The 114544-nt window shown below is 72.1% G+C and carries 91 protein-coding genes, 2 tRNA genes and 5 pseudogenes (1 of these 98 cut by a window edge); 57 read left to right on the top strand and 41 right to left on the bottom strand.

Annotated elements, in window-relative coordinates; all coding sequences use genetic code 11:
* From ABGA99_RS18915 to ABGA99_RS18900, 4 genes are all read left to right on the top strand, one after another.
* Positions 1-225: the final stretch of an AAA family ATPase gene (locus ABGA99_RS18915; protein ID WP_347578517.1), read on the top strand. Its footprint begins 2220 nt before the window's first position; 225 of the gene's 2445 nt are visible here — the last part of the coding sequence; its start codon lies off the left edge, out of view; its stop codon occupies positions 223-225.
* Positions 222-752, top strand: a complete 531-nt coding sequence (locus ABGA99_RS18910) for a hypothetical protein (RefSeq protein WP_347578518.1) — start codon at positions 222-224, stop codon at positions 750-752. The genes ABGA99_RS18915 and ABGA99_RS18910 overlap by 4 nt, the downstream gene beginning before the upstream one ends.
* A gap of 156 nt (positions 753-908) precedes the next feature.
* Positions 909-2777, top strand: coding sequence for a DUF4357 domain-containing protein (locus ABGA99_RS18905; protein WP_347578519.1), 1869 nt, complete (start codon positions 909-911; stop codon positions 2775-2777).
* Positions 2774-4042, top strand: coding sequence for a restriction endonuclease (locus ABGA99_RS18900; RefSeq protein ID WP_347578520.1), 1269 nt, complete (start codon positions 2774-2776; stop codon positions 4040-4042). Before ABGA99_RS18905 ends, ABGA99_RS18900 begins: the two co-directional genes overlap by 4 nt.
* Here ABGA99_RS18900 and ABGA99_RS18895 read toward each other — a convergent pair.
* Entirely contained in the window at positions 4002-5660 is a 1659-nt protein-coding gene (locus tag ABGA99_RS18895) for an N-6 DNA methylase (protein ID WP_347578521.1), read from the bottom strand. The genes ABGA99_RS18900 and ABGA99_RS18895 overlap by 41 nt on opposite strands.
* 247 nt (positions 5661-5907) lie before the next feature.
* On the opposite strand from ABGA99_RS18895, the gene ABGA99_RS18890 reads away from it, so the two are divergent.
* From ABGA99_RS18890 to ABGA99_RS18865, 6 genes and pseudogenes are all read left to right on the top strand, one after another.
* Entirely contained in the window at positions 5908-9477 is a 3570-nt protein-coding gene (locus ABGA99_RS18890; protein WP_347578522.1) for an ATP-binding domain-containing protein, read from the top strand.
* 81 nt (positions 9478-9558) lie between these two features.
* Entirely contained in the window at positions 9559-10800 is a 1242-nt protein-coding gene (locus tag ABGA99_RS18885; protein ID WP_347578523.1) for a hypothetical protein, read from the top strand.
* 347 nt (positions 10801-11147) lie between these two features.
* A pseudogene (locus ABGA99_RS18880) lies at positions 11148-11410 on the top strand (integrase core domain-containing protein); the annotation flags it as partial.
* A 25-nt stretch (positions 11411-11435) separates the two neighbouring features.
* A pseudogene (locus ABGA99_RS18875) lies at positions 11436-11904 on the top strand (hypothetical protein); the annotation flags it as partial.
* Positions 11894-12535 carry a DUF433 domain-containing protein gene (locus tag ABGA99_RS18870; protein WP_347578524.1) on the top strand — a complete coding sequence of 214 codons (642 nt, stop codon included), beginning with the start codon at positions 11894-11896 and terminating at the stop codon, positions 12533-12535. The pseudogene ABGA99_RS18875 and the gene ABGA99_RS18870, both read left to right, overlap by 11 nt.
* Positions 12536-12567: 32 nt before the next feature.
* Positions 12568-12801 (top strand): hypothetical protein, encoded by a 234-nt coding sequence (locus ABGA99_RS18865; protein WP_347578525.1) that lies wholly within the window; start codon positions 12568-12570, stop codon positions 12799-12801.
* Positions 12802-13239: 438 nt separating this feature from the next.
* Here ABGA99_RS18865 and ABGA99_RS18860 read toward each other — a convergent pair whose 3' ends face one another.
* The 4 genes from ABGA99_RS18860 to ABGA99_RS18845 form a co-directional block, all read right to left on the bottom strand.
* Positions 13240-15033 carry a type ISP restriction/modification enzyme gene (locus ABGA99_RS18860; protein WP_347583034.1) on the bottom strand — a complete coding sequence of 598 codons (1794 nt, stop codon included), beginning with the start codon at positions 15031-15033 and terminating at the stop codon, positions 13240-13242.
* Positions 14969-16648, bottom strand: a complete 1680-nt coding sequence (locus tag ABGA99_RS18855) for an N-6 DNA methylase (protein WP_347583033.1) — start codon at positions 16646-16648, stop codon at positions 14969-14971. Before ABGA99_RS18855 ends, ABGA99_RS18860 begins: the two co-directional genes overlap by 65 nt.
* Positions 16649-17060: 412 nt before the next feature.
* Positions 17061-17134 (bottom strand) — tRNA-Pro (locus tag ABGA99_RS18850).
* 12 nt (positions 17135-17146) lie between these two features.
* Positions 17147-18115 (bottom strand): metallophosphoesterase, encoded by a 969-nt coding sequence (locus ABGA99_RS18845; protein ID WP_347578527.1) that lies wholly within the window; start codon positions 18113-18115, stop codon positions 17147-17149.
* 94 nt (positions 18116-18209) lie between these two features.
* On the opposite strand from ABGA99_RS18845, the gene ABGA99_RS18840 reads away from it, so the two are divergent.
* Positions 18210-18677, top strand: coding sequence for a GatB/YqeY domain-containing protein (locus ABGA99_RS18840; protein WP_347578528.1), 468 nt, complete (start codon positions 18210-18212; stop codon positions 18675-18677).
* A 119-nt stretch (positions 18678-18796) separates the two neighbouring features.
* On the opposite strand, the gene ABGA99_RS18835 is transcribed toward ABGA99_RS18840, so the two are convergent.
* Positions 18797-21067, bottom strand: a complete 2271-nt coding sequence (locus ABGA99_RS18835; RefSeq protein ID WP_347578529.1) for a transglycosylase domain-containing protein — start codon at positions 21065-21067, stop codon at positions 18797-18799.
* Between the two features lie 387 nt (positions 21068-21454).
* Here ABGA99_RS18835 and ABGA99_RS18830 point away from each other — a divergent pair, with 387 nt between their 5' ends.
* The gene (locus ABGA99_RS18830) at positions 21455-21811 is read left to right on the top strand and encodes a WhiB family transcriptional regulator (protein WP_181785772.1); all 357 of its coding nucleotides are present in this window, start codon (positions 21455-21457) and stop codon (positions 21809-21811) included.
* A 170-nt stretch (positions 21812-21981) separates the two neighbouring features.
* Here the strand turns inward: ABGA99_RS18830 and ABGA99_RS18825 are convergent, their stop codons facing one another.
* Both ABGA99_RS18825 and ABGA99_RS18820 read right to left on the bottom strand, forming a co-directional pair.
* Positions 21982-23217: an ArsA family ATPase gene (locus ABGA99_RS18825; protein WP_347583032.1), complete on the bottom strand. Its 1236-nt coding sequence runs from the start codon at positions 23215-23217 to the stop codon at positions 21982-21984.
* Positions 23214-24197 carry an ArsA-related P-loop ATPase gene (locus ABGA99_RS18820; protein WP_347578531.1) on the bottom strand — a complete coding sequence of 328 codons (984 nt, stop codon included), beginning with the start codon at positions 24195-24197 and terminating at the stop codon, positions 23214-23216. The genes ABGA99_RS18825 and ABGA99_RS18820 overlap by 4 nt, the downstream gene beginning before the upstream one ends.
* Before the next feature lie 96 nt (positions 24198-24293).
* Here ABGA99_RS18820 and ABGA99_RS18815 point away from each other — a divergent pair, with 96 nt between their 5' ends.
* The 4 genes from ABGA99_RS18815 (at position 24294) to ABGA99_RS18800 (ending at position 26823) form a co-directional block, all read left to right on the top strand.
* Entirely contained in the window at positions 24294-24449 is a 156-nt protein-coding gene (locus tag ABGA99_RS18815) for a DUF4177 domain-containing protein (RefSeq protein WP_123060262.1), read from the top strand.
* Entirely contained in the window at positions 24449-24916 is a 468-nt protein-coding gene (locus ABGA99_RS18810) for a RidA family protein (protein ID WP_347578532.1), read from the top strand. The genes ABGA99_RS18815 and ABGA99_RS18810 overlap by 1 nt, the downstream gene beginning before the upstream one ends.
* 154 nt (positions 24917-25070) lie before the next feature.
* Complete coding sequence (locus tag ABGA99_RS18805) at positions 25071-25952, top strand: NUDIX hydrolase (protein ID WP_347578624.1); 882 nt, start codon at positions 25071-25073, stop codon at positions 25950-25952.
* A 37-nt stretch (positions 25953-25989) separates the two neighbouring features.
* On the top strand, positions 25990-26823 hold the full coding sequence (locus tag ABGA99_RS18800; RefSeq protein ID WP_347578533.1) for an MBL fold metallo-hydrolase: 834 nt from the start codon (positions 25990-25992) through the stop codon (positions 26821-26823).
* 44 nt (positions 26824-26867) lie between these two features.
* On the opposite strand, the gene ABGA99_RS18795 is transcribed toward ABGA99_RS18800, so the two are convergent.
* On the bottom strand, positions 26868-27542 hold the full coding sequence (locus tag ABGA99_RS18795; protein ID WP_018835840.1) for a Crp/Fnr family transcriptional regulator: 675 nt from the start codon (positions 27540-27542) through the stop codon (positions 26868-26870).
* A gap of 423 nt (positions 27543-27965) precedes the next feature.
* On the opposite strand from ABGA99_RS18795, the pseudogene ABGA99_RS18790 reads away from it, so the two are divergent.
* Positions 27966-28576: pseudogene (locus ABGA99_RS18790) on the top strand (ATP-binding cassette domain-containing protein); the annotation flags it as partial.
* Positions 28577-28659: 83 nt separating this feature from the next.
* Here ABGA99_RS18790 and ABGA99_RS18785 read toward each other — a convergent pair.
* From ABGA99_RS18785 to ABGA99_RS18775, 3 genes and pseudogenes are all read right to left on the bottom strand, one after another.
* Positions 28660-28824: pseudogene (locus ABGA99_RS18785) on the bottom strand (helix-turn-helix domain-containing protein); the annotation flags it as partial.
* 233 nt (positions 28825-29057) lie between these two features.
* Complete coding sequence (locus ABGA99_RS18780) at positions 29058-29912, bottom strand: geranyl diphosphate 2-C-methyltransferase (protein ID WP_347578534.1); 855 nt, start codon at positions 29910-29912, stop codon at positions 29058-29060.
* Positions 29913-30056: 144 nt separating this feature from the next.
* Positions 30057-31277: a family 2 encapsulin nanocompartment cargo protein terpene cyclase gene (locus ABGA99_RS18775; RefSeq protein ID WP_347583031.1), complete on the bottom strand. Its 1221-nt coding sequence runs from the start codon at positions 31275-31277 to the stop codon at positions 30057-30059.
* Between the two features lie 223 nt (positions 31278-31500).
* Here ABGA99_RS18775 and ABGA99_RS18770 point away from each other — a divergent pair, with 223 nt between their 5' ends.
* Positions 31501-32124: a TetR/AcrR family transcriptional regulator gene (locus ABGA99_RS18770; protein ID WP_347578536.1), complete on the top strand. Its 624-nt coding sequence runs from the start codon at positions 31501-31503 to the stop codon at positions 32122-32124.
* A 169-nt stretch (positions 32125-32293) separates the two neighbouring features.
* Positions 32294-33820, top strand: a complete 1527-nt coding sequence (locus ABGA99_RS18765) for an MFS transporter (RefSeq protein ID WP_347578537.1) — start codon at positions 32294-32296, stop codon at positions 33818-33820.
* 84 nt (positions 33821-33904) lie between these two features.
* On the opposite strand, the gene ABGA99_RS18760 is transcribed toward ABGA99_RS18765, so the two are convergent.
* The 4 genes from ABGA99_RS18760 to ABGA99_RS18745 form a co-directional block, all read right to left on the bottom strand.
* Positions 33905-34447, bottom strand: a complete 543-nt coding sequence (locus ABGA99_RS18760; protein WP_347578538.1) for a zinc-binding dehydrogenase — start codon at positions 34445-34447, stop codon at positions 33905-33907.
* Positions 34448-34554: 107 nt separating this feature from the next.
* A complete protein-coding gene (locus tag ABGA99_RS18755) occupies positions 34555-35394 on the bottom strand; it encodes an inositol monophosphatase family protein (protein ID WP_347578539.1) in 840 nt (279 codons plus the stop codon).
* Between the two features lie 75 nt (positions 35395-35469).
* Positions 35470-36582 (bottom strand): SPFH domain-containing protein, encoded by a 1113-nt coding sequence (locus ABGA99_RS18750; RefSeq protein ID WP_347578540.1) that lies wholly within the window; start codon positions 36580-36582, stop codon positions 35470-35472.
* 10 nt (positions 36583-36592) lie between these two features.
* Entirely contained in the window at positions 36593-36844 is a 252-nt protein-coding gene (locus ABGA99_RS18745) for a hypothetical protein (RefSeq protein ID WP_018835851.1), read from the bottom strand.
* A gap of 146 nt (positions 36845-36990) precedes the next feature.
* Here ABGA99_RS18745 and nth point away from each other — a divergent pair, with 146 nt between their 5' ends.
* The 3 genes from nth (at position 36991) to ABGA99_RS18730 (ending at position 39947) form a co-directional block, all read left to right on the top strand.
* Entirely contained in the window at positions 36991-37821 is an 831-nt protein-coding gene (gene nth, locus ABGA99_RS18740) for an endonuclease III (RefSeq protein WP_347578541.1), read from the top strand.
* 251 nt (positions 37822-38072) lie between these two features.
* Positions 38073-38735 (top strand): CoA pyrophosphatase, encoded by a 663-nt coding sequence (locus ABGA99_RS18735; RefSeq protein ID WP_347578542.1) that lies wholly within the window; start codon positions 38073-38075, stop codon positions 38733-38735.
* 12 nt (positions 38736-38747) lie between these two features.
* Entirely contained in the window at positions 38748-39947 is a 1200-nt protein-coding gene (locus ABGA99_RS18730; protein ID WP_347578543.1) for a MarP family serine protease, read from the top strand.
* Between the two features lie 412 nt (positions 39948-40359).
* On the opposite strand, the gene ABGA99_RS18725 is transcribed toward ABGA99_RS18730, so the two are convergent.
* The 5 genes from ABGA99_RS18725 to ABGA99_RS18705 form a co-directional block, all read right to left on the bottom strand.
* The gene (locus ABGA99_RS18725; protein WP_347578544.1) at positions 40360-41286 is read right to left on the bottom strand and encodes an alpha/beta hydrolase; all 927 of its coding nucleotides are present in this window, start codon (positions 41284-41286) and stop codon (positions 40360-40362) included.
* On the bottom strand, positions 41283-41858 hold the full coding sequence (locus ABGA99_RS18720) for a phage holin family protein (protein WP_347578545.1): 576 nt from the start codon (positions 41856-41858) through the stop codon (positions 41283-41285). The genes ABGA99_RS18725 and ABGA99_RS18720 overlap by 4 nt, the downstream gene beginning before the upstream one ends.
* 29 nt (positions 41859-41887) lie before the next feature.
* Positions 41888-43285, bottom strand: coding sequence for a Na+/H+ antiporter NhaA (nhaA, locus tag ABGA99_RS18715; RefSeq protein WP_347578546.1), 1398 nt, complete (start codon positions 43283-43285; stop codon positions 41888-41890).
* A gap of 234 nt (positions 43286-43519) precedes the next feature.
* Entirely contained in the window at positions 43520-45475 is a 1956-nt protein-coding gene (acs, locus tag ABGA99_RS18710) for an acetate--CoA ligase (RefSeq protein ID WP_347578547.1), read from the bottom strand.
* 123 nt (positions 45476-45598) lie between these two features.
* Positions 45599-48136 (bottom strand): SulP family inorganic anion transporter, encoded by a 2538-nt coding sequence (locus ABGA99_RS18705; protein WP_347578548.1) that lies wholly within the window; start codon positions 48134-48136, stop codon positions 45599-45601.
* Positions 48137-48579: 443 nt separating this feature from the next.
* Here ABGA99_RS18705 and ABGA99_RS18700 point away from each other — a divergent pair, with 443 nt between their 5' ends.
* Positions 48580-49740 carry a hypothetical protein gene (locus ABGA99_RS18700; RefSeq protein ID WP_347578549.1) on the top strand — a complete coding sequence of 387 codons (1161 nt, stop codon included), beginning with the start codon at positions 48580-48582 and terminating at the stop codon, positions 49738-49740.
* Here ABGA99_RS18700 and ABGA99_RS18695 read toward each other — a convergent pair.
* Positions 49728-50750, bottom strand: coding sequence for an ATP-binding protein (locus ABGA99_RS18695; RefSeq protein WP_347578550.1), 1023 nt, complete (start codon positions 50748-50750; stop codon positions 49728-49730). The genes ABGA99_RS18700 and ABGA99_RS18695 overlap by 13 nt on opposite strands.
* 86 nt (positions 50751-50836) lie before the next feature.
* On the opposite strand from ABGA99_RS18695, the gene ABGA99_RS18690 reads away from it, so the two are divergent.
* On the top strand, positions 50837-51682 hold the full coding sequence (locus tag ABGA99_RS18690; RefSeq protein ID WP_347578551.1) for a Fic family protein: 846 nt from the start codon (positions 50837-50839) through the stop codon (positions 51680-51682).
* A 390-nt stretch (positions 51683-52072) separates the two neighbouring features.
* Here the strand turns inward: ABGA99_RS18690 and ABGA99_RS18685 are convergent, their stop codons facing one another.
* Positions 52073-52903: an HAD family hydrolase gene (locus tag ABGA99_RS18685; protein ID WP_347578552.1), complete on the bottom strand. Its 831-nt coding sequence runs from the start codon at positions 52901-52903 to the stop codon at positions 52073-52075.
* A 527-nt stretch (positions 52904-53430) separates the two neighbouring features.
* Between ABGA99_RS18685 and ssd the strand changes: the two genes are divergently transcribed.
* From ssd to ABGA99_RS18645, 8 genes are all read left to right on the top strand, one after another.
* On the top strand, positions 53431-54660 hold the full coding sequence (gene ssd / locus ABGA99_RS18680; RefSeq protein ID WP_347578553.1) for a septum site-determining protein Ssd: 1230 nt from the start codon (positions 53431-53433) through the stop codon (positions 54658-54660).
* A gap of 530 nt (positions 54661-55190) precedes the next feature.
* Positions 55191-56336 carry a TadA family conjugal transfer-associated ATPase gene (locus tag ABGA99_RS18675; protein WP_347578625.1) on the top strand — a complete coding sequence of 382 codons (1146 nt, stop codon included), beginning with the start codon at positions 55191-55193 and terminating at the stop codon, positions 56334-56336.
* A complete protein-coding gene (locus tag ABGA99_RS18670) occupies positions 56333-57187 on the top strand; it encodes a type II secretion system F family protein (protein WP_347578554.1) in 855 nt (284 codons plus the stop codon). The genes ABGA99_RS18675 and ABGA99_RS18670 overlap by 4 nt, the downstream gene beginning before the upstream one ends.
* Positions 57188-57209: 22 nt before the next feature.
* Positions 57210-58013 (top strand): type II secretion system F family protein, encoded by an 804-nt coding sequence (locus ABGA99_RS18665; protein ID WP_347583030.1) that lies wholly within the window; start codon positions 57210-57212, stop codon positions 58011-58013.
* 100 nt (positions 58014-58113) lie between these two features.
* Entirely contained in the window at positions 58114-58251 is a 138-nt protein-coding gene (locus tag ABGA99_RS18660; RefSeq protein WP_347578556.1) for a DUF4244 domain-containing protein, read from the top strand.
* Positions 58193-58609 carry a TadE family type IV pilus minor pilin gene (locus ABGA99_RS18655; RefSeq protein WP_347578557.1) on the top strand — a complete coding sequence of 139 codons (417 nt, stop codon included), beginning with the start codon at positions 58193-58195 and terminating at the stop codon, positions 58607-58609. The genes ABGA99_RS18660 and ABGA99_RS18655 overlap by 59 nt, the downstream gene beginning before the upstream one ends.
* The gene (locus ABGA99_RS18650) at positions 58587-58955 is read left to right on the top strand and encodes an Rv3654c family TadE-like protein (RefSeq protein ID WP_347578558.1); all 369 of its coding nucleotides are present in this window, start codon (positions 58587-58589) and stop codon (positions 58953-58955) included. Before ABGA99_RS18655 ends, ABGA99_RS18650 begins: the two co-directional genes overlap by 23 nt.
* Before the next feature lie 52 nt (positions 58956-59007).
* Complete coding sequence (locus ABGA99_RS18645) at positions 59008-59994, top strand: aldo/keto reductase (protein ID WP_347583029.1); 987 nt, start codon at positions 59008-59010, stop codon at positions 59992-59994.
* 76 nt (positions 59995-60070) lie between these two features.
* Here the strand turns inward: ABGA99_RS18645 and ABGA99_RS18640 are convergent, their stop codons facing one another.
* Positions 60071-62632: a DEAD/DEAH box helicase gene (locus tag ABGA99_RS18640; protein ID WP_347578560.1), complete on the bottom strand. Its 2562-nt coding sequence runs from the start codon at positions 62630-62632 to the stop codon at positions 60071-60073.
* 158 nt (positions 62633-62790) lie between these two features.
* Between ABGA99_RS18640 and bldG the strand changes: the two genes are divergently transcribed.
* From bldG to ABGA99_RS18615, 5 genes are all read left to right on the top strand, one after another.
* Positions 62791-63132: an anti-sigma factor antagonist BldG gene (gene bldG, locus ABGA99_RS18635; RefSeq protein WP_018835875.1), complete on the top strand. Its 342-nt coding sequence runs from the start codon at positions 62791-62793 to the stop codon at positions 63130-63132.
* Positions 63133-63251: 119 nt separating this feature from the next.
* The gene (locus tag ABGA99_RS18630) at positions 63252-63728 is read left to right on the top strand and encodes an ATP-binding protein (protein WP_347578561.1); all 477 of its coding nucleotides are present in this window, start codon (positions 63252-63254) and stop codon (positions 63726-63728) included.
* Positions 63729-64417: 689 nt separating this feature from the next.
* The gene (locus ABGA99_RS18625) at positions 64418-66820 is read left to right on the top strand and encodes a sodium-translocating pyrophosphatase (RefSeq protein WP_347578562.1); all 2403 of its coding nucleotides are present in this window, start codon (positions 64418-64420) and stop codon (positions 66818-66820) included.
* 217 nt (positions 66821-67037) lie between these two features.
* Positions 67038-67601, top strand: coding sequence for a small secreted protein (locus ABGA99_RS18620; protein ID WP_347578563.1), 564 nt, complete (start codon positions 67038-67040; stop codon positions 67599-67601).
* A 57-nt stretch (positions 67602-67658) separates the two neighbouring features.
* Entirely contained in the window at positions 67659-69227 is a 1569-nt protein-coding gene (locus ABGA99_RS18615; protein ID WP_347578564.1) for a methyltransferase, read from the top strand.
* Positions 69228-69261: 34 nt separating this feature from the next.
* Here the strand turns inward: ABGA99_RS18615 and ABGA99_RS18610 are convergent, their stop codons facing one another.
* Both ABGA99_RS18610 and ABGA99_RS18605 read right to left on the bottom strand, forming a co-directional pair.
* On the bottom strand, positions 69262-69642 hold the full coding sequence (locus ABGA99_RS18610) for a DUF2752 domain-containing protein (protein ID WP_347578626.1): 381 nt from the start codon (positions 69640-69642) through the stop codon (positions 69262-69264).
* 136 nt (positions 69643-69778) lie between these two features.
* A complete protein-coding gene (locus ABGA99_RS18605; protein WP_234380350.1) occupies positions 69779-70255 on the bottom strand; it encodes a TM2 domain-containing protein in 477 nt (158 codons plus the stop codon).
* A gap of 385 nt (positions 70256-70640) precedes the next feature.
* Here ABGA99_RS18605 and topA point away from each other — a divergent pair, with 385 nt between their 5' ends.
* On the top strand, positions 70641-73490 hold the full coding sequence (topA, locus tag ABGA99_RS18600) for a type I DNA topoisomerase (RefSeq protein WP_347578565.1): 2850 nt from the start codon (positions 70641-70643) through the stop codon (positions 73488-73490).
* A gap of 114 nt (positions 73491-73604) precedes the next feature.
* Positions 73605-76511: a dTMP kinase gene (gene tmk, locus ABGA99_RS18595; RefSeq protein WP_347578566.1), complete on the top strand. Its 2907-nt coding sequence runs from the start codon at positions 73605-73607 to the stop codon at positions 76509-76511.
* 810 nt (positions 76512-77321) lie between these two features.
* Here tmk and ABGA99_RS18590 read toward each other — a convergent pair.
* A complete protein-coding gene (locus tag ABGA99_RS18590) occupies positions 77322-77828 on the bottom strand; it encodes a 2,4'-dihydroxyacetophenone dioxygenase family protein (RefSeq protein ID WP_347578567.1) in 507 nt (168 codons plus the stop codon).
* 234 nt (positions 77829-78062) lie between these two features.
* On the opposite strand from ABGA99_RS18590, the gene ABGA99_RS18585 reads away from it, so the two are divergent.
* The 9 genes from ABGA99_RS18585 to ABGA99_RS18545 all read left to right on the top strand — a co-directional run bounded on the left by ABGA99_RS18585 (position 78063) and on the right by ABGA99_RS18545 (position 85696).
* Positions 78063-79007, top strand: coding sequence for a LysR family transcriptional regulator (locus tag ABGA99_RS18585; RefSeq protein WP_347578568.1), 945 nt, complete (start codon positions 78063-78065; stop codon positions 79005-79007).
* A gap of 155 nt (positions 79008-79162) precedes the next feature.
* Positions 79163-79933, top strand: coding sequence for an SDR family oxidoreductase (locus ABGA99_RS18580; RefSeq protein ID WP_347578569.1), 771 nt, complete (start codon positions 79163-79165; stop codon positions 79931-79933).
* A gap of 49 nt (positions 79934-79982) precedes the next feature.
* Positions 79983-80636 (top strand): RraA family protein, encoded by a 654-nt coding sequence (locus tag ABGA99_RS18575; RefSeq protein WP_018841348.1) that lies wholly within the window; start codon positions 79983-79985, stop codon positions 80634-80636.
* Positions 80637-80647: 11 nt separating this feature from the next.
* Entirely contained in the window at positions 80648-81601 is a 954-nt protein-coding gene (locus ABGA99_RS18570) for a sugar kinase (RefSeq protein WP_347578570.1), read from the top strand.
* Positions 81602-81623: 22 nt separating this feature from the next.
* Positions 81624-82763 carry an NrtA/SsuA/CpmA family ABC transporter substrate-binding protein gene (locus ABGA99_RS18565; RefSeq protein ID WP_347578571.1) on the top strand — a complete coding sequence of 380 codons (1140 nt, stop codon included), beginning with the start codon at positions 81624-81626 and terminating at the stop codon, positions 82761-82763.
* Between the two features lie 144 nt (positions 82764-82907).
* A complete protein-coding gene (locus ABGA99_RS18560) occupies positions 82908-83615 on the top strand; it encodes an ABC transporter permease (protein ID WP_347578572.1) in 708 nt (235 codons plus the stop codon).
* Positions 83615-84517, top strand: a complete 903-nt coding sequence (locus ABGA99_RS18555) for an ABC transporter permease (protein ID WP_347578573.1) — start codon at positions 83615-83617, stop codon at positions 84515-84517. Before ABGA99_RS18560 ends, ABGA99_RS18555 begins: the two co-directional genes overlap by 1 nt.
* On the top strand, positions 84514-85359 hold the full coding sequence (locus ABGA99_RS18550) for an ABC transporter ATP-binding protein (RefSeq protein WP_347578574.1): 846 nt from the start codon (positions 84514-84516) through the stop codon (positions 85357-85359). The genes ABGA99_RS18555 and ABGA99_RS18550 overlap by 4 nt, the downstream gene beginning before the upstream one ends.
* On the top strand, positions 85328-85696 hold the full coding sequence (locus ABGA99_RS18545) for a hypothetical protein (RefSeq protein WP_347578575.1): 369 nt from the start codon (positions 85328-85330) through the stop codon (positions 85694-85696). Before ABGA99_RS18550 ends, ABGA99_RS18545 begins: the two co-directional genes overlap by 32 nt.
* A 98-nt stretch (positions 85697-85794) precedes the next feature.
* Here ABGA99_RS18545 and ABGA99_RS18540 read toward each other — a convergent pair whose 3' ends face one another.
* On the bottom strand, positions 85795-87207 hold the full coding sequence (locus ABGA99_RS18540) for a mandelate racemase/muconate lactonizing enzyme family protein (protein WP_347578576.1): 1413 nt from the start codon (positions 87205-87207) through the stop codon (positions 85795-85797).
* Positions 87208-87542: 335 nt separating this feature from the next.
* Here ABGA99_RS18540 and ABGA99_RS18535 point away from each other — a divergent pair, with 335 nt between their 5' ends.
* The 5 genes from ABGA99_RS18535 (at position 87543) to ABGA99_RS18515 (ending at position 93821) form a co-directional block, all read left to right on the top strand.
* Complete coding sequence (locus ABGA99_RS18535) at positions 87543-88799, top strand: mannonate dehydratase (protein ID WP_347578577.1); 1257 nt, start codon at positions 87543-87545, stop codon at positions 88797-88799.
* Entirely contained in the window at positions 88796-90655 is a 1860-nt protein-coding gene (groEL, locus tag ABGA99_RS18530) for a chaperonin GroEL (protein WP_347578578.1), read from the top strand. The genes ABGA99_RS18535 and groEL overlap by 4 nt, the downstream gene beginning before the upstream one ends.
* 77 nt (positions 90656-90732) lie before the next feature.
* The gene (locus ABGA99_RS18525; RefSeq protein ID WP_347578579.1) at positions 90733-91971 is read left to right on the top strand and encodes a DNA polymerase III subunit delta'; all 1239 of its coding nucleotides are present in this window, start codon (positions 90733-90735) and stop codon (positions 91969-91971) included.
* Positions 91972-92071: 100 nt separating this feature from the next.
* On the top strand, positions 92072-93667 hold the full coding sequence (locus ABGA99_RS18520) for an alpha/beta hydrolase (RefSeq protein WP_347583028.1): 1596 nt from the start codon (positions 92072-92074) through the stop codon (positions 93665-93667).
* An 80-nt stretch (positions 93668-93747) separates the two neighbouring features.
* Positions 93748-93821: transfer RNA gene (locus tag ABGA99_RS18515), tRNA-Thr, on the top strand.
* A gap of 46 nt (positions 93822-93867) precedes the next feature.
* Here ABGA99_RS18515 and ABGA99_RS18510 read toward each other — a convergent pair.
* A pseudogene (locus tag ABGA99_RS18510) lies at positions 93868-94272 on the bottom strand (tyrosine-type recombinase/integrase); the annotation flags it as partial.
* Positions 94273-94679: 407 nt separating this feature from the next.
* Between ABGA99_RS18510 and ABGA99_RS18505 the strand changes: the two are divergent.
* Positions 94680-95387 carry a Crp/Fnr family transcriptional regulator gene (locus tag ABGA99_RS18505; protein ID WP_347578581.1) on the top strand — a complete coding sequence of 236 codons (708 nt, stop codon included), beginning with the start codon at positions 94680-94682 and terminating at the stop codon, positions 95385-95387.
* A gap of 11 nt (positions 95388-95398) precedes the next feature.
* On the opposite strand, the gene ABGA99_RS18500 is transcribed toward ABGA99_RS18505, so the two are convergent.
* On the bottom strand, positions 95399-95932 hold the full coding sequence (locus tag ABGA99_RS18500) for a hypothetical protein (RefSeq protein WP_347578582.1): 534 nt from the start codon (positions 95930-95932) through the stop codon (positions 95399-95401).
* A gap of 295 nt (positions 95933-96227) precedes the next feature.
* Here ABGA99_RS18500 and ABGA99_RS18495 point away from each other — a divergent pair, with 295 nt between their 5' ends.
* Both ABGA99_RS18495 and ABGA99_RS18490 read left to right on the top strand, forming a co-directional pair.
* Positions 96228-97019 carry a hypothetical protein gene (locus tag ABGA99_RS18495; protein WP_347578583.1) on the top strand — a complete coding sequence of 264 codons (792 nt, stop codon included), beginning with the start codon at positions 96228-96230 and terminating at the stop codon, positions 97017-97019.
* A complete protein-coding gene (locus tag ABGA99_RS18490) occupies positions 97016-102364 on the top strand; it encodes a tetratricopeptide repeat protein (protein ID WP_347583027.1) in 5349 nt (1782 codons plus the stop codon). The genes ABGA99_RS18495 and ABGA99_RS18490 overlap by 4 nt, the downstream gene beginning before the upstream one ends.
* A gap of 252 nt (positions 102365-102616) precedes the next feature.
* On the opposite strand, the gene ABGA99_RS18485 is transcribed toward ABGA99_RS18490, so the two are convergent.
* Together ABGA99_RS18485 and ABGA99_RS18480 are read right to left on the bottom strand one after the other, a co-directional pair.
* Complete coding sequence (locus ABGA99_RS18485) at positions 102617-103672, bottom strand: LLM class flavin-dependent oxidoreductase (protein ID WP_347578585.1); 1056 nt, start codon at positions 103670-103672, stop codon at positions 102617-102619.
* Between the two features lie 251 nt (positions 103673-103923).
* Positions 103924-104670 (bottom strand): SDR family oxidoreductase, encoded by a 747-nt coding sequence (locus tag ABGA99_RS18480; RefSeq protein WP_347578586.1) that lies wholly within the window; start codon positions 104668-104670, stop codon positions 103924-103926.
* A gap of 63 nt (positions 104671-104733) precedes the next feature.
* On the opposite strand from ABGA99_RS18480, the gene ABGA99_RS18475 reads away from it, so the two are divergent.
* Complete coding sequence (locus ABGA99_RS18475; protein WP_347578587.1) at positions 104734-105081, top strand: MerR family transcriptional regulator; 348 nt, start codon at positions 104734-104736, stop codon at positions 105079-105081.
* Positions 105082-105206: 125 nt separating this feature from the next.
* Here ABGA99_RS18475 and ABGA99_RS18470 read toward each other — a convergent pair whose 3' ends face one another.
* The 9 genes from ABGA99_RS18470 to ABGA99_RS18430 all read right to left on the bottom strand — a co-directional run.
* Positions 105207-106487 carry an MFS transporter gene (locus tag ABGA99_RS18470; RefSeq protein WP_347578588.1) on the bottom strand — a complete coding sequence of 427 codons (1281 nt, stop codon included), beginning with the start codon at positions 106485-106487 and terminating at the stop codon, positions 105207-105209.
* Positions 106484-106972, bottom strand: a complete 489-nt coding sequence (locus tag ABGA99_RS18465; protein ID WP_347578589.1) for a MarR family transcriptional regulator — start codon at positions 106970-106972, stop codon at positions 106484-106486. The genes ABGA99_RS18470 and ABGA99_RS18465 overlap by 4 nt, the downstream gene beginning before the upstream one ends.
* A 33-nt stretch (positions 106973-107005) precedes the next feature.
* Complete coding sequence (locus ABGA99_RS18460; RefSeq protein WP_347578590.1) at positions 107006-107563, bottom strand: Pycsar system effector family protein; 558 nt, start codon at positions 107561-107563, stop codon at positions 107006-107008.
* A gap of 22 nt (positions 107564-107585) precedes the next feature.
* Positions 107586-108764, bottom strand: coding sequence for a hypothetical protein (locus ABGA99_RS18455; protein WP_347578591.1), 1179 nt, complete (start codon positions 108762-108764; stop codon positions 107586-107588).
* A 31-nt stretch (positions 108765-108795) separates the two neighbouring features.
* A complete protein-coding gene (locus ABGA99_RS18450) occupies positions 108796-111204 on the bottom strand; it encodes a hypothetical protein (protein ID WP_347583026.1) in 2409 nt (802 codons plus the stop codon).
* Entirely contained in the window at positions 111197-111991 is a 795-nt protein-coding gene (locus ABGA99_RS18445) for a hypothetical protein (protein ID WP_347578593.1), read from the bottom strand. The genes ABGA99_RS18450 and ABGA99_RS18445 overlap by 8 nt, the downstream gene beginning before the upstream one ends.
* A gap of 81 nt (positions 111992-112072) precedes the next feature.
* Positions 112073-112768 carry a Crp/Fnr family transcriptional regulator gene (locus tag ABGA99_RS18440; RefSeq protein WP_347578594.1) on the bottom strand — a complete coding sequence of 232 codons (696 nt, stop codon included), beginning with the start codon at positions 112766-112768 and terminating at the stop codon, positions 112073-112075.
* 70 nt (positions 112769-112838) lie between these two features.
* The gene (locus tag ABGA99_RS18435; protein WP_347578595.1) at positions 112839-113720 is read right to left on the bottom strand and encodes a helix-turn-helix domain-containing protein; all 882 of its coding nucleotides are present in this window, start codon (positions 113718-113720) and stop codon (positions 112839-112841) included.
* 109 nt (positions 113721-113829) lie between these two features.
* A partial coding sequence (locus ABGA99_RS18430; protein ID WP_347583025.1) for an RICIN domain-containing protein occupies positions 113830-114544 on the bottom strand: 715 nt, incomplete at its 5' end.

The raw sequence follows: 114544 nt of genomic DNA, 5'->3' as shown, positions 1-114544 counted from the left end.
TACGTGGCCCTCGCCCTGCTGGGGGACGCCGCGGCGGCCCCGCAGACGGCGGTGGAAAGCCTGCACACCGGAGGATGGGCTTTGATCAACGAACTCAATGCGGGCGCGCATCCCGGGCTGCCGACCGTGGACTCCCGGAAGGGGCTCGTGAGGCGTACGGAGCGGCTGGCCGAGGCGATCCGGCGGGGGACGGCGACCACGACGGCGCAGGGGGGTGCCCGATGACCGACGACGCGCGCGCACTCGTGTCCACCGCCCAGGCCCTGCTGCGCCCACCGGCGGGCACGGCGGAAGCGCTCGGGCCCGGGGTCCGGGCGCGGGCCGCCGCCATGCTGCTGCGCCTTGCTCTCGACCGGAGCCTGGACGACTTCTGGTGCGGTGTCGCCCCCGACATGACGCGCAACGGCAAGCACCGCATCCTGTGCCTGGAGGCGTACACCGATCGGGGGACCGCCCGGCGCTGGTACCTCACCTGGAACGCGCTCAGCACGGCCTGTCACCACCGTGCACACGAACTGCCGCCCAGCCCCGGGGAGATCCAGGGCCGCCTCCTGGAGGTCGACGGCCTGCTGGACGCGATCGGCGGGGGCACGGGGTCCGCGGCCACGGCCGCCGAGGCTGTGCCGTCCCCCGGCCCCGGACGCGGCCGGCCGGTTCCTCCTCCCGGCACTCCCACCGCGCTCCTGCCAGGGGCCCGGCACGGGAGCAGCCGCGTTCCGCGGCCCGGCCCGCCGGGCGCCGCCCGCCCGTGAGCGTACGGAGTCGGCGGTATCCCCTCGGCACCGTGCCGTCCCGTCGCAGAATGAACTGATTCATGACGGTCGTGCGACCACGCCCCTCCACCACGGGGGGCGTCACGCCGTGCTTCCCGGCCGGAGATCACGGCTTTGACCACACGGAGAGCAGGCATGAGTGAGAACGGGGACGGGCCCCGCAGCCCCGACGAGATGCCCGAGTTCCTGCTGCGCCTGCCCAACGGCGGTGAGGTGGACCGGGCCCGCGGTGTCCTGATGGACGAGGTCGGGACCAACGGAAGCCGGAAGTTCCGCATCCTGGCCGGCTCACCCGCCCGGGACGCCGAAACGCCCGCCTTCTCCCAGCATCAGCCTCGCCCCGCCGCCGTGCGTGCGATGGCGAAGAAGGTGGGTGTGCTGCGTCCGTCCACGCGCTGGCCGGGGTGGCTGGAGATGGCCCAAGACCTCGACTGTGACTCGCCGTCCCAAGCGGCCTCTCTACTGGTCGGATCGTCGCGCAACGGCTGGACCGACTGGAAGACCGAAGCCGGCGTGCCCCTCTCCGACTTCATGGAGGGCGTCTGGGCCGGCCCCGCGAGGGCTTGGCTCGTACGCGGCAACAACGTGTCCGGAACGGATCTCGTGCAGAGGATGTGGCTTCCCGAGGGACGCGTGTCCCTCGCCGCCCCGCGCATGCGGCAGGGGATCGGTCAGGGAGTCAGCAAGGAGCGTCTTCGTACGGTCGTCGAGGAGGACTGGGGCACCACCGCCACGTACAACCAGAAACTCGAACTCGTCGAGGAACTGCACGCTTTCTTGTCCCGGATGAAGCCCGGAGACACGGTGTGCACCCTCTCGGGCGGGCGGCTCTACGTCGGTCAGATCTCCGGCCCGGCCGAGCAGACCGCCTCCGACAGCGGCCTGTCCAACCTGCGGCGGCCCGTCGAGTGGCAGAGCACCGGCCATCCGTATGACGTGCTGCCCGAGGAGATCCAGCAGCGCCTCTCCGCCCAGCACGATGTGGTGGACCTCACCGCGGTCCAGGCGCATATCGACGGACTCGGCCTCTCCGACGAGGAACTGGTGGACGAGGCCGTGGTGGCAGAGCGCGACCCCAGCGGTACGACGCCTGCGCTCGCCGCCCGCCGCGAGCTGGAACTGCCCGTACCGGAGCAGTCCCTCGCCGACGACCTGCTCGTGCATGAGGTGGACTGGCTGCACGGCATCCGCGATCTGCTGTGGGACGAGCGGCAGATCATCCTCTACGGGCCGCCGGGAACCGGAAAGACGTATACCGCCCTCAAGCTTGCCGAGTACCTGGCAGGGGGAGCCGAGAGGGTGAAGCTCGTCCAGTTCCATCCCTCCTACGCCTACGAGGACTTTTTCGAGGGGTTCCGCCCCCGCGCGGACCCGGACACGGGGGAAGTCGCCTTCCGCCTCACCGCGGGCCCGCTCCGCGGGCTCGCCGACCTCGCGTCTCGCGAGGGCAACCGCCACGTCCCGCACTTCCTGGTCATCGACGAGATCAACCGGGCCAATCTGGCGAAGGTCTTCGGCGAGCTGTACTTCCTTCTCGAATACCGCAACAAATCCGTGCGGCTCACCTACTCCGGTGACGACTTCGCCCTCCCGCCCAACCTCTTCGTCATCGGCACGATGAACACCGCCGACCGGTCGATCGCGCTGGTCGACGCGGCGATGCGCAGGCGCTTCGCCTTCGTCGAGCTGTCCCCCCGGATCGAGCCCACCAGCGGCCTGTTGCGGCGCTGGCTCGACCGCGAGGGATTCGGCAGCCGGGCGGCGGACCTTCTCGGAGCCCTCAACTCGCGCATCGGGGACACCGACTTCCACATCGGCCCCTCCTACCTGATGAAGCCGAGCGCGCACCGGAAGGGCGGACTGGAGCGGGCCTGGCGAACGAAGATTCTCCCGTTGCTGGAGGAACACCACTACGGGGAGTCCTTCGACATCGAGAAGCGCTACGGACTCGACGCACTCTCCCGGTCCCTCGGGGACAGCGGACCGGACGCGACGGGTTCGTGACGACCGTCGAGCTGGACGAGTACGGCGCGGCCGTCACCGTGCCGCTCCCCGCCGAGGCGGGCCGCGCGCTCAGCGCCTCCGGAATCGTCGAGGCCACACCCGACCCGTACCTTCCCGGTGCCTGGCGGCTGCGCGCCGGCGGCAAGGTCGGAGCGGTGTCCCTGAAGGTGCCCGGACACGATCCCGTCACCCTACGGATAGCTCCCAAGGTGCCGGTGGCACGGCTGTTCTTCCTCATCGGCTACGCCGCCGATCCTCGTATTCACCGGGACGGCGAGGTGGGCGTGGCCGAACACGACGAGGTGCTTCCGGCGCTGGCGGCGGGGTTCGAGAGGTCGCTCGAACGGGCGCTGCGGCAGGGCGTTCTCCAGGGCTACCGGCACACGGAGGAGACCGCGCTCGTCGTCCGCGGCCGTATCAGGGAGGCGGACCAGGTCAAACGGCACTACGGGCGGGGTTTCCCGGTCGAGGTGGCGTACGACGACTACGGGACCGACATCGCGGAGAACCGCCTTCTGCGCGCCGCCACGGAGCGGCTGCTCAGCCTGCCCCGGGTGCCCGGCGGCGTACGCCGCCGGTTGCGCCACCACCGTGGCCGGCTGCTGGACGCCGAGCCCGTGAGGCGGGGCGTGCGTGAACTGCCGCAGTGGCGGGCCAGTCGGCTGAACCTCCGCTACCAGCCCGCGCTCCGGCTTGCCGAGACGATTCTGCGCGGATCTTCAGTGGAACACGGAGCGGGCCGGATCTCCGTTGACGGATATCTCATCGACACCCACAAGGTCTTCGAGGACTTCGTCTGCGTCGCGCTGCGCGAGGCGCTGGCGGAACACGGCGGACGCAGCACACTCCAGGCCCGTGGCGTGCACCTGGACGAGGACGAGAGGGTGCGTATGCGCCCTGATCTGGTCTGGTACGGAGACGGCGGCCACCCGCGAGCCGTCGCGGACGCCAAGTACAAGGCGGAGAAACCCGAAGGCTTCCCGGAGGCCGACCTCTACCAGATGCTCGCCTACTGCACGGCGCTCGGCCTGTCGGCCGGCCACCTCGTGTACGCGAGGGGCTACGAGCCGAGCGTGACGCACCGGGTGCGGCACGCCGGAATCCGCATCAACCAGCACGCCCTGGCCCTGGACCGCCCACCGGGCGAACTGCTGGATGCGATCGGCACCATCGCCCGTTCGATGGTGGCGGACACGGCGACGGCAGAGGCGGGCGAGCTATCCGTCAGGCAGCATCGTCGGGGGGCAGAAGGGCCCCGTTGGTGAGACCGTCACGGGCGAGAGCGCTCACCTTCTCCGCCAGTCGGGCCATTTCTGCGACGTGCTCCTCGAACTCCCGGAGAGCACGGAAGGCGGCGCCGTAGCGGCGTTGCTCCTCCACCGCCATCTGCGGGATACGCGCCCCTTTGACATCGAGGCGGTAGGTGCCGCTGCTGCTCGTCGAGCGACGCCTGTTGGACGTGCTCCGCAGGAAGCCGCGGAGGTACTCGGTGTCCAGTTGGTCGCTGGTGGAGCGGGGTTCGGCATCGGTGATGTCGACGAGTCCGGCGCGGGAGAGGTCGGCCAGGCTGATGGTCGCGCCGTCCAGCACGCCCGGCCCTTCGCCCGCGGAGAGAGCGGGCAACAGGGCGGTCAGCAGCCTGAGCCGCTCCTCGACGTTCCGCTGGAGGGCGCGGTACTCGGTGGGAAGGTCCCCGCGCGAGGCGTCCACGTAGGTGCTCGGAGTGAGGTCGACGGAGTCGTTGAGGAGATCGACCAGTGGTACGTCGACGGCCTGCTTGGCTGTCGGTTCCATGCGGCCGTCGGGGTCGTTGGCGGTGAGATCCACCATCCGGACCGAAGAAGAGCCGGCGGACGTGCCGACGGGGCGGCGCAGCATCCACAGATGCACGGGCTGAGCGTGCGAAGCCACCATGCCCGGAGGCAGGGCGATCACATCGGTGAGGATGCCTCTGCGGACGGCTTCGGCGCGGATGCGCCTGCCCGCCTTGCGGTAGGCCACGGAAGCCGGCATGACGGCGACTACCCGGCCTCCGGGGGCGGTGTGGGAGTAGCAGTGCTGGAGCCAGGCGAGATCCCCCTCCGCCTTGGAAGGAGTGCCCAGCTCCCAGCGGGCGTCGAGGAGCAGTTCCTCCCGCCCCCAGTCGGGCCCGGCGGCCGGGGGGTCGCACAGGACGAGGTCGGCACGCAGCAGGGGCCAGCGGTCCTGGCGGAGGGAGTCCCCGGCCTCGATGGCTGTATCCCGGTGCCCGGCGAGATCGGCCCGTGCCTGCGCCAGCTCCGCGGCTGCCGGACTGATCTCCTGGCCCCGGCGTTCCGGTCCGTTCACAGGCCCGACGGAGAGGAGAAGTGTTCCGATACCGCACGCCGGATCGAGGATGAGGGAGCCGGCGGACACCGGTCCGGCGAAGTGGCTCACAGCCCTGACGAGGCGTGGGGAGGTGATCTGGTCGGAGCCGGTGCGACGCGAGGAGTCCAGAAAGCGCTCGACGAGCTGATCCACGACACGTGCCGCCGACTCTTTCGCGGCCACGCGGGTGGCCAGCTCGGCCAGGTCCTCGTCCAGCGTCGAAGCTTCGTCATGAGCCAGGAGACGGGCGATGCTCGCGATCCCCGCGACTGTGTCGTCACCAAAGGCGCTCCGAAGCGCCTGCCATAGACGCACGTCGTCCGAGAGGTCGATGCCTTTTTGCTGTTTGGCCAGCCAGGAACGGACCTCTGTGAGGGAGAAGAGGGGCGTGTTCTGGCCGCCCTCGGCGGGAGCGGGAAAGTCGCTGTACCGCCGTCGCCAGTTGGACACCGCAGCCCGCGTCACCCCCGCCAGCCTGGCGATCTCTGCTCCGGTGATCAGCGATTCGGAAGGCGGGGGAGTCGATTCCTTCATAGCTCCACCGTACACGTAAGGGTGCCGAAATCGGATACAATGCGCGTTGGCGATGTCAACAGCTTGTGAGTCGATCGTTCGTCATCACGGTGGGTGCCGAGTCGCCGGATCAGGCAGGGCAGACGGCGGAGCCAGAACCCGTGAGGTGTCGCCCGGCGAGGGGGCGCTTCGGCCCATGGTTTCTCCGTCCCTATGACAGGGAAGCTGGCACCGGCCCCGCGGCGGAGTGCGGGTGCCGCGGGAGGGGATGCACGTGCGCACGACACCACGGGACGCGGTCATCGCCGTCGAGCAGCAGGCAGTCGACCGGGCCTACGACTGCTACGAGGCACGGCTCGCGGAGATGACGCCGGCGTCTGCCGCGTCGGCGTCAGCGAGCGGCAAGGACGGCGCCGCGGTCCGCCGTGATGCGGAGGCCAAGGCGGAGGAGTACGGAGGGCTGGACGGAGAAGCCCTGGTTGTCAGCCGGGTCGACGTCCGAGAAGCGGGCGACTCCGAGGCGGAGACGTTCTACATCGGGCGACGTCATGTGTTCGACGCCGAAACCCGGGAGCAGGTCGTGGTGTCCTGGACGAATCCGAAGGCGGTGAGCTGGCACAACGCGCAGCCGGAGACGCCCGGCGAGGTGCTCCTGCGGCGCCGGCTGCGTTGCGCCGAGCGCAGGGTCGAGGACTTCCTGGACGAGATCGTCCTGGCTTCCTCACCGGGCGGCGGCCCGCTCCCGCCCGAAGGCGGGGACACCGTGCTCTCCGTATCCGAGGACCTTTCCCAGTCGCCGGGAGAGACGGAAGCGCCGGACGGGGCGGCCGAACGGCCCGCCGGGGACGAGGCCGTTCGGCCGCGGCCGGTCCCGTCGCCGCGCGTCGTCACCCGCAGGCGGCGCGGAAGGCCCCAGCCGGTCGACGACTTCCTCCTCCGGGAACTACGCCGCTCCCGCAGCGGCCGGATGCGTGACATCGTCGAGACGATCAGACGTGACCAGATGGCCCTGGTCACCGGCTCACCCGCAGAGGTACTCATCATCCAGGGCGGGCCGGGCACGGGAAAGTCGGCGGTCGGCCTGCACCGCGTGACCTGGCTCGTCAGCAACGACCACTTCCGCGCACACGACATCCTCGTCGTGGGACCGCACCAGAACTTCCTGGAGTACGTGGGACGCGTCCTACCCACCCTCGGCACCCGCAACATCACCGCCGTGCAGGTGGCCCGGCTCTGGGACGGCGAGATCCGCGGCACCGACTCCCCTGCGGCGCGCCTGGTCAAGTCCGGTGAACGGATGGCGGCCGTACTGCGTCGGCGAGTGGAGAGCGAATGTCGGCCGACCGCCCTGGACTCGTTCACCTCCGCTCCCTCTCACGCTCAGGACGAGGCGGCCTTCGTCGTGGCCGTGGGCAGTACGTCGCTGCGTCTGCGGAGATCGGAGGTCCTCGACGTGCTCCGGGAGGCCCAGGCGGGCAGCGGAGCGTACCGAGTGCGGAGGGATCGGTTCCGTACTCTGCTGGGTGACCGGCTGCTGCGTGAACTCGGCCGCCTCGCCCCGCGTCGCAGCAGGGACCGCACAGCCCGCCGCGACCTTGAACGCAACCGTCAGGTCACCGCCCTCGTCGACCGGACCTGGCCCGCGCTGAGCCCCGAGGAAGCACTCCGCACCTTGCTCAACTCGCCCGCCACGCTGAGCGAGTGCGCCTCGGACATCCTCAGCGACGGTGAACAGGCCGACCTCCTGCGGCGCAAAGCCGGCAAGGCGGCCGAAGAGCCGTGGACCGTGGACGACTTGGTGTGCCTCGAAGAGCTGCGCTTCCTGATCGCGGGTGAGACGCCGCAGAGGTACCGGCACATCGTGGTCGACGAGGCCCAGGACCTGACGCCGATGCAGGCGAGGGCCCTGCGGAGGAGGTGTCCGACAGGCTCAATGACGGTCCTTGGCGATCTGGCCCAGGCCACCGGCCCGCACACCTACACCGCCTGGGACAGACTGGGCGGAGTCCTCTCCGGGCAAGGGGACTGGCGGGTGACGGAGCTGACCACCGGCTACCGGGTGCCCGCGGAGATCATGGAGTTCGTGGCGCCCCTGGCCCGGTCCGTCGCGCCCTCGCTGCCCTATCCGGCGGCTGTCCGGCGGGCCGGGAGCGAAGCGGTACGGCTCATCCCGACCCTTCCTCAGCAACTGGTGGACGAGGCGGTGATCCGCACGGTACAACTCGCCGGCACAGATGACGGGCGGTTACCCCGATCGATCGCGGTCATCGTCGCGGACGACGGCGACCGGCTGGAGGAGGTCCGCCGCCGCGTCGGTGAGGCGGACGGGATGACCGAGGAGAAGCTGCGGACCGTGTCCGTGCTACCCGCGGCTCAGGCCAAGGGCATGGAGTTCGACCACGTCATGGTCCTGGAGCCGGCGGCCATCGCCGACAGCGGCCCCGCAGGGCTGCGCCGGCTGTACGTCGCTCTGACCCGTAGCACCCAGACACTGACCGTCCTTCACGCCACCCCTGTGCCGGGGGAACTCGGCATGGCCGACGACGCCACAGACGCCACGCTGACGCCGGCAGTCTCCCCCGCGAGCGGTCAGGCAGGCGCCGATGCCGCTCCCGCCGAGGAACTACCGATCGGGACCCCTGTCAGCATCCGCGTCCTCGGCCCGGGCCCCGGTTCGCACTGGAAGGTCAGGACACTTGCCCCGGCAACTCAGCGGACCCTTCTCCTCGTACCGCGTCACGGCGAGCCCACGCCCACGGTTGGCGCCCGCCTGGACGGCTGGGTGACCCGGAACGAAGGAAAGGTCAGTCTGGTATCTGCTGGCGACTTCGGCCGCAGGCCCATCACGGCCCGCATGGCGGCGCGGTATGTGGCCGCTCTGGGCATTCTCCACGACATCGCCAACGGCGACGGCACGGTACCGCCCGAAGCAGCGGCAAGCCTGTCCGAATTGAAAGGCATGGCGAACCGGTGCCTCCGCCGTGACCGGGCCGACTGGCTGAGCGTGTGGCGTCTGCTGGGCTCCGCGGACCGGGACTCGCTGAGTGCTCTGGCGGATCTCGCCCAGCGCACGCGCCACGAGGTCGCCGTGCAGACTGCCGGTCTGCGCGGGGCTCTGGCGGCCGACCCGGCGTTCGGGTATTGGGCCGGCCCCATCGCCCAGGCCCGGGAGGAACTACGCCGCCGGTTCGACGCTGATCCGGTCACCGGGCAGGACAGCTTCCCCGTAGCCGCGCCCACGGGGCGGGACGAGCCCGAACCCGCCGCGCAGGACGGCCCCGCACACGGCGAAGCCCTCGTGGCCGACTCGGCGCCGCCGGCGGAACCCAGGACGGCGCATGAACGGAAGGACCCCGTATCCATGGACGCAGTGGCCCCTGTGGGCACCGTCTCCTCTCCGCCTGCTGGGCATGCGGTGCCCGGCGGGAAGCTCGCACGCGAACTGGTCCTCGCAGCCGAGGCAGACAGGGAGTGCAACACGCACGAAGCCGTGCGCTTCGAGTTGAAGGCCGCCCTCCTGCGAGCCGGACTGCGTCCCTCGGATTCTCTGACCACCGACGTGATCGCGGATGGTCCGAACGGCCGCTTCCTCTACGAAGTGCTGGGGGCGGGCCGTTCGGCCTACGCGGATCTCCGCGCAGGTGCGGTCCGCCTTCTGGAAATCGATCACCTCGACTCACGTGCTGCCGACCGCCGGTACCTGGTCCTGTCCGAGCCGCCGGCGGAGAACTGGGCGCCGGGCACGGCGCGAGACGTTTTCGGGGTGGACACCGTCTGGAGGACCGAGGACGGATGGGACGGGGAGGACGCGCGAACCGCCCTGCATCTGACGGACTGAGCGGCGTGTGGCGGGCCGTCCGCCCTTCCCGAACCTGGTCCTCAAGAAGTCATCTCGGAAGAGCCGTACGAGGAGTTGACCATGGATGACGAGATCCAGCTGATCACTGACGGCGATGGCCTGACCGTCGTCGGCAACGAGGCGGCGGTGGAACGATTCCTCGTCTCGGAAGGACTGCTGCCGAAGGACTTCAGGCCGCGCGGGTTGGGTCACACCCTCGGCACCCTGGCCGGACTCGCGCAGGCGGGGGCTGATATCGCCGCCGGCTCAGGTCGCTGGGTGAAGTTGACCAAGGAGTCCGCGCAGCTTGTCGACAAGTACGGACTGAGGAGAAGCGCCAGAACGGGTCTCAGTACAGGCGTGCTGAAGGCGGACAGCGGCCAGATCAAAGGATTCGTCGAATTCGCGAGGGCAGCGGGACCGCTACGGGTCAAACCAGTCCAGCTTGCCAACATAGCGACGGCCATGGCACAGATGGCGATGCGGCAGGCCATGGATGAGATCGCCGACTATCTCGCCACGATCGACGCGAAGATCGACGACCTGCTGCGGGCTCAGAAGGACGCCGCGTTGTCGAACATGGTCGGAGTGGAACTCGTTATCGAGGAAGCCATCACCATCCGGGAGGCGGTGGGCCGGGTCTCCGAGGTGGCGTGGTCGAAAGTGCAGACCACACCGACGACGATCGCGCAGACTCAGGGGTACGCGTTGCGGCAACTCGATGCGCTCGCAGAGAGGATGGAGCACCGGGCCAAGGTCGGTGATCTCGCCAAGGCGTCCCAGGAGGTCGAGTCAGGGGCTCGGGAGTGGCTCGCTGTCCTGGCGCATTGCTTTCGGCTTCAGGATGCGTTGGCCGTGCTCGAACTCGACCGGGTACGGGACAACGATCCGGACGAGATGGACTCGCATCGCCTCGGGATTCAGGTAGCCAGACAGAACCGGATGGATCTCTTCTTGCGGAGCACCGAGCGTCTGATGGCCCGGATGCATGCGGCTGCCGGCACGGCGAACGCGAAGGTGCTGTTGCACCCGACCACGTCCCGGGCCGTGGTAGATGCGCGCAACCACGTCGAAGTCGCCGTCATCGACTTCTGCGGGCGGCTCGGGATCGAGCGCGAGCGGCAGTCGTTGGAGGTGCGGCGATGGGGGGAGGCGGCCGTGGAGGTGAAGGACAAGGCACTCGAAAAAGGGGCCGAGAACGTCGATGCCGCCAGGCGCCTCGGCAAGGAGACCCTCGACCGTGCCAGATCGGCGACAGCCAATCTATCCGGCGGGATCGCCGAGCGAGCGCTCCGCAGACGCGAGGACGACGAGGAACCCTAGCCTCGGGCTCCACGTGAACCGCTCCGGGATCGGTGGAGGCTCTATGCGTTGACTCCAGCCGCCGGTCGGGCTGGTGTTGAGCGTAGTAAGTGGTCTCGTACTCGCGGGGCGGGACGTCTCCGATCGCGCTGTGAAGGCACTGGCTGTTGAACCAGTCGACCCACTCCGCGGTGCCGAGTTCGATGTCAGCGAGGCCGCGCCAGGGCCCGCGGGGGTTGATCAGCTCTGTTTTGCAGAGGCCGGTCTGGGACTCCATGAGCGCGTTGTCCAGGGGCGTCGCCGACCGTGCCGATCGGCGTCGATGCCGGCGTCGAGGAGGTGCGCGGTGAACGCGAAAGATGTGTACCGCCCAGTACACCTCCCGTGAATTCGCCGATTCCTGCGTCCAGTTGGGCGTGCGGCAATCCATGGGAGCAGTCGGAACGAGCGCGGACAACGCGCTCGCCGAATCGTTCAACGCCACGCTCAAGCGCGAGACGCTCCAAGGCGCCCGCCGCTTCGACGGGGCCCGAGCCTGCCGCCTGGCCGTCTTCCGCTGGGCCAGCCGCTACACCCGCAGGCGCCCATCGTCTACGAGCAGCAGTCAGCTACCATCACACTCGCCGCATAACGACACGAACAGGTGTCCACCCTCCGGGGACAAGGCCCCCTGGCCCGACGTCCCGGTCCGTGGCCGCAACGCCCAAAGCCGGGCCGACACCTGCTGGCTGCCCATCGCCAGAGGGCTCACCCCGCATGGCCTCCGCCACTCCCGCACGCACATGGCAGACCTCGGCGCCGAGAAGGTGCTGATGGACGAGCGCATGGGCCTCGGCACGCTACGCCCACGTGACCCCAGGCTTGCGTGAGCGTCTCAAGGCCGGCCTGACCGAACAGTGGGAAGCCGCGCTCGGCGTCCGCCGGAACCTGCACCCACACTCGCCGGTGGCCGCCCTCGATCGGCTGCTCCGCGCTCGTGCCACGACGATGGCCAGACAGTCGGGAGACGGAGTCCGTTACCTCGAATGGAGTGTGTCTTTTCCGATCTCGGCGGAAGGCACGAGAATGGAGTACGGTCACGAGGGATCCGATGGGGGCGGAGAGGAGGAACGCGGTGTCGTATGAGCCGAAGCTCGCCGCGGCCCTTTCCGGCGCTACGCTGCGGCAGCTATCCCACTGGCGCCATGCTTCCGGCAAGCAGGGCGTGCTCCTCGTGCCGGAGATCTCCGACTCACGCCCGATCCTGTACTCCTTCCGTGACGTGGTGGCGCTGCGGGCCTGTGTGAAGCTCCGCAAGGAGACATCACTACAGAAGATCCGCAGGGCAGTCGACGCGCTCCGGGAGGACCTGGGGGAGCGGGAGCACCTGTCGGCCTACGCTCTCGTCGCGGGGTTGGACACGATCTACCTGGCGGAGCCCGAGCAGGCAGTCGATCTGATCAGGGGCGGGAACGTGGTCATCCACCAGTTGGTGGACGTGCTCGCACCCTTCTACAAGGACGGCCGCCACATTCCGGACCTGCTCAAGCCGCGCGACCATGTAGCCGTCGACTCCGCGGTGCGTGGCGGCGAGCCGGTCATCGAAGGGACACGGATCCCGGCGGCTGAGGTGGCTGCCCTGGTGAGGGACGGTGTCCCCCTGGATCGGGTTGGCGACTTCTACCCAGGAGTCAGTGCTGCGGCCGCCCGCGACGCGGTCGATTTCAGCGACTACGTGGACAGCTATGTCGATGGCTCTCCGCAGGTTGCCGCTTGAAGCTGCTGCTCGACGAGAACGTGCCCAGGCCCATGGCAGAGATTGTGCGCATTCTCCTCACCGCGCACGAGGTGGTGCACGTCCACGAGCTGGATGGTTGGGCGGGCACGAAGGACATCGAGCTCTACGCGAAGGCCAAGATGGAGGGCTTCCAGGCGATCATCACCAACGACGCCAAGCAACTGAACAGGCCCATGGAGGTGACGGCGATCGCGCGGTACTCCACCGCATCCAGTACCGCCAGAACAACAAGCACGGCGGCCTGATCGGCCTCGGCACCGCGATAGCCACCGTATGCGCGGCGCTTCCTCACGCCTTGGCCGAGCTCAAGGAGGCGGACGGCCAGCGACTCGTCTCTCTCACGGCTGTCGATCCCTCCCGACGCAGCCGATTGCAGGTCACGGACCCTGCTGTAGAGCCACCGAAGCACTGGCCAGGTCGCTGAACACGATGCCTAGGACGGGTCCAACGCCGACACCAACCGGACCTACGACTGCACCCGGAACTCGCCCAGGAGAGTCTCGTCGCTGCCGACGGTTTCGATGCCCCACCGGTGGTCCGGCTGACCGTAGGCGCGGCGAACAGAGCGTCCCACGGCGGAGGGCGACAGCGTGGGCTATGACGCCGGTGCGGAAGCTGGCCCTTTACAAGGCTGGTTCCGCTCGGAGCCACGAGATGACAGCGGAGACGAGTTGCTGCTGCGCTCACAGGTCGAATAGTGCATCGCCCGCGTCCGATGCCGCCTTCAGCGCCTTGGTCGCCTCTGTAGGCACGGGAAGGATGCCCGCTGCGGTCAATTCCGTCACCGTGATCAGTGGGCCCGCGCACACCTCATTGAAGAGGTCGGCCTGGGCTGGCTCCTCGCGCACGAGCAGGCCGAGGACGTTCAGCAGCTCCAGCAGTTCCGTGGTCCATGTGGGGAGCCAGCGTCGAGCGACCTCATGGTCCAGTTCAAGGCGTCGCTTGCCAGCAGGATTCTTTCGGCGGTAGCCAAACCACTTGTCGAGAACGTTCATCCCGGATACTTCGTACTCCCGGACCGCGCGGGGTACCGGACTGATCCGTCCGCTGCCGACCCACAGGTCCTGTGTCACGGGGTCGTATGCCAGCTTCTCTGGCATGGTCTCCGCCTCGTCTGGGATCTCCGCGACGCATCGGGGGCGGTCCCGTGGCAGCAACACTCTGCCGTACGGCCTTCCGGTGCTCTCGTCGGCATACCGCTCGCCGTAGGTGTGCAGCCACAGGACTCGTTGGCCGATGGCAACTGCCCGCTCCCACAGGTAATTGTCAGCGGTGAGGGGTATCCGAGCGCCCGGGACTTCGAGGTCTTCCTGGAATCGAGCTGTGTACTCCGGGTGGGATGCGATCGCGGCGATGTAAGCCAGCAGGTCTTCTGCGACGACTGGTACGCCGAGCTGCTCGGAGAGCAGGGGGAGTAGACCGGGCGTGACGTTGGGCAGCGTTCCGGCAGCGTTCCTGTAGAGAGGACGGGCGCAACCGCTGCGGTTGTTGAAGTAGTGCATGTCGGGAATAAGGGCGCTGAAGACCAGTGCTGGCCCGTTGACCACGGGGTGGGCGTTCTGCTCGACGGTGTAGATCTGGCGGTCGCTGCGGACTCGCCAGAGGTCTGCTCTGCCGCGCTCCATCAATCGGCTGTCCGGCAGGACATATTGCCGGTCGAACGATCGGAATCCGATGCGCATCGTTTGAGTGTTTGTCCTGTGCTCGGTGGCGAGTGTTGTCCGTCCATGAGATTCGACCCCCGGCAGGGGCGGGACATTGTCATCAGGCGTTCGCTCTCCCGAGTTTCCGAGCATCTCGGCACGCCGCTCGGTGTCCGCGGCGACAAAGCGCCGCCACCGTTTGTGGAGCGTGTCCTCGTCCGGTGCGTAGACCCACATGCGCCCAGGGGTGACGCCGCGGGACGACCACGGCACCAGGTTTCTCAACTGCGGGCAGGACTCCCACAGATCGCTGCCGGGCGGCAGGAAGGCATCTGTACCGCCCGTGGCGCACTCGCGCCATTCGGGGTCGTCGAGCCTGAGGGTCGTCAGGCGTTCGATCTTCTCGTCGCGGCGCCCGCCGACCTTGAGGTGTCTGACCTTTGCAGTCTGCCCGCCTGTCCGCGGCCTGGGACTGTCCCGCCAACGTACGAAGATCGCGATGCACAGCTCCTGGGCGACCTCGGGGAAGATGCGGGTTGCGACATCCGCTCGGTGGCCCTCCGGCGACAGGTCGATGATCCAGCCCTCGTCGGCGGTTTCCCGGAGGTAGCGTCGCATTCCGGTGAACGCCCGTCCCTTGAGCCATGCCTTCGGTGTGATCAGTGCGACGACACCGAATGGAGCGTCGTCGTGTGCGTCGAAGACCTTCCAGGTGGCCCAGCGCCAGAAGTAGACATAGAGGTTGGCGATCTTCGACTCGTACCTGCCGTTACCGGGTTGCCGGAAGGCCCCCAGCGGGGCAGGGATGTCCGCCTCGGGCTCGCCTCGTTCCACCCACTTGCCGGCGCCCCCTCACGGCGTCGTGAGGCGGGTTGCCCATGACGACCATGACACGCTCGTCCCGCTTGACCTGGTTGGCCTGGCGGCGGGATTCCGCGAGCGCCCGGTAGGTGTGGGGGATCCAGTTGAACTCGGCTGTCGGGCTGTCCAGGGCATCAGCTACCAACAGCCTGAGCCCCTGAGAGGGGGCCGCAGACCCGTACTGCTTGAGCATGGCGTGCATACGCAGTTCTGCGACTGCGAACGGACCGACCTGCATCTCGAAGCCAACCAGCCGACGCCCCACCATTTCTCGCAGGCGCGGGCCCACCGCGCCTGGGCCCTCTTCTTCGGCGATCGTCTCGGCGGCCAACTCCAGTGCCGACAGCAGGAAGGTGCCGGTGCCCATGGCCGGGTCGACAAGGACCACGTCGGGAGAAGCGAAGCCGGACGGGATGCGGAATCCCTCTCGCTTCAGGACGTCCTCGACGAGCCGGGCCATGGCCGAGACGACGCCATGCGGTGTGTAATACGAGCCCGTGCGTATCCGTAGCTCAGGGTCGTAGATATGAAGGAAATGCTCGTAGAGCAGGAAGTAGGCGTCGCCGGTTCCGTCGTCGAGCACGTCCCATCTGACCGCGCCGATGACACGAAGCAGTGTGTTCAGCGTGGTGGACAGCCCAGCAACGGAGTCGCCGGCCAGGACATCCAGCGCCTGGCCCATCAGCGAGTGCTTCTTGCCCAGCTTCGTAGCGATACTGTGCACGGTCTCGCCCTCGAAGGTGATCTCCTCGACCCGGGCGAGCAGAAGGGCGAACACGACGGCTTGGCCGTACTGTTCGACGAACTCGGCGTCCGTTGCCTCCGGGAACAGCAAGTGTCGCCAGTCCTTGGCCAGCCTTGTGAAGGCTGGTAGACGGCGTCGGCTCTTTTCCTGCGCGATCGCCTCACCGACCTCTTCCGACAGAAGCTGGCAGAGTCCGGCGACTGCTCGGATGAGCTGGCTCGTGGTGCGGGGTGTCTGCGGCTCCCAGGTAAGGAAGTCGTACAGCACCCGCGCAAGCGCCCCGTCAGCGGGGGCAAGCCGGGCGCCGGAGGTGAGGACCGAGCCGCGCAGGTAGGCCACTTCGCCAACCTGCTCGCCCTGCTGGTGGACAGAGAACTCGTTACCGTCACAGAGCAATACGTTGTTGAGCAGCCGGAGTTTCGCCCACTGCTCGGCGTTGCGGCCGGCGTAGACGGACGGGTCGGCCTCTGTACCCGGCTTCTTGAGCTCGATATAACCGACGAGAGCGCCGCCGACCTCAACCGCATAGTCAGGACGGGCTCCCATGTCGACGAGCGGAACCTCGCCGATGAGAGTGACGTTCAGACCCAGGCCACGGCACACGGACCGGACCATGTTCTCCAGCGGCCCCCGGAGCTGGTCCTCCTGCCACCCGCTGCCTCTCAGCTTCGGCGTGACCTCCGCTCCGAACGCAGAAACAGCAGCTTGGACCGCCTGCTCGAAGCTGTCATCGATCCTGTGTCGGGCACTCATACCGCCCCATCCCCCAAGGTGGGCAGATCCGGCCGACGTCAGATCGGGGCGGCTCTGCCGCACCTTGCTCCCGTCGGGGTCGGACTTCATTCCGGCCCTCGCTGTTTCATGACCGTAGAAGGGTGCCCGGGGCGCAAGGAGGGTGCATGCGAGGGCGCATGGAGGCGCGTATGCGCGCAATATGCACCCATGTCGGACTGCAGCTGAGACGTGGGCTGCGTGAGGTCAAAGCTGCGGCGAGGCGGCGGGTGCTGTCCAGGAGTGCGGTTGGTGTTCAGCCGGATCGCCGAGACGAGCAGCGCGACTCCTGAGCCCATGGCGCCCAGTTCACAAACGTACACACGGCAGAGACGCGGTGACGCGGTGATCAAGGTGGGTGCGGGCTGCCCTCTGGGAGGGCCCGACCAAGACCTTCTCCCAGATTTCTCCCAAGCGATCTCCAGGAACCACTCAGGGGCCCGATCCATCAAGCGGATCAAGCCCCTGACCTGGTGCTTTGCTGTCGGGGTGGCGGGATTTGAACCCACGACCTCTTCGTCCCGAACGAAGCGCGCTGCCAAGCTGCGCCACACCCCGTGACTGCGAGCACTACTGTAGCCCACCCGGGCGGGTCGGGTGAAATTCGTTTCCGGGGGTGGTCAGGGTGAGGAGGGTGGCTTCCGGGGGGCAGGCGAAGCGGAAGGGGGTGTAGCGGTTGGCGCCGCAGCCGGCGGAGACGTGGAGGGCTGCGCGGCGGGAGCCGGCGGTGTGGGTGGAGAGGCCCTTGACGCGGTTGGTGTCCAGGTCGCAGTTGGTCACCAGGGCGCCGTAGAAGGGGATGCAGAGCTGGCCGCCGTGGGTGTGGCCGGCGAGGATCAGGGGGTAGCCGTCGGCGGTGAAGGCGTCGAGGACGCGCAGGTATGGGGCGTGGACCAGGGCGAGGGAGAAGTCCGCGTCCGGGTCGGGGCCCCCGGCGACCGCGGTGTAGCGGTCGTGCTTGATGTGCGGGTCGTCCAGGCCCGTCAGGCCCAGCACCGCGCCGCTGTCCAGCTTCAGCCGGCCGCGGCTGTTGTCCAGGCCCACCCAGCCCGCCCCGTCGAAGGCGTCGCGCATGCCCTCCCAGGGGTTGCGGGGGACGTTGTGGCGGAGGCTGTGGCGGCCGTTGAGGCCGTGTATGCCGCGCGCCTTCTCGATCAGGTAGCGGCCGGGGTTTCGGAACGTCGGCGCGTAGTAGTCGTTCGAGCCGAAGACGTACGTCCCCGGGAACTCCATCAGCGGGCCCAGCGCGTCCAGCAGCTCCGGCACCGCGTCGGGGTCCGACAGGTTGTCGCCCGTGTTCACCACCAGGTCCGGCCGCAGGCCCGCCAGCGACTGCAGCCAGCGGCGCTTGGCGTGCTGGCCCGAGACCATGTGGATGTCCGAGATCTGCAGGACGCGCAGCGGCTGCATGCCTTCCGGCAGTACGGGGACGGTGACCCGGCGGATCCGGAAGGCGCGGGGTTCGATCACGGCCGCGTAGGCGACGCCGCCGGCCGAGAGAGCGGCCAGGCCCAGGGGCACTCCGTATCGCGCGCGCATCGTCCTATCGTCGCAGAGACGCGGGGTGCGGGTGGCCCGGGGCCGGATCCGGCGGCGTCGGCCGGCCACCGGTGCGGCATGGGAGACTCCGAGCATGACCACGCTCAAGTCGAAGCTGAAGGACGACCTCACGGCCGCCATCAAGGGCCGGGACGAGCTGCGCTCCGCCACCCTCCGTATGACGCTCACCGCGATCACGAAGGAGGAGGTCGCGGGCAAGGAGGCGCGCGTGCTCTCCGACGACGAGGTGCTGCAGGTGATCACCCGCGAGGCCAAGAAGCGGCGCGAGGCCGCGGAGGCCTTCGCGCAGGGTGGTCGTCCGGAGTCCGCGGAGCGGGAGCGCGCGGAGGGCGAGGTGCTCGCCGACTACCTGCCGAAGCAGCTCGGCGACGAGGAGCTGGCCGCACTGGTCGACGAGGCCGTCGCCGAGGCGAAGGCGGGCGGGGCCGAGGGGCCGCGGGCCATGGGCGCCGTGATGAAGATCGTGAACCCCAAGGTCGCCGGGCGGGCCGAGGGCGGGCGGGTGGCCGCCGCGGTCAAGCGCGCCCTCGGTCAGGGGTGACCTTCTCGCCCTCGGGCACGGGTGACCTTCTCCTGCCACGGTCGGGAGTGACCGTCTCCGGCCGCTGCCGCTGAGGTCGAAGTGCGGGGGCTTTCCGGCGGCCGCGGCCGCCGGCCCCGTCACCTGCCGTCCGGCAGATCCCCGCCGTCCGACCAGCCGCCGTCCAGCGCGCCGCCGTCGAGGGTGCCGCCGCCGGGGCCTCCGCCGCCGTTGCCGCCGCCGTTCCCGCCGTTGCCGTTGCTGCCTCCGAGGAGGCCGCCCAGCGGGTCGTCCGGCTTGTCGTCGTCCTCTTCGTCGTCATCGTCGCCCCTGCCCTTGTCGGGGCGGTCCACCGGCACCGGGACCTTGTACAGGTCCGGCGACGTCTTGCCCGCCAGGGCGCCGTCCATGGCATCGCGCCAGATCGGGCCGGGGACCGCGCCACCGAAGACGCGGGCGTGGTACGTGGGGCCGATCTGGATGTTCTCCATGGAGACGTCGTCCGTGGGCCCGCCGACCCACACCGCGCCGGCGAGGTCCGAGGTGTAGCCGACGAACCAGGCGGCCTTCCGCTCGTCCGTCGTACCGGTCTTGCCCGCGTTGTCCCGCCCGGTCAGCCCCGCCTCCTGGCCGGTGCCGTCCTCGACGACGCCGGACAGCAGGGTGTTTATCGTGCCGGCCGTCTTCTCCGACATGACGCGCTTGCACTGCGTCTTCGGCACCGGGAGCTTCTTGCCCTTGGCGTCCTTGATCGACTCGATGGCGACCGGCGTGCAGTACTCGCCGCGGTTGGCGAAGGTCGCGTACGCGTTGGCCATCGCCAGCGGCGCGATGGTCTGGCCGCCGAGGGTCAGCGAGGGGGACTCCTGCAGGTTCTCGCCGTCGCCCCGGTGGATGCCCATGCTCTGCGCCAGTTCCTTGACCGGGCAGATACCGATGTCCGAGATGAGGGCGACGAAGTAGGTGTTGATGGACTTGGCGGTGGCCTCGCGCATGCTGTACGGGCCTACCTCTTCCTCCGTCTCGTTCGCGACGTCGGAGCCCTCGGTGTTCACCCAGTCCTTGCCGTCCTCGCACGTCTCGACCGGGCTCGGATACGGCATCTCGTTCGGCGACGGGTACACCTTCGTGTTCGGCACGCCCTTCTCCAGCGCCGCCGCGGCCGTGAGCGGCTTGAAGGTGGAGCCGACCTGGAAGCCGTAGTTGGACCCGTTCATGGACTTCTCCACGGACAGGTTGATCATCGTCTCGTTCTTGCCCGAGCCGTACGGCCTGGACTGCCCCATCGCGCGGATCTTGCCGGTTCCGGGCTCCACCATGCTCACGGCGGTGGCGACGGCGTCGTCCTGGTAGACGTGGCTCTTGATCGACTCGTTGGCGGACTTCTGCGCCACCGGGTCGAGCGTGGTGCGGACGGTCAGGCCGCCGCGGTTCCAGCGCTTGAGCCGCTGCTCGGGCGTCTTTCCGAAGCTCTTGTCCTTGAGCAGCACTTCGCGGACGTAGTCGCAGAAGAATCCGGCGCCGCTGACGGCGGTGATGCACCCGTTGCGCGGCTCGCTGATCTTGAGGCCCAGCGGTTCCTTCATGGCCTTGTCGGCCTCGGCCCGGGTGACGTGGTCGTTGCTGGCCATGCGCCGCAGCACGGTGTTGCGGCGCTTCTCGGCCTCATCCGGGTCGTTGATCGGGTCGTACCGGCTCGGGGACTGCACGATGCCGGCGAGCATCGCGGACTCGGCGAGGGTCAGCTTGTCGGCGGACTTGCTGAAGTAGCGCTCGGCGGCGGCCTCGATGCCGTACGCCTGCTGGCCGAAGAAGGCGATGTTCAGGTAGTTCTCCAGGATCTGGTCCTTGGTCAGCTCCTTCTCGACCTGGATCGCGTACTTCAGCTCCTGGATCTTGCGCCCGAGCGTCTGCCGGGTGGCCTCGGCGACCTTCTCGGCGTCGTTGCCCGCCTCTTCGACGAAGAGGTTCTTCACATACTGCTGGGTGAGCGTGGAGGCGCCTTCGGAGACCGTGCCCGACTGCGCGTTGCTGTTCAGTGCGCGCAGGATGCCCTGGAGGTCCACGGCCCCGTGCTCGTAGAACCGCTCGTCCTCGATCGCGACGATCGCCTGGCGCATCACCGGCGCGATGTCGTCGAACTTGACGACCGTGCGGTTGCGCGAGTAGACGTCGGCCAGGTGGCCGCCCTCGCTGTCGAGGATGGTGGTCTTCTGGCTGAGCGGCGGGCGCTTGAGGTCCGCGGGGATGTCGTCGAACTCCGCGACCGTGCCCTTGGCCGTCAGGCCCAGCAGACCGGCGGCGGGCAGCGCGAGGCCCGCGAGCACGGAGCCGGCGAGGACGCTGACGCCGAGGAACTTCGCGGCTTGCTGCGTGGCGGTGAGGCCGCCGCCCGGGCGCTTGTAGGCCATGGGGCCCAGCCTAACTTCTGATTCCCCGGACAGCCGCCCGTCTGTTCGCCTACTCTGTTTTCGGCCATCACCACCGGCTCACGGTCTCTCTCACCCGTCGGTTCACTCCTGTGGGTGATGAGGCTTGACCGAATTGATGACATGTGACGCCCGAGATCCGATTGCAAGCCGGCGACCTGCCCGCTTTGACCGGATCGTCCTTGGCCGGGAGGGCTCACTCCGGTGGGTGATCTGCCGCGTACGCATAGTCCGTTCGGGCCATTCAACTTTGGGCCGGACGGGGGTGTTGCGTTGCCGCACTCCTTCCGTAACGTCCTCAACTGGCAACGGTGCATATGCCGTTTGCCGCCGTGGGGGAGCCTCAATTCGGGAGAGGACGGCGCCAGCATGAGCTGGGTTACCGACTGGAGCGCACAGGCAGCCTGCCGCACTGCCGATCCGGACGAACTGTTCGTGCAAGGCGCGGCACAGAACAGAGCCAAGGCGGTCTGCACCGGATGCCCGGTGCGCACCGAGTGCCTCGCCGACGCGCTCGACAACCGCGTCGAGTTCGGCGTATGGGGCGGCATGACGGAGCGCGAGCGGCGCGCGCTGCTGCGCCGCCGGCCGACGGTCACGTCGTGGCGCAGACTGCTGGAGACGGCACGTGAGGAGTACGAGAGCGCGGGAACGCCGCTGCACGAAGGCGTCCTGCACGAGGACGCGCTGCGCGCGGCGGAGGAGTTGCCGGTCGCCGCGGGCTGATCCCGGGCTCCGAGGGCCCTCGGCCCCGCCGTGAGCCTGCTGTGTGCTCGTTGTGAGCCCGCCGCAAGCCCCGCTGCGAGCCTGTCCTGAGCCCTTGCGCCCGTTCTGCGGGCCCGAGTGCCGGCCGCGCGCCGTACGCCCCGGCTACGCCCCCCACGCGTGCTCCGGCCTTACGCGCCCTGCGTCTCCTGCGCCGTCAGCAGCTCCGCCACGTCCCGTAGCCCCGCGAGGTCGTGCACATCCCCCGGCAGTGCGGTGACCTGAGTCACCGGAACCTCCGGGTGCAGCGCCGCGAAGCGGTCCCGTGTGCGGCGCTCGTGCGCCAGCACCTGCATCCGCTCCGCATGCAGCCGCAGCAGCGCCGCTGCACCCTCCGCACCGGCGCTCCCGTTGCCTGTGCCGTCGGCGCTCGCCGTGCTCGTACCCGCCGCCCCCGCGCTCTTCGCGCCGGAGCCCGCGTCGTCCACGCTCCGCTCGTCCAGCGCCTCCGCCGCCGCCAGCGCCCGCTCCGCGCTCAGCTGCGCCGCGTCGCTCTCGTGCACCCTGTTGAGCACCAGTCCTGCCAGCGGCATCCGGTCCGCTTCGAGCCGTTCGACAAAATATGCCGCCTCCCGCAGCGCGTCCCGCTCCGGCGTCGCCACCACCAGGAAGGCCGTACCCGGCGCCTGCAGCAGCCGGTACGTCGCCTCCGCGCGCGTGCGGAAGCCGCCGAAGAGCGTGTCCATCGCCGCGACGAACGTCTGCACGTCGCGCAGCAGGGAGGCACCCAGCAGTTTGCCGAGCGTGCCGGTCATCATCGACATCCCGACGTTGAGGAACTTCATCCCTGCCCGGCCGCCCGCCTTCGCCGGCGCGGTCAGCAGTCTGATGAAGCGCCCGTCGAGGAAGGAGCCCAGCCGCTTCGGCGCGTCCAGAAAGTCCAGCGCGGAGCGGCTCGGCGGGGTGTCGACGATGATCAGGTCCCAGGAGTCCCGGGCCCGCAACTGGCCCAGCTTCTCCATCGCCATGTACTCCTGCGTGCCGGCGAAGCCGGCCGACAGCGACTGGTAGAAGGGGTTCTCCAGGATGGCGCGGGCCCTGTCCGCGTCCGCGTGCGCCTCGACGATCTCGTCGAAGGTGCGCTTCATGTCGAGCATCATGGCGTACAGCTCGCCGGGTCCCTCGACGCCCTCGACCCGCCGCGGGCTGTTGTCCAAGGCGTCGATGCCCATGGACTGCGCCAGCCGCTTCGCCGGGTCGATGGTGAGCACGACGACGCGGCGGCCGCGCTCCGCGGCCCGTACGCCGAGGGCGGCGGCCGTCGTCGTCTTGCCGACGCCGCCGGCGCCGCAGCAGACGACGATGCGGGTCTGCGGGTCGTCGAGGAGCGCGTCGGCGTCCAGCCGGGGCGCGGTGTCGAGGCTCATAGGGGCCACTGCTTTCCCAGCTCGCCGGACAGCCGGTAGAGGCCGGCCAGATCCACTCCCTCGGTGAGCAGCGGCAGTTCATACTGCGGCAGCTCCAGCCGCGCCAGCGCGGCCCGTTGCGTACGTTCCAGGGCCAGCCGCTCCGTATGCTCGCGCGCCTGCCGCAGCAGCGGCGCGACCAGCCGCTCCGCCCGCGCGCCCCGGCTCGCCCCTCCCAGCCCGGCGGCGGACAGCGCGGCGGCGAGGGCGGCGGGGTCGGCCGCGGCCCGTTCCAGCTCCGCCTCGTCCATCAGCGCGGGGCGCACCATGTTGACCACCGCCGCGCCGACCTGCAGCCCGGCCTCACGCAGCTCGGCGACGCCGTCGACGGTCTCCTGCACGGGCATGTCCTCAAGGAGGGTGACCAGATGCACGGCGGTACGGGCCGAGGTCAGCACCCGCATCACGGAGCGGGCGTGGTTGTGGATGGGCCCGGCCTTGGCCAGCCCGGCGACCTCGGCGTTGACGCCCAGGAAGCGCGTGATGCGGCCCGTCGGCGGGGCGTCCATGACCACCGCGTCGTACACGTGCCGCCCGTGCTTGTCCTGGCGGCGGGCCGCCTCGCACGCCTTGCCGGTGAGCAGGACGTCGCGCAGGCCCGGGGCGATGGTGGTGACGAAGTCGATGGCGCCGAGGCGGCGGAGGGCCCGCCCCGCGCTGCCCATCCGGTAGAACATCTGCAGGTAGTCCAGCAGGGCCTGCTCGGCGTCGATGGCGAGCGCGTACACGTCGCCGCCGCCCGGCGCCGAGGCGATGCGCCGCTCGCCGTACGGCAGCGGCTCGGTCTCGAAGAGCTGGGCGATGCCCTGCCGCCCCTCCACCTCGACCAGCAGGGTGCGCCTGCCGTCGGCGGCCAGATCCAGCGCCAGGGCGGCGGCGACGGTCGTCTTGCCGGTCCCGCCCTTGCCGGTCACCACGTGCAGCCTTTGGAGCCCGCTCATGTCCGCGAGCCTAATTCCTCGGCGCGCATCTCAGCAGACCGCCTCCGTCCGACGGCCCCAAGCGGGGGCCAGTCGCGGCGGGCTAGAGTCTGGCCCATGACGAAGTGGGAATACGCGACCGTGCCGCTGCTCGTACACGCCACCAAGCAGATCCTGGACCAGTGGGGCGAGGACGGCTGGGAGCTGGTGCAGGTCGTGCCGGGGCCGAACTCCGAGCAGCTCGTGGCGTATCTGAAGCGGGAAAAGAGCTGATGGCGGGGCGGGTCGAGGCGAAGCTCGCGGAGCTGGGGCTCAGCCTGCCCGAGGTGGTGCCGCCGCTGGCGTCGTATGTGCCCGCGGTGCGCAGCGGGCCGTACGTGTTCACCGCCGGGCAGCTCCCGATGGTCGACGGCACGCTGCCGCTGACCGGGAAGGTCGGGGCGGAGGTCACGCCGGAGGAGGCCAGGGAACTGGCCGCGCGGTGTGCGCTGAACGGGCTCGCGGCGATCAAGTCGGTCGCCGGGGACCTCGATCGGGTCGTACGGGTGGTGAAGGTCGTCGGCTTCGTCGCCTCGGCGCCGGACTTCACGGCCCAGCCGGGTGTGGTCAACGGGGCGAGCGAACTGCTCGGCCGGGTGCTGGGCGACGCGGGTGTGCACGCGCGGAGTGCGGTGGGGGTGGCGGTGCTGCCGCTGGACGCGCCGGTCGAGATCGAGTTCCAGGCGGAGCTGGGCGAGTAGGCGGCTGCCGTCCCGGGTGCTGGTCCTGGGCGGGTACCGGGCGTGCGGGCGTCGGTGTGGCCGGAGTTACCCACATACCGGTAGTTATCCACAGGCTGAGGTTGCCCACTCGAACATGGCGTCGGTAGCCCGTAGGCTCCCGGTCATGTCCGAAATGAACGCCGCGAACGCCGCGACGGGAGCGAAGCCCCGGTGGATTCCGCCCGCCGAGCGCATCCGCGCGCTCGCCCGCGGCGAGCTGACGCCCGTCACCCCGCGCCGCGCGGCGACGGTGCTGCTGCTGCGCGGCACGACGCCCGACGGCCCGTGGGTGTACATGCTGCGGAGAAAGACCTCCATGCCCTTCGCCGCCGGCGCGTACGCCTATCCGGGCGGCGGCGTCGACCCGCGCGACGAGCGCCCGCTGGACGCGGCGGCCTGGGCCGGACCGTCCCCGGCGCAGTGGGCGGCGCGGCTGGGGGTGGCCGAGCCGGAGGCGCAGGCGGTGGTCTGCGCGGCGGTGCGCGAGACGTTCGAGGAAGCCGGGGTGCTGCTGGCCGGGCCCTCGGCGGCGGAGGTCGTGGCGGACATCACGGGGGCGGACTGGGAGGCGGACCGCGCGGCGCTGGTCGCCCGCGAGCTGGGCTTCGCCGACTTCCTGGCCCGCCGCGGGCTGGTCCTGCGGACCGACCTGCTGGGCGCCTGGGCGCGCTGGATAACCCCGGAGTTCGAGACCCGGCGGTATGACACGTGGTTCTTCGTCGCCGCCCTCCCCGAGGGGCAGCGCACGCGGAACGCCTCGACGGAGGCCGACCGCGCGGAGTGGGTCAGGCCCGTCGAGGCCGCCGCGGGGTACGAGCGGGGCGAGCTGGTGATGCTGCCGCCGACGATCGCGATGCTGCGCGGGCTGCAGGAGTACGGATCGGCGGCCGAGGCGCTGGGCGCGGCCGGGGGGCGGGATCTGTCGGCGGTGCTGGTGAAGGCCCGGATTGAGGGGGACGATGTCGTGCTGAGCGCCCCGGGGCACGAAGAATTCACGCGGAGGCTGCCGTCATGAGGGCCGGGATGCCGGAGGAGACGGCGGGGGTGGTCGTGTGACGGACGCGGCGGCGTTGCCGGGGCAGCCGCGCGGCGGGGTGCTCAGCGGTCCTGCCACCGCTCGTGCGACATGCGTGCTGGCGCCCAACGCCTCGCCCATGACGCTCGACGGTACGAACACGTGGATCGTCGCCGAGCCGGACTCCGCGCGGGCCGTGGTGATCGACCCCGGGCCGCTGGACGAAGGCCATCTGGCGACGGTCGTGGACACCGCGGAACGGGCGGGCCTGCGGGTGGCGCTCACGCTGCTCACCCACGGGCACGCGGACCATGCCGAGGGCGCGGCCCGCTTCGCGGAGCTGACCGGGACGGAGGTGCGGGCCCTGGACCCGGCGCTGCGCCTCGGCGACGAGGGGCTGGCCGCGGGGGACGTGATATCCGTCGGCGGGCTGGAGCTGCGGGTCGTACCCACGCCGGGGCACACGGCGGACTCGCTCTGCTTCCACCTGCCGGCCGACGACGCCGTGCTCACCGGCGACACGATCCTCGGCCGCGGCACGACGATGGTCGCCCATCCGGACGGCCGGCTCGGCGACTATCTGGACTCGCTGCGCCGGCTGCGGTCCCTGACCGTGGACGACGGCGTCTCGACGGTGCTGCCGGGCCACGGGCCGGTGCTGGAGGACGCGCAGGGCGCGGTGGAGTACTACCTGGCCCACCGCGCGACACGGCTGGCGCAGGTCGAGACGGCGGTCGAGAACGGGTACCGCACGGCGGCGGACGTCGTGGCGCATGTGTACGCGGACGTGGACCGGACGCTGTGGCCGGCGGCGGAGCTGTCGGTGCGGGCGCAGCTCCAGTATCTGGAGGAGCACGGCCTGATCACGTAGCCGGGCCCACAGGACCGGTCACGTCCGTGCCGCGGCGGCCCGGGTCAGCGCGAGCGCTTGGCCAGGCGCTCCACGTCCAGCAGGATCACGGCCCGCGCCTCCAGGCGCAGCCAGCCGCGGCTGGCGAAGTCCGCCAGCGCCTTGTTGACCGTCTCCCGGGAGGCGCCGACGAGCTGGGCCAGCTCCTCCTGCGTCAGGTCGTGCACGACGTGGATGCCCTCGTCCCCCGGCACGCCGAAGCGCCGCGAGAGGTCCAGCAGGGCGCGGGCGACGCGGCCCGGGACGTCGGAGAAGACCAGGTCGGACATCTGGTCGTTGGTGCGCCGCAGCCGGCGGGCGACCGCCCGCAGCAGCGCGGAGGCGACCTCGGGGCGGGCGTTCAGCCAGGGCTGGAGGTCGCCGTGGCCGAGGCCGAGCAGCTTGACCTCGGTCAGCGCGGAGGCGGTGGCCGTACGCGGGCCCGGGTCGAACAGGGACAGCTCGCCGATCAGCTCGCCGGGGCCGAGCACGGCCAGCATGTTCTCGCGCCCGTCGGGTGAGGTGCGGTGGAGCTTGACCTTGCCCTCGGTGACGACGTACAGCCGGTCGCCGGGCTCGCCCTCGTGGAAGAGCGCGTCACCGCGCGACAGCGTCGCCTCGGTCATGGAGGCACGCAGCTCCGCGGCCTGCTCGTCGTCGAGCGCGGCGAAGAGGGGCGCGCGCCGCAGAACGTCGTCCACGAGTTCTCTCCTTGTCGGGGTGCCCGGGCGACCGCGGGCCGTTGCTCGGTCGGCCCGTCGTTTTCCATGAAAGCCGGACAGTAAAACAGTGCGATCAGTCACAAGTTTGACGTACCGCAGCGTGAACCGTACGCCAGGGGTCCGATTGGCGGCACTTTTCCGGTGCTCAGCGGCGGGCGCTCGGGGGGTTGCGTGGGGGCGCGCGGTTGCGCGCGGAGGCCCGGGCGGGCGCTCAACGAGCCGGTCGGGGCGCCGTCGTGCGTGACGCGTGGCTTGACCCGTACGGGCCTATTCCGCTCTCAGCGAACGCACCTCCTGCAATCCGATAAACCGGACATAACGCCGCGATGGCAGTGTCCTGTGCGCGCCGTGCCAGCGGTCCTCGGCACGCTCCTTCCCGCAGACCGGGAAGGAGACACCCGTATGACCTACGCATTCAGGGCCGAGGGCCTGGTCAAACGGTTCGGCGCGACCACCGCGCTGGCCGGCATCGACCTCGCGGCCCGGCAGGGCACCGTCCTCGGCGCCTCGGCCCCAACGGCGCCGGCAAGACCACTGCCGTACGCATCCTCGCCACCCTCCTCCGCCCCGACGAGGGCACGGCGACCGTCGGCGGCCTCGACGTCGTACGCGACGCCGGCGAGGTGCGCCGGCTCATCGGGCTCACCGGCCAGTACGCATCCGTGGACGAGGACCTGACCGGCACCGAGAACCTCGTGCTCATCGGCCGGCTCCTCGACATGCGCGCCACCGTCGCCCGGGCCCGCGCCCGCGAGCTGCTCGCGCACGTCGAGCTGGCCGAGGCCGCAGGCCGCCCCGTGCGGACGTACTCCGGCGGCATGCGCCGCCGCCTCGACCTTGCCGCCTCCCTCGTCGGCCTGCCCGACGTCATCTACCTCGACGAGCCGACGACGGGCCTCGACCCGGTGCGCCGCGAGGACGTCCGGGGCATCGTCCGCTCGCTCGTCGGGGACGGCGTGACCGTGCTGCTCACCACCCAGTACCTGGAGGAGGCCGACGCGCTCGCCGACGAGAAGCGCACGGCGTCCACCGCCTCCGGCGGCAGCGCGAGCCGGTAGCCGGCGGGGCCGTAGGCGAGGGCGTCGGCCCGGCCGAGCGCCCGGCGGAGCCGGGAGACCAGGGACTGCAGCGCGTTGCCGGGGTCGGCGGGGGCGGCGTCGCCCCACAGGTCGCCGGCGAGCCGCGCCGTGCCGACGTACCGGCCGGGGTCGAGCGCAAGCCGTACGAGCAGCGTGCGGGGCCGGCCGCCGGCGATCTCCACCGGCGCCCCGCCGACCGCCACCTCCAGCGGACCCAGCACCCCGATGCGCACGTACGCCAGCCTCTCACGCACCCCGTGAGCGGCCGATCTCCTTTACCCGCCCCTGAACCGCGGGGCTCCTCCCTCCACAAGCCCCGGACCCGGCGCCGGTGCGGACGCGGCCACCGGCACCGGGCCGCCGCGGTGGGTCCCGCCGGCCGCGGGCGCCCACCGGACGGGCGGTTCGGATCCGATCAGACCCGATCGGCGGCGATCAGCAGGTACTGGAAGCTCCCGCTGCGGTACGCCGTGAGGAACACCTCCTCGATCCCCGTGGCCACCGAGGACTTGGCCCGCAGCTCCCAGTACGGGATCGTCGCCTCGGTCAGGTCGATGACATGCGCGGGCACCAGCCGGTTCGCGACCATCTCCTTGAAGTACGTCGACCGCGGGTGGACGTTGCAGATGTAGTGCGCGTTGATCTGGCTGACGGCGCGCGACGGCAGCCCGTAGGCGTCGTTGTAGCAGCCGGTGATGGTGACGTACCGGCCGCCGCGGGTGAGCAGCCGCGCGTGCTCCTTGAAGAGCTGCGCCAACTCCACGTACATCGTGCTCTCGTTGTTCCAGATCCCGCGGAACGCGCCCGTCTCGAAGCCGGTGTCGAGCATGTTCTTCAGGTGGAACCGCACCGCGCTGCCCAGGCCGCGGCGCTGCACCTGGTCGTTGGCGAAGGCGACCTGGGACTGCGAGATCGAGATGCCGTCGACGCGGCAGCCGAATCGTTCGTGCGCCATGAAGCTCGTGCCGCCCCGGCCGGAGCCGGCGTCCAGCAGCCGGGCGCCGGGGTCGGGCTCGCCGAGGTGATCCAGCAGGAGGGTGGCCTGGGCGGTCTCCAGGCGGTGCATCTCCGCGATGATCCGCGCTTCCCTGGTCTCCTCCGGGCCCGCCAGCACGGACTGGTCGACCTCGCCGATCCCGTAGTGGTGGTGGTACGTCCCGCTGACGTCGCCGAGCTTGAGGTTGACCGGGTCCTTCTCCCGGTTCCAGTAGTCGGCGATGGAGTGCTGGTACGGGCTGGTGAGGACGTTCGTGTCGGCGGCTGCCGCCATGGTCGTTCTCCTTCTGAGGGCGTGCTGAAGCGTGCTGGTGCTGCTGAGGCGTGGTCGAGGGCGTGCCGATGCGGGACGCGTGGGCCCGCCGGGCGGACCTGCGGGTGCGTCAGGGGGACGGGTGGGCCGGGCCGGCCGGGCGGGTCAGGCGGTCTGGTAGCGCGCGCTGGTGGCGTGCCACTCCTTGCAGCCGCCCATCCAGGCCCACACACCGGCCAGGAAGCGGCCGAGCTGCGGGGAGCCGGCGGCGGTCAGGGCCGCGGCCTCCATCTCGTAGGTGTGCATCAGCTCGTCGTGGATCACGGCCGTCCGGTCCACAGCCTCCTGGAGGGTGCAGCCTTCTTCGGCGGCGATCAGATTGGGCAGGTTGGTGTCCGTGGGGTCTTCCTTTCCCATCGAGTACAGGTCGTTGAGGAGCACGCTGGCGGTGCCGGCGTAGAGGTACGTGCGCCGGACCCGGGCATCGGCGAACTCGTCGGGCGGCAGTTCGTACCCGCTGACGGGGTCCACGAGGACCATGCAGGGGAAGAACGCGTTCTCGTAGCGGTGCAGCAAGTACTCCCACACCGCGGGGGTGCGTGCCGAGGCGCGCCACTCGGCCTCCTGGCCGTACCCGACGAACATGACGGCCAGCTCGTGCCGCAGCCGGGCGACCTGGGTGGGGCTCGCGTACCGCGAGAGGTGCGCGAGGGCGGAGCGGAACGCGCGCAGCACCGGCTCGCGCTGGACGGTCTCCTCGAACTGCGGCATGTAGCGCGCAGGGAGCCGCACGGGGTCGATGACGGCGTGCGCCAGCGCCATCCGCTCGCCGAGCAGGGCGGGATCCGGGTCCTCGCCCTCGTCCACCCAGTGGTCGTCGACGGACCACTCGGACAGGCCGCACTTGGCGGCGGCCAGCAGCCGGTCGGGGTCGTCGCAGTCGGGGTGGGCGAGCATGAAGAGGCGGCCGAACTGGTGGGAGCGCAGCCGCTCGATACGGCCGGTGAAGATGCCGATCTCTTCGGCCCACGCGACCAGGCGCTCGTTGACCTCCTCGCCGAGCGCGGGGTCGTTGCGCAGGGCGTCCGGGCAGTACAGCGGTGGAATCCGCAGGCCACCGCGCTCGGCGCCGCCGTCGGGCGCGGGCGCGGCGCCGACCTCCGGCCCGGCGGCTGAGTTGGAGTCGGAGTCGGAGTCGGAGTCGGTGGCGGGCTCGGAGCCGGACGCCGGCTCCGGCCCGGGCTTCGTACGGGCGTAGGGCTCCGCCTCGGGTCGCGGGACGGCCTTCGGCGCGTAGCCGGAGAGCGGGTGCGCGGCGGCGGTGCCGAGACCGGTGGGGCCGAGGGGGAGGAGGGCGCGGAGTGCTTCGGCGGGTGCTCCGGTCATGCGCGGCACCCGGCCTCCGCGGAGGCCGGCGAGGAGATCGTCATACTTCGACGCTAGGCATCTGCGCCGAGTGCGGCAATCGCTCGAAAGAGTAGGCATAAAAGGGGGATTGGCAGGGTGGGGATCCCCTAGAGAACTCGTCGGGTGAAACGGTTGTGTTTCACCCGCCCGCGATCTAGCGTGGGCGGTACGAAACGGTTCCGTACGAAAAGGATCGCCCGTCATGCCCGGCAGCCCCGTCGGCCCGCTCTCCGGCCAGACCTCCGACGTCCGGATCCGCCGGCCCCGCATGACCCCCGAGCGCGAGCGTGAGCTGCTCGAAGCGGTGCTCGGCGTGCTGCGCGAGTCGGGGTATGAGGCGCTGTCCATGGACCTCGTCGCGACCCGCGCGCGATGCAGCAAGGCGACCCTGTACCGGCAGTGGCACAGCAAGGCGGAAATGGTCGTGGCCGCGATGATCGCCAACCGGCCCGTGGACCCCGGCGCCGTCGACACCGGCTCCCTGCGGGGCGACCTGATCAGCCTCGTCGAAGAACTGTCCACCACCGCCGAGAAGGACACCGCGCTGATCGCGGCGATACACCACGCCGCGCTCACCGACGCGGACCTGGCCGCGACGCTGCACGCCTCCCTCGCGGACTACGAGGTGACGCACCTGTCCGGGCTGCTCGACCGCGCGGTGGCGCGCGGTGAGCTGCCGGGGCAGCCGGGCGCGGCCGAGTTCCTGCCGCAGTTGCTGTTCGGCGCGGTCGTCATACGCCCGCTGATCGACGGGGCGTTCGCCGATTCCGCGTATCTCGCCCGGTTCGTCGACCTGGTGGTGCTCCCGGCGCTGCGGCACTCCTGACCCGTACGTCCTTCGCCGTCCCACCGGCCCCCTCCGTCTGCCGTACGCCGCCCACCCGCCGACGCTGACGCCCCCCGGCCCGTACCTCGATGAGGCCATACCCCTACGCCGTACCCGTACGAGCCGAATACGGCCCTCCGAGCATCCGACCCCCCATACGGAGCCCGCCATGCCCCATACCCGCGCCGAAACCGGCAGCCCCGCCGAAGACGCCGGCCCGACCGGCGTCGCCGTCACCCTCCACGACGAGCGCGCCCACCGCCACCGGTGGCTGATCCTCGGCGTTCTCGGCCTCGCCCAGTTGATGGTCGTCCTCGACGTGACCATCGTGAACATCGCCCTGCCGTCCGCCCAGTCCGACCTCGGCTTCACCAACGGCGACCGGCAGTGGGTCGTCACCGCGTACTCGCTGTCCTTCGGCAGCCTCCTGCTCCTCGGCGGCCGCATCGCCGACCTCGCCGGCCGCAAGGTCACCTTCCTCGTCGGGCTCGTCGGCTTCGCCGCCGCGTCCGCCGTGGCCGGCGCCGCCGTGAACTTCGACATGCTCATCCTCGCCCGCGCCTTCCAGGGCGCCTTCGGCGCGCTCCTCGCCCCCTCCGCGCTGTCGCTGCTGACCACGACGTTCACCGACCCGCGCGAGCGGGCGAAGGCGTTCAGCGTCTACGGCGCGGTGTCCGGCGCGGGCGGTGCCATCGGCCTCCTGCTGGGCGGCGTGCTCACCGAGTACCTGGACTGGCGCTGGACGCTGTACGTGAACGTGGTCCTCGCCGTCGCCGCCCTCGTCTTCGCCTCCGCGCTGCTGACCCATACGGCGCGGGACCGGAGCGTCACGCTCGACGTGCCCGGCACGGCCCTGGTCACCGCCGGTCTGTTCGGTGTCGTCTACGGCTTCTCCAACGCCGAGCACCAGGACTGGGGCGCGCCCGCCACCTGGGGGCTGCTGATCGTCGGCGGCGTGCTGCTCACGGCGTTCGCCTGGTGGTCGACCCGCAGCCGCCACCCCCTGCTGCCGACGCGCATCGTCACCGACCGCAACCGCGGCGCGTCCTACCTCGGCATGCTGATCTCCGCCGGAGGGATGTTCGGCGTCTTTCTGTTCCTCACGTACTTCCTGCAGACGGGTCTCGACTACACGCCGATCGACTCCGGCGTCGCCTTTCTGCCGATGGTCGGCGGCCTGGTGATCGCCGCGACGCTCGCCACCAACGTCCTCGTACCGCGCGTCGGGCCACGGCTGGTGGTGCCCGCGGGCATGGCGATCGCGGCGGTCGGCCTGGTGTGGATGACGACGCTGGACCTGAGCAGTTCGTATGCGGTGCACATCCTGCCGATGACCGTCATCGTGGGCTTCGGCCTCGGGCTCGTCGTGGCGACGGCGATGAGCCTGGGCACGCTGGGCGTGTCCGTGCACGACGCGGGCGTGGCCTCCGCGACGGTCAACGCCATGCAGCAGGTCGGCGGCTCCATCGGCATCGCCCTGCTCAACACCCTCTCCGCCAGCGCCGCCGCCGACTATCTCGCCGGGCACAACCCCAGGGATCCGGCGGTGAAGGCGCAGGCGGCGCTGCAGAGCTACCACACCGCGTTCTGGTGGTCGGCTGGCTTCTTCGCCGTGGGCGCCCTGGTGACTCTGTTCCTGTACCGGTCGGGCGCGCCCAAGGAACTGAAGGGCGGGGCACCCACGATCCACATGTGAGCCCCGCCCGCACCCGGTGCACGCGCGCAGCCGTCTTCACGCCCCCCGTACCGGGACGCACCCACCTCTTCACGCGCCCACCGCTCACACGACGAGCAGCGACTTGCCCACCGTCGTGCGCCGGGCGAGCGAGGCGTGCGCCTCCTCGGCGCGCCCCAGCGGGTACGTCGCGCCGATCGCGGGCCTGATACGGCCCGCCGCGGCGAGGTCCAGGGCCTCGACGAGCGCGGCCTGCGCGACGGACGTGGCGGGCGGGCCGCCCTGAAGGAGGTCGGTCACCCGTACGTCCCGCTCCGCGGCCGTGCGCGCGTCGATCTCGGCGAAACCGCCGTCCGACGTCCCGTACGTCACGAACCTGCCGCCCCGCGCCACCGCACGGAACGCCGCCCGGCCCAGTTCGCCCCCGGCGCCGTCGAAGGCGAGGTCGACGCCGTCCCCGCCGGCGGCCTCCCGGACCCGGTCCTGCCAGCCGTCCTCGGAGTAGTCGACGGTGTGCTCCGCGCCCAGCTCGCGGGCGAGCGCGAGCTTGCGCTCGCCGCGCGCCGCCGCGATGACGCGCGCGCCCGCGTCGCGCGCCAGTTGCAGCACCAGCGACCCCGCCCCGCCGGCCGCCGCCGCCACGAGCACGGTCTCGCCCTCCCGGGCCTGCCCGGCGCGGACGAGGCGTACCGCGGTGGTGCCGTCGTGCAGCAGGGCCGCCGCCTCGGCGAAGGTTCAGGTCAAGCGCAGCCCCGTCACCCCCGCCGCCGCGCGACCAGCTTCACCAGCGCGGCGTGCGTGCCGTCGTCGGCCGCCGCGATCAGCCCGCCCGCGCTGTCGTGCAGCGGACGGCCGTCGATGCCCGTGACGACGCAGCCGGCCGCCCGGCACAGCGCGATCCCGGCGGCGAAGTGCACGTCGGCGCGCAGATCGCCGCCGTCGGTGACGTACGCGGCCCGGCGGCCGACGGCGACCCAGGCCAGTGCCAGCGTGGTCGACAGCACCCGGGGCCGGAAGCGCGGCGCGAATCCCGGGGAGGACGGCAGGCCGGCGACGTCGAAGGCGGGGTGGTGGGGGAACGGCGGGTCGAGGTTGACGTCGACGAGGCCGGAGCCGGCCGCCGGCGCCAGCTCCTCGTCCGCGCCGTCACGGCGCAGCGCGGCCCGTACGCCGTCGGTCCAGAACACCTCGTGCGCGAACGGGTCGGCCACCGCGGCCACGGAGGTGGCGTCCCCGGCCCGCAGGGCCACGTTCACGGCGACCAGCATGGTGCGGGCGGCGTAGTTCAACGTGCCGCACAGCGGGTCGACCAGCCACCTCCGCGACGCCTCCGCGGCGCCGCTCGCGCCGCTCTCCTCGCCGGTCACGGCGTCACCCGGGCGGGCGGCGCGCAGCACGGTGAGCACGGCGCGCTCGGCCTCGACGTCCGCGGTCGTGGCGAAGTCGCCCGCGGACTTCCCGTACCGCCGCAGCGAGGTCCCGTACAGCTCGCGGAGCACCTCCGCGCCCGCCAGGGCCGCCGCCACGGCCAGCCGCGCGTCGCTCCCGGCCCGCGCGTCTCCCGCCGGACCCGCCGCCTTCGGTCGTTCGTCCATGCGGCCAGCCTCCCCCAGCCGTACGGGACACCCACCGGCGGGGGGAGGCGGCCGGGACAGCCGGATCACCGTGTCCTAGTGATCCTGCCGTTCACCCTCCGGGGACCGCTGCTGGGGCATGGTGGTCCTGACCGAGTCCAGGATGGCCAGTCCCTGGCCGACCAGCCCCGCCGTCAGCTCGCCGAGGCCGTCGGCCCCGTTCAGCACGTTGATGTTCGCGCCCTGCAGGCCGGCCGCGGCCCGTTCGACGATCTTCGGGAGCTGGTCGATCAACTGCTGGTCCAGTGCGACCCTGTCGTGAGAGGACGCCGCCTCGGCCTGGATCTTCATCCGTTCCGCCTCGGCGAGGGCCAGCACCCGCACCCGTGCGGCCTCCGCCTCGGCCGGCTTGACCACCTCCGCCTGCAGCTCCTGCTGGCGGAGCCGGGCCGCGCGCTCGGCCAGTTCGGTCTGGGCGGCGAGCACGTCCTGCTGCGCGTGCGCCTGCGCCAGCGGGCCGGCCTGCGCCGCCTCCGCCTCGACCCGGCTGACCTCGGCCTTGTACTGCGCCCGCACCATGGCGGTCTCCCTGGCGTACTCGGCCTGCTTCCGCGCGGACTCCTGCTCCGCCTCGGACGCCTTCTGCGCCGCCTGCGCCTCGGCGATCTTCGCCTCGCGCTGGATGGCCGCCTGATGGGGCGCCGACATCGCCTTGATGTAGCCGGTGTCGCCGTCGTCGATCGACTGGATCTGGAAGGAGTCGACGATCAGACCGATCCGGCCCATCTCGCTCTTGGAGGTCTCCACCACCTCGGAGGCGAGCTTCTGCCGCTCCGTGACGATCTCCTCGACCGTCATCGAGCCGATGATGGCGCGCAGGTGGCCGGCGAAGATCCGCCCGGTCAGCACCGACATCTCCTTCTGCTCGGAGAGGAAGCGCTGTCCGGCGTTGACGATGCTCTCGATGTCGTTGCCGACCTTGAAGGCGATCACGGATCGTACGGTCAGCGGGATGCCCTGCCTGGTCACGCAGTACTCGGCGACCTCCGACTCGTGCATCGCCAGCGACAGGAAGCGGGTCTTGCGGAAGATCGGTAACACGAACCTGCCGTGCCCGACGACGACGCGGAACGGTGCACCGTCCCGCCTGCGCCTGCCGCCCGACACGAGCATGGCCTGGTCGGGGGCCGGAACGCGATAGCCGAACATGCTTGCCTCCTCACTCCACGGGACCGATGCCGCCGGTCAGCTCGTCCAACGGATCGGCCCACGCGATCACGGTGACCTGGCGACCGCCGCAGTACTCGGTGACGAGCACCTCCGCCCCTTGCGGCAACGGCTCGGCGGACCAGGCGAGAAAGGTCTCGGTGCCACCCCTGACCCGCACCAGCACCTCGCCGGGGCCGGCGGACCCGCGGGTGGGGATGACGAGAACGCCGAGACAGCCGATCACGGCGTCGTCAGGCACCATCGATGGATCCCCTCCATCACCCTGCTCGCGACGTTCATGCGTACCCTACTCACGACGACGGTCGCTCAATCTTGGTTTCGCCTCCCCGGGAGGGGGCCCCAGCGGTTTCGCTCTTCGGTGTCAGTCGGGGCCCGTAGGCTGGCCCCATGGCGAAGAGTGGCAAAGAGGCATCCGCGGCGGGGGGCCGCGCGGTGGTGCGCAAGGCGAAACCGGCGCCGACGCGGACGGGGCTGGTGCGGCAGGCCCGGCGGATCTACCGCGAGCTGGCCGAGGTCTATCCGTACGCGCACCCGGAGCTGGACTTCGAGAACCCCTATCAGCTGCTCGTCGCCACGGTGCTCTCCGCGCAGACCACCGACCTGCGGGTGAACCAGACGACGCCCGCCCTCTTCGCGAAGTACCCGACGCCCGAGGACCTGGCCGCGGCCAATCCGGAGGAGGTCGAGGAGCTGATCCGGCCCACCGGGTTCTTCCGCGCCAAGACCAAGTCGATCATGGGGCTTTCGCAGGCCCTGCGGGACGACTTCGGCGGCGAGGTCCCGGGGAATCTGAAAGACCTGGTCAAGCTGCCGGGCGTGGGCCGCAAGACGGCGTTCGTCGTCCTCGGTAACGCCTTCGGGGTCCCCGGCATCACGGTCGACACGCACTTCGCCCGGCTCGTGCGGCGCTGGAAGTGGACCGAGCAGACCGACCCCGACAAGATCGAGCAGGAGGTCGGGTCCCTCTTTCCGAAGAAGGACTGGACGATGCTCTCGCACTACGTGATATTCCACGGCCGGCGCATCTGCCACGCCCGCAGGCCCGCCTGCGGCGCCTGTCCCATCGCCCCGCTCTGCCCGGCGTACGGCGAGGGGGAGACGGATCCGCAGAAGGCGCAGAAGCTGCTGAAATACGAGAAGGGCGGCATGCCCGGGCAGCGCCTCAAGCCCCCGCCGGACTACCCCGGGAAGCCCGCACCCCCGCTGGGAGCCGCATGACGCGCTCACGCGGGACGCCCGGCGGACCGGGCGGCGCCGCGGCGGCGCGTGGCACGGCGGACGAGGCGGCGGCCGGCGCTTCGGCGCGGGCCGCGGCGGGTGAGGCGCGCGGTGAAGCGGACGGGGGCGCGCGCGGCGCCCCGGGCGCCGCTGACGGGCGTGCCGGAGGTGCAGATTCCGCTCGTACGCCCGTGGGTCGAACGCCCGTGTCCCGGGGGCACGCCTCCCGTGCGCCCGGGTCCCGTCCGCCCGTGGCCGTCAGCGAGGCCGGGCTGCCCGGCTGGCTGGCGCCGGTCGCCGACGCGGCCCGTACCGTACGGCCCGAAGAGCTGAGCCGCTTCCTGCCGCCCGACGGCGACGAGGGCCGGCCCGCCGCCGTGCTCGTCCTCTTCGGCGACGGCGACGACGGCCCCGAGCTGCTGCTCACCGAGCGCGCCAGCTCGCTGCGCTCGCACGCCGGCCAGCCCTCCTTCCCCGGCGGCTCCCTCGACCCGGAGGACGGCGACCCCGCGGGCGAAGGACCGCTGCGCGCGGCGCTGCGCGAGGCGCAGGAGGAGACCGGGCTCGACCCCGCGGGCGTGCAGGTGTTCTCCGTGCTGCCCCGGCTCTACATCCCGGTCAGCGGCTTCGTCGTCTCGCCCGTGCTCGGCTGGTGGCGCGAGCCCAGCCCTGTCGGCGTCGTCGATCCGGCCGAGACGGCGCGGGTGTTCAGCGTCAGCGTGGCGGATCTCACCGATCCGGCGAACCGCGCCACGGCCGTGCATCCGCGCGGCCACCTCGGCCCCGCGTTCCTCGTCTGCTCCGCGCTGGTCTGGGGTTTCACCGCCGGCGTCATCGACCGCATCCTGCACCTGGCCGGGTGGGAGCGCCCGTGGGATCGCGACCGCCGGGTGCCGCTGGACTGGCACGCATGAGACGGTGACCCGGTGAACGTGCTGGACATCCTGCTGGTGGCGGCCGCCGTGTGGTTCGCCGTGGTCGGCTACCGCCAGGGCTTCGTGGTCGGTGTCCTGTCCGTGTGCGGCTTCGTCGGCGGCGGGCTGCTGGCGATCTATCTGCTGCCCGTCATCTGGGACTTGGTGACCGACGGCGCCGCCCTCGGCCCGACGGCCGCGTTCGGCGCCATCGTCCTCGTCCTCATAGCGGCCTCGGTGGGCCAGGGACTCACCACCCACCTCGGCAACCAACTGCGGCAGTACATCACCTGGTCGCCCGCCCGCTCCCTCGACGCCACCGGCGGCGCGCTGGTCAACGTCGTGGCGCTGCTCCTCGTCGCCTGGCTGCTCGGTACGGCGCTGGCGTCGACGACGCTGCCGACCGTCGCCCGCGAGGTGCGCGCGTCGAAGGTGCTGGGCGGCGTGGCCGAAGTGATGCCGAAGAGCGCCGACACCTGGTTCGGCGAGTTCTCTTCCGTGCTGTCGGAGAACCGCTTCCCGCAGGTCTTCGCGCCGTTCCAGAGCGAGCAGATCACCGACGTCCCGGCGCCCGACCCCGCGCTGGTCGGCAGCCCGGTGGTCGAGCAGGCCCGGAAGAGCATCGTCAAGGTCGTCGGCACGGCCCAGTCCTGCGGCAAGGTGCTGGAGGGCACCGGGTTCGTCTTCGCGCCGCAGCGCGTGATGACCAACGCCCACGTCGTCGGCGGCGTCGACGAGCCCACCGTGCAGATCGGCGGCGAGGGCCGGCTCTACGACGGCGAGGTCGTGCTCTACGACTGGGAGCGGGACATCGCCGTGCTGGAGGTCCCCGAGCTGGACGCCCCCGCGCTGCCGTTCGACCAGAACGACGCAGTCCGCGGCGACGACGCCATCGTCGCCGGCTTCCCGGAGAACGGCGGCTTCGACGTACGGGCGGCGCGCGTGCGCGACCGTATAACGGCCAACGGCCCGGACATCTACCGCCGCGGCACCGTCAACCGCGACGTCCTCTCCCTCTTCACCCTCGTCCGCCAGGGCAACTCCGGCGGCCCGCTGCTGACTCCCGAAGGCGCCGTCGTGGGCGTCATCTTCGCCAGGTCCATGGACGACAAGGACACCGGCTACGCGCTGACGGTCGACGAGGTCCGCGACGACATAGAGCGCGGGCGCACGGCGTCGCAGCGCGTGGACAGCGACAGTTGCGCGATGTGAGCCGCCGAGGGGCCTGAGGGCCGAGCGCCCGGAATCCTGGTCAAGATCCGGACCGGGCCGAGCCGCTCAGTGCGCGCGCCGCAATCGGGCGCTCATCCAGCGGGCCCGGCGGCGGAGAATGTGCGGGATCCCCAGACGGAGGTCCACTTCGCGATGCGCCGAGGCGCCCCGGAGCGGTCTGGCGTCCGGTGCGGTGGCGCGGTGGGTTCCTACGTCGTTGTAGTCATGCGTCCAACCCATACCCCGGATCCTCCCCCCACCGGGCGGCCGGTAATCGCCCTTTCCCGGGCCCATCGGCCTATGCAGGGTGCAATTGACGTGTCCCGTTCCAGCGTCGCCGGCGCGAGGGCCGGGTGGCCGCGGTGGCGGAGGGTGTCGTACGGGCGGTGGACCGGCCGGTGAGCTGCGGGGTTCAGCGGTCGGGCTCGGGATCCCGTAGCCAGTTGACGAGTTCGGTGGTGAACGCGACCGGGTCCTCCTCGTGCGGGAAGTGCCCGAGACCGTCGAAAAGGCGCCACCGGTAGGGCGCTTCCACGTACGCCACCGATCCCGCCGCGCTGCGCGTGCGCATCACCGGATCGAGGGACCCGTGCAGATGCAGCACCGGGACCCGCACCGGCAGCTTCATCCGGCGGTAGAACTGTATACCGTCGGGTCGGCCCAGCGACCGGACGAGCCAACGGTACGGCTCCACCGAGCAGTGCGCCGTCGAGGGCACGGTCATCGCGCGCCGGTAGACCTCCAGCGCCTTGTCGTCCGGCTGCCGCGGCCCCGACCAGTCGCGGATCAGCCGGCCGACCAACGCGGCGTCGCCGGCGACGAGTTGCCGCTCGGGCAGCCAGGGGCGCTGGGCGCTCCAGACGAAGGAGCCCGCGGCGCTCTGCCGCGGGTCGGTGAGCATCGCGGAGCGCCAGCGGCGCGGATGCGGCATCGAGGCGACGGTCAGCCGGCGGATCAGCTTGGGCCGCATCACGGCCGCGGTCCAGGCGAGATAGCCGCCGAGGTCGTGGCCGACGAGCGCGGCGTCCGGCTCGCCGAGGGAGCGGATCACGCCGGTGACGTCGAGGGCGAGGTTCGCGGGGTCGTAGCCGCGGGGCGTACGGTCGCTGCCGCCGACGCCCCGCAGGTCCATCGCCACCGCGCGGTAGCCGGCCTCGGCGAGCGCGGGCAGTTGATGCCGCCAGGTCCACCAGAACTGCGGAAACCCGTGCAGCAGCAGCACCAGCGGCCCTTCACCCATCTCCACGATGTGGAAGCGGGCGCCGTTCGCCGCGACGTCCCTGTGGGTCCAGGGGCCTTCCAGGTGGACTGCCGGGTCGACTGGCGACGGTGCCGTCATGACTCCGAGCGTGCCACGCCGGCAGCCGGCTTGCGTCGGTCCGCCGGATGACTTCGGCCGCGCAGGGAGTCGGAGATGACGGTGGCGGTCTCCTTGGTGGAGTTCATCGCACGCTCGGGCTTGCGCATCTGGCGCATCTTGGCGATGCCCCAGAGGGCGGTGAGCGCGCCGAGGAGCACGTGGACGCCGAAGACGATGAGGAACGACCAGGCGAGGTGGAGGCCGAGGGCGTGCAGCCCGTACGCGGCGGCGAAGCTGAGCACCGGGATGCCGAAGAGGACGAGGACGGCGGCGATGCCGAGGGCGGTGCCGCCGGCGCCGGCCCGCTTGAAGTCCTCCCGGGTCTCGGCCTTGAGCAGGGCGATCTCGTCGTGGACCAGCGCACTCAGATCGGTGGTGGCGGTCGAGACGAGCTGCCCGAGGCTCTGCTGCGTGTCGAGGTGGGCGTCGGCGTCCGGGTAGGGGCCCGCGCCGTCCTTCGCCGTGCCGGCCTTCGTCGTCGTGACTTTCGCCGTGGTGCTCGCGTCCGCGGCCGTCCGGCTTCCTGCCGCACCGTTACCGGCTGCGCTCATCGTCCGTCCCTTCGCCGCCTGAAGTCACATCATGCCCGACGGTCACCCTGCTCGCCGGGCGGGTGCCGCATTTCGGCACGCCTCCGGTGTTCCGCGGCCTTTGCCTCGTGGATCGCGGCCATCCGGAGGTGGTACTCCGAATCATCCTGCTGGTACATGTCCGGGATGCCGTCCATGTCCTCGTCGCGCTCGTCCTCCTCGGCGATCGCCTTATAGCGATTGTCGCGGATCTTGAGCATCACGCACGCGAGCACCGCGGCGATGAACGAGCCCGTCAGGACCGCGGCCTTGGTCTCCTCGGCGAGGCCGGCGTCGTCGGTGAAGGCCAGCTCGCTGATGAGAAGCGAGACGGTGAAGCCGATACCGGCCAGTGTCGCGACGGCGAACACGTCGGGCCATCTCAGCACCGGGTTCAGCTCCGCCCGGGTGAACCGGGCGGCGAGCCAGGAGCCGAGTGAGATGCCGAGGACCTTGCCGAGGACGAGGCCGAGCACGACGCCGAGGGGCTCGGGGTCGGTGAACACGCCGCCCATCGAGTCGGCGTTCACGGCCACGCCCGCGGCGAAGAAGGCGAAGACGGGCACGGCGAGTCCGGCGGACAGCGGGCGCATCTGGTGCTCGATGCGCTCGCCCGGCGACTGCTCTTCGCCCGGTCGGGTGGTGACGCGCAGCATCAGGCCCATGGCGACGCCCGCGATGGTGGCGTGCACGCCGCTGGCGTGCATGAGCGCCCAGATGACGAGGGCCAGCGGCAGGTACACGTACCAGCCGCGTACGTCGCGACGCTGGAGGAACCAGAAGAGGACGAGGCCGCCGAGGGCGAAACCGAGGGCGACGAGGTTGATGCCGGCGGTGTAGAAGATCGCGATGATCAGGATCGCGAAGAGGTCGTCCACGACGGCCAGCGTCAGCAGGAAGGCGCGCAGCGCGGAGGGGAGGTTGCTGCCGATGACCGCCAGCACGGCGAGGGCGAACGCGATGTCGGTGGCGGTGGGGATGGCCCAGCCGCCGAGGTCGCCGCGGCCCGCGTTGACGGCGACGTAGAAGAGGGCAGGGGCGGCCATCCCGCAGAGTGCGGCGACGATCGGCAGCGCGGCCGCCCGCGGGTCCTTCAGCTCGCCGTCGACCAGCTCGCGCTTGAGCTCGACGCCGACGACGAAGAAGAAGATCGTCAGCAGCCCGTCCTTGGCCCAGTGGGCGAGGTCGAGGCGGAGGTCGAGCGCGGAGGGGCCGAAGGTGAAGCCTTTGATGTCCTCGTACGTCCCGCTCAGCGCGCTGTTCGCGAAGATGAGGGCGATGACGGCCGCGGCCAGCAGGATCAGTCCGCCGACGGTCTCGGTGCGCAGGGCCTCGGTGAGGAACTTGCTCTCTTTGAGGGACGGTCTGCGCAGGAACTGGGACGGCTGCGGGCGCTGGGGCGCGGTCACGACGAGGACTCCCGGGCGGTGGACGGCAGATACACGAGTGCTGTGTGCCGACCAGACTTCCCGGCGCGCCTCAGGGTGTTATCGCTCTCTTCACGTGTCTCCGCCACCCTACAGGTCGACACCGGCCGATCAAGCTGGGGTCAGATTACGGGCCAAAGGGGAGATACGGCGCGGCGAGGTCGCCGGCGGCGGGGGTGTCCCCCACCGCCGGCACCGCTCACCGCGCGCCCGGTCTCAGTCCTCCGAGGCCGCGCTCGGCAGCTTGGCCTGGATGAGGTCCATGACCGAGGTGTCCGTCAGCGTCGTGACGTCACCCATCTCGCGGTTCTCCGCGACGTCCCGCAGCAGCCGGCGCATGATCTTGCCGGAGCGGGTCTTGGGCAGCTCCGCGACCGGCAGGATCCGCTTGGGCTTGGCGATCGGGCCCAGGGCCTTCGCCACATGCGCCCGCAACTCCTCCACCAGCCCGTCGGCCTCTTCCGCGCCGCCGCGCAGGATCACGAAGGCGCAGATGGCCTGCGTGGTCTGCGGGTCGGTGGCGCCGACGACCGCGGCCTCGGCGACCTTGGGGTGCGAGACGAGGGCGGACTCCACCTCGGTGGTGGAGATGTTGTGCCCGGAGACGAGCATGACGTCGTCCACCCGGCCCAGCAGCCAGATGTCGCCGTCGTCGTCCTTCTTCGCGCCGTCACCCGCGAAGTACCGGCCCTCGAAACGGGACCAGTACGTGTCCTTGTAGCGCTGGTCGTCGCCCCAGATCGTGCGCAGCATCGACGGCCACGGCTCCGTGAGCACCAGATAGCCGCCCGAGCCGTCCGGCACCTCGCGCGCCTCGTCGTCCACGACGGTGGCCTCGATGCCGGGCAGCGGCACCTGCGCCGAGCCGGGCTTGGTGCTCGTCACCCCGGGCAGCGGGCTGATCATCATGCCGCCCGTCTCGGTCTGCCACCAGGTGTCCACCACCGGCGTGCGGCCGGCACCGATGTGGTCCCGGTACCAGATCCACGCCTCGGGGTTGATCGGCTCGCCGACCGAGCCGAGCACCCGCAGGCTGCTCAGGTCGAACTTGGCCGGGATCTCGTCGCCCCACTTCATACAGGCGCGGATCGCGGTGGGCGCGGTGTAGAAGATCGAGACCTTGTACTTCTGGATGACCTCCCACCAGCGGCCCTGGTGCGGGGTGTCGGGCGTGCCCTCGTAGAGCACCTGGGTGGCGCCGTTGGAGAGCGGGCCGTACACGATGTACGAGTGGCCGGTGACCCAGCCGACGTCGGCCGTGCACCAGAACACGTCGGTCTCGGGCTTGAGGTCGAAGACCGCGTGGTGGGTGTAGGACACCTGGGTGAGGTAGCCACCGGTGGTGTGCAGGATGCCCTTGGGCTTACCCGTCGTGCCCGAGGTGTAGAGGATGAAGAGCGGGTGCTCCGCGGGGAACGCCTCGGGGGCGTGCGTGTCCTCCTGCCGGTCCACGACGTCGTGCCACCACACGTCGCGGCCCTCGGTCCAGGCCACGTCCTGGCCCGTACGCCGCACCACCAGGACGTTGCGCACCCGGTCGGTGCGCTCCACGGCCTCGTCCACCGCGGGCTTGAGCGCGGACGGCTTGCCGCGCCGGTACCCTCCGTCGGCGGTGATGACCACGCGCGCGTCCGCGTCCGCGATCCGGGTGGCGAGCGCGTCGGCGGAGAAGCCGCCGAAGACCACCGAGTGCGGTGCGCCGACGCGGGCGCAGGCCAGCATGGCGACGACGGTCTCCGGGATCATCGGCATGTAGATGGCGACCCGGTCGCCGGTCTGCACGCCCAGCTCCGCCAGTGCGTTGGCCGCCTTGGAGACCTCCCGCTGCAGCTCGGCGTAGGTGATCGAGCGGGAGTCGCCCGGCTCGCCCTCGAAGTGGAGCGCCACGCGGTCGCCGAGGCCGGCCTCGACGTGCCGGTCCACGCAGTTGTACGCCACGTTGAGCGAGCCGTCCTCGAACCACTTCGCGAACGGCGGGTTCGACCAGTCGAGCGTCTTGGTGGGCTCGGTGGCCCAACTGAGCCTCCGGGCCTGCTCCGCCCAGAAGCCCAGCCGGTCCGCACGTGCCTGCTCGTACGCCTCCGCCGTGACGTTCGCGTGCGCGGCCAGCTCGGCTGGCGGCTCGAACCGGCGCTCCTCCTTGAGCAGGTTGGCCAGGCTTTCGTTGCTCACGACATCTCCCTTTCCAGGATGTCCGCCTCAGTCCCGGGCCTAGCTCATCAGGCGTGGGGAGGGCGTGACAAGGGCCTGGGGATAAATTGGTTTAGACCTGTGGGTATCCGCAGGCGCCGTGTGCTATCGGACATCGGCGGCAGCATGTTCCGGCAGACCGGCGGGTCCGGGGCGTACGGCCGTGAAGTCGCCCTGCGTCCCCAGCACGTAAGTCTGCGCCTCGCCGACGTGGAAGTACATGCCGTGCAGGCTCAACGTGCCGTCAGCCAGCCGGCGGCGTACACACGGGTGCCGGCGCAGATGGTCCAACTGCTGCGCCACGTTGGCCAGGCTCACCCGCTCGGCGTCGTCCGCGTACGGCCGGCAGGCGATCCGGGGGCCGTCGGCCCGGGCCCGCGCCAGGCTGGGCAGCCCGTGCCGCAGCCAGCGCCGCAGCGGCGTGGGCGGCACGTCGGCGGCCTCGCCGGTGTCTCCGTGAGCCGCCTCCTCGTCGAGCAGCGCCTGCATCGCACCGCAGCCGGAATGCCCGCACACCGTGATCGACTCGACCCGCAGCACCTCGACGGCGAACTCGATCGCCGCCGCGACGGAGTCGTCGGGCAGGACGGCGGCTGCGGCACTCTCCCTCCGGGCGCCCGTCCCGCCGTCCGCGTCGCCCGCCGAGTCCGCACCGTCCCCGGGTCCGTCCGGCAGCGGCACCAGGTTCCCCACGTTCCGTACCGTGAACAGATCGCCCGGGCCGCTCGACGTGATCATGCTGGTGACCACCCGGGAGTCCGCGCACGTCAGAAAGAGCTGGGTGGGCCGCTGCCCCTCGCGGGCCAGCCGCGCCAGCTCCTCGCGTACCCGCGGCGCGGTGTTGCGCTGGAAGTTGCTGATCCCGCTGAGCAGCCGGTGCGCCGGGGTGGGACGTTCCGGTGTGGAGACACAGCAGTGGTTGCGCCACGGCGTCCACGGGTGGCAGTGGTGCGCCGCGGCCGGCTCGGCGATGCGCCGGCCCGTGGCGGAGGTCAGCTCCGCGACGCCGCCGTGCGCGACGTGCGCCTGGCGCCACTCCTGCAGCGTCTCGAACGCGGCGTGGTCCATGAACGACCCGGTCAGCTCCACCTCCGCCGTCGTGCCCCGCGGCACCTGCGCGAGCACCCGGCTCAGCCGCGGGACGGCAAGGAAGGTGAGCTGCCCGCGCACCCGCACGAGGTACGTGACCTCCGGCGCCTCCCGGGTCCCGCCGTCCGGTGCCGCACCCCCGTCGCGCCGCTCCAGCGTGACCCGCGTACGGGAGAGCCTGTGCAGCGACACCGCCACCGCCACCGCGATCCCCACGGCGACGCCCTCCAGGACGCCCAGCAGCACGACGCCGGCCACGGTCGCCGCGTACACGAGGATCTCCCGGTGCCGTCGCACCGACCGTACGTGGCTGATCTTCACCATCTGGATGCCGACCACCATCACCAGCGCTCCCAGCGCCGCCAACGGGATCAGCTCCAGCATCCCCACCAGCAGGAGCGACGCCAGCACCACCCACACGCCGTGCAGCACGGCGGACCTGCGACTGACCGCCCCCGCCGCGACGTTCGCCGAACTGCGCACGGCGACACCGGTGACGGGCAGTCCGCCGAGCAGCCCGGCGACGAAGTTGCCGGCGCCCTGGGCGCGCAGTTCCCGGTCGAGGTCGGCGCGCGGTACGGGGCGCTCGTCGCCGCGTGCCACCGCCAGCTTGTCGACCGCCACCGCGGACAGCAGAGACTCCACGCTGGCCACGAGCGTGATCGTCAGTACTGCGGCCACCAGCCCCAGCGCCGGCCCGTCCGGCATCCCCGCGAGCGCGTGACTGCTCCAGGACGGCAGGTCGACGCGCGACAGCCGCAGCCCGGTGAAGGAGGCGAAGGCGGTCGCGAGCACGATGGCTGCCAACGCCCCCGGCACGTACCGCAGCGGGCCGGCGCCCCGCCCGCGCAGCCACGGCCAGCCCAGTAGCACGACGATGACGACGGCGCTCACCGACACGGCACCCAGCTCCAGGTCGGCGAACTGACCCGGCAGTGCCAGGGTGTTGTCGACCGGGGAGCTCTGCGGGCTGCCGCCGAGGACGATGTGCAACTGGGCCAGCGCGATGGTCGCGCCGATGCCCGCGAGCATGCCGTGCACGATGGCCGGGCTGACCGCCAGCGCCGACCGGGCCACCTTGAGCGAGCCGAGCACGAGCTGCGCGAGCCCGGCCAGGGCGGTGATGGCGCAGGTGGCGCGCCAGCCGTACTGCTGGATGAGGTCCGCCGTGACCACGGTCAGCCCGGCGGCGGGCCCGCTGACCTGCAGCGGCGCCCCGCCGATCAGGCCGACGACGATGCCGCCCACGGCCGCGGACAGCAGCCCGGCCTGGAGCGGGGCGCCGGTCGCGAGCGCGATGCCCAGGGAGAGCGGCAGCGCGATGAGGAAGACGGTCACGGACGCGGAGAGGTCCGCGACGAAGGGCCGCCGGTGGGCGGTGTGTTCGGGGGGAGCGGCGGGGCCGGGGACCGCGGCGTGCTCGGCGGGCTTCGCGGGTCCGGGGTCTGCCGTGTGTTCCGGGTCGTGTTCCGTTCGGGAGTCCGGGTCATGTTCCGGATCCTTCGCGCGCTCGGCGGAAGGGCTTCCCAGGGGCGTCGGGCGTCCTGCGGGCATGTGGCGTCTCCTCGAGGTGGAGGGGGCGTCGTGCAGCACGGGCACACGGGTTACGTCACGCAGTGTGACGGTTCGGTGACCCTCAAGGGCAAGTAAATGAATCGTAATGCCACGTAAAGAGTCCGCGAAGCGTTTTACGCCGCTCGGACCACTTCTCCCATCCATCGAGTGAATACAGAGAGATAATCTGAATTCCCGGTTATCCCTCTTTCCGAGCGTGCGGCAGAAATCGCGCGTGTATTCGGCCATTCGAGTCAGCGCGTCCCAGGCGACGCCAGGAAGAGGTGAGAGCTTTGTCCGGAACATGGCGGGCGACCGTGGGAATCTGCGGCGTCCTCGCACTGGGGGGAGTGGCGGTCGCGGGTTGTTCTCCCGGGGCCGGATCGGACGGCGATCCGCAGCGCTCGGGGAGCGGCGGCACGACGGACGGCAAGGGCCGGCCGATGAAGCTCATCGGCGACGGCTCCACCGCCTACACCGGCAGCCAGCCCAACCAGCCCGAGGTCAGCCGGATGTCGGCCGGCACCAAGCCGCCGCAGTTCGTCGTCTTCTCCTGGGACGGCGCCGGCGAGGACGGCCAGCGGCTTTTCTCCCACTTCCGCAAGGTGGCGCGGGAGAACGACGCGGCGATGACGTACTTCCTCAGCGGCGTCTATGTCCTGCCGCGGGACAAACGCATGGAGTACGCGCCCCCCGGCCACGCCCGCGGCGCCTCCGACATCGGCTACCTGGACGAGGAGGAGGTCGGCGCCACCCTGAAGCAGGTACGCGGCGCGTGGCTGGAGGGCAGCGAGATCGGCACCCACTTCAACGGCCACTTCTGCGGCCGTACGGGCGTCGCGAGCTGGTCGAAGGAGGACTGGAAGAGCGAGATCGCGCAGGCCAAGCAGTTCGTGCAGCGCTGGAAGACGAACACCGGCCGGAAGAAGGCGGATCCGCTTCCCTTCGACTACGACAAGGAGCTGGTCGGCGGTCGCGCCCCCTGCCTGGAGGGGCAGAAGAACCTCATGAAGGCGTCGAAGGAGATGGGTTTCCGCTATGACACCAGCGGTGTCAGCAGCCAGGTGTGGCCCCGGAAGAAGGAGGGCATCTGGGACCTGTCGTTGCAGGAGGTCCCGTTCCCCGGCCGCTCCTTCGAAGTCGTGAGCATGGACTACAACTTCATGGCCAACCAGTCGGGCACCGCCTATGCGCCCGCCGCCCAGCACGCGGCCTTCGAACGGCAGATGCGCGAGGGACTACTGGCCGGTTTCGAGCGCGCGTACACGACCAACCGTGCGCCCCTCGTCATCGGAAACCACTTCGAGAGCTGGAACGGCGGCGCGTACATGCGGGCCGTAGAGGACACCATCAAGACCGTCTGCCCCAAGAAGGACGTGCACTGCGTCTCCTTCCGGCAGTTGGTGGACTGGCTGGACGCCCAGGACCCGGCGGCGCTCGCGAAGCTGCGCACGCTGGAGGTGGGCGAGCAGCCCGCGAAGGGCTGGGAGAAGTTCCTGGCGAAGACGCCCGCGCGGGGGAGCGCGCAGCGCGCCGAGCCGGCGGGGTCCGGGCGGAAGGACCACGCCGGCGACGCGGACGCCAAGGGGGATCAGGCGGGCTGAGGGGCCGCGGCCGCGCCCCGTACGGCCGGCAGGGGCTCCGGGGGCACGGTCTCTCCCAGGACGAAGCCGGGGTCGATCTGGTCCCTCAGATCGGCCCCCGTCTTCGCATTGCCCCAGCTCTCCGCGTTCTTGCGGTGGAAGTGGACCATCTGGTCGGTGTAACGGGCCCAGTCGCGTCGCTCATACGACGCGTCCACGGCCCCGTACAACTCCCGCAGCACCTGCGCCGCGGGCTCCTCCAGCAGCGCGAACGCCGGCGGGCGGCCCTTCTCCATCGACCGCACCCAGTCGGAGTGGGGAAACGCGGCCAGCAGGTCAGCGCCCACCTCCGCGCGCAGGAACTCCAGGTCCTCCGGGCCCTGGACCTTGTTGCCGACGACGCGCAGCGCCACGTCGAAGTCGCGGGCGTAGTCCTTGTACTGGCGGTAGACGGAGACGCCCTTGCGGGTCGGCTCGGCAACGAGGAACGTCATGTCGAAGCGCGTGAACATGCCGGAGGCGAAGGAGTCGCTGCCCGCCGTCATGTCGACGACGACGTACTCCTCGCGCCCGTCGACCAGGTGGTTGAGGCACATCTCCACGGCACCGGTCTTGGAGTGATAACAGGCGACGCCGAGGTCGGCCTCGGTGAACGGGCCGGTGACCATGAGGCGTACGGGGCCGTTGTCCAACTGCACGGGGCGGGCGCAGGCGGCGTACACCGGATTGTCGCCGGTGACCGTGAGCAGGCGGGAACCCGTGCCCGGGGGTGTCGTCTTGATCATGCCGGCGGCATCCGCGATCCGCGGGTTGGCGCCGCGCAGGTGCTCCTTGATGAGCGGGAGGTGGGCGCCGAGAGCGGGCAGCCGGGCGGCTTCCTCCTCGTCGAGCCCGAGGGCGGCACCCAGATGCTGGTTGATATCCGCGTCGACGGCGAGCACGGGGCGGCCGGTGCCCGCGAGATGCCGGACGAAGAGGGACGACAGGGTGGTCTTGCCGCTGCCGCCCTTTCCCACGAAAGCGATCTTCATGTTCAGAAACGGTAGCGGGATCTTGGCCCGGGGTCACGGAAAGGGGTGGACAAGTCCACCCCATCGGGTTGCGTAGTCTCGTACGCATGACGAGCGTGACCGACCCGCTGGCGGCCCTGAGCACCCTCCCGGGAGTCGAGGAGGCGGTGTCCTCTGTAAGGAGGGCGGTCGATCGCGTCTACGGGCACCGGGTCATGCGGCGGCGCAGCAACGAGGTGTCGGCCGAGGCGGCGCTGCGCGGCGCGCGCGCCTCGGCGGCGCTGTCGGGTGCGGACTGGGCGCTGGAGGAGGTACGGCGGCGCAGCGACTTCTCGGGCGAGGGGGAGCCGCGGACCGTGGGCGGTGCGCTGCGGGCGAACGCGGAGGCGGGACAACTGCTGAGCACCTGGCGGCAGTCGCCGATGCAGGTGCTGGCGCGGCTGCATGTGATGGCGTCGGGCGGTGCGGGGGATTCCGCGGGCGGGGACGCCGGCGAGGCGGTGGGACGGCCGCGGCTGGCGGGCGAGAGCGTCTCGGAGCCGGGTGCGGCGCTGCCGTCGCCGCTGCCGGCCGCCGAGGAGGCCGCGGCGCGGCTCGATGCGCTGGCGGCCCTGGTGGTCGCGGGCTCGTCCGCTCCGGCACTGGTCATGGCGGCGGTGGTGCACGGCGAGTTGCTGACGCTGCGCCCGTTCCGTACAGGCAACGGGCTGGTCGCGCGGGCCGCCGAGCGGGTCGTGCTCGTCGGCAGCGGGCTGGACCCCAAGGCGGTCTGCCCGGCCGAGGTGGGGCACGCGGAGCAGGGGCTCGGGGCGTACGAGACGGCGCTCGCGGGCTACGCGAGCGGGACTCCGGAGGGCGTCGGGGGATGGATCGCCCACTGCGGCAGGGCGGTCGAGTTGGGTGCGCGGGAGAGCACGGCGGTGTGCGAGGCGCTGCAGCGGGGCGCGGCGTAGGCACACGCGAGGCGTCTTCGGGCCCGTTGGCACAGAGTCGCGGCGGCACCCTGGGGCGCCGCCGCTGTCTCATGTCGGCCGGGGTACCAGTGCGTGCAGAGTTCTTTGCCCATCAGGCCCGGCACCCGTCCGTTGCCTGGTGTGGCGGTCCCTATTCGAGGGATCGGCGTCGCGTGGGTTCCCGACTTCCATGTGCGGTCCGCGGGGCCGTTGTTGCTGAGGATCCTCCTCGGATGCCCTGGCTCTCACGGGCCGCAATTCCTTTGTACTCCTGTCCGCGGTGAGAGGGAAGCCCAGCGCTCGGATATTTACTTTCACCTGCAAAGGTTGCCAAAGGTTAAATATCGGGCGAACCGGGAAATGTGCAGGTCAAGGCGGGTTTATGGCGCCTCAGGCGGCCTGGAGGCGGCGGCGGTACGCGTACCAGACGACCCCCGCCGCGGTCGCCGCCGCCAGCCCCGCGGCGGCCGCGGCCAGCACCGGCCGGGAGGGCAGTGAAAACTGCGGCAGCCGCTGCTTCAGCCGTACGGGATGCGCGAACGACAGCACCGGCCAGTCGCGCTGCTCCGCCTCGCGGCGCAGCGCGCGGTCGGGATTGACGGCGTAGGGGTGGCCGACGGTCTCCAGGAGGGGCACGTCCGTGATCGAGTCGCTGTACGCGTACGAGCGCGCGAGGTCGTATCCCTCGGCTTCGGCCAGCTCCCGTACGGCCTCCGCTTTGGCGGGCCCGTAGGCGTAGTAGTCGATCTCGCCGGTGTAGCGCCCGTGCTCGACGACCATGCGGGTGGCGATCGTGCGGTCCGCGCCGAGCAACTCGCCGATGGGCTCGACGACCTCGGCGCCCGAGCTGCTGACGATCACGACGTCGCGGCCGGCGAGGTGGTGGTCCTCGATGAGGGAGGCGGCCTCGTCGTAGATGATCGGGTCGATGAGGTCGTGGAGGGTCTCGGCCACGATGTCGCTCACCTGGGCCACGTTCCAGCCGCGGCAGAGGTTGGAGAGGTAGGCGCGCATGCGCTCCGTCTGCTCGTGGTCGGCACCGCCCAGGAGGTAGATGAACTGCGAGTAGGCGGATCGGAGCACCGCCCTCCGGTTGATCAGTCCACCGTGGTAGAAGGACCGGCTGAAGGTCAGCGTGCTCGACTTCGCAATGACCGTCTTGTCCAGATCGAAGAAGGCGGCCGTCCTGGGCAGCGAGTGGTTTTCCACGAGTGCGAGCATAGGCGCCCACCATTCGGCGTAAGGTGTGGCGCGTGGGTTTGCCTGAGAAGGCTCTCGGGTACACCATGGAAGTCACGGATCGTTCGCGACCGTGCTAACCCGGACCGGCTCCTCCCCCCCCGAGTCGGCCGTGGGGACGACCCCCGCTCTCCCCCCCGGCGGGGGTCGTCGCATGTCCGGACTCCGGTTTTTTCGATTTTTCTCCGCCGGCGTCGGACCTTCTTCCGCTCTTCCGGTCGCTCCTTGCTTCGGGCAGCCGTTCGGGCCGTCTTCATCGCCGTCGTGGAAGTAGACGCATCACCGTGGGTAACCGTTGCCCTCGATCGGCACGCTCCTCCGAACGGGTGACGGAGTTGTCCACAACTGGCGGGTTATCCCCAGATCCTGACCAAGATCCACGAGGAGTGGGGTGCCGAGGGCACGGTGGGGTCGGAAGCGGGCCGGATGCCGTCGCGGAGGGCGGCGGCGCGGGCCTAGGCGGACGGCGTGCCGGGTGGCGCGGCGGGTGAAGCGGGGGAGACGGCGTGATGGGCCGGGTATGGAGTGGTGGGCTGCGGGACGGCGGCCTGGGGGACCGTGGATTGCCGGGCGGCGGTCGGCTGCGGGGCGTATGGGCCGGGCGTGGCGGCGGGCCCGCCGGGGGCGGTGCCGACGAGGGGTCCGGCGCCCCGGGCACCGGCGGGCGGCCGTTGGTCGTCACGGAGGACGAAGACCTTCTGGACGACCTGCTGCGCCTCTGTGCCGCGGCGGGTACGCAGGCGGAGGTGGCCCACGCGCCGGGGCGGCAGGACTGGGCCGCGGCGCCGCTGGTGCTGGTCGGGGACGACAGCGCCGGGCGGCTGGTGGAAGGGCGGGCCCGCCGGGACGGGGTGGTGCTCGTCGGCCGGGATCAGGACGACCCCGGGGTGTGGGAGCGGGCGGTCGGGATCGGGGCGGAGCAGGTGGTCGTGCTGCCGGACGGGGAGACGGCGCTGGTCGACCGGATCGCCGACGCCGCGGAGGGAGTCGGCGCGCAGGCCCGCACGGTCGGCGTCGTCGGCGGCCGCGGCGGCGCCGGGGCGTCCACGCTGGCCTGCGCGCTTGCGGTGACGGCGGCGCGGGCCGGGCGGCGCACGGTGCTGGTCGACGCGGATCCGCTGGGCGGCGGGCTCGATGTGCTGCTCGGTGGCGAGGAGGCGGAGGGGCTGCGCTGGCCGGCCTTCGCGTCGTCGCGGGGACGGATCGGCGGAGCGGCGCTGGAGGAGTCGCTGCCGCGCCTTCACGACCTGCGGTTGCTGAGCTGGGACCGGGGCGGCGGCGAGGCGGGTTCGGTGCCGGTGACGCCGGAGGCGATGCGCTCGGTGCTGGCGGCGGCCCGCCGGCGGGGCGGGGTGGTCGTGGTCGACCTGCCGCGGCGGGTGGACGAGCCGGTGGCCGAGGCGCTGGCCCAGGTGGACGTGGGGCTGCTGGTGGTGCCGGCGGAGCTGCGCGCGGTCGCGGCGGCGCACCGGGTGGCGGATGCGGTGCGGATGGTGCTGGGCGATCTGCGGGTGGTGGTCCGTGGCCCGACGCGGGGCGGCCTGATGGCCGAGGACGTCGCCGAGTTGCTGCGCCTACCGCTGGCCGGCGAACTCCCGGCGGAGCCGGGCCTGCCGCAGGCCGCCGAGACCGGCGCCCCACCGCCGGGCACCCGGCCCCGTACCCCGCTGTCCCGGTTCTGCACGGACTTCTGGGCCCGCGCCCTGCCCGGCGCGAGCACGGAGGGGGCGGCGGCGTGAGGCGCACGGAGCAGGTGGCGGAGGAGCCGGTCACGGTATCGGGATGGACCTTGCCGCGATACCGCCGGGGCGGTGCGGAAGCGGCGGCAACCGCCGTGTCCCCTACGGGCCGTGCGGGCGATGGCGAGCCGGAGCCGGCCTTGCCGGAGTGCGGTCAGGACGCCCCGGGGCCGGCGGGCGCGGTTCTAGCGGCGCCTGGGCGCGAGGTGCGGCCGGGCTCGCTGCCGGCGGTGTACGGCTCGGGTCGCGAGGGATCGGCGGCGGCAACTGCTTCGGCTCGTACGGCTCGTGAGAGCGAGGCGCGGCCGGGGCCGACCCGGTGGGGATACGGCTCGCGCGGTCCGGCGCTCGTGGCTTCCGAGGGCAACGGCCCGCAGGAGGGCTGGAGTCCTGAATGTGCGGCCGCCGTTGCCGGGACGGATCACGTGGTTGTCCGCGATGCAGAACCGCACGGACCCGCACCGGAGTATGCGCGCTCGCTCCGGCGTCCCGGCGGCGGCGAGGGGGAAACCCCTGCTGTGTCGGGGCAGTTGGTGGAGGCCGTGCGTCGGCGGTTGGCGGAGAGCGGCGGGGAGCCGACGCCCGCCGGGGTGGCCGCCGCGCTGCGGCGGGAGGGCCGGCTGCTCGGCGACACCGAGGTGCTGGCCATCGTGGGCGCCCTGCGTTCGGAGATGGTCGGCAGCGGGCCGCTGGAGCCGCTGCTGGCCCAGCCGGACGTCACCGACGTGCTCGTCACCGCACCGGACGAGGTGTGGGTGGACCGGGGGTGCGGCCTGGAGCGGGTCGAGGTGCGGTTCGCGGACGCCGGTGCCGTACGGCGCCTGGCACAGCGCCTTGCCGCGGTCGCCGGGCGGCGGCTCGACGACGCCCGCCCCTGGGTCGACGCCCGGTTGCCCGACGGCACGCGGCTGCACGCGGTCCTGCCGCCGGTGGCCGTGGGTTCGGCCTGTCTGTCGCTGCGGGTGGTGCGGCGGCGGGCGTTCAGCCTCGACGAGCTGGCCGCCGCCGGCACGGTGCCGCCGGGCGGCGGGGGACTGTTGCGCGGACTCCTCGACGCCCGGCTGTCGTTCCTGGTGAGCGGCGGTACGGGCAGCGGTAAGACGACGTTGCTGAGTGCGCTGCTGTCGCTGGTGCGGCGGGACGAGCGGATCGTGCTGGCGGAGGAGTCGGCGGAGTTGCGACCGGATCACCCCCATGTCGTACGCCTCGAAGCCCGGCCCGCGAACCAGGAGGGTGTCGGCGAGGTGGCGTTGCAGGACCTCGTGCGGCAGGCACTGCGGATGCGTCCGGACCGGCTGGTCGTGGGCGAGGTGCGGGGCGGCGAGGTCGTCGACCTCCTTGCTGCCCTGAACACCGGCCACGAAGGCGGCTCGGGCACCGTCCATGCGAACGCGGCGGGTGACGTGCCCGCGCGGCTGGAGGCGCTGGGTGCCGTGGCGGGACTCGACCGGCCCGCTCTGCACAGCCAGTTGGCCGCGGGGGTGTCGGTGCTGCTGCATCTGGTGCGCGACCGGCGGGGGCGGCGGCGGATCGCGGAGGTGCACGTGCTGGAGCGGGACGGCGGCGGGCTGGTGACGGCGGTGCCCGCGGCGGTGTGGGCGCCTGACGGGTTCGCGCGGCGGGCGGGATGGCCGCGGCTGGAGCGGCTGTTGGCGCGGGGCGGGGGTGCGGTGTGAGCGGGCAGGCCACGGCGGTGGCGCCGGTGTGCGGGGCGGCGTTGTGCGCGGGGGCGGCCGTGGTGCTGGCCGGCGGGCGGAGGCCCGCGCTGCGCCGGGCTCGGGCGTTGCTGGGGTCGCCGGACAGCGCGGCGCGGCCGGGGCCCCGGCGGCGGGTGGCCGCGGTTGTACGGACATGGGGCGGGCGGCGCGAGTGGTGGTGCCTGCCGGCCGGCGGTGCGGTGGCGCTGCTGGGTGCGTCGTGGCTGCCGTTGCTCGCGGGGGTGGTGGCGGTGCCGCTCGTCCGGCGGATGCGCGGCCGGGAGCGGCGCGCTGCGGAGGCGGTCCGGGCGGCGGCGGTGATCGAGCTGTGCGCGGCGGTGGCGGGCGGTCTGCGGGCCGGGCGGCAGCCGGCCGAGGCGCTGCTCGCCGCGGCGCCCGGTGGCCCCGCGGGCGGTCCGGAGGTGCTGGCCGCCGCGCGGTTCGGCGGCGACGTGCCGGGCGCGCTGCGGTCGGCGGCCGGTGTCCCCGGGGCGCAGGGGCTGGCGGGCGTCGCCGCGTGCTGGCAGGTGGCCGCGGGCGGCGGCGCCGGACTCGCGGACGGGCTGGACCGGGTGGCGGCGGCGCTGCGCGCGGAGCGGGACGAACGGGATGAGTTGCAGGCCCAGTTGGCGGGCCCGCGGGCGACGGCGCTGCTGCTGGCCCTGCTGCCCGGCTTCGGGCTGCTGATGGGTTCGGCGCTCGGCGCCGCGCCGCTGCGGGTGCTGCTGCACACGCCCGCGGGGCTGGTCTGCCTGGTGGCGGGCGGTCTGCTGGAGTGGGCGGGGCTGGCCTGGGTGGGCCGGATCGTGCGAGGTGCGCATGCGGGCTGAGTTCATCCACAGCCTGTGGACAATGTTTTCCGTGCTGGCAGCCGCGTACTGCGCGGCGGACGCGGCCCTCGTGTCCTGGCGCGCACGCTGCTCGCGACGCCGGCTCCCCATCGTGATGGGCCCCGTGGCACCGCCCGTACGCCCGGAGCCGCCCGTACGCCCGGAGCCGCCCGGTCGGCGGCTCGACGCCGGGGGGCAGAGGGCCGCGGTGCGCCTCCGGGGGGCGGTGGTGCGGTGGGGGCCGGGGCTGCTCGCGGGGGCCGCGGTGCTCATCTTCGTCGGCGGGGCGGTCGGCGCGGTGGCGGGACTCGCCGCCGCGTACGGCATACGGCGGTGGCAGCGCCGCACGGCCACCGTCGCACGCCGCGACGCCGGCATACGGACCGCCCCCGACCTCGCCCTGGCCGCCGACCTCCTCGCCGCCTGCCTCGCGGCCGGCGCGGGCCCGCGGGAGGCCGCCGCGGAGGTGGGCCGCTCGCTGGGCGGCCCGGTCGGCTCACGGCTGGCGCAGGGCGCGGCGGAGCTACGCCTCGGCGCCGCCCCGCGCGCGGCCTGGGCGCCTCTCGCGGAACTCCCGGGCGCGGCACGGCTGGCCGGCTGGCTGGAGCAGGCGGACCACACGGGCGTACCGGTGGTCGACGCGGTCTCCCGGCTGGCCGCCGGGTGCCGGGCGGAGGAGACACGCGCCGCCGCGGCCCGCGCCCGCCGGGCGGGCGTCAAGGTGGCGGGCCCGCTGGGGCTGTGCTTCCTGCCCGCGTTCCTGGCGATCGGGGTGGCACCGGTGGTGATGGGCCTGGCGACGCAGTTGCTGGGCGGCAGTGGATGACGGACACGGAAACGGACACGGAGACACGGGGGTCGAGATGGCTGGCAGGTTCGTCCGAAGGGTGCGCGCGTGCGCGCGGAGGCTCGGCGGGGACGCGGGGATGACGACGTCCGAGTACGCGGTCGGCACGATCGCCGCGGTCGCGTTCGCGGCGATCTTGTACAAGGTGGTGACGAGCGATGCGGTCAGCGGTGCGCTGCAGGCGGTGGTGGAACGCGCGCTGGACGTCCCGTTCTGAGCCGGGCGACCCCGCGGCGCGGACGGACGCGGGGGTCGTCACCGCGGAGGCCGCGGTGGCCGTTCCGGCGCTTGTGTTCCTCGCCCTCGGGCTGGTCTGGGCGTTGATGGCCGCCGCCGCGCAGATCCAGTGCGTGGACGCCGCCCGCGCGGGGGCACGGGCCGCAGCCCGGGGTGAGCCCGCGGACGACGTACGCGGGGCGGCACTGGCGGCGGCCCCTCGCGGGGCGGACGTGGCGGTGGCGAGGGACGGCGATCTGGTGCGCGTACGGGTGCGGGCGGCGGCCCCCGGGCCGGGGTCGCTCTCCCTCGACCTCGGAGGGGAGGCGGTCGCCCTTGCGGAAGAGGCCGTTCGATGACCGGGGCGCGGCGACGGTGTGGTCGGCGCTGGCGTGCTTCGCACTGTGCGCGGTGTTCGCCGCCGCGCTGGCCCTCGGGCAGGCGGTGCACTCCCGCCACCGTGCCGGTGGGGCCGCCGACCTGGCGGCGCTGGCGGCGGCGGACCGGGCGCTGCTCGGCGAGGCGGCGGCCTGTGCCGCGGCCCGCCGGGTGGCGGCGGCGCAGGGGGCCCGCCTGCTGCGGTGCGCCGTGTCCGGGGAGGTCGCGGACGTGGTGGCGTCGGCGCGTACCGGCCGCTTCACCGCCGACGTCCGCTCCCGCGCCGGCCCGCCGTCCCCGTCCGAACCCGCGCCGGGCTTGCGGTAGAGCGCGCTCCAGCCTTCAGACTCCCGCTGGCAGACATACGAAAGGACTCCGCATGAAGTACCGCACGATCGGTGCCGATCCGCAGAACCGGCGCGAGGTCAGCGTGCTCAGCCTGGGGGCCATGCTGTTCGGCTCCCTGACCGACGAGGAGACCTCGTTCGCGATCCTCGACCGCTACGTCGAAGCCGGCGGCACCTTCGTCGACACCTCCGACAACTACGCGTTCTGGGCGGACGGTTCGCAGGGCGGCCAGAGCGAGAGCCTGCTCGGGCGGTGGCGGCGCAGCCGGGGGATCGGGGGCGAGGTGGTCATCGCGACCAAGCTCGGTGCCCGGCCGCTCGCTCCCGGCACCTCGTACGTCGACAACGCCGAGGGCCTGTCGGCGAAAGTGATCCGGCAGTCCGCCGAGGAGAGCCGGCAGCGGCTCGGGGTGGAGAAGCTGGACATCCTGTACGCGCACATCGACGACATGACCGTCCCGCAGGAGGAGACCGTCGAGGCGTTCGGGGCGCTCGTCGGGGAGGGCTCCGTCGGGCTGCTCGGCGTGAGCAACCAGTGGGTCTGGCGGGTGGAGCGGGCCCGTGCCCACGCGGCGGCCTCCGGCCTCGCCGGATACGAGCTGCTGCAGTACCACCACACCTACCTGCGCCGGCGCACCGACCGCCCCAGCGAACTCGACCCGGACGGGTCCCCGGGCGGCGTGGACGGGGCGATGCTCAGCTACCTGCGCCACAACCCCGGGCTCGCGCTCGTCGCGTACTCGCCGCTGCTCGCCGGCGGCTACGTCCGCGCGGACAAGCCGCTCGGACACGAGCTGGACCACCCGGGGACACCGGCACGGCTGGAGGCGCTGCGTGCGGTGGCGAAGGAGACCGGGGCGACGGTCAACCAGGTGGTGCTGTCCTGGCTCATAGGCGGCGAGGTGCCGGTGATACCGCTGGTCGGCGCCTCGTCCGTGGCGCAACTGGACGAGAGCCTGGCCGCGGTGGACCTGGAGCTGACGGAGGACCAGCGGGTCCGCCTCGACGCCGCCGGCTGAGTTTCGGCGGGGCGGGAGGCTGCCGCGTGCGGAGGCCGGACGGACGGGTCGCTTCGCTTCGGTTCGTCGTCGTCCGTCAGCCCTCGTGGGCGGCCTCGGTCGCCGGGGAGTCGGCGTGCCGCAGCAGCGTCGTCAGCAGGCGTACCGCCGCCGCCTTGTCCAGCGGGTCGTTCCCGTTGCCGCACTTCGGGGACTGGACGCAGGACGGGCAGCCGGTGTCGCACTCGCAGGCGGCGATGGCCGCGCGGGTGGCGCCGAGCCAGTCGTGGGCGACACCGAAGGCGCGTTCGGCGAAGCCCGCGCCGCCGGGGTGGCCGTCGTAGACGAAGACGGTCGGCAGCAGGGTGTCCCCGTGCAGGGATACGGAGACGCCGCCGATGTCCCAGCGGTCGCACGTGGCGAAGAGCGGCAGCATGCCGATGGCGGCGTGCTCCGCCGCGTGCAGGGCGCCGCCCAACTGGTCCTGGGCGATGTCCGCCGCGTCCAGTTGGCCGTCGGTGACGGTCCACCAGACGGCGCGGGTGCGCAGCGTCCGCGGCGGCAGGTCGAGCTTCGTCTCGCCCATGATCTCGCCGGTGATCAGCCGGCGGCGCAGGAAGGAGACCACGTGGTTGGTGACTTCGACCGATCCGAAGCACAGCCGGGCGTCGCCCCACGGGATCTCGCGCTCGGTCTCCAGCACGGAGACGGAGGTGGTGTCGCGGGCGACGGTGGTGTACGGGGGGTCGGCGCGTTCCACGAGCGCCACGTTGTCCTCCAGGTCCAGGGTGCGGACCACATAGGTGCGGCCCTGGTGGAGGTGGACGGCGCCCTCGTGGACGGTGGTGTGGGAGGCCGCGGCGTCGACGGTGCCGAGCAGCCGGCCGGTGCCGTCCTCGACGACGTCGACGGGGCGGCCGCCTCCGCCGCGGATGTCGGTGAGGTCGCAGGCGCGTTCCCGCCGGGTCCAGTGCCAGGCGGCTCCGGGACCGGTGCCGCGGCGGCGCAGCAGCCCGCGGTCGGCGAGCTGCGGCAGCAGCCCGGCGGCCTCGGCGCCGAAGCACGCGGTACCGCCGGTGAAATCGGCGTCGGTCAGCGGCAGTTCCGCGGCGGCGGCGCACAGGTGCGGTGCGAGCACGTAGGGGTTGTCCGGATCCAGCACCGTGGACTCCACCGGGCGGCGGAAGAGCGCCTCCGGGTGGTGCACCAGGTACGTGTCCAGCGGGTCGTCCCGCGCTACCAGCACCGCCAGCGCGCCCTGCCCGGACCGGCCGGCGCGCCCGGCCTGCTGCCAGAGCGAGGCCCGGGTGCCGGGGTAGCCGGCGATCAGCACGGCGTCCAGGCCCGAGACGTCCACGCCCAGCTCCAGCGCGGAGGTCGCGGCCAGCCCCAGCAGCTCGCCGGACTGCAGCGCGGCCTCCAGGGCCCGCCGCTCGTCCGCCAGATAGCCGCCCCGGTAGGCGGCGACCCGGTCGGCCAGCGCCCGGTCGACGGCCGCCAGCCGGTCCTGGGCGATCATCGCGACCAGCTCCGCGCCGCGCCGGGAGCGGACGAAGGCGACGGTCCGTACGTCCGCGACCGCCAGATCCGTCAGCAGCTCCGCGCACTCCGCCGTGGCGGTGCGCCGCACCGGCGCGCCCCGCTCGCCGTGCAGCTCCGTCAGCGGCGGCTCCCACAGCGCGAACGCGACCTCACCCCGCGGTGACGCGTCGTCCGTGACCTCCGCCACGGCCCGGCCCGTCAGCCGTTCCGCCGACCGGCCGGGATCGGCCGCCGTGGCGGAGGCGAGGAGGAACACCGGGTCCGCGCCGTAGCGGGCGCAGAGCCGCCGCAGCCGCCGTACGACCTGGGCGACGTGGGAGCCGAAGACGCCGCGGTAGGTGTGGCACTCGTCGATGACGACGTAGCGCAGGGCGCGCAGGAAGGAGGACCAGCGGGAGTGGGCCGGGAGTATGCCGCGGTGCAGCATGTCGGGGTTGGTGAGGACGAGGTTGGCGTAAAGGCGCACCCACTCGCGTTCCTCGGTGGGCGTGTCACCGTCGTAGACGGCCGGGCGCACGGCCTTGCCGAGGGGGGCGGCCAGCGCCTTGACCGCGCGAAGCTGGTCGGCGGCCAGCGCCTTCGTCGGCGCCACGTACAGGGCCGTCGCGCCCCGCCCGTTGGGGGCCTCGGAGCCGTCGAGCGCCGCACTGAGCACGGGCGCCAGATACGCCAGGGACTTGCCCGACGCCGTGCCCGTGGCGGCGATCACCGAGTCGCCCGCGAGTGCGTGCGCGGCCATCCGCGCCTGGTGCGCCCACGGCCGCTCGATCCCGGCGACCCGGATGGCGGCGACCACTTCGGGACGGATGCCCGCAGGCCAATCGGCATGGCGCGCGGCGCGCGGGGGCAGGTGCTCCGTATGAGTGATGCGAGCGGCGCGGTCCTCCCGGGCGGCGAGCCGGTGCAGCGCGGTGCGGGGCGTGACATGCGCCGGACCGGTCGCGGCGCTTTCAGCCGCCGTGTGGTCCGCCGCGCCGGGCAGTGCGCCATCGGGCGGTCCTGCCGGTGTGACGTGCGGTGCGCCGGACCGCGCGCCGGGCACGCGCCCCGGCCGGGTGCCGGCGGTCGTGGGGGGTGCCCCGGGCTCGTTCGCGTCCCTCCACTCGTTCGCGTCCATCGGCACGAGTGTGTCACCGATGCGACGGACAATGCCCCCAAGGCGTCGTGCACGCCCGGGGGTAAGTGATTGAATGCCATGGCGGATGCCGATCCGTCTCCGGCCGGACGGCGGGGGACGCCCGGGGCAGCCGCTCGCTGAAAGGTGCTGGAGGATCCGTGGACCTGTCCCTGTCGACGCGTACCGTGGGCGACCGCACGGTCGTCGAAGTCGGTGGCGAGATCGATGTGTATACCGCCCCCAAGCTGCGCGAGCAGTTGGTCGAGCTGGTCAACGACGGCAGCTACCACCTGGTCGTCGACATGGAGCGGGTCGACTTCCTCGACTCCACCGGCCTGGGTGTCCTCGTCGGCGGACTGAAGCGGGTCCGGGCCCACGAGGGCTCGCTACGCCTAGTCTGCAACCAGGAGCGCATTCTGAAGATCTTCCGTATCACGGGCCTGACCAAGGTGTTCCCCATCCACACCTCGGTCGACGAAGCCGTCGCCGCGAAGGACTGACACAGGACGCCACACAGGCGGAGGGACCGGGCCGCGCGCCGGGTCCCTCCGCGGCTGGCTCCGGTACGGATGCGTCCCGTGGCGTACGGGACGGCGTGGGATGACGTGAAGGGGATGGCATGCCCACCGTTGAATTGCGCTTCAGTGCTCTTCCCGAGCACGTCCGCACGGCCCGCCTGGTGGCGGCTGCGGTCGCGCGTCGGGCGGGTGTGGACGAGGCGGTGCTCGACGAGGTGCGTCTGGCCGTGGGCGAGGCCTGCCTGCGCGCCGTGGGGCTGCACCAGCACAACGGGCTGTCGGGTCCGGTGCGGGTGGTGCTCACCGAGGAGGAGAAGAAGTTCTCCATCGAGGTCGGCGACGACGCGCCGACGGTCCCCGGCCATGTGCCCGCCGCCCGCAGCACCGCCGAGACCCACCCGGACCCGGGCGGCGACGGCAAAGTGAGCGGACCGGGCGGCGACGAGTCGGACATGGACGACGAGATGGGCCTCGCGGTCATCAGCGGGCTGGTCGACGACGTCGAGGTCACCGCGGGCGAGGCCGGCGGCACGATCCGGATGAGCTGGCCGGCCGCCCCCGCAGCAGCGGGCTCCTGACGCGCGTACGGCCCTCTGCGGGCCGTACGGCGGTCCCGGCGCACATCTGGGCGGCCCCTCCGTGTACGGCGCTCTGAGGCGCGTACGCCGCTTCGAGGCCCGTACGGCGCCCTGAGGCGCCTGCGGCCGGCCCTCCTCCTGTCCGCGCCGGGCATGACCTGGTCCGTACGCCCGCGACCCGACCCGCCTGCGCCCGGCCCCGCCCCGCCCACGGCCGGTCCGCCGCCCCGCCGCCGGGCTTCCCCCCGGGCCGTATGGCAAACCCCTGTCTTCCTGCGGCTTCCCCTGCCCGGCGCCGATCAACTCCGGCCAACCGCCGATCCGCCCGCCACCACCGCCCCCGGCCCCGTCCCCGGCCCCGTCCCCACCCACCCCTTGACCCGCGCATTTCAAGATCAAGCCGCTTCTGATCAGCGCTTTCCTGGGGCCCGGAGATCATTTTCCCGGCATTGCCCCGCCGTTCCCGCATCCCTCTTTCGAGCGAATTGACAGACGCTCGTCACCGCATTGATCGTCGTCGGAGCCGAATTCCCCCGGGCACGCTCTGTTTTGATCTAGTTCCGCTCCCTACAATCCGTCCACAACTTGCAGCTCAGGACGCCTGAGCGCTGCGGCCGCCCAAACCCCGACCGCCCATACCCGCAGTCGGGGCTGCCGCGCGCCCATGTGCCGTACGTCAAGGAGGACGAATGGCGGGGCATTTCACCCCACTACAGCAGGACCACCTACTGGCCGTGGAACTGACCAGCGGCAACCGGGCCATCGTGGCGATCATCGCCGTGGTCGCGCTTGCCGCACTCGCGGTCGCAGTGGTGCTGCTCCGTCAGGTACTCGCCGCCGGCGAGGGCACGGACAATATGAAGAAGATCGCGGCGGCGGTACAGGAAGGCGCAAACGCCTATCTGGCCCGCCAGTTGCGCACGATCGGCATCTTCGCCGTCGTGGTGTTCTTCCTGCTCTTCCTGTTGCCCGCGGACGACTGGTCGGAGCGGGCCGGACGCTCGATCTTCTTCCTGGTCGGCGCCGCCTTCTCGGCCGCGACCGGGTACATCGGCATGTGGCTCGCGGTCCGCAGCAACGTGCGCGTGGCCGCCGCCGCGCGCGCCGCCACCCCGCGCGAGGGCGAGCCCGCCAAGGACCTCACCGCCGTGAGCCACGAGGCGACCAGGCTCGCGTTCCGCACCGGCGGCGTCGTCGGCATGTTCACCGTCGGCCTCGGCCTGCTCGGCGCCTGCAGCGTCGTGCTCGTCTACGCGGCCGACGCGCCCAAGGTGCTGGAGGGCTTCGGCCTCGGCGCCGCGCTGATCGCGATGTTCATGCGTGTCGGCGGCGGCATCTTCACCAAGGCCGCCGACGTCGGCGCCGACCTCGTCGGCAAGGTCGAGCAGGGCATCCCCGAGGACGACCCGCGCAACGCCGCGACCATCGCCGACAACGTCGGCGACAACGTCGGCGACTGCGCCGGCATGGCGGCCGACCTCTTCGAGTCGTACGCCGTCACCCTGGTCGCCGCGCTCATCCTGGGCAAGGTCGCCCTCGGCGACGCAGGTCTGGCCTTCCCGCTGATCGTCCCCGCGATCGGCGTGGTCACCGCCATGATCGGCGTCTTCGTCGTGGCGCCCAAGGCCAGCGACCGCAGCGGCATGACCGCCATCAACCGCGGCTTCTTCATCTCCGCGGTGATCTCTCTGGTGATGGTGGCCGTCGCCGTCTTCGCGTACCTCCCCTCGTCGTACGCGGACCTCGACGGCGTCGGCGCCGGCATCGCCGAGCACGACGGCAACCCGCAGGTGCTCGCGCTCATCGCGGTCGCCATCGGCATCGTGCTCGCGGCGGTCATCCAGCAGCTCACGGGCTACTTCACCGAGACCAACCGCCGTCCCGTCCAGGACATCGGCAAGACCTCGCTGACCGGCCCGGCCACGGTGGTGCTCGCGGGCATCTCCATCGGCCTGGAGTCCGCCGTCTACACCGCGGTCCTCATCGGCCTCAGTGTCTACGGCGCGTTCCTGCTCGGCGGTACGTCCATCATGCTGGCGCTCTTCGCGGTCGCCCTGGCCGGCACCGGCCTGCTGACCACGGTCGGCGTCATCGTCGCGATGGACACCTTCGGCCCGGTCTCCGACAACGCCCAGGGCATCGCCGAGATGTCCGGCGACGTCGAGGGCGACGGCGCCCAGGTCCTCACCAACCTGGACGCGGTCGGCAACACCACCAAGGCCATCACCAAGGGCATCGCCATCGCCACCGCGGTGCTCGCGGCGGCGGCGCTCTTCGGCTCGTACCGCGACGCGGTCAACGAAGCGGTGGCGGAGGCGACGAACGTCGGCAACCCGCTGGCCCTCAGCCTGGACATCGGGCAGCCGAACAACCTCGTCGGCCTCATCCTCGGCGCGGCGGTCGTCTTCCTCTTCTCCGGACTGGCGATCAACGCCGTCTCCCGCTCCGCGGGCGCGGTGGTCTTCGAGGTGCGCCGGCAGTTCCGCGAGCACCCGGGGATCATGGACTACTCGGAGGAGCCGGAATACGGCAAGGTCGTCGACATCTGCACCCGGGACGCGCTGCGCGAGCTGCGTACGCCCGGTCTGCTCGCCGTCATGGCGCCGATCGCGGTCGGCTTCACGCTCGGCGTCGGCGCGCTGGCCTCGTTCCTCGCCGGCGCCATCGGCTCGGGCGTGCTGATGGCGGTCTTCCTGGCCAACTCGGGCGGCGCCTGGGACAACGCCAAGAAGCTCGTCGAGGACGGCCACCACGGCGGCAAGGGCAGCGAGGCCCACGCCGCCACGGTGATCGGCGACACGGTCGGCGACCCGTTCAAGGACACCGCGGGCCCGGCGATCAACCCGCTGCTCAAGGTGATGAACCTGGTGGCGCTGCTGATCGCGCCGGCGGTGGTGAAGTTCTCGTACGGCGACGACGCCAACGTCGGGGTACGGGCCGTCATCGCCCTCGCGGCCATCGGGGTCATCGCCGGTGCCGTGTACATCTCCAAGCGCCGCGGCATCGCGGTCGGTGACGAGGAGCCGGAGGCCACGGCGCCCACCGGGCCGTCGACGACATCGCCGACCGACCCGGCGCCGGTCAACGGCTGAGACTTCGGGCTACGGCACCACACCCCGCCGGCCGGGAGGCGACACCGCTCCCGGCCGGCGGGGTGTGGTGGTTATCGGCGGGACCGCTGTGACTGCTGTGACTGACGTGGCAGTCGTGGCAAATGGTGCATGACGCGGCGTGCGGCCGCGACGATTCGTCGTACCGGCGGGGTGCCGGTGTATGTTCCGGGTGTCTCAGTCTCGAAGGGATGATCCGGTGAACAAGAAGCTTGCCGCCGCCCTGGCCGGTGCCGCCGTCACGCTGCTCGCGGCCGCCGGCTGCAGCGAGGACAACGGTGCGGAGGTCCAGAAGTGGGCGGGCTCCCTCTGCGACCGGATCCAGCCGGAGTTGCAGAAGCGGGACCAGGCCAACCTCGCCATCAGCGAGGCGACGACGGAGAAGGACCCGCGGAAGGTGCAGGAGGCGGACGCCCAGGCGTTCGGCGAGATCTCCGAGGCGTACACGGCCATGAGCAAGGCCGTGAACAAGGTGGGCGCGCCGCCGGTCGACGACGGCAAGAACACCCACGGCGGTGCCGTGACCGAGCTGCAGCAGGTGGCGGCGGCGTACGCGGACCTGCAGAAGCAGGTGGAGGACCTGGACGCCAAGGACCAGGCGGCGTTCGCGGAGGGCCTGCGGGAGCTGGCGGGCGAGGCGGACAAGATCAGCAAGAGCGGTGACGAAGCGCTGAACAAGCTGCAGGCGGGTGAGGTCGGCCAGGCGCTGGCCGAGCAGGAGGGCTGCCAGAAGTCGAAGGCCAAGCCGTCGCAGGAGGCGTAAGGACCCGCGGCGGGCCGTCGGCAGGCCGGTCGGCAGGGTGGCCGCGGCGGCAGCACAATGGTGCCCGTGAGCGCGACCGACGATCTTCCCCTTCCCGACTTCCCCTTCCCCGACAGCGCCGCCGAACTGCGCGCGGCGCTGCTGGCGGCGGGCTTCACCGCCGACGGCCTGCTCGATCTCCTGGGCGCCCCCGCGTACGCGGCCCTCGCCCGCAGCGAGACCGTCCCCGCCGAGCGGGCGACCCGGTGGCCGCCCGGCGGGACACCGCCGGCCCTCGCCACCCTGACCCGGCTCTTCCTCCTCCGGTATGCGGTCCCCCGGGCGCACGCCGAGGCGGTGCTGCCGCTGGCCGCGTGCCTCACCGACGGCTGGGTGCGGGAGGACGGCGAGGCGGTACGGGCCGTGGTCGACGTCCGGCCGTACAGCGGTCCCGAGGGGCAGGACTGGTGGATCGTCTCGGATCTGGGCTGCGCGGTGGGAGGCGCGGCGGGGGCACGGCGGGCCGGTGCGTACGGAGCCGGGGGAGCCGGTGCGTCCGGCGCGGATCTCGTCCTCGGCGTCGGCGGCGCCTCCACCACCCTCGCCGGGCTCACCGTGCCCCTCGACGGCGGGCGCGTGCTCGACGTCGGCACCGGCTCGGGGATCCAGGCGCTGCACGCCGCCGCCCGCGCCGGCACCGTCACCGCCACCGACCTCAACCCCCGCGCCCTCGACTGCGCCCGGCTCACGCTCGCCCTCTCCGGCGCGCCCGCCGCGGACCTGCGTCCCGGGTCGCTCTTCGAGCCGGTGGCCGGCGAGCGCTACGACCTGATCGTCTCCAACCCGCCGTTCGTCATCTCCCCCGCCGCCCGCCTGACGTACCGCGACGGCGGCATGGCCGGCGACGAGCTGTGCCGCACGCTGGTCGCCGGGGCCGCGGAACACCTCGCCGTGGGCGGCTACTGCCAGCTCCTCGCCAACTGGCAGCACGTCGAGGACGAGGACTGGCGCGAGCGCGTCGCCGGCTGGGTGCCGCCCGGCTGCGACGCCTGGATCGTGCAGCGGGAGGTGCAGGACGTCACGCAGTACGCGGAGCTCTGGCTGCGCGACGCGGGCGATCACGCCGACCCCGCGGCCTACGCCGCCCACTACGACGACTGGCTCGACGCCTTCGCCGCCACCCGCACCCGGGCGGTCGGCTTCGGCTGGATCAGCCTGCGCCGCACGGACGCGGCGGATCCCGCGGTCACCGTCGAGGAGTGGCCGCACGCCGTCGAACAGCCGCTCGGCGCGGCCGTGGTGGAGCACTTCGCGCGGCAGGACTTCCTGCGCCGTACGGACGACGCGGCGCTGCTCGCGACGACGTTCCGGCTCGCGGACGACGTGGTGCAGGAGCAGGTGGGCCGGCCGGGTGAGGAGGACCCGGAGCACGTGGTGCTGCGCCGGGAGCGGGGGATGCGGCGGGCGACGCGGGTGGACACGGTCTCCGCGGGCTTCGCCGGGGCGTGCGACGGCACGCTGCCGGCGGGGGTCATCCTGGACGCCATCGCGCAGGTTCTGGAGGCGGATCCGGTGGCGCTGCGGGACCGTACGCCGGAGATGATCAGGCTGCTGGTGGAACAGGGGTTCCTGGCACCGGCGGACTGAGTCCGCGCGGACCGGGCCCCTCGCCGGGGCGGGGTTACGCCACGTTCCGTACCACGGCCCAGACCAGCGCCACGCCCAGCACCGCCGCCGTGCCGAGCCGCCCGAAGGACGGCCGCCAGCGGCGCCCGCGCAGGCCCTCGTACAGCCAGCGGCCGTAGAGCACCGCCGCGAACGGCAGACCGAGCAGCAGCATCAGGGCGTTGCTGTGGAAGGCGGAGCCGAGGTCACCGTGGAGGAGGTCGTACGCCATGCGGGTAGCGCCGCAGGCGGGACAGTCCATGCCGGTGGCCCAGTTGAACGGGCAGCGGGGCAGCCAGTGCCCCGGCTCGTGGGGGTTCGTGCCGTGGAGGTACGCCGCGCCCACGGCCCCCGCCGCCGCCAGTGCGAGCGGCGCGGCGGCCGGCCGGCGCAGCAGACGCCGTACGCGCCCCGCCCGCCCGCGCCGTTCGCCCTCCGCCGGCCGCGGGCGCGCGGTACCCGCCGTCTCCGGTCGCGGGGAAACGGGAGGCGGCGGGTCCGGATGCCCTGGGGGCGCCGGAGGGCCGACGGCGTCAGGAGCGGAGGACGCGGCCCTTGGCATCGGTCTTGTCGTCACTGACGAGGATCATGATGCCGTCGATGAGGGCCCAGATGCCCACGCCGCCACAGGTGAGGAGCTGGGCGATGGCCATGCCGGTGTGCCCGGTGTAGAAGCGGCCGATGCCCAGCGTGCCGATGAAGAGCTGCAGCACGCCCGCGACGATCTTGGACTTGTCCGAGTACGGACGGCCGTGCGGGTCGTAGCCGTACGGAGCGTTCGGGTCGTAGCCCGCCGCCGCGGCCGGAGCCTGCGGGAGGCCGCCGGGCTGACCACCCGGGTAGCCGTATCCCGGCTGCTGGCCCGCCTGCTGCGCGTACGGGTTCTGGTTCGGGTCCTGCTGGCCGTACTGCGGATAGCCGTATCCCGGCTGCGGCTGCTGGCCCGGCTGCCCGGGCTGACCCGGCTGTCCGGGCTGCTGGCCATAAGGATTCTGATACGGATCGGACACTGGTACGTCCCCCCGGTCGGATGTCTGAAGTGGTGGGCTCCGAACGGGCCTCGCGGCGCGGTCGGACGCCCATACTCCCATCTGTAGTACTGGCTGCTGTCAAGGGGCTGTGCGATACAGACCACCACGACCGGAATGTGCCCTGTGCGGGAGCTAGGCGGCTTGTCGGGTTACCGTTCGAGTGGCGCCCCGGGTTTTAGCCGCTTGACACGGGGGCGGGTTGTACCGTCACACTCCGCAGCAACGCCCAGCACAGCGACGTACGATCCGCACGGCCGTCCACACGAGGTCCCGCAAGGCCACCGATATCGACCACCGGCAAGATCGCCGCGAATCCCCCCACCAGATCGCTGCCAGCTTCCGACCGGAGAAGAGAGAGCCGAAGTTGTCCGCCACCAGCAAGACCCGCCGACTCGTCATCGTGGAGTCGCCTGCCAAGGCGAAGACGATCAAGGGCTATCTGGGCCCCGGCTACGAGGTCGAGTCGAGCGTCGGGCACATCCGCGATCTCCCGAACGGCGCCGCCGAGGTGCCGGCGAAATACAAGGGGGAGTCCTGGGCGCGGCTCGGGGTGAACGTCGATCATGACTTCGAGCCGCTGTATGTGGTGAACAGCGACAAAAAACAACAGGTCAGCAAGTTGAAGAAACTGCTGGCCGAGTCGGACGAGCTGTATCTCGCGACGGATGAGGACCGCGAGGGCGAGGCCATCGCGTGGCACCTGCTGGAGGTGCTGAAGCCCAAGGTCCCGGTGCACCGGATGGTCTTCCACGAGATCACCAAGGACGCGATCCGCCAGGCCGTCGCCAACCCGCGCCAGCTCAACCAGAAACTGGTCGACGCCCAGGAGACCCGCCGCATCCTCGACCGGCTGTACGGGTACGAGGTCTCGCCGGTGCTGTGGAAGAAGGTCATGCCCCGGCTGTCCGCCGGCCGGGTCCAGTCCGTCGCCACCCGCCTCGTCGTCGAGCGGGAGCGCGAGCGCATCGCGTTCCGCTCCGCCGAGTACTGGGACCTGGCCGGCGTCTTCGCCACCGGCCGCGCCGGCGACGCCACCGACCCGCGCAGCTTCGGCGCCAAGCTCTCCGCGGTCGACGGCCGCCGGATCGCCCAGGGCCGCGACTTCGGCCCGGACGGGCAGCTCAAGAGCGGGTCGTCGGCCGACGTGCTGCACCTGAGCGAGGAGAGCGCCCGCGCGCTGGCCGCCGCGCTGCAGGACACGGCGTTCGCCGTACGCAGCGTCGAGGCGAAGCCGTACCGGCGCTCGCCCTCGGCCCCGTTCCGTACGACCACGCTGCAGCAGGAGGCGTCGCGCAAGCTGGGGCTCGGCGCCAAGGCCACCATGCAGGTGGCCCAGCGGCTGTACGAGAACGGCTTCATCACCTATATGCGCACCGACTCCACGACGCTGTCGGAGACCGCGGTCGCCGCCGCGCGGGCGCAGGTCACGCAGTTGTACGGGCGCGACTACCTGCCGGACCGGCCGCGGAGCTACGCGGGCAAGGTGAAGAACGCGCAGGAGGCGCACGAGGCGATCCGGCCCTCCGGCGACCGCTTCCGCACGCCGGCGGACACGGGGTTGTCGGGCACGGAGTTCCGGCTGTACGAGCTGATCTGGATGCGTACGGTCGCCTCGCAGATGAAGGACGCCACCGGGCAGTCCGTGACCGTGAAGCTGGGCGGCACGGCGGCCGACGGACGGGACGCCGAGTTCTCCGCGTCCGGCCGGGTCATCACCTTCCACGGCTTCATGAAGGCGTACGTCGAGGGCTCCGACGATCCCTCCGCCGACCTCGACAACCGCGACCGGCCGCTGCCGCAGCTCGCCGAGGGCGACCGGCTGAGCGCCGAGGAGCTCACCGCGGACGGGCACGCCACGAAGCCGCCCGCCCGCTTCACCGAGGCGACGCTCGTCAAGGAGCTGGAGGAGCGGGAGATCGGCCGCCCGTCCACGTACGCCTCGATCATCGGCACGATCCTGGACCGCGGCTACGTCTTCAAGAAGGGCACGGCCCTGGTGCCGTCCTTCCTCTCCTTCGCCGTCGTCGGCCTGATGGAGAAGCACTTCGGCCGCTACATCGACTACGACTTCACCGCCAAGATGGAGGACGACCTCGACCGCATCGCGCGCGGCGAGGCCGAGGCGGTGCCGTGGCTGCGGCGCTTCTACTTCGGCACGGACGACGTCGCCACCCCCGCCGAGGAGCGGGCCGGCGCCGACCATCTCGCGGGGCTGAAGGAGCTGGTCACCGACCTGGGCGCGATCGACGCCCGGGAGGTCTCCACGTTCCCGGTGGGCGAGGGGATCGTGCTGCGCGTCGGGCGCTACGGGCCGTACGTCGAGCGCGGCGAGCGGGACACCGAGGAGCACCGGCGCGCCGACGTGCCGGACGAGCTGCCGCCGGACGAGCTGACCGTGGAGCTGGCCGAGGAACTGCTCGACAAGCCCAGCGGGGCGTACGAGCTGGGCACCGACCCGGACAGCGGGCGCGAGATCGTCGCCAAGGACGGGCGCTACGGGCCGTACGTGACCGAGGTGCTGCCCGAGGGCACGCCGCAGTCCGGCAAGAACGCGGTGAAGCCGCGGACGGCGTCGCTGTTCCAGTCGATGTCACTGGACACGGTGACGCTGGCGGACGCGCTGAAGCTGCTGTCGCTGCCGCGGGTCGTCGGCACCGACCCGGAGAGCGGCACGGAGATCACCGCGCAGAACGGGCGGTTCGGCCCGTATCTGAAGAAGGGCACCGACTCGCGCTCGCTGCAGAGCGAGGACCAGCTCTTCACGGTCACGCTTCAGGAGGCGCTCGCGCTCTACGCCCAGCCCAAGCAGCGCGGGCGGGCCGCGGCGAAGCCGCCGCTGAAGGAGCTGGGCGAGGACCCGGCGAGCGGGAAGCCGGTGGTGGTCAAGGACGGGCGCTTCGGTCCTTACGTGACGGACGGCGAGACGAACGCGACACTGCGGCGCGGGGACGAGCCGGAGTCGATCACGCCGGAGCGCGGGTTCGAGCTGCTGGCGGAGAAGCGGGCGAAGGGGCCGGCGAAGAAGACCGCGAAGAAGGCTCCCGCGAAGAAGGCGCCGGCCAAGAAGGCGGCGGCGAAGAAGACCGCCGCGAAGAAGACGGCGACGAAGACCGCGGCGAAGAAGGCGACCGGGACGAAGACGGCGGCGGCGAAGAAGGCGACGACGAAGAAGACGGTGTCGGCGAAGGCGGACGTGCCGGACGAGGACGGGTAACGCTCGTCGGGGGGCGGAGGCCGCGGATTGTCCACAACCCGCCGGTAATCCACAGAACCGGGCAAGTGTTCGTGCGAAGCTCACCGGTCCGGCCCCTCCCGCTAGGCTGACCGCATGCGACCCGACCAGCCGACGACAGCGCCGGACCCCACCGAGAGCCTTGTCGCGGACTCGCGCGAGCGCGCCGTGAGGGCGCTGCTGCGCGTGCCGTCACTGAGGCGGTTGTGGGGCGCCCATCTCACGAGTGCCACCGCGGACGCGCTGGCACTGCTCGTCCTCGTGCTGCTCGCGCTGCAGGCAGGACTCGCGGCCGACTCCTTCGGCGGCGGCTATCGCGGCGCGGCGGTCACCGTCAGCGTGGTCTTCGCGGTCCGGCTGCTGTCGACGGTCGTCTTCGGCGCGGTGCTGCTCGGCCCGGTCGGATCGCTGCTGTCCGGGTCCGGGGCGCTGGACAGGCGCTGGACGATGGTCGGCGCGGACGTGGTGCGCGCGGGACTGCTCATCGTCGCCCCGCTGTGGATCGACTGGACGCAGGACTCGGCGCTGACCTGGATCCTCGTCACCGTCTTCGTCGCCGGCGCGGCCGAGCGGGTGTGGATCGTCGCCAAGGACAGCGTCGCACCCGCGCTGCTGCCCGCGCCGCCGCCCGAGGGCGCGGCGATAAGGCCGCTGCCCGACCACGGCGCCGCGCTGCGCCGGCTGTCGCTGCGCACGGGGTACGGGGCGCTGCCGCTCGGTGCCGCCGCGCTGCTGGCGACGGCGTGGATCGGCCGGCTGCTGGGCTCCGGGTTCGACTGGTTCGACGGGCACCCGGGCGCGCTGGGCTCGTATCTCGCCGCCGGGCTCTTCGCGGCGTCCGTCTCGGTGCTGTTCTTCATGGAGCTGCCCGACGGCGGGGCGCGGGCGCGCTCCCCGCTGGAGGGGCTGCGCCGGCCGCGGGTCGCGGACGGCGGTCCCGAGCGCGGGCGTACGGGCGCGGTGCCGCTGCTCGTCGGCGCCTGCGCGGCCGCGGCCGCCGCCCTCGCCGCGTCCGTGTCGCTCGCCGTCCTGCAGGCGCAGGAGGCGTACGACATCAACGGCACCATCGCGTACGCGCTGCTGGCGCTCGCCGCCACCGCCGGGCCGGTGCTCGGCGTGCGGACCGCGCCGCGGGTGCTGCCCGGGCTGTCGCGCCGCCGGCTGCTGGCACTGGCCATCGGCGTCGCCGGGATCGGGCTGCTGCTCGTCGGCCTGGTGGCCGACGCGGCGACCGGGGTGCTGTGCGCGCTGCTGGCGGGGACCGCCGCGGGTGTCGCCGCCGCCACCGGGCACGCGCTGCTGGAGCAGGAGACCGAGGAGGCCCGCAGGCCCCGGCTCGTCGACCATCTGCACGCGGTCTCGCGCGTCGCGGTCGCGCTCGCGCTGATCGGCGCGCCGCTGCTCGCCGCCGCCATCGGCCGGCACCGCCTGGAGGCGGGCGACCTGGTCTTCGCGCACGGTGGCGCGGCGTTCACGTACATGCTGGCCGGCGCGCTGCTGCTGCCGGTGGCGGTGCTCGTCCTGGTGCGCACCGACGACCGGCAGGGGGTGCCGCTCCGCGTCGACCTGCGCGAGGCGCTGCGCGGTGCGGACCCGAACGAGGGGCTGGCGCAGAGCGGGTTCTTCATCGCCGTCGAGGGCGGGGACGGGGCCGGGAAGTCCACGCAGGTCGAGGCGCTGGCGCAGTGGATCAGGGACAAGGGGCACGAGGTCGTCGTCACCCGCGAGCCGGGTGCCACGTCCATCGGGCAGCGGCTGCGCTCCATCCTGCTCGACGTCTCCACCGCCGGGATCTCGCACCGCGCGGAGGCCCTGCTGTACGCGGCGGACCGCGCGGAGCACGTGGACGGCCTCGTCCGGCCCGCGCTGGAGCGCGGCGCGGTGGTCATCACCGACCGGTACATCGACTCCTCCGTCGCGTACCAGGGCGGCGGGCGTGAGCTGTCGCCGACCGAGGTGGCGCGGATCAACCGCTGGGCCACCGGCGGGCTCGTACCGCATCTGACGGTGCTGCTGGACATCGCGCCGGAGACGGCGCGGGAGCGGTTCACCGAGGCGCCGGACCGGCTGGAGTCGGAGCCGGCGGAGTTCCACGAGCGGGTGCGCGCGGGGTTCCTGGCGCTGGCCGCCGCGGATCCGGGGCGCTATCTGGTGGTCGACGCGGGGCAGGACCCCGGGGTCGTCACCACCGCCGTACGGCACCGCCTGGACCAGATCCTGCCGCTGTCGGAGCAGGAGGTGCGCGCCCAGGAGGAGGCCCGCCGCAAGGCCGAGGAGGAGCGCAAGCGCCGCGAGGCCGAGGAGGCCGCCCGCAAGGCCGAGGAAGAGCGGCTGGAGCGGGAGCGGCAGGAGCAACTGGAGCGGCTGCGCCGGGAGGAAGAGGAGCGCAAGCGGCGCGAGATCGAGGAGGCCAAGCGGCTGGAGGCCGAGCGGGAGGCCGAGCTGGCCCGGCAGCGCGCCGAGGAGGCCCGCCGCCAGGCGGAGGAGGAGCGCAAGCGCCGCGAGGCCGAAGAGGCCGCGCGCCGCGCCGAGGAGGAGCGGATCCGCCGGCAGGCCGAGGAGGAGGCGCGGCTGCGCCGGGAGGCGGAGGAGCGCCGCAAGGAGAAGCAGCGCAAGGCGGAGGAGGCGCTGCTGCGCGCGGAGCAGGAGCGGCTGGCGGCGGAGGCCGCGGCTTCGGCCGCGTCCGCGGGCACCACGGGGAACGACACTACGCAGCCGCTGCCGGTGACCCGTGACCCGGACACGCAGGAGACGGCCCCACGGCCGCAGACGCGCAAGGACACCGCCTCCGACGCGGAGGAGACCCGCGTCCTGCCGCAGGTGCCGGACCCGGACGTGGAGGAGACGCTCCAGGTGCCCCAGGTCCCGGACCCGGAGGACCAGGACTCCCGCCGCCGCCCCCGCCCGGACTGGGCGGAGGAGACGCCCCTGGACGACCTCCCCACCCTGGCCGACGAACTCCTGGGCCCCCGCGGCAAGGACGACCGCGAGGACCGCCGCTGACCCCCTGCGGGGAGCGCCGCCCTTGAGCGGCATCGCCGGTGCCGGTAGGCGAGGCCGCCGCCGCGGAGGGCCGGGTCGGTTGCCTCGCCCGGCGTGTGAGGACCGCCGGGTGCGCCGTGCGGGCTGCGGCCGGCGTTGCGTGCGTGGGGCAGGTCGCCGAACGTTCCCGCTGGGCGTCGCGGCTGCGTCGGCGCGCGAGGACCGCTGCCGTGCAGGGGCGGGTCGCCGGCGGTACCCGTAGCCGAAGGCGGCTGCCCGGCCGGGCCGTTCGCCGGTACGGGACCTGGCCGGGGAGGCGGCGCCGGGTGCACCTGCCGGTCCCGGTCGAGACGCGCGCCGGCGCCGGTACGAGCGGGGCGTACCGGCGCCGGGAAACGCGGCACGGGCCGTGCCGGTGGGCAGGGCCGTGGCCGCGCGGGCGTCCGTGACCGCGGCCGTGCGTGCGGGCTACGAAGCGCTCGCCTCCCCGGCGTACGTGCCGCTACGACCGCGCCCGGTCCGCCATGCACGCGGTGCTCGACAGCGGTCGCGCCGGTGACGTACGCGGCACGCGCGTCCGCGGCGTATCCGCGTCCGCGGTGTGCCCACGTCCTCCGCCGTGCCCGGCTCCCGTACCGGCAGCCCGTCTCGTACCCGCGGCACCCCTCGCGCCCGTCCGCCACTGCGACCGCGTCCGTGGTCCGGCTCGCGCCCGCTTACGCCCGTCCGGGCCGCCCGCAGGGCATGGGCGTCGGCGGCCGCGCCCACGTGCGAGCCCGCGTCCGCGCCGCCTGCCCGCTCGTGGCCCTCCGCGGCGCTGCGCGCAGGGCGTCAGCGGATGAACTGCTCCACGTAGTCCGCGCCCAGGCCGTTGCCCGCGTAGTGCGCGCGGGCCATGTCGATCTTGGTGAACACGTCCTCGTAGCCCGTGTTCCGGTTCTCCTCGTCCAGGTAGATCATCGCGCCGCTGATGTTGAAGAACGTGATCATCTCCGCGCAGTCCTCCGGCACGGCCAGCGTGTGGATCTCGCCCGGCGGCTCGTAGACGAAGTGGCCCTGCTCGGCCACCCACGGGTGCTCGTAGTAGTGCCACTTGCCCTTGATCACGTACCCGAAGACCGCGCCCGGGTGCCGGTGCCGGGAGACGATGCCGGCGGCGGTGACCTTCAACAGGTTGCACCACTGGCCCGTCACCGTATTGAAGAGCAGCGGCCGGAACCACACATGGGGCGCTTGCGGCACCCACACGCGCTCGTCCTCGGGAACGGCGGCGACGGCGAGTTCGGGCGGCAGCGACGTGGTCGCCGCGATGACGGCGGGGGCTACTTCATTGGCCATCCCCCCACGAAGCCAGTTGTCCGAATGCTGGTCAAGGGCCGACTTTCGAATAGCGGCATTCGTCGGGCGGATATGGCTGTCACGAGCATTGCGCCGTGCACGACTGTTGCCCCCGCGTAGCCCGCAACTTAGCCTGAGGACGGCTGTTGATCACTGGTGCCGTTGTGCTGATCGGGCTGGGTCGGGCTGGTTTGGGCGGGAAGACGCGCTGCTTCGGTGCGGGGTGAGGGCAAGATGTTGAACCCGGATGTCAGGCTGGAATGGTTCGTCTCCTTCCTCGCGGTCATCGAAACGGGGAGCTTCGTCGCCGCGGCCGAGTCCACCAAGCGGTCGCAGCCCCGCGTCAGCATGCACGTCGCCGCGCTGGAGCGCGAGATCGGCCTGCCCCTCTTCGACCGCCGCAAGCGCCCCGTGGAGCTGACCGAGGCCGGTGTCGTCCTCGCCGACCACGCCCACGAGATCCTGCGCGCACTGGAGTCCGCGGAGGCCGCGATGGCCCCGTGGCGCAGCGGCGCCCGCGGCGTGGTGACGCTCGGTTCGTACCCGAGCGCGAGCGCCGCGTTCGTGCCCGCCCTGCTGCAGGGGCTGGCACGCACCAGCCCCGAGGTGCGGGTGGTGCTGGTGGAGCGGTCGACGCTGGAGCTGGACGACGCCCTCACCTCCGGTGCCGTCGACGTCTACCTGCGCCCGATGTCGCCCCCGCCGTCCTCCGCCTCGGTGCGCAGCCGGCTGCTGTGGGGCGAGTCGCTGGTCGCCATCCACCCCAGCGAGCATCCGCTGGCCGACGTGCCCGACCCGCTGTCCGTCGACGCCGTCGCCGAGCACCCGATCGTCTCGATCGGCCGGCTCGACGCCCCGGAGACCCCCGACTTCGAGACGTACCGGACCTTCCGCGACAACGGCCACGAGATCGAGCCCGTGCAGGCCACCAACCAGCCGCAGACGCTGGTCTCGATGGTCCGCCAGGGCATCGGCGTCGGCGTGACCAACTCGCTGGCCGCCCAGGTCGCCGACGTCGACGGCGTCCGCGTACGGCGGCTGAAGGGGGCCCCGGAGCGCCGCGTGGCGGTCTGCTGGGACTCCTCACGGCCGCTCACGCCGTCGGCCCGTACGCTGCTGCGCGCCATCGTCCGGGCCCGGATCCCGGCCGGCACCCACGCGGTGCCCGCCGCGGCGTGACCGGGCGTGCGTACGCATCCGTCCGGTGCGGCCCGGCACATCAGCTTTGCGAATACTGTCATTCGCAATTCAGTCTTAACGCCCTGGCAGTCCGCTTCTAATGTTTCCGTAGCCGGAACCATGCACGGCTGGGACCGAATGAAGGGAGAGGGGCGTTGACGGAGGAGTCTGATTCCCGGACCGGGGATCTGCACGGCCGTCGTGCGCTCATTACGGGAGCGGGCAGCGGAATCGGGCGTGCAGTGGCGCTCGGACTCGCGGCCGTCGGCGCCGACTTGGTATTGCTGTCGGAGCGCGACAATCTCGACCCGGTGGCCAAAGAGGCCGCTGAATGGGGAGTTTCCGTCACTCGCGTGCACGTCGACCTGACCGATGCCAGGGCCCGCAGAGGTGAGATCAGTCAACTTGTCGAGAGATTCGACCTGGACATTCTGGTCAACAATTCAGGGCTCATTCGCAGAGCCCCGGCCGCGGAATTCGGGGACGCCGACTGGTACGACGTCGTGGAGCTGAACCTGCACGCCGCATTCGAGCTGACCCGGGCCATCGGCGCGGGCATGCTGGAGCGCGGTTACGGCAAGATCATCAACATCGCGTCGGTGCTCAGCTTCCAGGGCGGGATGTACGTCCCGTCGTATACGTCGAGCAAGCACGCCCTCGTCGGACTGACCCGCGCCCTGGCCAACGAGTGGGCCGGCCGCGGGGTCAACGTCAACGCCGTGGCCCCCGGCTACATCGACACCGCCGTGACCTCGGAGCTGCGCGCCGACGGCGTCCGCAGCAACGAGATCCTCGCCCGCATCCCCGCCGGCAGGTGGGGCCGGCCCGCCGACATCGCCGGACCCGTGGTGTTCCTCGCCTCACCCGCCGCCGACTACGTCCACGGCCACGTCCTGGCCGTCGACGGCGGCTGGCTGTCGCGCTGAGACCCGGCCGCGATACAGCACGCACGTACGAGATCGGAGCCAACACGAGATGACGACGACCATCCCGCCGGAGACCATCGCGGCCTTCCACGGCATAGCCACCGCGTCGGTGGCCGACGCCGTCGAGCAGAAGGGCGTACGGGGCTACCTCACCGGGAGCATCAAAGCGGTGCTGCCCGGCAAGTTGGTGGGCCCCGCGGTGACGGTGCAGGAGGTGCCCTCGCACGTGTCGGAGCCCCCCACGCACGCGCTGCGTGCCATCGACGAGTCGGCGCCGGGCAGCGTCATCTGCATCGCCGCGGGCGGCGCCGACGTCGCGGTGTGGGGCGGCCTGATGGCCGCGGGCGCCGTCACCAACCAGATCGCCGGCGCGGTGCTCGACGCCGGTGTCCGGGACGTCGAGGAGATCCGCCGCGACTACCCCGAACTCCCCATCTACGCCCGCGGCGCCGTCCCGGCCACCACCGTCGGCCGCTACCGGACCGTCTCGCTCAACGAGCCGGTCGAGGTCGGCGGCGTGTCCGTACGCCCCGGCGACCTGATCGTCGCCGACAGCGACGGCGTCGTCTGCGTGCCGCTGGAACTGGTCGCCGAGGTGCTGGCGCTGGCCACGGACATCGAGGAGCGCGAGCGCGAGCAGACCCGGCTCATCCGGGAGTCCGGCTCGCTGCGCGGCGGCCTTGAGAAGTACCAGCGGATCTGACGGCGGCGGACATGGACAACGACATCCTCGCCATCGGCGAGCCCCTGCTGGAGTTCAACGCCCGTGCCGAGGGCCGCGAGCCCGTCGCGCCGGGCGACGACTTCGCCGTCGGCTACGGCGGCGACTCGTCGAACTTCGCGGTGGCCGCGCAGCGCTCCGGCGCGCGCACCGGCTACGTCACCCGCATCGGCGACGACGACTTCGGCGACGCCCTGCTGCGGCTGTGGCAGCGCGAGGGTGTCGGCACCGAGCACGTCGTCCGGGAGGCGGGCGGGCGTACCGGGATCTACTTCATCTCCCGTACGCCCGCGGCCAGCAGGTTCACGTACTACCGCGCGGACTCGCCGGCCAGCCGGCTCGCCCCGGCCGACGTACCGGCCGAGGCGATCGCGCGGGCGCGCATGCTGCACGTCACCGGGATCACCCAGGCGATCAGCCCGTCGGCCTGCGACGCGGCCTTTCACGCCATGGAACTGGCCCGCGGCAGCGGCACGCTGATCGGCTACGACCCCAACTACCGCCCTGCGCTCTGGCCCGTCGAACGGGCCCGCGCGGTGGTCATGCGCAGCATCGAGCTGTGCGATGTGGCACTGCCGAACCTGGAGGAGGGCAGGCTGCTCACCGGCCTGCACGAGCCCGAGGAGGTCCTCGACGCCTTCGTGCGCCGCGGCCCCGGCATCGTCGTGCTCAAGATGGGCGACCAGGGCGCCCTGCTGGCCCACGAGGGCACCGTGACCCGCATTCCGCCCCACCCGGTGCGGGCCGTCGACCCCTCAGGGGCCGGCGACACCTTCGACGGCGCGTTCGCGGCCCGGCTCCTGGAGGGTGCCGTACCGCTGGAGGCGGCCCGCTACGCGGCCGTCGCCGCCGCGCTCACCACCACCGGACCGGGAGCGGTCCTGCCGATTCCGCACCGGGCCGCGGTGGACGCGCTGCTCCCCGGCGCTCCCACACCAGCCCCGTAGCCGTACGGATCAGGAGAGACTCATGTTTCGCGCAACACGTCACATAGCTGTGGCGGCGGCTTGTTCGGGAGCCCTGCTGCTGGCCGCCTGCGGCGGCGACTCGACCGTGGACGACGACGTCGACGGCGGCGCAGGCGGCACCGAGCCGACCAAGCTGTCCGCCGGGTACGTCTCCGCCATCGACCAGATCGGCCTGCCGGCCGGCGTCGAGGCGGGCTACTTCGACGAGCAGAACCTCAACGTCAAGCTGAAGGAGCCGTACCCGACCGGCGTGGACGCGCTGAACGCGCTGCAGGCCGGCGAGGTCGACGTGGTCCAGGTCGGCACCCCGGCCATCGCCGCCGCCCAGCAGGGCATCGACCTGGTGCTCGTCGGCAACTACACCGGCTCGTCCTCGCAGCTCAGCATCGACGAGACGATGGCCGTGGTGGCCGGCGGCGACTCCGGCATCGACGGCAAGGACCTCTCGACGCTGCGCGGCAAGCGCATCGGCGTCTCCGAGGGCTCCATCAACCACCTGTATCTCCTCGGCCTGCTGGACGACGCGGGGCTGAAGGCCGGCGACGTCGAGATCGTCAACACCGAGCCGCCGGACATGGCGGTCGCGCTGGAGACCGGCGGCATCGACGCGGGCATCGTCTGGGACCCGTGGCCGATCACCATGACCGGGCAGGTCGACGGCTCGAAGGAAGTGCTGCGCGGCGGGGGTTACATCCCCTTCATCGGCTACCTGGTCACCACGCGCGCCTACGCCGAGAAGAACCCCGAGGTCATCGAGCAGTTCCTGACCGCCCGCGCGCAGACCGACCAGTGGATGCGCGAGAACCCCGACGACGCCGCCGACTCGGCGACGCGCTGGCTGCCGGGCACCGAGAAGGCGGTCGCGCAGGAGGCGATGAAGCACAACGTCAAGCAGCTCGACGGCCGCTTCTCCGCCTGCAACTACCTGGCGCTCGACACCCTCGCGGCCCTGCTGGCCGAGCAGGGCAACGTCGAGAAGGGCTTCGACGTCAACAAGTACTTCCAGCCCGAGCCGATCCTCAAGGTCATGAAGGACAACCCCGACCTCTTCGCCGACCTGCCGCCCGTCCCGGACGCCGCGGCGATCGAGGGCGGGTACACCTTCGACCGCGACACGGCCGCCGAGGCCTGCCCGTCGTGACCACGCCCCGTACCGAAAAACAGGCCACGGCCGCCGGGGCAGCAGCGCAAGCGCAAGCGGGGCGGGTCCAACACCCCGGCCGCGCGCGCGATCTCCGCGCTGTGGTTCCTCACCCCGCTCGCGCTGCTCGTCGTGGTGTGGCTGGTGGCCGTCACGATCACCGATCCGCCGCTGCGGGTCTTCCCCCAGGTCGGCGACGTGCTCTCGGCACTGGGCGACATGTGGTCCAGCGGCGAGCTGTTCGACCACCTCGGCGCGAGCCTGCGCCGCATGGGCATCGGCGCGGCGCTCGCCATCGCCACCGCCCTGCCCTTCGGCATCGCGCTGGGCTCCAGCGCGGCGATGTCGGCGTTCTTCTCCCCGCTGCTGAGGTTCTCCGTGGCGCTCGCGGGCATCGCCTGGATCCCCGTCGCCACCCTGTGGTTCGGCTACGGCGACAAGGCCGTGATCTTCATCGTGTGGAACGCCATGTTCTTCGCGATCACGTACAACGCGATGCTCGGCGTCCGGCAGATCCCGACCCAACTGCTGCGTGCCGCACGCAGCATGGGCACGAGCCGGCTGCGGATGTTCTGGGAGGTGCTGCTGCCGGGCGCGCTGCCCAGCGTCGTCACCGGCCTGCGGGTCGGCCTCGGCTACGGCTGGCGCGGGCTGGTCGCCGCGGAGATCATCGCGAGCAACGCGGGCCTCGGCTATGCCCTGTTCCAGGCGCAGAAGTACTTCCGGACCGACGTGATCATCGCTTCGATGGTCATCATCGGCGTGCTCTGGCTGCTGATGGACCGGCTCATGCTGGCCCCGCTGGAGAAGCGCACGGTCGAGCGCTGGGGCATGACGGAAGGGAGGGGCTGATGGCGTCGGACACGACGGACACGGCCAAGGCAGCCGAGCCCGTACGGCGCGCGCCCGCGGGGCGCAGGCCGCGCAAGGGTGCGAGCCCCGGCGTGGTACGCGCCCGGAGGGTCTGGCTCTGGCTCACCCGCCGCGCCGCGTTCCGCACCCTCGGCCCGTTCGTGCCGGTCATCGCGCTGTGGTGGCTGGTCGCGGAGATGGGCGTGTTCGACGAGGCGTTCTTCGTCGGCCCGCCGCGGGTGGTCGAGGAGTTCGGCGACCTGATGGAGAAGGGCATCCTGCCCGGCTATCTGACGGACTCGCTGACCAGGCTGGCGTACGGCGTCGGCTTCGGCCTGGCCATCGGCCTGCCGATGGGCTTCGTGGTGGCGATGTTCGCCAAGGTCCGCCGGTTCTTCTGGCCGATCCTGCTGTTCTTCCAGGCGGTCGCCGACATCGCCTGGCTGCCGATCGTGATCGTCTGGTTCGGCTTCAGCCTGACCGCGGTCACCTTCGTGATCGTCTACACGATCGTCTTCCCGCTGATGCTGAGCGTCGTCGCGGGTGTGGAGCAGGTGCCGCGCGAACTGCTGCGCGCGGCGCGCAGCCTCGGCGCGAGCCGGACGCGGGTGTTCTTCGAGGTCATCCTCCCGGGCGCACTGCCGTCCGTGGCGGGCGGCGTCCGCACCGGGCTCGGCTACGGCTGGCGCGCCCTGGTCGCCGCCGAGATCATCGTCGGCACCAGCGGTGTCGGCTTCATGATGTTCGACGCCCGCCGGGTGGGCGACATCAGCCAGGTGTTCCTGGGCATGGCAGTGCTGGGAATCCTGTGGTACGCGCTCGACGCCATGGTCCTGGCGCCGTTCGAGCGCGCCACCGTCGAACGGTGGGGCATGGTACGGAGTTTGGAGGCCGACGGATGACGGCGCTGGAGATCACAGGACTGCAGAAGAACTACGTCGACTCGTACAGCGGCGAGGAGGTCACCGCCATCGGCGACGTCTCGTTCAGCGTGGACGAGGGCGAGTTCGTCTCCGTGCTCGGCCCGAGCGGCTGCGGCAAGACGACCGTGCTGAACATCGTCGCCGGCTTCGTGAACCTCACGGAGGGCGAGGTCGTCGTCGACGGCCAGGCGGTCAGCGGCCCCGGCCCGGACCGCGGCGTGGTGTTCCAGAGCCACGCGCTCTTCCCCTGGAAGACGGTGCTGGGCAACGTGGTCTTCGGGCTGCGGATGAAGGGCGTGCCGCGCGCCGAACGGGACGCCAAGGGCAAGGAGTTCCTGGAGCTCGTCGGGCTCGGCGGCTTCGAGCACAAGTACCCGCACGAGCTGTCCGGCGGCATGCAGCAGCGCCTGGGCGTGGCCCGCGTGCTGGCCAACGAGCCGGCCGTGATGCTGATGGACGAGCCGTTCGCCAGCATCGACGCCCAGACGCGGCGCAAGCTGCAGGAGGACCTGACCCGCATCTTCGAGAAGCGGCACCCGACGGTCTTCTTCGTCACCCACGACGTGGACGAGGCGGTGTTCCTCTCCGACCGGATCGTGGTGCTGTCCAAGCGCCCGAGCCGGGTACGGGAGATCGTCACCGTCGACCTGCCCCGGCCGCGGGAGTGGCGTACGGCGCTGGAGATGCCGGAGTTCCGGGAGATCGCGAACCGGGTCAACGAGCTGCTCGTCGACGACGAGGGCGCGGCGGCCGGCGCCGGCGCGACGGACGACGCGGGAGGTGCGACCGATGGCGACGGAACGGCAGTCGCTGGCGTTTAGGGCGGTCCGCAGCCCCACGATCCGCCGGCTGCTCATCCTGGTCCTGCTCATCGTGGCGTACCAGGTCTGGCTGACGGTCCAGGCGAGCGGCAAGGTCGACCCGGCGGTCGGCGACGAGCGCGACATGCGGGGCCGCTTCTCCGCCGACGTCGAGCTGGGCTTCCCGCCGGAGCGGTACCACATCCTGCGGATGCAGAAGCACGGCCGGATCGCCGGCACGGACGGCAACGTCGTGCATCTGCGCGGCGTGGCGCCGGCCGGCGTGGACGCGCTGGCGCGGGAGTACTGGATCGAGCGCATCGTGCCGCCGGAGGACGAGATCCCGGCGGCGCGGTGAGCACGCGGTCGGCGCGCTGAAGCCGGGAGCCCGTACGCACCACCGTGGTCGGGTGCGTACGGGCTCCTCGTCTGCCGCCCGGAGGCGGTGACGGGGGCTCAGCTCCAGGTGCGGTCCCAGGCCGGGTTGTCGTTCCACTCCTTCGTCGGCGCGAACAGCTTCTCGCCCTCGGCCAGGTGCTTGGCCATCTCCTTCTCGTCCAGCTCCACGCCCAGCCCCGGGGCGTCGGTCACGTGGTAGAAGCCGTCCTTCAGCAGCGGCTCGCCGCCCGCGATGAGGTCGTTCCAGAACTTCACGTCGCTGGCGTGGTACTCCAGGCAGACGAAGTTCTCGGTGGCGGCGGCGATGTGCGCGCTGGCCATCGCGCCGATCGGCGAGCCCGCGTAGTGCAGCGGCATCGCCATGCCCTGCTCGCGCGCGTAGTCGCCGATGCGCTTGGTCTCCAGGATGCCGCCGGCGGTCGCCGGGTCGGGCTGGATCAGGTCGACGGCGCCCTCGTCGACGAGGGTGCGGAACGACTCCAGGCCGTACATGTCCTCGCCGGTCATGGTGGGGACGTTGACGGCCTTGGTGATCTCCTTCCAGTCGTCCGTGCGGAACCACGGCACCAGGTCCTCCAGCCAGGCGAGGTTGTAGCGCTCGAAGCGGTTCGCCAGCCGGATCGCGGTGTTGACGTCGAAGTGGCCGAAGTGGTCCATGCCCATGGGGATGTCGTAGCCGACGGCGTCCCGCACCGCCTCCACGTACTCCGCCATGGCGTCCAGGCCCTTGTCGGTGATCTGCACCATGGTGAGGCCGTGCTCGGTCATGCCGTAGCCGCCGGGGGTGCCGTCGTACTGCTGGAGGTTGCCGTCGTACAGGCTCTTGCCGACGACCGCGCCCGGCAGGTCCTGGACGATTTCCAGGCCGAGGTCCATCTTGAGGAAGGTGAAGCCCATCTCCACGCGCTCTTTCATGCGCTGCGCGTAGACCTTCGGGTCCTCGGACTCGGTGGTGTCGGTGTAGAGGCGTATCTTTCTGCGGTAGGCGCCGCCGAGCATCTGGAACACCGGCACGCCGTACGCCTTGCCCGCCAGATCCCACAGCGCCATCTCGACACCTGAGACACCGCCGCCGCGGCGGCCGTGGTTGCCGAACTGCTTGAGGCGGGTGAAGAGCATCTCGACGTTGCACGGATTCTCGCCGAGGAGCCGGCTCTTCAGCTCCAGCGCGTAGCGCTTGTCGGCGTCGTCGCGCACCTCGCCCCAGCCGGAGATGCCCTGGTTGGTCTCGATGCGGACGATCGGGCTGGTGAACGGCACGCCCTCCAGCACCGCCACCCGCAGATCCGTGATCTTCAGCTTGCTCGGCTTCGACGCCCTGCTGACTTTCTGGGTGAGGAACTCGACCTGTTCTTCCGCCGGTCGGAATGCGAGTGCGCCGAGCCCGAGGCCGCCAGCGGCAGCGGCTGCCCCGAGTCCCAGTACGGTGCGCCTGGAACGCGTGCCGGTGCCGTTCTCGGATTCCTGCATGTGGGGGTCCTCCGTAAGGATTCCGGGAAATTCTGCGGCACACCCTAGGTGCGGGACCGGTGGGGTGGGAGCGGTCCCGCAGCGTTAGTTTCCGTATACATTCATCAGGAAAGCGAATGCGTGCAGGGAAGCCCGCTCGATTCGGTTCGCGAATGGGCCCATCCCCAACTCGCCCTTAACGGCGGAGGATCCCGTACGTACGCTGCGCCCATCCCCCTGTGCGGCTGCGTACCCTGTACGACGTACTAGCTGTACGCACCATGGAGTACGCACCGCGCACGATGCACTACCGCACCATCAGGCAGCCGGCAGAGCACAGAAAGCGAAGGTGACGTATGGAACCCCCCGCGCACGACGGCAGTTCGCGCAGGTCATTCCTCAAGCGCGGCTCGACCGCCGCCGCGGCCGCGGCGATCGGCGCCTCGGCGGGCGCCGCGGGTTCCGCGTTCGCGGCGCCCGGCCCGGGCGGCGGCAACGGCGGCAACGCCCCGTTCCCGCAGCTGAACTGGCCCGACGACGTCCGTGAAGGACCCGACACCCCCAAGCTCTGCCAGTGGATGTCCCGCAGACCCAGCGAGGCCACCGTGCGCCGCTGGCGGCAGGCCGGCATCACCGGCGCGCTCGTCACCGACGTGCCCGCCGTCCCCTGGGACGCCGACGAACTGCGCGCCGACCGCGAGCGCGTCGAGGACATGGGCATGCACGTCACCGCCTACCTCATCAGCGCCCCGGACGCGGTGGTACGCGGCGAGGACGGCCGGGACCAGGCCATCGAGGACATCAAGACCTCGCTGCGGGCCGCGGGCGAGGCCGGCATCGGCGTCGTCGAATACAACTGGTACGTCCACCGCTTGAAGGAGGGCTACTACGAGGAGATCGACGAGACCGACCGCATCGGCGCCGGCTACACCGCCTTCGACCTCGACCACGAGGTCGACGGCGTCAAGGTCCGCGACCTCCCCCGCCCCGACGGCGTCCCCGCGTTCACCCGCGACGAACTCTGGGACCACTACGAGCACTTCCTGCGCGAGGTCATCCCGGTCGCCGAGGAGGCGGGCGTGCGCATGGCCGTGCACCCCAACGACCCGCCCGCCGCGATCAGCCGCGGCAACCCGCAGATCATGGGCTCGGTCCCGGACTGGAGGCGGATGGTCGAGACCGTCGACAGCCCGTCGAACGGCATGACCGTGCACGCGGGCGTGACCGCCGAGGTCGGCTTCGACTCCGTCGACTTCCTGCGCTGGATGAGCCGCAAGGACCGGGTCAACCACATCCACTACCGCAACGTGCGCGTGGACGAGCCGCAGGTGAAGTACGCCGAGGTGTTCCCGGACACCGGCGAGACCGACATGTTCGGCTTCATGCGCCAGCTCGTCCGCGCCGGCTACCCGCGCGGCATCCTCGCCGAGCACCCGCGGGCGAACGACTTCGACCGGGAGAACGGGTCGGACCAGAGCAACCAGTACAAGGACGTGGGCGGCGGCGGTCACGGCATGGAGCTGTACGACACCGGCTACGCCCGGGCGATGATGCAGGCCGCGCTGATCATGGAGCGGGGCCGGTTCGGTCGCGGGGACGACGACGAGCAGTGAGCGGACTGCTCTTCGAGGACGCGGCCCGGGCCGCCCTGCGCCGCGGCGTGGCCGCGGTCGCGGACGCGGCCCGGGTCACGCTGGGGCCGCGCGGGCGGCTGGTGGTGCTCGGCGGTACGGGGCCGGGGTCGGCCGGCTCCCGTAGCGGCGGTGCCGGGGACGCCGGACCGGGGGCCGGCAGCGGGGCCGGGGGCGGCGGAACCGGCGGCGGGGCCGGCGCTGCCTCCGGCCCCGTGGTCACCCGCGACGGCGCCACCGTCGCCGACGCCGTCCGGCTCTCCGACCCGTACGCGAACCTCGGCGCCTCCCTCGTCCGCCAGGCCGCCACCCGCACCCGCCGCGCCGTCGGCGACGGCACGACGACCACCATCGTGCTCACCCAGGCGCTGTTCGCCGCCGGGCTGCGCGCGGTGACCGCCGGGGCCGATCCCGTCGCCGTACGCCGCGGCCTGGACGCCGCGGCGGAAGCGGCCGTCGCGCACCTGACCGCCACCGCCCGCCCCGTCGACGGCGAGCAGGACACCGCGCGGGTCGCCGCCGCGGCGGCCCGCGACCCCGAGCTGGGCGAGCTGGTCGCCCGCGCCTTCGCCAAGGCCGGGCAGAACGCGGCGATCTCCGTGGAGGAGGCGCATGTGGCGGGCGTGGAGCTGGAGTTCACGGAGGGGCTGCGGCTGGACCGCGGCTTCCTCAGCCCGTTCATGATGACCCACCCCGAGCAGGGCACGGCCGTGCTGGAGGACCCCTACGTCCTGCTGCACCACGGGCGCATCGCCGGGCCCGAGGACCTGCTGCCGGTCATGGAGCGGGTCGCGGCCACCGGCCGCCCGCTGCTGGTCGTCGCGGACTCCGTCCAGCAGGATGCGCTCGCGGCGCTGGTCGCCAACCGCCTGCGCGGCACGCTGCTCTGCGCGGCCGTCCCCGCGCCGGCGCTGGGCGCGCGGCGGCTGGCGCACCTGGAGGACCTGGCGGCGCTGACGGGCGCGGAGGTGGTGCTGCCGGAAAAGGGGATGCTGCTGAGTGCCACGGAGCTGCCGTCCCTGGGGCGGGCGGAGCGGGTCGTGGTGACGAGGCGCACGACGACGGTCTCGCGGGGAGCGGGCGCCGCGGAGGCGGTGGCGCGGCGGGTGGCGCACCTGGAGTACGCGCTGGCCGAGGCGGCGTCCGACTTCGACCGGGAGGTGCTGGAGCTGCGGCTGGCCCGGCTGACGGGCGGGGTGGCGTTGCTGCGGGTCGGCGGCGCCACGGACCCGGAGCGGGCGGAGCGGCGGGAGCGCGTCGCGGGGGCGGTCGCGGCGGTACGGGCGGCGCTCGCGGAGGGCGTCACGCCGGGCGGCGGCACGGGCCTGGCAGGGGCGCGGGAGGCGGTGGACGCACTGCTGGGCGGTACGGAGCCGAAGGGCGCGGCCCGTACGCAGCCCGCGGGAATCCGGCCCGACGGGACAGCCGCGCCCGACGGGACCGCGGTCCGTGCCCTGTCCGCCGACGAGCGGGCGGGTGCCCTGGCCGTACGGGCCGCCCTCACCGCTCCGCTGCGGCAGCTCGCCGACAACGCCGGCGCGGACGGCGCCCGCGTCGTCGCCGAGACGGCCGGCCTGCCCCCGGGCCACGGCTGGAACGCGGACACCGGCACGTACGGCGATCTGCCGGCGGCGGGCGTCCTCGATCCGGTCCGCGTGCCCCGTACCGCACTGCGGAACGCCGCCTCCGTGGCGGGGCTGATGCTGACCGCGGGCGCCCTCGTGGTCGACCGGGCGCCGCGCGACCCCGACGCGGTCAGCTGGCGCCGCCGGGGCCACGGGCACCACCACGGGAAGGGCCACCACGGCAAGGGCCACCAGCACGGGCACCACCACTGAGGGACGGACGGACGACCGGCGACTTGCTGTCAGTGGCGTGCAGCACAATGGTCGGCGGACGACGGAAGGACGGTGCCATGGCGGTGTGGGACGAGCTGGTCGGGCAGCAGCGGGTCGGCGAGCAGCTTGCCGCCGCCGCCCGCGCCGCCGACGCCCGGGTCACGGCGGAATCCGGCACCGCCGCCCCCGGCGGCCACCCCGCCGACGCCGCGCCGCCCTCCAACTCCGCGATGACGCACGCCTGGCTGTTCACGGGACCGCCGGGCGCCGGCCGGGCGACGGCGGCCCGCGCGTTCGCCGCCGCGCTCCAGTGCGTCAGCCCGGACCGCGCCGCCGCCGGCCCCGGGTGCGGGTTCTGCGACGGCTGCCACACGGCGCTCGTCGGCACCCACGCCGACGTCGCCGTCGTCGCCACCGACCTGCTCACCATCGGCGTCAAGGAGACCCGCGAGCTGGTCCGCCGCGCCCAGCTCGCCCCCTCCGGCGGCCGCTGGCAGATCATCGTCGTCGAGGACGCCGACCGCCTCACGGAAGGCGCCGGCAACGTGCTGCTGAAGGCCATCGAGGAGCCCGCCCCGCGCACGGTGTGGCTGCTGTGCGCCCCGTCGCTGGAGGACGTGCTGCCCACGATCCGCTCCCGCTGCCGCCACCTCTCCCTCAGCACCCCCGCGGTCGCGGCGGTCGCCGCGGTCCTCGTCCAGCGCGACGGCATCACCCCCGCGGTCGCCGAGTCCGCCGCCCGCGCGGCCGGCGGCCACCTCGACCGCGCCCGCCGCCTGGCCACCGACGACCGCGCCCGCGAACGCCGGGCGGCGGTGCTGCGGATACCGCTGCGCGTCGAGGACATCGGCGGCTGCCTGCGCGCGGCGCAGGAGCTGGTCGAGGTCGCGGCGGACGCGGCGAAGGAGCGGGCCGAGGAGCTGGACGAGCAGGAGACGGAGGAGATGCGCACGGCGCTCGGTGCGCAGCCCGGCGGCCGGATGCCGCGCGGTACGGCGGGCGTGATGAAGGACCTCCAGGAGCGCCAGAAGCGCCGGGCGACGCGCAGCCAGCGCGACAGCCTCGACCTGGCCCTCACCGACCTCGCGGGCTTCTACCGGGACGTACTCGCGCTCCAGCTCGGCGCGGTGGCCGACGCCTCGCTGCTGCCCTGCGCGGACGTGGGGGAGGGGCTGCGGCGGATCGCGGAGGACAGCAGCGCGGAGATGACGCTGCGGCGGATCGACGCGATCATGGCCTGCCGGGACGCGCTGGAGCGGAACGTGGCGCCGTTGCTGGCGCTGGAGGCGATGACGGTGACCCTGCGCAAACCGTAGAGAAACGTACGCGGCCCCCGCCCCCCACCCGCCCATGTCACCCGTACGGGGAGAGGGTGACCGGGCGGAGGCCCCACTCCCAGCGGTTACGCTCAGGCGCATGGATTTCCGCAGCCTGTTCCGTACGGCCGCACCCGTCACCGCGCTGGTGGTGCTGGTCGGCGCCGCCGGGTGTGACTCCGGCGCCTCCGACGACGGCGGTACGGACACCGGCGGCAGCGGCGCCGACGCCGCCCGCGCCGGCACCGTCAGCAAGGTGCTCGAACCGCTCCCGGCGCGGATCCCCGCGGACCTCAAGCCGTACTACGAGCAGAAGCTGCGCTGGACCGAGTGCGACGCCCCCGGCTTCGACTGCGCGACGCTGCGCGTACCGCTGGACTACGCCGAGCCGGACGGCGGGGACGTGAAGCTGGCGGTGGCCCGCAAGCGGGCCGAGAACCCGGGCGAGCGCCTGGGCTCCCTGCACGTGAACCCCGGCGGCCCGGGTGCGTCGGCGATCGACTTCCTGCAGAACTTCGCGGGCATCGGGTATCCGGCGGAGGTCCGGTCCCGGTACGACATCGTGGCGGTGGACCCGCGCGGCGTGGGCAGCAGCCAGCCGGTGAAGTGCCTGACCGACGCGGAGTTCGAGGCGCACACCCAGGTCGACCAGACGCCGGACGACGAGCGCGAGGTCGAGGCGCTCACCGCGTCGTTCGAGCGCTTCGCCGAGGGCTGCGCGAAGCGCGCGGGCGACCTGCTGGGCCATGTCTCGACCGAGGAGGCGGCCCGGGACATGGACGTCTTCCGCGGCGTCCTCGGCGACGAGAAGCTGACGTACGTCGGCGCCTCGTACGGCACGATGCTCGGCGCCACCTACGCGGGCCTCTTCCCGCAGCGCGCGGGCCGCCTCGTCCTCGACGGGGCGATGGACCCGTCCCTCACCTCCCGGCAGCTGAACCTCGACCAGAACGCCGGTTTCACCACCGCCTTCGACTCCTTCGCCGAGGACTGCGTCCAGCGCTCCGACTGCCCGCTCGGCACGGACAGCGCCGAGGACGCGGGCAAGCAGCTCCGCGCCTTCCTGGACCGCCTCGACTCGCAGCCGGTGCCGACCGGCGAGAAGCGCAAGCTCGGCGAGCCGCTGGCGACGATGGGCGTGCTGATGGCCATGTACCAGGAGGACTTCTGGCCGCAGCTCCGCGGCTCGCTGACGGACGCCATGGAGCGCAAGGACGGCAGCGGACTGCTGGCGCTGGCGGACATGTACTTCGAACGCGAGCCGGACGGCTCGTACGGCAGCATGATGTACGGCTTCGCCGCCGTGAACTGCATCGACCAGCCGCCGCCCTTCGAGACCCCGGCGGACGTCGAGAAGCTGGTCCCGGACTTCGAGGCGGACTCCCCGGTCTTCGGCCGCGACTTCGCCTGGGCCGCCCTGAACTGCGCCGACTGGCCCGTCACCGCCACCGGCGAGGCCAACCGCATCGAGGCCGCGGGCACCCCCCCGATCCTGGTCGTCGGCACCACCCGCGACCCGGCGACCCCGTACGTCTGGGCGGAGAGCCTGGCGGCCCAGCTTGAGGAGGGCGTGCTGCTGACGTACGAGGGCGACGGCCACACGGCGTACGCGCGGGGCAACGGCTGCATCGACGGCGCGGTCGGCACCTTCCTCCTGGAAGACACCCCGCCCCAGGACGGCAAACGCTGCGAGTAGCCCCCACACAAACCGCGTGCAGAGGACCCCGGGGAACTGTGTAAACTTGTCGCCGTTACCAGGGCCCCGGCCCGCAACCTGCCGCCTTAGCTCAGTCGGCCAGAGCGACGCACTCGTAATGCGTAGGTCAAGGGTTCGATTCCCTTAGGCGGCTCCGCTGGACCCCAGCTCAGAATCTCTCTGAGCTGGGGTTTTTTGGTTCAGCGGATGCGACGGCGGCGCCGCGCGCGTTCGGCTCGGGTGCTCCCGGTCTCAGTTCTGGTCTCAGACGTGGCCCCCGGGCGAGGCATGAAGGCGTCTCCCACGCGGCGCATGGCGTCCTTCGAGAGGTGCGATCTGCCCTTGACGTACCGCCGCGTCTGGCTGATCTGGGTGTGCCGAAGGATCTCCATGATGGTCGGCATGTCCACCCCCAGCTCGTTCAGGATCGTGCCGGCGGTGTGGCGGCTGCCGTCGTACAGGCGACGGTCATCGATGCCCGCTTCGGCAAGCAGCTTGAACTCCTCCCAGTCCGCCCGCGGGTCCAGCGGACGCCCGTCCGGCCGGGTGAACACCGCCTTGTGCTCCTGCCACAGCTCGCCCGCGACGGCCCGCGCCTCCTCCTTTGGTCCCCACCGGTGCCGCCGTGTCCTTCTTGCTGCCCGCACCACGGTCGTCCAGCCGAAGGCTGGGCGGCCCGGTGACGAGGTCGCCTCACCATCCGCGGCGGTATCGCGGCGGGCCAGCCGTTCACCGCCGCAGGCCTGGCCGGACCGGCGTACTGTCCGCGGTCCCCCTGATCGGCGCAGGAACCGGCTTGGTCATACCCCTCGGGTGGCTACGCAGCCGTGGCGGTACTGCTCGCCGTCGGCCCTCTCATCGTGCTCGTGCGCCGCCGCTTCAGCGCGTGATGCCCGCTGCCGGGTGTAGCTTCGGGTTGTAGTTCCAGTTGTACGTCCAAGGGCGAACGGTCGATAGAAGCAAGGGGCTTCGCCCGAAGGCAGACGGAGACAACGGAGACAAGGAAATACGCGTGGTTGTGCCCATCGAATCCGAGGAGTGGCCTGCGCGCAGCCTGCTGGGGGCGCTGTCGCTCCCGGCGCGGCTGGAAATGCTCGGCCTGGGTACATACGTTCAGTACGACGCAGGCGCCGTGCTCCTGCGAGAGGGGTGGGACGACCGACACGTACTGCTGTTGCTGTCCGGGTTCGTCAAGGTCACGGCGACCGTGGAGAACGGTGAGACCTCGCTCCTCGCGGTCAGGGCCGGTGGGGACACCGTGGGTGAGATGGCGGCCATGGACGGAGCGCCGCGCTCGGCGACGGTGATCGCCTGTGGGCCGCTGACCGCCCGGAGACTGCCAGCCGACGTGCTGCGGGAGCTGCTGCTGAGCCGGCCCGAGATCTCCATAACCCTGACCGGGATCATCGCCAACCGGCTGCGCTGGGCGAATCGGCGGCGGCTTGATTTCCGCGGGTACCCGGCGAAGGTGCGGCTGGCCCGGCTGTTGGTGGAACTCGCGGACTGCTATGGAGCTGAGCGGGCCGATGGAGTGGAGATTGGCTGCTCACTGACACAGCCGGAACTGGCCACGATGGTCGGCGCCGCCGAGACGACCATCCACAAGGTGCTGGGTGAACTGCGCAAGGACGTCTTGCTGAAGACCGGCTACCGAACCACCACGATACTGGACCTTCCCGGGCTCACCAGACTCGCGGACCTGTCGCCTCCGCAGCCGTAGTCGAGCCGGCGTCAGATCAACACCGGCAGCAAGACCACGCTCAGTCCTGCGCTCACACCCATGGCGGCCGTGCACACCACCATGCTCGCCAGCCAGCGGTACTTGCGTACGGCGACGTGGGCGAGGAAGCGCACGGTGTGTGACAACTCCCGGCGATCCGAGGCATCGTCCGGGTGCGCGCCCCCCGCGGGCAGCGTATCGGTCGGGAGGATGTCGGGGCCCGACGCCAGATGGACGAAGCCGTACCGGTTGCTGACCGGGCCCCGCAGCATCCGGGGACGCAGTGTCCCTGCCAGGCTCACCGCGCCCCCGACCAGACCGCAGACGAACAAGGTCAGCAGCGTCCCCGCGAACGCCCCGGCCGCACCGCCCTGGCCGCAGACGAGCACGGACTGTCGGATCCACGTTCCAGCCGTGCCGACGAGCGCCGCCTGCACCGCCGCCATGATCCCGGCCTTCGCGTCCGCGTGCTGGTGGGTTGTCTGTAGTGCGGTGAACATGTACATCGCGGGGCGGCTGCTGGCTGCCTGCCCGGTCGCTGCCATGAGGTCTCCTCCGGTCCACAAGAACGAGTTCTGTCCAGTAAGACGGCGAACGCGGCCACCGGACCAGTCACTTCTGCAGGTTCTACGGACTTCAGAGGCGGTCGCATTTCCCAGCAACCCGTACTTCCACGGGGTTCACACCGGAATACGGGTGTACGAATGCTGGTACCGGCGCTCGCCTTCGGGGGAGCGGGCGGGCGTCGGTTCCCCCGGGCTCTGCGCAGTAACTCCGTGTTTGAAGGGGATTTGAGGGATGCGTCAATCTCCCTCAGAGGTTCGTGTATGGAGAGGTGCCATGGTAGGGAACGGTGTGGACGAGCCGGGCGACGTACGGGCGTTCGGGCGCAGGTCATTGCTGGCGGTCGACGCGAAGGGATACGGCAGCGTTGACGCGGAGACGCAGCGTTTGTTCCAGGAGACGATCGTACGGTTGCTGGACACGGCGGCCGCCACCGCGGGGCTGAACCGCGAGGAGTGGGTGACACAGGAGGGCGGGGACTCGCTGTTCGCCGTCCTGCCCGGGGTTGTCTCCGAGCCCGCCCTGGTCGACGACTTCATGCGTGCCCTGGACAGCGGCCTGCGAGCCTTCAACTTCGGCCAGGGGCAGCGGCCCTGGCTCAGGCTGAGAGCGGCCGTCCACTTCGGCTCGGCCGCGCTGGGCGCCAACGGCTTCGTCGGGCGGGCCCCGGTCGAGACAGGTCGCATCCTCGACTGCGCTGCTCTGCGCACCGCCCTGGTCCGGGCGCCGTACGCGTGCCTGGCGGTCGCGGTGTCGGCAACTGTCTTCCGCGATGTTGTAGAGGAGGCGTACACCAGCATCCCGCCGGAGGAGTTCCGGCGCGTGACCGTAGAGGAGAAGGAGCACCAGGGGGAGGCCTGGATCTGGGTGCCCGGCGCCGACGTACGGCATCTGGACCTTGAGCCGGACCTGCAGGAGGACACACCGGGCTCGGGGCCTTCCGTCGGCAACTTGCGGACTGGGGATGGCAGCGCGGTCGTCGTGGGGCACGGGAGCAGCGCGACGGTCAACAACGGCCCGGGAGGTCCGCCTTCTCCGGCTTCCGGAAGCGAAGGTGACCGGCCGTGACCGAGAACACCTTCGGGCAGCATGAGGCGGACGGCCGGGCGGGGAGCCAGGGCCCAAGCGTCGGCGACCTGAGGAGTGGCCCGGGCAGCGCGATCGTCGTGGGGCACGGGGGCAACGCGACGATCAACAACGTCTATGGCACGCGCCTGCCCGCGATCGAGGAACTCCCCGCCCCCCCTGCTCCCGAACCCGAGTGGCTGATGACGCAGCCCAGCCGCCTGCTGGACGCGCGCAGCCACGTCGTCCCCTTCATCGGCCGGGAAGCCGAACTGGAGCGGCTGCGGCAATGGCGAAACGCCCCGGGCTCGCGTTTGTCGGCCCTGCTCCTGCACGCACCCGGCGGGCAGGGAAAAACCCGGCTCGCCATAGAGTTCGCCGAACGGTCCCGGAGCCGTGACCTGCCGCCGGCCGAGCGATGGCAGGTCTGGCAGGCGGGACTCCGGGGCACCCCGACCGGTCAGTCCACCCCGTTCGCCGACACGTCCCAGCCCGACGCCGAGGCTGGGGTCCTGCTCGTCGTGGACTACGCCGACCGATGGGCGCACAGCGAACTGGAACGCCTGCTGTCCTACCCCGAGCTCAACCAGCAGCGGCCCACACGGATCCTGCTGATCGGCCGGACCGTCCGCTGGTTCGCCGCCCTCCGCGCCGAGCTCGGCGCACGCCAGGCCGACTCCGGTGATCTGCCCCTGCTCCCGCTGGCTGAGGACCGGCTGCGTATGTTCGCCGCCGCCCGTGACCGCTACGGCGCCACCGACCTGTACGACCTGCCGGATACCGCGACCATCCAGCCGCCCGGCTCCCTCGGTCACCGTGACTTCGGCCTGACGCTGAACCTGCACATGGCCGCCTTGGTCGCCGTGGACGCCCGCGTCCACGGCAAGGACCCGTCGCTCACCGAACCGCACGAGCTGTCGGCGTACCTCCTGGACCGTGAACGCCTGGCGTGGCAGCGGCTCTACGACGCAGGACGACACGGGCAGGACTACCGGACCCGGCCCACCGTGATGGCCAAAACCGTCTTCACCGCCGTACTCACCGGGGCGGTCGACCACCCCACCGGGGAACAGGCCCTAGCGGCACTGAAACTGGCCGAACACCCCCAGGACCTCATCGACGACCACCGGTTCTGCTACCGGCCCGCCGACGACGCGACCGTTTTGGAACCCCTCTACCCCGACCGCTTCGCGGAGGACTTCCTCGGCCTGCTCATCCCCGGGCACGCCATCAGCTCCTATGAGCCCGACCCCTGGGCAATGCATGTCTCGGGCACCCTGACCCTCAAGAAGGACCTCAGGAGCGTCATCGCCCCGCGTGCGGTGACCTTCCTCGCATCGGCCGCAGGCCGCTGGATCCATGTCCGCGAGAAGGTCCTGTACCCGCTGTTGTGCGACGATCCCGCCCTCGCGATCGCGGCCGGAAGCTCAGCCCTTTCTACGCTCGCCGCCCTCGGCGACACGAGCGACCGGGACGGCCCGGATGTCTCAGAGGTCCCGGAAAAGAGCCCCATCGACCCCGAGTTTCTGGCCGTACTCGAGGCCGTCGAATCGCATCTGCCCGAGGGCCGCGATGTCAACCTGGACATCGGCATCCTCGCGGTCATGGAAGTCCTGATCGCCCATCGACTGTCCACCACCACCGACCTCGGCGAACGGGCCTGGCTGTACGGCACCCTGGCGTGGCGCCGTGCCAACGCTGGGCGCAGGGAGGAGGCGATCCCCCCGGGCGAGGAGGCCGTCCGCCTGCACCGGCAGCTGGTCGAGGCCGACCCCGAGCAACTCGGCCACCTCAGTTACCTGGCCACCTCTCTGGCCAATCTCAGCGACAGCCTGTCTGACGTGGGCCGCCCGGAGGAGGCCCTTTTCCTGTCCGAGGAGGCCGTGGCGATCAGCCGCCGCCTGGTCGAGGCGGACCCCTTCGCGTACCGGCACAGCCTGCGGCAGGCGCTGACCAGCCTCGGCAGCCGCCTGCGTGGTCAGGGCCGCCATGAGGAGGCGCTGCCCGTCACCCAGGAGGCCACTGACCTGCACCGACAGCTAGCCGAGGCGAACCCCGTCGCTCACCGGAGCGGCCTCGCCGGGTCACTCGGCAACCTCAGTCTGTTTCTGTCCGATGCGGGCCGCCATGAGGAGTCGCTGGCCGTCATCCGGGAGGCCGTCGACCTGTACCGGCAACTGGCCGACGACAACCCCGCCGCCGAGCGGCCCCATCTGGCCGCGTCGCTCGGCAACCTCGGACGCTCGCTGCTCGGTCTGGCCCGTATGGAGGAGGGGCTGGCCGCAACCCGGGAGGCCACTGACCTGTTCCGGGAGCTGGCCGAGGTGAATCTCATCGCGTACCAGTCCAACCTGACCGCGGTGCTGCTCAATCTAGGCGAGTTCCTCGCGCGTCTGGGCCAGAGGGAAGAGGCGCTCGCGCCGGTTCAGGAGGCGGTGGGCATTCAACGCGATCTGGCTGAGAACGGCTTCGGCGCCCACTCTCTCGATCTCGCGAAGTCGCTGGACAGCCTCGGCAAGCGGCTGTGGGAACTCGGTCGTGAGGAACAGGCCCTGGCCGCCAACCAGGAGGCGGCCGACCTGTACCGGCACATGGCCGTGGCCCACCCCACCCTCGACCTGCCCGCATACGCAGACGTCATGCACCGGTTGTCCCTGCCCCGGATGGGACGCCGGGAGGCGGCCCGGGCTGCGGCGCAGGAGGCCGCCGTCCTGTACCGGCAACTGGACGAAGCGGCCCCCGGCACCGATCTCACCGGTCTCGCCACGTCTCTCGCCGATATCGGTAAGACCCTTGCCGAGCTGGGGCGGGTTGAGGAGGCCATCATCGCCGTTGAGCAGGCCACCACCGTCCGTCTCGACACCGGTGATCACAGTGGCGCGGCGGATCTGCTCCTGAACTTCGGTAGCACCCTGGCGGACATGGGGCGGTACGACGAGGCCTTCACCACGAGCGAGCGGGCGGCCGGGCTCTACCGGGAGACCGGCAACCGCAGTCTGGAAGCCGCGTCGCTGGTCAATCTCAGCAACTGTCTTGCCCGGCTGAGCAGGGCCGTCGAGGCCGCAGAGGCCGCCGGAAAAGCCGCGGCTCTCTACCGGGAAACAGGTGAGCGGCACCTTGAGGCCGCCGCGCTGACCAACCAGAGCAACGCGCTGACGGCAGCGGAGCGGTACGAGGAGACCGTCACCGTCACCCAACGAGCCCTGGTCGTCCAGGCGGAGAGCGGCGAAGGCCGCATGGGGGCGCCCCTGCACAACCTCGGCCACGCCCTGTGGAGTCTGGGCCGCTTCGAAGAATGCCTCACGTACTTTCGGCAGGCCGCAGCCGCCTACCACGAGAAGGGCAGCCTCAGCAGAGAGGCCGATTCCCTGGGCTACCTGGGCGACGCCCAGTACAGGCTGAACCGGTACGAAGGGGCCGTCACCGCCTTCGATCAGTCCGCTGCCCTCCATCGCGAGACCGGCAGCCTTCGGGGGGAGAGCAAGGTGCTCGAAATGCTCGTCGCCCCCCTCATCCATCTGCGGCGGTTTGAGGAAGCCATCACCGTGGCCCAGAGGGCCGTCGTCCTCCAGGGCGGGATTGGCGATCACCGGGGCGAGGCCCTGTCACTGAGCAATCTGAGCGCTGCCTGTGTCGCGGCGGGCCGGTTCGCAGAGGCTGCCGCCGCATGCGGTAAGGCCTCCTCCCTCTACCGCGAGACCGGCGACCACGGCGGCGAAGCCGACGCGCTGTCCAACCGGAGTGAGGCCCTGGCGAAGGCGCAGCGCTACCAGGAGGCCGCTGACGCCTGCGAGCAGGCCGTCGCCCTGTACCGTACTGCGGGCAACCGCCCGCGTGAACGGACGCTACTGCACGCCCTCGGCAAGAACCTCGTCTCTGCGCGACGGTACGACGAGGCCATCACCGCGTACAAACGGGAAAGCATGGTCTGCGGAGAGACCGGTGATCGTCAGGCCGAGGGCTTGGCGTTCCTCAGCATCGGCCTCGTCCTCGTGGATACGGAACGGTACGAGCGGGCCGTCGCCTACTGTGAGCAGGCCGCCGCCCTCTACCACGAGGCCGGGGACCGCGGTGGTGAAGGCGCGGCGTGGGTGTGCCACGCAACCGCTCTGACGAAGCTGGAACGCACCGAGGAGGCCATCACTGCCCGCAGTCGGGCCGTCGCCATGTTCCGCGACGCGGGTGAGCTCCGTCTCGAAGCCTCGTCGTCGGGCGAACTGGGCTCCGACCTGGGCCGGGTAGGCCGGTACACGGAGTCCATCGTCGCCAGCAGGCGGGCCGCCGAGCTTTACCGGCAGCTCTCTGACGGCGCCAATGAGGCCCGCGCCCTGGACAACCTCGGTCTCGGTCTGCAGAGCGATGGGCAGTACGAGGATTCCATCACCGTCTGTGAGCGGGCCGCCGCCCTCTTCCGCAAGCACGGCGATCGGCACGGCGAAGCCGACGCACTGCGTCATCTGAGCGGAGCCCTGTCTTCGGCGGGACGGGTCGGCGAGTCCATCGCCGCAGCGCATCAGTCGACCACCCGCTACCAGGAGTCGGGCGACCGGCGAGGCGAAGCCCTGTCGCTCTACGCCCTCGGCGAGCTCCTCCTGGGCGAGGAGAGATACGAGAAGGCCGTCCCCGTCTACCAGCAAGCCGCCGACGTCTTCCGGAAGGCCGGTTTCCCTTCCATGGAAGGCTCCGCGCTCCTCAACCTCTCCCGTGCCCTTCTGGCCCTGAACCGGCTCGAGGAAACTGTCGTCGCGTACGGCCGGGCCGTCACCGTCTACGGTGAGACGGGCGAGCGCGACCGCCAGGGCGGCGTGAGTGTCCACCTCGGCCACACCCTCATGCGGTTGGGGCGCGCCGGGGAGGCCGCCACCGCATACGAGCAGGCCGCCACCGCGTACGGCGAGGCCGGCAATCAGGAAGCCGAAGGTATGGCGCTGCTCAGCCTCGGCAAGGCGCTCAAGCAGTCCGGCCGACACGAGCAGGCCGCCAGCGCCGACCTGCGGGCCACCGCCCTGCACGACACCTCAGCGACCAGCACCACGGAGACCCTCAGGCTGCTGGACCTCGCCATCAGGCTTGGCCTGGCCCAGCGATATGAGGAGGCCGAGGCCGTGCTCCGGCGGTGTCTCACCGTCTGTCAGGAGACCGGAGACCAGACAATGGAAGGCGGGGTACTCCTCATGCTGGGTGGCCTGTTGGTGGACGCACGGCAGTACAAGGAAGCCGTCTTCGTCAACGAACAGGCCGTCGACTTCTACGTCGTGGACGGGGACGTCAACTGCCTGAACATGGCCCTGGGACAACTGGCGAAGGCCCAGAGCGGGCTGCAGTGGGGCGATCACAGGAAGTACTGATCGGGCGCCGCGACGGGGCCGGAGTGCGGGGATGGGCCGCAGCCGACCATCGCCTGTAACCGACAGGCCCACTCGGAGTCGAAGTTCCTGGCCGGGAATTGTTGACTGCCTAGAGTCCGACCCTGCTCAGCCAGGAATGGCGCCCACGCTCCACCGGGCGGTCCTGGGATCGCGCAGCTGACGGCGATGGGAGGCCACGGGGAGACCGGACGCCTTGGGGGTTCCGGACCCGGGGGCGGCCTCATCGGCGGCTCAGGTGAGGAGCCGGGCGAGCCGGGCCATCTCGGTGGGTGGGTCGATCACCGGTTGGATGACGAGTTCGTCGATGCCCGCCTGTTCCAGGGTGGCGAGGCGGGTGCGGAGGGCGTCGCGGGTGCCTACCAGGGCCAGGGTGTTCGTCAGTGCGGGCAGGATCAGGTCCCGGTCCCGGGGTGCGATGCGGTCCATGTAGTTGGGGTAGAGCCTGGTGTACCGGTCCGGTGCGGTGGCGGTGGTGCCGCGGCGGTCCAGGAGCCGGCGCACCGCCTCGCGCTCGGCGGGGCCGAGTTGCGCGGCGACGGCCGGTGTGTCGGCGGCGAAGTCCAGCAGCGACATGACGAGGTGGCCGGTCGCGTCCCGGGCCGCGTCGCCGTGCGGGTCCTCGTCCTCGTCGAGCAGGTGGAGCGCGGTGACCAGGTAGCAGTCCCCGCAGGAGCCGGGGTCGAGGGACGCGTCGTCGGCGGCGGACCGGCGGGCCTCTCGCAGTGCCTGCCAGGCGGCGGTGTCGAGCAGGCCGACGGAGATGAGGCCGGCGCCGCGGCGGCCGGCGACGGCGGCCGCTTTGGGGCCGTGGAGCGCGGCCACGACGAACTCGATCGGGTCCGTGGTGTTCACGTGACCCCCTGCGTGCAGGAACCGGATGTCGCGGACCTGGTCGCCTTCGCGGTACGCGGTCGAGCGCCCGGCGCACAGGTCCTGCAGCGCCGCGACGAACTCCTCCAGCTCCGCCGCCCTGGTGGGCCCCATGCCCAGCGTGCGGCGGGCGGTGTTCCCGGTGCCCACCCCGCAGATGATCCGGCCCGGTGCCAGGGCGTTGAGGCCGGCGAACGCGCTCGCCGCGGCCGGGGCCGAACGCAGCGCCGGTGAGGTCACACCGATCCCGAGCCTGATGCGGCGGGTGGCCTTCGCACAGAGGCTCAAGGCGACGAAGGGATCCCCGTGGACCATCGGGGTGTCGTAGACCCAGAAGCTGTCGAGGCCCGAATCCTCGGCCCGCACGGCGAGATCCTCCACCCCGGGTCGCGCGGCGACCACGACACCTGCACGCATCCGACCTCCACGCCGCGAGGGATCCGGTCGGTCAGGCTCCTACCCGCGGGCGCGGCTCCCGGCACCTGTACGGGGGTGTTGACGGGCCACCGTTTCCAGACCACGACGTGCAGGATCACGGCGGTGCTCAGTGCGTTCAGCATGACGTGCGTGGTGCGCATGCCCGGTTCGGGGGAGGCTGCAGGGCCCCGAGCCGGAGCGGCGGACTCGGCGTGCCTCGATTCTCGATGACGGCGGGCCCGCCGGTTCGGTCAGACGATGCCGGCTCGGATCTCTGCGTAGAGGTGGCGGGGGTCCTCGGCCAGGGACTTCTTGACGTGGGTGCTCCAGGCGTCGGCCAGGACCTCGGCCTCGCCCGCCTCGATGCCGTCCAGGCCGGCGCGGGCGACCGGGGCCGGGGCGCCCTTGGGGCCGGTGTAGGCGGCGCTGAAGCCGGTGTCCACCGCGCCCAGGTGGAGGGCCGTGACCAGGGTGTGCCGGGGGGCCAGTTCCATGCGGACGGCGTTGGTCAGGGCCCACTGGGCGGCCTTGGAGGCGTGGTAGCCGTTCGTGCCCGGGTAGGCGAACCAGGACTGGGCGGACAGGACGTTGAGGATCGCCCCGCCTCCGTTGGCCGCCAGGGCCGGGGCGAAGGCGCGTACGACGTTGAGGGTGCCCCAGAAGTTCGTCTCCATCTCCGCGCGGACGGCGGGCAGGTCCCCGGTGACGAGGTCGGTCCAGTGGCTGACGCCCGCGTTGTTCACCAGGAGCGTCACGTCGCCCGCCGCCTCGGCCGCGGCCGCTGCCTGGCCGGGGTCCGTGACGTCCAGCCGCAGCGGTACGACGCCGGGGAGGTCGACCGACTCCGGGCGTCTGGCCGTTGCGTACACGCGGGAGGCGCCGCGCTCCAGGAGCTGCTGGGCGAAGAGGCGGCCGAGGCCCCGGTTGGCGCCGGTCACCAGGGCGACCGCGCCCTTGAGGCGGAGGCCGGGGGCGGGATGGGTGTGCGGTGTGGTCATGCCGGTACGCTAAGACCTACCGCTGACGTCAGGTGCAAGTCCTGCGACGAGGAGGGGGCGCCCATGCGGATCGGAGAGGTCGCCCGGCGTTCCGGAGTGAGCGTCCGGGCGCTGCGCTACTACGAGGAGCAGGGTCTGCTCACGCCCACCCGCAGCCCCGGCGGTCAGCGCGAGTACGCCGACGACGCCGTCGACCGGGTCCGCTTCTTCCAGCAGCTCTACGCGGCCGGCCTGCCCAGCCGCCGCATCGCCGAACTGCTCCCCTGCATCGACACCGGCACCACGACCGGCGAGCAGCGCGCCATGCTCGACGCCGAACGGGCCCGCATCAGGCAGCAGATAGACGAGTACACCGCCGCCCTCGCCCGCCTCGACGAGATCGTCGCCGCTGCTGCCGATCGCCGCGCCTGAACACGCTCAGGACCGCCCCCCGGCACCGCGTTCCGTGTGCGTCGACCGGGGTGCCGGCCAGGTGCGTGGCCACCCCGTGGACCGCCGCCCGCGCCTGCTGCGCCGCCGCCGGCTGAGCGGGGTGGTCACGAGGCCGGCTGGGCGGTTTCCTTCGCCACGGCGGGCTGCCGGTCCGCCGCCGGGGTGCGGTAGGCGCGGAGGGGGGCGTTGGCCGCGGCTATCGCCGCTATCGCCGCCACCGCGGCGAGGCCGCCCGTGACCAGGGAGACCGTGGCCGAGGTGGCGGAGGCGACGAGACCGCCGCGGAAGTTGCCGAGTTCGGGTCCGGCCACGCCGATGACGTGCTCCACCGAGGAGACCCGGCCGCGGTAGGCGTCGGGGGTTTCGAGCTGGACCAGTGCGCTGCGGGTGACGACCGAGATCGTGTCGGCGGCGCCCGCCACCGCGAGGCAGGCGAGGGCCGGCCAGAGCGGGCCGGCCAGGCCGAAGCAGGCGAGGGCCAGGCCCCAGACGGCGGCCGCGGTCAGTTGGACCAGGCCCCCGCGGCGCCAGCGGGTGACCGTGCCGGAGAGCAGTCCCGCCGTGATGCCGCCGACCGCGACGGCGGAGAGGAAGAGGCCGAGGGTTTGCGGGTTGCCGTCGAAGCGGACCTCGTTGACGAGGGGGAAGAGCGCGATGGGCATGGCGAGGAGCGTGGCGGACAGGTCGGTGGCCAGCGAGCCCCACAGCGTGTGGCGGCGCAGGACGATGCGCCAGCCGCCGCGTTCCGCCCGGCGTCTGCCGTCCTTCGCCCGGACGCCTTCGGGCCGCATCGGGGGGAGGCGGAAGACGGCGGCCATCGCGACGGCGACCGCCGCGGCCTGGGTGGCGTACGCGGCGGGGAGGTCCCAGCGGGCGATGATCAGCCCGGCCGCCGCCGGTCCCGCGAGCATCGCGAACTGGAAGGAGACGTTGTTCAGCGCCAGGCCCGCCGCGACCTGGTCGGCCGGCAGCAGCCGGACCGGGAAGGTGCGCCGGGCGGGGGCGCCGAGGGCGGCGAAGGCGGTGCTGAGGGCGACCAGGGCGAGCAGGAGGACGACGTTCCTGTTGTCCGCCAGCGCCTGGACGCACAGAGCGCCCGCCGCCAGCAACTGGCCCGCCGTCGTGGCCCGTACGAGCGTGCGGCGGTCCACGGTGTCCGCCAGGGTGCCGCCGAGGAGGCCGAAGAGGATCATCGGCACGCCGGTGGCCAGGCCGATGGCGCCGGTGCCGACAGGGCTGCCCGTCAGGTCCCAGACCTGGGCGAGTACGGCCACGAGGGTGATCTGGGCGCCGAGTTGGGAGGCCGACGTGCCTATCCACAGGGCGCGGTACGGGGGACTGCTGCGCAGCGGGCGGGTGTCGAGGAAGCGGACACGCCGGCTCATCGGGGTGGCTCGACGAGGTGGTCCTCGATGCGCTCGCGCATCGACCGGTCGTCCAGCGCCGCCCGTACGTCCTCGACCACCGCGGGCATCGCGTACGGCAGTTCGCCGTTCAGCTCGGCGATCGCCGCGTGCGTCGCGCGCCACTCCGCCTCCAGGAACGGCACGAGCGACCGGCCGCGCTCGGTCAGCTCGATCCGCCGGGTGCGGGCGTCGGGCCCCGGCTCGGAGGTGACCAGGTCCTCCTTGCGCATGGCGGCGATGGTCTGGCTCACGGCGGAGTGCGAGCGGTGCAGGGACTCCGCCAGCTCGCGGATGGTCAGCGGTCCGGTGTGGGCGAGCCGGATCAGGGGGTAGGCGAAGCGCGGCCGTACGCCCTCGATGCCGCGGTCGGCGTAGACCTGCTCGATCTCGGCGTCGAGGCCGGCGAGCAGGGTGTGCAGGGAGTGCCAGGGGTCGGGCAGCTTGGTGGGATCCGAAGATGTCACAGCGCTAATATAACAGCGCTGTGAGAATCTTCGTCAGAGCAGCGCCGTCACGGTCACGGTCACGCCGCCCGCCACCAGACACCCCACCGCCCAGCGCATCCAGCGGTACTTGACGGCCAGGATCGCCCCGAGGTCGTACGACTGCTCCAGCAGCCAGCGCCCCGGGTCCCGCCCCGCCGCGAGCACCGCCGCCTCCGTGTCGTCCCGCCCGGTGCCGCGGTGCAGCGCGGTCGGCGACGGGCCGGCGCGCCGGGGGCCCGGCCGCGTACGGGGCAGGGTGACGACGGCCAGCATCGCGATCCCCGCCAGCCACAGCAGCACCCCGGCCACCCCGGCCGGGCCCGAGCCGACGCCCGCGCGCGTGGCCGGGACCGCGAGCGTGGGCAGCGCCACGCTGCTGGACAGCAGGACCGCCGCCTTCGTGTCGGCCCGCGCGATCTCCTCGCGGAGCGTGGTGAGCAGCCGCTCGGCGACGTAGCGGGGGCCCGGCTCGGACAGCGGCGAGGCGGCTGGGGAGTCCGGCGGCGGGACCGGGCCCGCCGCGGCGCCGCGGCCCGCCGCGGCGGGCGGTGGTATGTCCGGAGCCGGCATCCTCCGCCTCCCGTCTCGTCTGTCAGTCGGCCGACTCGGTCGTCCCGGTCGCCGCCTCGGTCCCCCCGGGCGCCCCCGCAGCCTCTCCGCCGTCGTCGCCCGCCGCCGCCTGCCAGAACAGGGTGGGCCCCGTCCCCGTACCCCCGCCCGTCAACTGCGGCAGCGAGTCCGACGTGACGTGCCGCGTGCCGGACCGCAGGAACTCGACCACCACCATGGCCTGGTCGCCCAGCTCCCAGCGTTCGAGGAGCCCGCCTTCGATCAGCCGGGACATCAGCTCCATGCCGTCCTGGCGCTCCTTGCGCTGCTCCTTGCGGAACATCTGCCGGATCTCCGCCAGGTCCTTCGGGTTGCGCGCCATCATCTGCGCCATCAGCGCGTGGTCCCCGCTCGCCACCGCCTCCTGGAAGTCGGCGGCCCACTTGCGGATCAGCTCGCGCTTGTTGTCGTCCCTGAGGCCGCGCAGCCCGTGCTTGAGCCGTTCCAGGTCCGTCTGGTGCAGCACCTGCCCCATGCTCTTGCCGTGGTCCTGGATCAGCCGGTCGACCGAGATGGTGACGAACACGTCGAGGTCCAGGCCGAAATGGCTGCCCAGTGGCTGCGTCCGCAGCTCCGCCCGCACGGCGTCGCGGACCTCCTCCGCGCTGTTGATGGAGTAGCCGCGCGAGACGTCGCGCAGCCGCTGCTCCAGTTCCGGTACGAGCAGCGCGGCGACATCGGTGACCTGCGACCGCGCCACGAGCTGCGGGTCGCTGACCTGCCACCGCACGTCCACCTCAGCGGGGAAGGTCCGGCCGTTCTCCTCCGCCGGCAGCTCGGCCGTGAACGACACGGTGTGCCAGCCGAGTTGCAGCTCGAAGGCGGTGTACGGGCGGGGGAACCACCAGCGCAGCAGGAACCGCACCCCGCCCTCGGGGTGCACCGTCCGCGTCGGCCGGCCGCGGTAGTAGAGCACGGTCACGACCTGGGCGCTGGGGTGCCTGTACGGCCACTCCGGCCGGTACTCGCGCAGGAAGGGCCCGGCCAACTGCTGGGCGGCGGCAGGCCGGTCGGGATGGGCCTTCGCCTGGGGCGCGGCCGGGGTCAGCCCGGTCAGCCGACCCGGCGGGGGCGGCGCGGGCGCCGGTCCCGGTGCGGCGGGCATCGGCGGCGGACCGGGCGCCCGGGGCGGGGCGGGGACAGGCGGGGGCGGGATGGTCATCTGCATTCCTCGTCTCGTCCGGCGGGCCGGATCAGTCCGTTCGTACGGTCATGGCCCGCGGCCCGGCAGTCGCTTCGCGCAGCCTGCGTACGGTGGCGGGCGCCACGGGTTCGTCGGGGTCGCGCTCCAGGCGGCGTACGAGGTTGTGCAGCCGCGCGGCGTCGTCCTCGCTGTACAGGGTGTGCGGCAGGAATCCGCACAGCACGTCCAGCAGCTCCGGGTCCTCGTCCGCGTCCCGTATCCACTCGGCGAGCGAGTCCTGCAGCCCGTCCCGCGACCTGGCCGTGTCCAGCCCGCACCACACCAGGTCCCCCAGCATCCGCGTGAGGTGCGGACGGCCGGCCAGGAGGGTGGCGGCGAGCGGCCAGCGGTCGTGGCTGCGGTGCGCGGGGGCGTCGGCCAGGCCCCACAGGCTGGTGGCGCGCAGCAGGACCATGTCGTCCACGGCGATCAGCGCGAGGTTGCGGTGGCTCGTGCGCCGGTCGCCCATCCAGGCGCCCAGCCGCCGCAGCACGGTCTCCGGTTCGGCGCCGGCGAGCAGTCGGGCCGCGCTCAGCGCGCCGTAGCCCAGCCCGATCCCGCCGGTCCCGTGGTACTGCCGGTCGGCCATGCGGCCCAGCTCGTCGAGGGACGCGGACACGGACCCCGCCACGGTGCCGAAGCCGTGCGCCAGGGCTGCCGTGCCGGCCCGCGCGTCGTCGTCCTCGCGCGCCCAGTCCCGTACGACCTGCCGCACCACCACGCGCACCGGCTCGCTCAGCGCCGCCGCCTCGGCGAGGATCGTCGCGGCGGCCATCTGCTGCTGCACGAACTCGCCGGACGCCAGCGGGACCACGATCTCGTTGATCCCGTACCCGAGGTCGAGCGTGCACAGCGCGCCTGCGGTGATCGCGGCCGGCACCCACACCACCGGCCGCTCGTTGGCGCACTGGGTACGGAGCCACTGGCACAGCGCGGTGCGTACGTTGTGGTGCTCCTCCCACACGTGCGTGAGGACCGCCCGCGCGAGCGCCGCGCCCTGCAGCCGCAGCTTGCGGGTCTCCAGCCGCCGGCCGTCGGCGAAGAGGACGTCGCCGGTGAACAGTTCGGCCCGGGCCGCCGCGAGCCGCGCCCGGCCGTGGTCGCCGAAGAGCGCCCGCCCCGGCTCCCGGCCGGGCTCCGCGGCCTGCGCGAACTCCCACGCGAGCTGCTCCGCGGCCGTGGTCGCGACGCTGTACGGCGAGCCGTTGTAGACCGCCGCCGCGGTACGGAACGCCGCCTGCCGCAGCGCGCTCGTGACCGCGTCGCGGTGGCGCGGCGCGGCCCGCCCGGTGGTGGCGAACCACGCGCGGGCCTGGGAGTGGGCGAAGGTGCGCAGCCCGGCGAGGAGTTCGTCGTCGGTGGACTCCCCGCGCAGCCGCGCGACGACCAGGCGGGCCAGCGACTCCACCTCGTGGGGCCGCAGCGGATCGAGCCCCAGCGCCTCGGTGACGTCCGGCCGCTGCGCCAGGGCGAGTGCCTCCGGAAGCGCCCCGGCCTCGGCGTGGCCGAGGAGTGCGGTGAGGTGGCGGCGCAGCATGCCCTCGGCCGACGCCGTACGGAACAGGTGGCCGTAGCGCCCGCGGAGCAGCTCGTCGCCGAAGGCGTCGGCGCCGACGACGAGGATCGCGTACGCGCCGCGCCGGGCGAGGAGGGCGCAGAGCCGGTCGAGGTGCAACTCGGCGGGGCGCTCGGCGACCCAGCCGCCGTCCCGGTCCTCCCGGTCGCCGCGGTCGTCCGCATGCGGGCGCCACCGCGGGGCGAGCGGGAACTGATCGGCGATCTTCACCAGATAGCCGCGGCCCTCCGCCAGGTCCGCGTCGGCGATCCGGTCCAGCTCGGTGCGCGGGTCCATCCGCTCGACCTGGCCGCGGGTGACCTCGTCGAGCAGCGACAGCGCGGCGTAGCCGCGGCCGCTGCCGGTGTCGCCGCAGAGGGCGATCAGGCGCTGCCGTTCCAGGAGTTCGCGCAGCTCCGCGTAGCCGGGGGGGTGTTCGAAGACGAGCCTGAGGCGGCGCAGCTCGTCGCGCGGGACCGTGCCGGAGACCAGGCGCGGCAGGTCGGCGCGGGGGGCGGTGTAGTGGTGGTGGTCGCCGAGGTGGACGTCGCCGCGGGTGCCGTCGACGATCGCGTTGCGGCCGTGTACGTCGACGAAGTTGGCGCGGGCCTGCTGCGCGGCGTCGTAGGCGCCGGCCTCCGCGCGGCCCGCGAACGGGCCCGAGTGCGCCGCGCCCAGCCGGCCTTCGCCGGACGCACCGCCGTCCCCGCCGCCGTGTCCCGCGCCGGCACCACCGCCCCTGGCACCGCCCCCGCCCTGACGTCCGCCGCCGTTGCCTCCTGCCCCGCCGGCCCCTCCTGCCCCGCCGCCCCCCCCCCCCCGGCCCCCCCCCCCCCGCCCCCCCCCCCCGCCCGCGTCACTCACCGCGCTCCGCCCCCTCCGCGCCGCCGTCCCGTTCGCGGGTCACGCGCACCCCGACGATGTCGCCGTGCACCTCCGCGCCGTCCACGATCTGGTTGTGGCCGTTGACGTTGATCCAGTACTTCGCCCCCGGCGCCTGCCCCGGCCGCCCCCCGGGAGCCGCGGTCGGGACAGGCTGTTCCGGTGGTGCGGCCGCCGGCCACGGGGGCGCGGCACGGCGCGGTACGTGGAACCACGCGACCTCGTCCGTCTCCTTGGCCCGTACCGGAATCGGCCGGTAGTGCTCCGGATCCACGAACCTGCCGCCCTCGGCGATCACCGAGTGATAGAGGACGTCGGACGCCACGAAGACCACGTGCACGTCGTCGTCGGCCGCCAGGATCGCCTTCGCCGGCTCGCTGTCGCACAGCCGGCACGCCAGGTCGACCGCCCGGCCCACCAGCCCCCTGCCGTCGTCGCCGACGGGTCCGCCGTGCATCGCGATCCGTAAGCGCAGCGGCTCGCTCAGCCCTTCGTTGTGCTCGCGCACGCCCTGGTGGACCTCTTCGAGCCAGAGCCCGACCAGCGCCCCCGGCGGCACCTCCGGCGCCAGCGCGGCGAGCACGCCGTCGCCCCGGTCCTCCAGGTGCACCTGGTCGGGGCCCACTCCCACGGCGGCGAAGGCCGCCTCGAAGACCTCGTACATCCCCTGGCGCGCCCGGAGTTTGCCCCGGTGGCCGAGGCGCCCGGAGCCCTTGATGTCCGCGCTCATCACCAGCCGGTGGACCGCCCCGTCCCTGTTCACGCTCATTCCAACCCCCCTCGGACGACGCTCCGGCGACCGTGCCGCGTACTCAGGATGGCCGCGGCGGACGCCGCTGTATGTAGCCGTTTACACAACCTCGGCGCCGTCCCCGGCCAGCAGCCGCAGCGGCTCGGTGTCGACGACGACCAGCCGTCTGGTCGCGGTACGGACGATGCCCTGCTCGCGCAGCAGCCGCAGGGCCTTCGCGACGGCCTCGCGGGTCGAGCCCACGGAGGCGGCGAGGTCGTGCTGCGGCAGCGGCAGGTCGATGGTCACGCTGCCGTCGGAGTGCCGGCGGCCGGTGCGGTGGGCCAGCTCCAGGAGGCGTACGGCCAGCCGCTGCAGCACGTTCTCCGAGGCGAGCGAGCGCCGTTCGCCGTCCGCGCTGCGCAGCCGGGAGCTGAGCTGCTTGAGCACCAGTGCGCTGACCGCGGGGCTGGCGCCGAGGAACCCGCGGAACCGGTCGCCGGGGATCACCACGGCGTCCACGACTCCCAGCGCCGTCACCGTGGCGCTGCGCGGCCGGCGGTCGACGGCCGCCAGCTCGCCGACCAGCTCCCCGGCGCCACGCAGCGCGAGGATGAGCCGGTGGCCGCGTTCGGTCGCCACGGAGACCACCGTCCAGCCGCGGAGGATGGCGACGACGTACGAGGTGGGGGCCCGTTCGGGCAGGAGCACGTCGCCGCTCGCGTAGCCCCGCGGTACGCCGAGTGCCAGCAGCGCCGCCCGCTCGTCCGGGCGTAACCCATCGAGCAGGGGCTGTTCCCGTTCGATGAGACTCAAGCCGACCGCCTTGGACCCATGACCAACCCGCCCCGAAACGACAGCACGTTAGGGAATGGGCAGGCGCACGTCAATGCGTCCCGTGCGTGTGCCCGGCGCGGAAGGCCCCCGGCGGCATGCCCACCCGGCGTGTGAACAGCCGGGTGAAGTGCCCGGGGTCGGCGTAGCCGATGCGGCGGGCGATGGACGCCACCTTGAGGTCCGTGGTGGCGAGCAGGTCCTTGGCCGTGTTCAGCCGGGTGCCCAGGACGAAGTCCTTCGGGCTGCACCCGGCCGTGTACTGGACCTCCTCGCGCAGTTCGGGCAGCGGCAGCGACAGCCGGCGGGCGTGCTCGGTGACGGAGACCGGCAGGTGGGCGGCGCGGGCGAGTTCCGCGACGACCGCCGGGGGGTGGGTCGGCGGGGTGGTGCGGGAACGGCGCAGGACGGCGAGGAGTTCGTGGAGTCCGGCGGCGGACGTGGCGTCGTAGGTGGGCTCGGTCTCGTTGCAGACGGTGGCGAGCTTGCGGATCGTACGGCGCGCGGGGGCGCCCGTGGCGAGGGGGACGACGGCCTCGTCCGGGGCGGGGACGAGGCCGCGCTGGGCGCAGGCGGCGACGGCGGGGCCGGTGAAGCCGGCGTAGGCCGCCGTCCAGCCGGGCTTCCCGGGCCCGTAGCAGTGCGGGACGCCGGGCAGCAGCCACAGCAGCGCCGGCGCCCCGACGCGGATCCGCTCCCGCCCGCCCCAGGAGAACCAGCCGGAGCCGGTCAGCAGGACCAGCGCGACGTGGTGCTCCACCACCCGCGGGCCCACGCCGCGCGGCGGCATGTCCTGGACGCCGAGGGCCGTGCAACTCAGGCCCGCGTACCGCTGTGCCGCCGTCAGCACCGGCCGTCGCCGCCACCGCTCCCGGCGCTCGGACCCCGGGGTCCAGTCGGTGCTTCCGACGTCGAGCCGCGCAACGCTGCTCATGCCACTCCCGTACGGACTCGGTGATCGGTTCCTGTAGGGGTAGAGGGTGTTCGGGCCCGGCCATCCCGCGGTTTTGCCAGTGCTTTACCGAAGTTTCGGCGGCTGTTCGTCAGTAGCCGAACGCGGGCCCCTGGTAGCGGAAGCGCAGCGACGCGGTCGCCTCGTAGTTCGCCGTCGTGCCGATGTCCGGGGCGTGCGGCTCCCCTTCGGCGGCGGCGCGCCAGTCGTCGAGGCCGAGGAACTGCCCGGAGGAGTCCCGCTGGGTGAAGGCGACCTTGTTGTCCTCTTCGGTGAAGTACTTCCAGTGGGCCGTGGAGGCGTCCGACTCGCAGGCGCCCGGCTGCTGGCTGACCGGGGCGCCGTCGGCGTCGGTGCCGGAGTGGGTCAGGCACATGCCGGTCGCGTAGTTGCGGATCCGTACCTCCTGGACGGGCGGCAGGGAGACGAGCAGTTCCCACTGCTGGCTGCGGGCGCCGTTGCAGTCCGCCTCGTACGGCTCGGCGCCCGCGGCGGTGCCGATGTCCATGCACCGGCCGGTGGAGGCGACGGGCAGCGCGGTGCGGTCGTCGGCGGGCGGCGACCAGTTCGGCGGCGGTCCGGCGTCGTCGTCGCCGGCCGGCGGCTTGCCGGAGGCGGTCGGCCTGCGGTCCGGGTCGCCGTCTCCGTCTCCGTCCTTGTCCTTGCCGGCGTCCGCCCCCTCGGTGCGGTCGGCGGAGGCGGTGGGCGGGGTGTCGTCCGGGTCCTTGTCCCCGTCGTCGTCCCCGGACCTGCTCCGCTCCGTGGAGGGGCTCGGGGCGGCGGTCGTCGCGGTGGGTGCGGGCGGG

The sequence above is a fragment of the Streptomyces sp. B5E4 genome, from assembly GCF_039871555.1.
In the GTDB taxonomy this organism is placed as follows: Bacteria; Actinomycetota; Actinomycetes; order Streptomycetales; family Streptomycetaceae; genus Streptomyces.
Note: the sequence above shows the minus strand (reverse complement) of the source record. Positions and strands in the feature narration are given on the sequence as shown.

Excerpts from the sequence above, each read along its gene's own strand:
- ABGA99_RS18910 (WP_347578518.1), top strand. The coding sequence starts at position 222 with ATGACCGACGACGCGCGCGCACTCGTGTCCACCGCCCAGGCCCTGCTG.
- ABGA99_RS18905 (WP_347578519.1), top strand. The coding sequence starts at position 909 with ATGAGTGAGAACGGGGACGGGCCCCGCAGCCCCGACGAGATGCCCGAG.
- ABGA99_RS18895 (WP_347578521.1), bottom strand. The coding sequence starts at position 5,660 with ATGAAGGAATCGACTCCCCCGCCTTCCGAATCGCTGATCACCGGAGCA.
- ABGA99_RS18890 (WP_347578522.1), top strand. The coding sequence starts at position 5,908 with ATGCACGTGCGCACGACACCACGGGACGCGGTCATCGCCGTCGAGCAG.
- ABGA99_RS18885 (WP_347578523.1), top strand. The coding sequence starts at position 9,559 with ATGGATGACGAGATCCAGCTGATCACTGACGGCGATGGCCTGACCGTC.
- ABGA99_RS18865 (WP_347578525.1), top strand. The coding sequence starts at position 12,568 with ATGGCAGAGATTGTGCGCATTCTCCTCACCGCGCACGAGGTGGTGCAC.
- ABGA99_RS18855 (WP_347583033.1), bottom strand. The coding sequence starts at position 16,648 with ATGAAGTCCGACCCCGACGGGAGCAAGGTGCGGCAGAGCCGCCCCGAT.
- ABGA99_RS18845 (WP_347578527.1), bottom strand. The coding sequence starts at position 18,115 with ATGCGCGCGCGATACGGAGTGCCCCTGGGCCTGGCCGCTCTCTCGGCC.
- ABGA99_RS18840 (WP_347578528.1), top strand. The coding sequence starts at position 18,210 with ATGACCACGCTCAAGTCGAAGCTGAAGGACGACCTCACGGCCGCCATC.
- ABGA99_RS18835 (WP_347578529.1), bottom strand. The coding sequence starts at position 21,067 with ATGGCCTACAAGCGCCCGGGCGGCGGCCTCACCGCCACGCAGCAAGCC.
- ABGA99_RS18830 (WP_181785772.1), top strand. The coding sequence starts at position 21,455 with ATGAGCTGGGTTACCGACTGGAGCGCACAGGCAGCCTGCCGCACTGCC.
- ABGA99_RS18825 (WP_347583032.1), bottom strand. The coding sequence starts at position 23,217 with ATGAGCCTCGACACCGCGCCCCGGCTGGACGCCGACGCGCTCCTCGAC.
- ABGA99_RS18820 (WP_347578531.1), bottom strand. The coding sequence starts at position 24,197 with ATGAGCGGGCTCCAAAGGCTGCACGTGGTGACCGGCAAGGGCGGGACC.
- ABGA99_RS18815 (WP_123060262.1), top strand. The coding sequence starts at position 24,294 with ATGACGAAGTGGGAATACGCGACCGTGCCGCTGCTCGTACACGCCACC.
- ABGA99_RS18810 (WP_347578532.1), top strand. The coding sequence starts at position 24,449 with ATGGCGGGGCGGGTCGAGGCGAAGCTCGCGGAGCTGGGGCTCAGCCTG.
- ABGA99_RS18805 (WP_347578624.1), top strand. The coding sequence starts at position 25,071 with ATGAACGCCGCGAACGCCGCGACGGGAGCGAAGCCCCGGTGGATTCCG.
- ABGA99_RS18780 (WP_347578534.1), bottom strand. The coding sequence starts at position 29,912 with ATGGCGGCAGCCGCCGACACGAACGTCCTCACCAGCCCGTACCAGCAC.
- ABGA99_RS18775 (WP_347583031.1), bottom strand. The coding sequence starts at position 31,277 with ATGACCGGAGCACCCGCCGAAGCACTCCGCGCCCTCCTCCCCCTCGGC.
- ABGA99_RS18770 (WP_347578536.1), top strand. The coding sequence starts at position 31,501 with ATGCCCGGCAGCCCCGTCGGCCCGCTCTCCGGCCAGACCTCCGACGTC.
- ABGA99_RS18765 (WP_347578537.1), top strand. The coding sequence starts at position 32,294 with ATGCCCCATACCCGCGCCGAAACCGGCAGCCCCGCCGAAGACGCCGGC.
- ABGA99_RS18755 (WP_347578539.1), bottom strand. The coding sequence starts at position 35,394 with ATGGACGAACGACCGAAGGCGGCGGGTCCGGCGGGAGACGCGCGGGCC.
- ABGA99_RS18750 (WP_347578540.1), bottom strand. The coding sequence starts at position 36,582 with ATGTTCGGCTATCGCGTTCCGGCCCCCGACCAGGCCATGCTCGTGTCG.
- ABGA99_RS18745 (WP_018835851.1), bottom strand. The coding sequence starts at position 36,844 with ATGGTGCCTGACGACGCCGTGATCGGCTGTCTCGGCGTTCTCGTCATC.
- nth (WP_347578541.1), top strand. The coding sequence starts at position 36,991 with ATGGCGAAGAGTGGCAAAGAGGCATCCGCGGCGGGGGGCCGCGCGGTG.
- ABGA99_RS18725 (WP_347578544.1), bottom strand. The coding sequence starts at position 41,286 with ATGACGGCACCGTCGCCAGTCGACCCGGCAGTCCACCTGGAAGGCCCC.
- ABGA99_RS18720 (WP_347578545.1), bottom strand. The coding sequence starts at position 41,858 with ATGAGCGCAGCCGGTAACGGTGCGGCAGGAAGCCGGACGGCCGCGGAC.
- ABGA99_RS18705 (WP_347578548.1), bottom strand. The coding sequence starts at position 48,136 with ATGCCCGCAGGACGCCCGACGCCCCTGGGAAGCCCTTCCGCCGAGCGC.
- ABGA99_RS18700 (WP_347578549.1), top strand. The coding sequence starts at position 48,580 with ATGAAGCTCATCGGCGACGGCTCCACCGCCTACACCGGCAGCCAGCCC.
- ABGA99_RS18695 (WP_347578550.1), bottom strand. The coding sequence starts at position 50,750 with ATGAAGATCGCTTTCGTGGGAAAGGGCGGCAGCGGCAAGACCACCCTG.
- ABGA99_RS18690 (WP_347578551.1), top strand. The coding sequence starts at position 50,837 with ATGACGAGCGTGACCGACCCGCTGGCGGCCCTGAGCACCCTCCCGGGA.
- ABGA99_RS18685 (WP_347578552.1), bottom strand. The coding sequence starts at position 52,903 with ATGCTCGCACTCGTGGAAAACCACTCGCTGCCCAGGACGGCCGCCTTC.
- ssd (WP_347578553.1), top strand. The coding sequence starts at position 53,431 with ATGGGCCGGGTATGGAGTGGTGGGCTGCGGGACGGCGGCCTGGGGGAC.
- ABGA99_RS18665 (WP_347583030.1), top strand. The coding sequence starts at position 57,210 with ATGTTTTCCGTGCTGGCAGCCGCGTACTGCGCGGCGGACGCGGCCCTC.
- ABGA99_RS18660 (WP_347578556.1), top strand. The coding sequence starts at position 58,114 with ATGACGACGTCCGAGTACGCGGTCGGCACGATCGCCGCGGTCGCGTTC.
- ABGA99_RS18655 (WP_347578557.1), top strand. The coding sequence starts at position 58,193 with ATGCGGTCAGCGGTGCGCTGCAGGCGGTGGTGGAACGCGCGCTGGACG.
- ABGA99_RS18645 (WP_347583029.1), top strand. The coding sequence starts at position 59,008 with ATGAAGTACCGCACGATCGGTGCCGATCCGCAGAACCGGCGCGAGGTC.
- ABGA99_RS18640 (WP_347578560.1), bottom strand. The coding sequence starts at position 62,632 with ATGGACGCGAACGAGTGGAGGGACGCGAACGAGCCCGGGGCACCCCCC.
- ABGA99_RS18630 (WP_347578561.1), top strand. The coding sequence starts at position 63,252 with ATGCCCACCGTTGAATTGCGCTTCAGTGCTCTTCCCGAGCACGTCCGC.
- ABGA99_RS18625 (WP_347578562.1), top strand. The coding sequence starts at position 64,418 with ATGGCGGGGCATTTCACCCCACTACAGCAGGACCACCTACTGGCCGTG.
- ABGA99_RS18615 (WP_347578564.1), top strand. The coding sequence starts at position 67,659 with ATGGTGCCCGTGAGCGCGACCGACGATCTTCCCCTTCCCGACTTCCCC.
- tmk (WP_347578566.1), top strand. The coding sequence starts at position 73,605 with ATGCGACCCGACCAGCCGACGACAGCGCCGGACCCCACCGAGAGCCTT.
- ABGA99_RS18590 (WP_347578567.1), bottom strand. The coding sequence starts at position 77,828 with ATGGCCAATGAAGTAGCCCCCGCCGTCATCGCGGCGACCACGTCGCTG.
- ABGA99_RS18585 (WP_347578568.1), top strand. The coding sequence starts at position 78,063 with ATGTTGAACCCGGATGTCAGGCTGGAATGGTTCGTCTCCTTCCTCGCG.
- ABGA99_RS18575 (WP_018841348.1), top strand. The coding sequence starts at position 79,983 with ATGACGACGACCATCCCGCCGGAGACCATCGCGGCCTTCCACGGCATA.
- ABGA99_RS18570 (WP_347578570.1), top strand. The coding sequence starts at position 80,648 with ATGGACAACGACATCCTCGCCATCGGCGAGCCCCTGCTGGAGTTCAAC.
- ABGA99_RS18565 (WP_347578571.1), top strand. The coding sequence starts at position 81,624 with ATGTTTCGCGCAACACGTCACATAGCTGTGGCGGCGGCTTGTTCGGGA.
- ABGA99_RS18555 (WP_347578573.1), top strand. The coding sequence starts at position 83,615 with ATGGCGTCGGACACGACGGACACGGCCAAGGCAGCCGAGCCCGTACGG.
- ABGA99_RS18550 (WP_347578574.1), top strand. The coding sequence starts at position 84,514 with ATGACGGCGCTGGAGATCACAGGACTGCAGAAGAACTACGTCGACTCG.
- ABGA99_RS18545 (WP_347578575.1), top strand. The coding sequence starts at position 85,328 with ATGGCGACGGAACGGCAGTCGCTGGCGTTTAGGGCGGTCCGCAGCCCC.
- ABGA99_RS18540 (WP_347578576.1), bottom strand. The coding sequence starts at position 87,207 with ATGCAGGAATCCGAGAACGGCACCGGCACGCGTTCCAGGCGCACCGTA.
- ABGA99_RS18535 (WP_347578577.1), top strand. The coding sequence starts at position 87,543 with ATGGAACCCCCCGCGCACGACGGCAGTTCGCGCAGGTCATTCCTCAAG.
- ABGA99_RS18525 (WP_347578579.1), top strand. The coding sequence starts at position 90,733 with ATGGCGGTGTGGGACGAGCTGGTCGGGCAGCAGCGGGTCGGCGAGCAG.
- ABGA99_RS18520 (WP_347583028.1), top strand. The coding sequence starts at position 92,072 with ATGGATTTCCGCAGCCTGTTCCGTACGGCCGCACCCGTCACCGCGCTG.
- ABGA99_RS18500 (WP_347578582.1), bottom strand. The coding sequence starts at position 95,932 with ATGGCAGCGACCGGGCAGGCAGCCAGCAGCCGCCCCGCGATGTACATG.
- ABGA99_RS18495 (WP_347578583.1), top strand. The coding sequence starts at position 96,228 with ATGGTAGGGAACGGTGTGGACGAGCCGGGCGACGTACGGGCGTTCGGG.
- ABGA99_RS18485 (WP_347578585.1), bottom strand. The coding sequence starts at position 103,672 with ATGCGTGCAGGTGTCGTGGTCGCCGCGCGACCCGGGGTGGAGGATCTC.
- ABGA99_RS18480 (WP_347578586.1), bottom strand. The coding sequence starts at position 104,670 with ATGACCACACCGCACACCCATCCCGCCCCCGGCCTCCGCCTCAAGGGC.
- ABGA99_RS18475 (WP_347578587.1), top strand. The coding sequence starts at position 104,734 with ATGCGGATCGGAGAGGTCGCCCGGCGTTCCGGAGTGAGCGTCCGGGCG.
- ABGA99_RS18470 (WP_347578588.1), bottom strand. The coding sequence starts at position 106,487 with ATGAGCCGGCGTGTCCGCTTCCTCGACACCCGCCCGCTGCGCAGCAGT.
- ABGA99_RS18460 (WP_347578590.1), bottom strand. The coding sequence starts at position 107,563 with ATGCCGGCTCCGGACATACCACCGCCCGCCGCGGCGGGCCGCGGCGCC.
- ABGA99_RS18455 (WP_347578591.1), bottom strand. The coding sequence starts at position 108,764 with ATGACCATCCCGCCCCCGCCTGTCCCCGCCCCGCCCCGGGCGCCCGGT.
- ABGA99_RS18445 (WP_347578593.1), bottom strand. The coding sequence starts at position 111,991 with ATGAGCGTGAACAGGGACGGGGCGGTCCACCGGCTGGTGATGAGCGCG.
- ABGA99_RS18435 (WP_347578595.1), bottom strand. The coding sequence starts at position 113,720 with ATGAGCAGCGTTGCGCGGCTCGACGTCGGAAGCACCGACTGGACCCCG.